Raw genomic sequence first — 95,535 nt, 5'->3', positions numbered from 1 at the left:
GGCCCGCCTGCCCCCCCCCCCCCCCCCCCCGGGCCCCCGCGGGCCGGTAAAGGGGCCCGCCCGGGGGTTTTTGGGCCCGCTCCGGAGGCCTTGAAGCGGCACAAATCGCGACGGGAGCGGGGGTAGGCGGCCGAGAACACGACGGGAGCGTGGGACGTCGGGCGGGAGCGGGCAGGCGGGTCGGGCGGGAGCGGGCGGGCGCCGGCCGGGTGGGCCGGCCGGTCAGCTGCCGCCGAGGCCGGAGAAGATCGAGCCGAGGCCGGAGAACAGGCCGAGCTCGGACGCCGCGCCGCGCGCGATCAGGAATCCGACGATGCCGATGATCCAGGCCGTCGTCTCGGATCCGGTCCGCCCGAGCCAGTCCGCCAGCCTCTGCAGCGGACCCTCCACCGCGCGGGCCGCCACGACCCGGAGCACCAGGAGCAGCAGGGCCGGCGCGATCATGAGCAGGCAGTATCCGGCGAGGGCCCCGATGCGCAGCGGCGTGCCGACCCCGGCGTCGGCGAGCATCGTCATCGCGACGATGTAGGGCAGCATCGTCGCGACCTCGACCAGCCCGGCGGCGATCGCGAGGCCGATGACGACGATCGGCGGCGTCGCGGGATCGAGCAGCTTCGTGCGCCAGCGCATCAGGCGACCGGGGCGGGGAGTCGCGGCCGCCGGGCGGGCGGGGATCGGGTCGGGTGGCGTGAGTCCAGGCCCGCTCTCCATGCTGCTCACATGCGCGGGATGCGCGGTCTCGGCGGCCGCGGCGACGGACGTGGTGACGGGCGCACCGACGGGCGCCGCGTCCTTCTTCGAGCCGGGGATCAGGAACGAGCCGACCAGCATCGCCGCGCCGATCACGAGGCGCGCGATCAGGCCCGCCTCGGAGGAGAGGAAGTCGGCGGCGACATCGACGATGTTCACCAGCCCCCACAGGAAGAGCAGCCCGACCAGCAGGTAGAAGACCGTGATCGCGCTGAGGTACAGCAGGATGCGGCCCGCGCGGACCCTGCCGGGGGAGAGCAGCAGGAAGACCGGGATCAGCAGCGTGCCGACGCTCAGACCGTCCAGCAGCGCCAGCACGGCGAGGGTGAGGGCGAGCGGTGCGCCCGATGCGATTTCCATGCGACCCAGCCTTCCCGCGGGCAACGCGGAGCGGATCGGGCGAAGGGAGGAGGCCGATCCGCCGGTCTCATCCTTTCGTCGGAGCGGAGGCCCCTCATTCCTTCGGCCGATGCGGGCGGGCGCGCCACGTGCTTCGATGGGGCGATGGAGCAGGCGCGCGCGACCGAGTCGATGGTCGTCCCCGCGCCGCCGTCGTTCCTCCCATTCGGACGCGGGCGCATCCCCCGATCCATCGCGGACGCCTGCGGCATCGCGCTGCTGAGCATCGCCGCCTCGGCCCTCGGCTTCACCGGGATGTGGGACCTGTTCCGCCTCTCCGCCGAAGGGGCGTCGCCGTGGTGGGCGCTCGTCTTCTCGCTGCCGGGGTGCGTCCTGGTCGCGTTCCGCGACCGCATCCCGATCCTCGCCCTGGTCCTGGCCTCCGGGCTGTTCGCCGGGGATCTGGTCACCTCCGGCGGCCTCGGATCCCTGGTCGTGCTCCTCGACGTCCTCTGGCACGCCGTGCACCGTGCGCTCCCTCGCGTCCGGCGGCGCATCGCGGCGGTGCTCCTCGTGATCACGGCCGCCTTCCTCATCGCCGCTCTCTCACGGACGGCGGACCTGCGGGTCGCGATCCTCGTGACGCTCCAGGTGGCGACCCTCTTCGGCACCGACTACTGGTGGGCGGTGGCCGTCGGGCGCGCCGAGGAGGTGACGGCCCTGGAGCGGGACCGGGCGGCCGATGCGACACGGGAGGCGATCCGCGACGAGCGCGAGGAGATGGCGAGGGAGCTTCACGACCTCGTGGCGGGGCACGTGTCCGCGATGGCGATCCGTGCGGAGGCGGCGCTGTCGACTCCTCCGGACGAGGCGCGCGACCGCGCGGCGCTGCGGGCGGTGCGGGACGCGAGCCTGGACGCGCACGGCGCGCTGCGGTCGATGATCTCCGTGCTCCGGGAGGGCGAGGGCGCGCTCTCCCCCGCGCCGCGTCTGGAGGACATCGGATCGTTCGTGCGGACCGCGGAGGCCGCCGGTCTCCGGGTGACCCTGGACGACAGGCTTGGCGCGGACGCTGTGGTCCTTGGGGACGCTGGGGCCCCTGGCATCGCTGGGGTCCCGCCGCTGCCGGCGATCGTCGGGCAGACCGCGGCGCGGATCGTGCGTGAGGCCCTGGTGAACAGCATGCGTCATGCGGCGAAGGCGGAGGTGGACGTGCGGCTTTGGGACGACGGCGACCGGGTGCGGATCCTGGTCGACTCGCGCGGCGGAACGGGGGCATCCCACCCGGCGCTGACGGGGTCGGGGACGGGGCTGGCCGTGCTCGCGGAACGGGTGCGGGCGCTCGGCGGCGAGTTCGCGGCCGGACCCCGGGGCGACGACGGCTGGTCGGTGCGCGCGGCACTCCTTCGGAGCGTGGCATGACGGGTCCTGAACGTGAAATGACGGGTGCGGAGCGGCCTGCGCCGACCGTGCTCATCGCCGACGATCACGGCGCGATCCGCGCGGCCCTGCGGATCATGCTGGAGGCGCACGGCCTCGATGTGGTCGGCGAGGCGGCGGACGGCGACGTCGCGGTGCGGAACGCCAGGGCGCTGCGTCCGGATGTCGTCCTGATGGATCTGCGGATGCCGGGGCGCGATGGGATCTCGGCGACCCGGGAGATCGTGGCCGAGGGGCTCGCCGACGTCCTCGTGCTCACGAGCTTCGACGAGGACGACCTGGTGCACGGCGCGATCCAGGCCGGCGCCGCCGGGTTCCTCCTGAAGACGACGGAGGCGACGGCCCTCGTCGAGGCGGTCCGGGCGGTCGCGGCAGGCGACGGCGTGCTCGATCCCCGCGTCACCCGACGCGCGCTCGCCGCGGCCCGGTCCGCGACGCCGCCGGTCAGCGGGGGCGCTCCGTCGGACACAGGGGCCGGCGCGGGGGCCGGGACGGGGCCTGGGGCGGCTGGTGTGGCGGAGGGGCTGACCGGTCGTGAGCAGGAGGTGCTCGACGGGATCCTGCGCGGATGGTCCAACGCGCAGCTCGCGGAGCGGCTCGGGATCTCGGTGCCGACCGTGAAGACCCACGTGTCGAACGTCCTCGCCAAGCTCGGCGCCCGCAGCCGCTCCCACGCCGCCGCCATCGCCCGCCGCGGCTGACCGCCCCGGCGTGTTTGCTGCGTTCCGTCCCTTGGCCCCGTCCGTCCCTCGGTCCCGTCCCGCTTGTCGGCCGAGCGGGTCCTTCCCGTCGCGATTTGTGCCGCGTGTCGGGCGTCGGGGCGGCACAAATCGCGACGGGAACGTCCTTCCTGCCACGCCGGGGCAGGAACAGGGGTCAGGCCGGGACCGGGTCAGGCAGGAACCGGGGTCAGGCCGGGACGCGGGTCTTCTCCTCCTCGCGGAGCGGGCGAGCGGCGCCGGAGAACAGGCCGGAGGCCACGGCGAGGAACGCCAGGATGTAGAGCGTGTTCAGCAGGCCGATGTGCTCGCTGACGAAGCCGAGGACCGGCGGGCCGCCGAGGAAGGCGATGTAGCCGATGGTCGCCGCGGCGCTCACGCGGGCGGCCGCCTTGGCCGGGTCGTCCGCGGCGGCGGACATGCCGAGCGGGAACCCGAGCGAGGCCCCCACGCCCCAGAGCGCCGCGCCGACGAAGACGAGGGGCACGCTCGGCGCGAGGATGAACAGCAGGATCCCGGCCGCCGCGGTCGTCGCCAACAGCCTCAGGATCACCACCCGTCCGAACCGGTCGACGAGCGGTCCGCCGAGGATGCGGACGGTCGTCATCGCCACCGAGAACACGGCCAGCGCGGCCGCCCCGAGCGCGGGACCCGCACCGTGGTCCTCGGCGACGCCGAGCGCGAGCCAGTCGTTCGCCCCGCCCTCGGCGAAGGACATGCCGAGCATCACCACGCCGAGCGCATACGTGCGGGGCTCGCGCCAGGGGGCGAGCGTCGTGTGCATGCGCTCGCGGAAGGCGGGCCTCGGCGCGTCCGCCGCCGCGGGATCCAGGGTCTCCTCGCGCCGCGGGACGTTGGCGACCGCGACGATCCCGGTCCCGGCGATCAGCACCGCGACCACCAGCGAGTGCGTCGAGACGTCCACATGCAGCTGGGCGGCCAGGGCGCCGAGGCCGGCGCCGATCACGGTCCCGAAGCTGAAGAAGGCGTGGAACAGGGGGAGGATCGTCTTCCCCGTGTGCTGCTCGACCGCGGTGGCCTCGACGTTCATCATGACGTCGACGCAGCCGTTGCCGAGGCCGAACAGCGCAAGGCCCGCCAGGACGACGGGGAAGGACTGGAACACGTTGGCGCCGAGTCCGATGAGCCCGACGCCCGCGGCGACGACGATCAGCGACATCAGCATGCCCTTGCGCGCACCGGTGCGCGCCATCACGGCGGGGCTCGTCGAGATCCCGATGATCGAGGCGATGCCCGCGCCGAGCAGCAGCATGCCGACCTGGGCCTTGTCGATCTCCAGGGCCGCCTTGATATCGGGGACGCGCGCCGCCCAGGTGGAGATGGACAGACCGCTGGCGAGGAAGATCGCGAAGATCGCGGTGCGCCAGCGCACGAACTGGGAGCGGGTGAGGGCGGTGTCCATGACAAGAGCGTATCGAATCGATTCGACTCCGCGCATCCCCCGTCGTATCCTCGACTCATGAGCACCTCTCCGGAGCAGGATCGGGAGACCCATCGCCGCGCGACGATCGCCGATGTGGCGCGGACCGCCGGAGTGTCGCCCTCGACCGCCTCGGTGGTGTTCAGCGGCAAGGCCCCGGTCGCCGACGCGACCAGGGACCGCGTGCTCGCCGCGGCCGCCGAGCTCGGCTATGCGGGCCCGGATCCCCGTGCGGCGTCCCTCCGACGAGGGAGGAGCGGGATCGTGGCCGTGGTGCTGGAGGAGCACCTGCGCACCGCGTTCCGCGATCCGGTCAAGATCGCGATGATGGACGGCCTGACCGACGCGCTCGCCGCCCTCGGCGCGGGCGTGCTGCTCCTGCGCGACGAGTCCGAGGCGACCGACGACGCCCCGACGATCGCGACGGCCCCCGTCGACGCCGTCGTGCTGATCGGGTGCAGCGGGCGGATGCGCACGGCCCTCGACGTCGTCCGGGCGCGCGCGCTCCCCGTGGTGGTCATCGAGGGCGACGCCGGAGACGACGTGCCCCGGATCGAGCTGGACAACCGCGAGGCCGCCGCGCAGATCGCACGTCATCTGCGCGGGCTCGGGCACGAGCGGGTCGGGATCGTCACGCTGCCCCTGAGCGCGGACCGCACCCGGGGTGACGTGACCGCGGAGCGCCTGGCGACCCTGACGGTGGAGGTCACCGGCGAGCGTCTGGCCGGCACCCGCGAGGTCTTCCCGGACGCCCGTGTCGTCTCGGCGGCGGGGAGCTTCATCGACGAGGGGGTGATCGCCGGACGCACCCTGCTCGCGGACCCCGCGACACGCCCGACCGCCGTCGTCGCCCAGAGCGATCTGCTGGCGGCCGGCGTGATCCGCGCCGCCGAGGAGCTCGGCCTCCGCGTGCCCGAGGACCTGAGCGTCGCGGGCTTCGACGGGATCAGGGTCGACGGATTGGCCGGGCACGTCCTGACCACCGCCGTTCAGCCCGCCGAGGAGAAGGGCCGCGCCGCCGGAGAGGCCGTCGCGCGCATGCTGACGGGGGAGCGGGGGGCGTCGATCCGCTTCACCTGCGTGTTCCGCGAGGGGACGACGACGGCGTCGGTCTGACGTATTCCGAGATCGGCATGTTACCGATCGGGGAGAGGGGCTGTCAGCAAACCCCTAAAATGGACAGGAACCCGCCCGCCTGAGTCGCCTACGACCGACGAGCCAGAGGAGACCGTTTCATGCTGACGCTCCTCGCTGTGTTCACCCTCGCCTCACTCCTGCTGCCGCTCCTCGTGGCCTGGATCGGCCCCCGTGCCTTCGCGGTGGCGGCCCTGGTTCCCACCGCCGCGTTCGTGCATGCCGTGATGCTCACCCCTCAGGTGCTGGACGCCGACGTCGGCGAGGGGCCGGTGCCCTTCGAGTCGGTCTCCTGGATCCCGCAGCTCGGCCTCTCGCTGTCGATGCGCATGGATGTGCTCGGCTGGGTGCTCACGCTCATCGTGACCGGGGTCGGCGCCCTCGTCCTGCTCTACTGCCGCTGGTACTTCCGCGGATCCAAAGGAGGTCTCGGGCAGTTCGCCGCCGTCCTCCTCGCCTTCGCAGGGGCGATGTACGGACTCGTCCTGACCGACGACCTCGTGTTGCTCGTGATGTTCTGGGAGATCACCAGCATCCTGTCCTACCTCCTGATCGGGCACTACCACCGCCGAGGGACGAGCAGGCGCGCCGCGCTCCAGGCGCTGCTGGTGACGACGCTCGGCGGGCTGGCGATGTTCGTGGGGGTCATCCTCCTCGTCGTCGACGTCGGGACGACCAGCATGGCCGAGATCCTGCACGCCGCTCCCACCGGGCCCGTCGTCGACGCCGCCGTCGTCCTCCTCCTCGTCGGGGCGCTCAGCAAGTCCGCGATCTTCCCCTTCCACTTCTGGCTCCCCGGCGCCATGGCCGCCCCCACGCCCGTCAGCGCCTATCTGCACGCGGCGGCGATGGTGAAGGCGGGCATCTACCTCATCGCGCGCTTCGCGCCGGTGTTCGCGCTGTCCGCCCCGTGGCGACCGATCGCGATCGGCCTCGGCGTGATCACGATGCTCATCGGCGGCTTCCAGGCGCTCCGCGAGACCGACCTCAAGCGCATCCTGGCCTTCGGCACGGTGAGCCAGCTCGGCTTCTTCACCGTGGTGCTCGGCTACGGGACGCCCGACGCCGCCCTCGCAGGACTCGCGCTCGTCGTCGGGCACGCGCTGTTCAAGTCCGCGCTCTTCCTGATCGTCGGAGTGATCGACCGGCAGCTCTCCACGCGAGACATCACCGAGCTGTCCGGGGTCGGGCGCCAGGCGCCGGTGATGGCCACCGCCTCGTTCATCGCCGTCGGCTCGATGATGGGCATCCCTCCCACGATCGGCTTCGTCGCCAAGGAGTCCACGCTCGCCGCGCTCTTCGACGAGGCCCTGCGCGGCTCGCCCTGGGGGATCGTCGCCTTCGTGGGAGTCGTCCTCGGGTCGATCCTCACCGCCGCCTACGGCGCGCGCTTCCTCTGGGGTGCCTTCTGGCGCAAGAAGGCGCCGGAGGGCGGATATATGCCGGATACGGAATGGCCCGATCCGCCGTTCGGCTTCCTCGTCGCCCCGGTCGTCCTCGCCGGTGCGTCCCTCGTGGTCGGCATCGGCGCCCCGATGGTCGACCTCGTCTTCGCGGAGTACGCGGTCACCGCGCAGGCGCCCGGATTCGACGGCGAGGTGCTGTCGCCGGGGCATCTCGCGCTGTGGCACGGGTTCGCCCCCGCGCTGTTCCTCTCCCTCGGCGCCGTGGTCCTGGGGCTCGGCCTCTTCGTCCTGACGATCCGGAAGGGCTGGGACGCGGGCCCCCGCCTCCTGCGGTTCACCGCCCAAGACGTCTACTACGTCGTCATGCGCGGGATCGACCGGCTGTCGGTGCTGACGACCGGCCTCACCCAGCGCGGCTCGCTGCCGGTCTACGTCGGGACGATCTTCATCGTCGTCGTGGGCGCCGAGCTCACCGCGCTGATCGCGGGCGACACGGCCAGGGCGCAGCTCAGCGCCTGGCACACCCCGATCCAGCTCGTCGTCGCGCCGATCATGATCGTGGCGGGCATCGTCGCGGTCCGCGCCCGCAAGCGGTACACCGGCGTGGTCCTGGTCTCGGTGACCGGGCTCGGCATGGTCGTGCTCTTCGCGACGAGCGGCGCGCCGGATCTCGCGCTGACGCAGATCCTCGTCGAGACCGTCACCCTCGTCACCTTCGCGCTCGTCCTGCGGCGCCTCCCGGCGCAGATGGGCGAGCACAACGCCTCGGTCGGGCGGCTCCCTCGTGCGGTGCTGGGCGCCGCCGTCGGCCTGACCATGGCGCTCGTGGCCGTGCTCGCGACGAGCGCACGCGTGGCGGAGCCGATCTCGGAGGCGTTCCCGGAGCTCGCCTACCAGTACGGGCACGGCAAGAACGTGGTCAACGTGGCGCTGGTCGACCTCCGCGGCTGGGACACGATGGGGGAGCTGTCCGTCCTCGTGCTCGCCGCGACCGGCGTCGCATCCCTCGTCTTCGTCACCCACCGGGCCGACCGGCTCTCCAGCATCAGCGCCCTCCCCGACTCGTCGACGCAGGGCAAGGGCCGAGGCCGCCGCCTGGGCCGCCGCCGCCCGCTGGTCGAGACCACGGACGGCCTGCGCTTCCAGACGGCCGAGAACAAGGGCGCCCAGCGCGCCTGGCTCGTCGGCGGGACGCAGATGAAGCCGGAGAACCGCTCGATCCTGCTCGAGGTGATCGTGCGCATCCTCTTCCACACGATCATCGTCGTGTCGATCTTCCTGCTCTTCGCCGGGCACAACGCGCCGGGCGGTGGCTTCGCCGGCGGGCTCGTCGCCGGCATGGCCCTCGTGATGCGCTACATCGCGGGAGGTCGGTGGGAGCTCGGCGCCGCGTCCCCGACCGACGCGGGACGGCTCCTTGGGGCAGGCCTCATCCTCGCCGTCGGCACGGCCGTCATCCCGCTCCTGTTCGGTCTCCCGCCGCTGGCGAGCACCTTCTGGGAGGCGGAGATCCCGGTGATCGGACACATCGAGTTCGTCACCTCCACCATCTTCGACATCGGCGTGTACCTCGTCGTGATCGGCCTCGTGCTCGACGTGCTCCGCAGCCTCGGCGCGGAGGTCGACCGGCAGACCCAGGAGCTGCGCGCCCGGGGGGTGAGCGTCTGATGGACGTCTCGCTCGCCCTCATCGTGATCATGGCCGTGCTCTTCGCGTGCGGCGTGTACGCGATGCTGGAGCGGAGCCTCACCCGCGTCCTCATCGGCTTCCTCCTTCTCGGGAACGCCACGAACCTGCTCCTGATGATCGTGATGGGGCGGCCGGGCGTCGCCCCGTTCTTCGGCGCGGAGGGCGAGGTCAGCGACCCGCTGCCGCAGGCCCTCACGCTCACGGCCATCGTGATCACCTTCGCCGTCTCGGCCTTCCTCCTCGCCCTCATCTACCGGTCGTGGCAGCTGGGCAGGGCCGACACCGTGGAGGACGACGAGGACGACATCGCGCTGCGCGAGCGCACCGAGGTCGAAGAGGACCTCATGGACGACGAGGTCGACCTGTCCGACGACGAGGCGACCACCGACTTCGTGGGCGTGGACACGTCGCCGATCCGGATCCTGCACCACCGCGACCTCGCCACGATCGTGGACGATGCCCCGACCGATATGCCGTTCCGGCCGCCTCAGGACCGGGCGGACGGACCAGGACAGGACGGACCAGACCTGGGGGAGGGTGATCGATGAGCGCTCTCGTCCCGCTGCTGGTGGCCCTGCCGCTCCTCGGCGCCGCCGTGACGCTCGTGTTCGGCCGGAACACGCGCGTGCAGGTGATCGTCTCGGTCATCACCCTCGCGGTCGTCTCGGTGATCGCGGCCGTGCTCCTCGTGACGATCGACGGATCGGTCCCGATCGCGGTGGAGGTGGGCGGCTGGCCCGCGCCGTTCGGGATCGTCCTGTACGTGGACCGGTTCGCGGCCCTGCTCGTGCTGATCTCGAGCATCGTGCTGCTGGCGGTGCTGCTGTTCTCCATCGGCCAGGGCTCGGCGGACGGCGCCGAGGAGACGCCGATCTCGATCTTCAACCCCTCGTACCTCATCCTCTCCGCGGGCATCTTCAACGCGTTCATCGCGGGCGACCTCTTCAACCTCTACGTCGGCTTCGAGATCCTCCTCGTCGCCTCGTACGTCCTCATCACCCTGGGGAGCACCGAGTCCCGGATCCGCACCGGGGCCGTGTACATCGTCGTGTCGCTGGTGTCGTCGATCCTCTTCCTCGCCGCGATCGCGATGATCTACGGCGCCCTCGGCACCGTGAACATGGCGCAGATCGCGCAGCGGATGGGGGAGCTCCCGCAGGACACCCAGCTCGTGCTGCACCTGCTGCTCGTGATCGCGTTCGGGATCAAGGCGGCCGTCTTCCCCGTGTCGTTCTGGCTGCCCGACTCCTATCCCACGGCCCCCGCGCCCGTCACGGCGGTGTTCGCCGGGCTCCTCACCAAGGTCGGCGTCTATGCGCTGATCCGCACCGAGACGCAGCTGTTCGCATCGAACAGCATCGACACCGTGCTGTTGATCGTGGCGCTCGCGACCATGATCATCGGCGTCCTGGGCGCCGTGGCGCAGGCGGAGCTGAAACGGATCCTGTCCTTCACCCTGGTCAGCCACGTGGGCTACATGGTGTTCGGCCTCGCGATCGCGACGCCCGCGGCGATCGGCGCGACGGTGTACTACATCGTCCACCACATCGTCGTGCAGACCACCCTGTTCCTCGCGGTCGGGCTGATCGAGCGACGGGCGGGCAGCACGTCGATCCTGCGCGTCAAGGGGCTCATGAAGGCGGCCCCGGTCATCGCCGTGCTGTACTTCGTCCCCGCGATCAACCTCGGCGGGCTCCCGCCGTTCTCGGGGTTCATCGGCAAGTTCGCGCTGTTCGAGGCCGCGGCCTCGGTGGGGACGCCGCTCATGATCGTGCTGATCGTCGGCGGCATCGTCACGTCCATCCTCACCCTCTACGCGCTCATGCGCGCCTGGAACCTCGCGTTCTGGCGCGAGGACGAGGACGACGCGGTCGAGACCCGCGAGCGCATCGCCTACCTCGACAACGCCCCGGCCGCCGAGGAGCAGCAGGAACGGCGCCGCATCCCGCGGATCATGACGCTCGCGACGGGCGGCATGGTGGCCGTCACGCTCTCGCTGACGGTCTTCGCCGGGCCCATCTACGCCCTGTGCGACCGCATCGGCGACGCCCTGCTGGAGCCGGTCACCGTCGTGCCGTGGGACGGCGCCACCGCCGAGGAGGACGCACCGTGAGCCGCGAGGCGAAGCGCGGCCTCTGGCGCGAGATCCGCGAGCAGCTCCCCTTCCTGATCTGGCTGATCGTGCTGTGGATGCTGCTGTGGGGGCAGTTCACCGCGCTCTCGCTGGTGACGGGCGTGATCGTCGCGGTCTTCGTGACCAGGGTCTTCCGCCTCCCCACCGTGGAGCTGTCGGGGCGGGTCAACCTCTGGTGGGCCGCGATCCTGGCCGTGCAGTTCCTCGCCGCCGTCGTGCTCGGCTCGCTGAGCGTCGCCGTGCAGGTGCTGAACCCGTGGCGTCAGCCGGGCGCGGCGATCGTCGCCGTGCCCCTGCGATACGCCGACGATCTGATGATGACGCACGTCGCCGTCACGTCCTCGCTCATCCCCGGGTCGCTCGTGGTCGAGGCCGACCGCGACACCCGAACGCTCTACCTGCACGTGATCGGGGTGCGCTCCCGCGCCGACGTCGACCGGCAGCGCGAGGGCGTGCTGCGGTGGGAGCGGCGGATCGTGCGCGCGCTCGGGACGCCCGCCCAGTACCGCGCCCTGCGCGCCGACGAGTGGAACGGCCGCGGGGACGCGCGCGAGGAGCGGGACGGGCGATCCGGTCGGGACGGGCGATCCGGTCGATCCGTACCGGGGGCATCGGCGGGACGCGGTCCCGCGAGAGGGGAGGGGTCGTGAATCCGCTGCTCATCGTGATCATGGTCGTCTTCGGCGTCGCCGCGATCCTCACCGTCGCCCGGATCGTGATCGGCCCGTCGATCCTCGACCGCGCCGTCGCCTCGGACGTGCTGCTGACCGAGGTGATCTGCGTGCTCGGCGCCGAGATGGCCATCAACCACCACACGCGCACGCTGCCCGTGCTGCTCATCGTCGCCGCGGTAGGCGTCTTCGGATCGATCTCGGTGGCCCGGTATGTGGCCAGAAGGGACAACACGACGCCATGAACGTGTTCGAGTTCCGCATCCCCGACGCCGTGATCGACGCCACCGTCTGGGTGCTCGTGCTGCTCGGCGCCCTGCTCTGCCTCACCGCCGCGATCGGGCTGCTGCGCTTCCGTGACGTGCCGACGCGCCTGCACGCCGCGACCAAGCCGCAGGTGCTCGGGCTGCTGGTCATCTGCATCGCCATCGCGCTGTCGCAGCGCTCCGTGATCGGGATCCTGCTCGGGGTGGCGCTGGTGGTGCCCGTCGTGCTCATGCAGTTCGCCACCGCGCCGCTGTCCGCGCACATGGTCGGCAGACAGGCCTACCGCAACGGCACGATCGATCGCCGCTCCCTCGTGGTGGACGAGCTGGCCGAGTCCCGCGAGACCCCGCCCGCCGCCGGCGGCTGATCGGCCCCGCTCGTCCCTGCCTGCCTGCCCGGTTTGCTCTGGCCTGGCCTGCTCCGGCCTGGCCGGTTTCCGGCACCCATCTGGTCGGACCGATGCACTCCTGTCGGACCGGATCCCTGAATCTGTCCGACAGACATGCATCGGTCCGACAGAATGCGATGAGACGGCCCGGTGCGTCGCGTTACCTGCTGTTTCCCTGGCGTCTGTACGGTGGCCGCGCACGCCGTCCGGTGTGCGACCGTCGCGAACAGACCCGGGTGGACGATGCAAGAGACCCTCGACCGTGCCGCGCGGGCGACCGCTCCGCGCACGCTGATCGACATCCTCACCGAGACGGCGGCACGGCATCCGAACGCCTCGGCCATCGAGGACGCGGACGGTGCGCTCAGCTACGGCGAGCTGCTTGCGAGGGTCTGGCGGACGGCGGGGCAGCTGCGCGACCACGGGGTCCGGCGTGGCGACCGGGTGGGCGTGCGCATGCCGTCCGGCGACCGGGGACTGTATCTCGCGATCCTCGGGATCATGGCCGCGGGCGCCGCGTACGTGCCGGTCGACGCGGACGATCCGCAGGAGCGCGCCGACCTGGTGTTCGGGGAGGCGGGGGTCCGTGGCGTGATCGGCGAGGGCGGCGCATTTCTGCCGTCCGTCGCGCCCGCCGAGGGCGTCGCATCCGCCGCGGGTATCGCATCCGATCCCGGCGGGGCCGGTGCCGCCGGCCTGTTCGACGACGCAGACCCGCATCCGAACTCCGTCGCGATCGCCACGATCGATCCGCCCACGGTCGACGAGGACGCCTGGATCATCTTCACGTCCGGGTCGACCGGCGTCCCGAAGGGCGTGGCCGTCCGCCATCGATCCGCCGCCGCGTTCGTGGACGCCGAGGCGAACCTGTTCCTGCAGGACGCCCCGCTCGGGCCGGGCGATCGGGTGCTGGCCGGGCTCTCGGTCGCCTTCGACGCGTCCTGCGAGGAGATGTGGCTCGCCTGGCGCCACGGTGCGTGCCTGGTGCCCGCCCCTCGCGCGCTCGTCCGCTCCGGCGAGGACCTCGGCCCCTGGCTGGTCGGGCACGGGATCACGGTGGTCTCCACCGTCCCGACCCTCGCCGCCCTCTGGCCGCAGGACGCCATCGAGAACCTTCGGCTGCTGATCTTCGGCGGCGAGGCGCTGCCGCCGGAGCTCGCGGCCCGTCTCGCAGACGATGACCGCGAGGTCTGGAACACCTACGGCCCGACCGAGGCGACGGTCGTGGCGTGCGCTGCGCGGATGGACGGCCCCGCGCTGCGGGCCGGTGCGCCGGTGCGGATCGGCCTCCCGCTGGACGGCTGGGAGCTGGCGGTCGTCGATGCGGCGGGGGAGCGCGTCCCGGACGGCGAGGCGGGCGAGCTGATCATCGGGGGCGTCGGCCTCGCGCGCTATCTCGATCCGGCGAAGGACGCGGAGAAGTACGCGCCGATGCCCACGCTCGGCTGGGACCGCGCCTACCGCTCGGGCGACCTCGTCCGCTCGGACCCCGAGGGGCTCGTCTTCCAGGGCCGTGCGGACGACCAGGTCAAGATCGGCGGACGCCGGATCGAGCTCGGCGAGGTGGAGGCCGCCCTCCAAGGGCTCACCGCCGTCTCGGCCGCGACCGTGGTCGTGCAGCGCTCCGAGGGCGGGATCCCGCTGCTCGTGGGCTACGTCGTTCCGGTCGACGGCTTCGACAGGCACACCGCGCGCGCCGAGCTCGCCGAGACGCTCCCTGCCCCGCTCATCCCGCTGCTCGCGGTGATGGACGAGCTGCCGGTGCGGACCTCGGGCAAGGTCGACAAGGCGGCGCTGCCCTGGCCGCTGACGGATCCGGACGCCGCCGACTCCACGCTCACGGGGACCGCGGCCTGGCTCGCCGAGCAGTGGTTCGCCGTCCTCGGCACCCGCCCGGCCGACGAGGACGCCGACTTCTTCCAGCTCGGCGGCGGATCGCTCGCCGCGGCCCAGCTCGTCTCGCGCATCCGGGTCCGCGCGCCGGAGTTCACGATGGCCGACGTGTACGACCTCCCGCGGCTGCGTCGGATGGCCGACGCGGTCGAGACCGAGACGGATGCGGAGGAGGCGTCCGCCCCCGCCTCCTTCCACACCGCGGTCCCGACGCCGCGGCGGATGCAGTGGATCCAGACCCTCGCCGGGGCGCCGCTGCTCGTCCTGAGCGGCATCCGGTGGGTGCTCTGGGCGCTCACCGCCGGGAGCATCCTCAACCTCTTCCCCGGGTTCGGCTTCCTGCCGACCGCACCGCTGTGGCTGCTGATCGTCGGCCTCCTGGTGTTTGCGACGCCGCTCGGCCGCATGGCGCTCGCCGCGGCTGCGGCGCGGACCCTGCTCGCCGGCCTCCGACCCGGCGACTATCCGCGCGGCGGCGGCGTCCACCTGCGGCTGTGGCTGGCGGAGCAGGTGAGCCATCAGATCGATCCGGTCGGCCTCGCCGGCGCCCCATGGGTCTCGTACTACGCGCGGGCGCTGGGCGCGCGGCTCGGGCCGGACGTGGACCTGCACACCCTGCCGCCGGTCACCGGGATGCTCCGGATCGGCGCGGGTGCCGCGATCGAGCCGGAGGTCGACCTCTCCGGTTACTGGATCGACGGCGACACGGTCCGGATCGGTGCCATCCACATCGGCGCGGGGGCCGTGATCGGCGCGCGGAGCACCCTGGCGCCGGGGACGAAGATCGGCCGCGGCGCCGAGATCGCTCCGGGGTCCGCGGTCTTCGGGCGCGTCAGGGCCCACCAGCGCTGGGCGGGCTCGCCCGCGGTCCGCGTCGGCGGGAGGAGCGCGCCGCTCGCCCCCGAGCGTCCACCGGCTCCGCGACGGTGGCTGTGGGTGTACGCCGCGTCCTCGCTCGGTCTCGGGCTGCTCCCGGTGATCGCGTTCGCGGCGGGGGCGATCGTCCTCGTGCAGGGCGCGCGGGGAGCGGCGACGATCGCGGAGGCGGTCCCAGGGCTCCTCGTCTGGCTGGTGCCGGCGACGCTCGTCGTGGGGCTGGTCTTCGCGGTGTGCGTGCTCGGGGCCGTCCGGCTGCTCGCGATCGGGATGCGCGAGGGCGTGCATCCGATCCGCAGCCGGATCGCCTGGCAGGCCTGGGCGACCGAGCGCCTGCTGGACTCGGCCAGGACGCTGCTCTTCCCGCTGTACTCCAGCCTCCTCACCCCGGTCTGGCTGCGGGCGCTCGGCGCCGGAGTCGGCAAGGACGTCGAGGCGTCCACCGTGCTGCTGCTGCCGTCCATGACGACGATCGACGACGGCGCCTTCCTCGCCGACGACACGATGGTCGCCACTTACGAGCTGGGCGGCGGATGGATGCGGCTGGCGCGCGTGCGGATCGGCAAGCGCGCCTTCCTCGGCAACTCCGGCATGGCGGGGGCGGGGCACCGCGTGCCCAAGGACGGTCTGGTGGCCGTGCTGTCCGTCGCGCCGCAGAAGGCCAAGGCGGGATCCTCCTGGCTCGGCTCGCCCGCGGTGCGCCTTCGTCGCGTGGTGAACGAGGCCGACCGTGAGCGGACCTACAGCCCCCGGGCCTCGCTCCGCCTCGCCCGAGGGCTCTGGGAGCTCTGCCGGATCGTTCCCGTCGTGCTCACCTGCGCGCTCGGGGCCGGGGTGCTCCTCGTCCTCGCCGCGCTTGCGGAGGGCGTCGGGATCGGCTGGACCGTGCTGCTCTCCGGTCCTGTGCTGCTGGTCGCGGGCGCCGTGGCCGCCGTCGTCACCACCGCCGCGAAGTGGGCCTTCGTCGGGCCGATCAGGCCGGGGGAGCATCCGCTCTGGTCGAGCTTCGTCTGGCGCACCGAGGTTGCCGACACCTTCACCGAGATGATGGCGGCACCCTGGTTCGCGAACGCGGCGGCCGGCACCCCGGCGCTCGCGATGTGGCTGCGGACGCTCGGCGCGCGGATCGGGAAGGGCGTGTGGACGGACAGCTACTGGCTCCCGGAGCCCGACCTCGTGACCCTCGGCGACGGTGCGACCGTGAACCGCGGATGTGTGGTTCAGACCCATCTGTTCCATGATCGTGTGATGAGCATCGACACCGTCACGCTCGGACCGGGGTCCACCCTCGGTCCGCACAGCGTGATCCTGCCCGCCGCGACGATCGGGGCCGACGCGACGGTCGGCCCCGCATCGCTCGTGATGCGGGGCGAGACCGTCCCCGTCGGCAGCAGGTGGAGCGGCAACCCGATCGGTCCGTGGCGGGCGGTGCGCGTCCGTTCGTATCAGGCCACCGACGCATGAACGCGGACGCATATACGCCGCACAACGGCGATCCGCGAATCCGTGTGGAGCACTACGACCTCGACATCGACTACCGGGTGACCACGAACCGGCTCTCCGGGACGGCGGTGATCAGGGGCATGACCGTCCAGCCGACCCGGAGCGTCTCGCTCGACCTCTCCGGCCTCCGTGCGAGCCGGGTGCGGGTGTCCGGCGACGGCCGAGCGTCCTTCCGGCAGGGGGACCACAAGCTGAAGGTCTCGCTCGGTCGGGAGCTCGCCGCCGGGGAGGGGTTCGAGATCACGGTGGCCTACGCCGGTGCCCCCCGTCCGCGGCGGACGCGGTGGGGGACGCTCGGGTGGGAGGAGCTGGAGGACGGCGTGATCGTCGCCTCACAGCCCACGGGGGCGCCCACCTGGTTCCCCTGCAACGACGTGCCCGCGGACAGGTCCGCCTATTCGGTGCGGCTCACGACGGATGCCGGATACGAGGTCGCCGTCGCCGAACCGGTATCGCGGAGCACGCGCGGTGCGCGCACGACCTGGGTCTTCGCGCAGGACCTGCCGACGCCGAGCTACCTCATGTCGGTCCAGATCGGCCGGTACGTGCGGGAGGCGGTGGACCTGGACGGAGTGCGCGGAGAGATCCTGTTCCCCCGGCCGCTCGCCGCGCGGACGCACGCGGATCTCGCGACGCTCCCCCGGATGATGGCGGTGTTCCAGGAGGCGTTCGGTCCGTATCCGCTCCCGGCCTACCGGGTCGTCGTGACCGCCGACGACCTGGAGATCCCGCTCGAGGCGCAGGGGATGGGGATCTTCGGTGCGAACCACATCGACGGTCTCGGCGGCCTCGAACGGCTGATCGCGCATGAGCTGGCGCACCAGTGGTTCGGGAACGGCGTCGGCGTCGCGCGGTGGCGGGACATCTGGCTCAACGAGGGCTTCGCCTGCTACGCGGAGTGGATCTGGGCCGAGCGCTCGGGCGGCCACTCCGCCCACGCGAAGGCTTTGGGGCACTGGTCGGCGCTCTCGGCGTCGCCGCAGGACCTGGTGCTGTCGGATCCGGGTCCCGACCTCATGTTCGACGACCGCGTCTACAAGCGAGGCGCGCTCACCCTGCACGCGCTCCGCCTCACGATCGGGGACGCGGAGTTCTTCGGGATGATCCATGCCTGGACGGGCATGAACAGCGGGAGAGCCGTGACGACCGCGGATTTCCGGGCTTTCGTCGTCTCCCGGGTGGGAGCCGCCCTCGCCGAGCGGGTGAGCTCGCTGTTCGACGCCTGGCTCGATCGGGCGGCTCTGCCGCATCTGCCCGATGCAGGGCCTTCGACGCCCGGAGCCGCCGACATCGCAGCCCCCGTGACCGAGGCGCTGATCGTCAACCCCCGGAATGCGGGCCCCCTGCGCTGAAGCGGGTGGGGGTTGGCGGGTTGGGGGCTGGGTGGCCGGGGGAGCGGCTGGTCGATCTGGTCGGGTGGTCTCTCACTCTGGTCGGGCAGTGTCACTTTGGTCGGACGGTTGCGCTCTGTCGGCCGGTTGCACTCTGGTCGGATGGAACTCGCGGATCGGGCCGACAGCGGTGCGCCGGGCCGACAGCAGTGCCTCTGTTCAGCCGACCTGTTCTCGGCCCGGCCAACTCACCACGGTCGGCCGATCGCACTTCTGTCGGACTGAATCCGCCAATCCACCCGACAGGGGTGCATGAGGCCGACGGGCTGCATGAGGTTACGGGGGCATGAGAGGTGACGGGTTGGTGAGCTGATCTGGGGATGACTCGATGGGCGGCGCTGTGTCCAAGGGGCTCGCGGGCAGGCTGACTTTGTCAGTCTCATGCCACGGCGGGGCAGGAGAGCGCATCCTGGTCGGCCGGTTGCACTCTGGTCGGCCTGGAATGGGCAATCGGTCCGACAGCGGTGCATTGATCCGACGGATTGAAGAGCAGCTGCGGGCTGAGGCGGACTGACGCGGGCCGAGGCGGGCTATGGCGCGTGCCGGGAGGCGGCGCAACCTGGTCAGCACATCTGGTCGGTCCATTGCACTCTGGTCGGACTGAATCCCCGGATCGGTCCGACAGGAGTGGAATGATCCGACGGACTTGATGGCCAGCAAGAGGCGAGGGAGGAGAAGCGGGCAGCGTCCCTCAGCGGGCGTCGATGGCGATGCTCAGCGCCGTCCCGGGGATGGCGTCCAGAGTGACGACTTCGAACAGTCCGCCGCCGGGAACCGTCGCGAGCAGGGTGCCGACGTCTTCGGCCTTCGACCCACCGGGACCGTGTAGCGGGGAGGGGAGCCGTGCGTCGTGGAGTCCGGGGGCGAATCGGACATCGCCCGGGGCGACGCGAAGGCCCCGGCCGTCGGCTTTGAGGACGGCCTCGATCCGGGTCCAGCCGGCGACGGTCGGCGGTGACGCGGGGGCGAACAGCGGTGCGAGCTCGTCGAGAGGTGAACGCCCGGTCAGGGCCTCGACGTCGACCCCGACCGTCGCGGCGTCGTCGATGTGGACGGCCGCCACCACGACGAGCCCCTCGGCGTGGCTCGCGCTGAGGACGACCGGCGCGTGCGGGGCGTGGAGCCGGCCGTGGTCCTCCGCGCCGCACCGCGGGCAGCGCCGCTCGATCAGCGGGTCGGAGCCGGGCGCGACGGCTTCGACGAGGAGCCGCAGCAGCATGCGCCCGCTCGTCCGTCCCGCCGCTCGCTGGGGGGCGTCCGCCCAGGCGAGGAGGATCGGACCGCGGCGGAGCATCTGACTGCGCACGCCTCCAGCGTAGGCGGGGCGATGGCCCGAGGGGGCCCGTGCCGTGGCCGGCGCGCGATGTCGGTGGCGCATGTAAGGATTTCCTGTGCCCGATTTCCCCGCTGCCGACACCGCCGAGACGCCGATCGTCGCGCCGTCGCTTCGGCAGCGGATCCGGGGATCGCTGTCGGATCCGGTGCTGCGCGCCCTGGTGGCGTCCACGGCGGTCTCGCGGATCGGGCGAGGCGTCTTCCTCGCCGTCACGGTGCTGTACTTCACGCGGATCGTCGGGCTCAGCGGCGCGGACGCCGCCATCGTGCTCGCCGCGTCGAGCGGCGTGTCGGTGCTGGCGTCGTTCCTGGGCGGCTGGCTCGCCGACCGGTGGAGCGCCCGCCGCATCACCTTCGTCTTCGAGGTGCTCGCCGGGCTGCTCCTGATGGCTTATGCCTTCGTCGGCATGTTCGCGGCGGCCCTGATCGTGGCGGCGCTCGGCGGCTTCTTCGATGCACTCAGCCACTCGTCGAGGTCCGCGATCATCGCGCGCGGCTTCGTCGGCGATCGTCGGGTGCACGCCAGGGCGGTGCTCCGCACGGTCACGAACCTCTCCATCGCCGCGGGCTCCGGCTTCGCCGCGATCGCCCTCGCGATCGGCACGGCCGAGGCCTACCGTGTGGTGATCATCGCTGCGGGGATCCTGTGCGCGGCCGGGGCCATCCCGCTGCTGCGGCTGCCCTCCGCGGTCGACGCCCCGCCCCGACCGGAGACGGCCGTGACGACCGAGACCGGCACCCTGGACACCGTCGCCACCGCGGCCGCCGCGCGGGAGCAGCGGAGGGACTGGCGGGCGCGGTCGCCGTGGCGCGACCCGCGCTATCTGCTGCTGACACTCCTCTCCGCCGTCTTCGGGATGCAGTTCGGGGTGGCGGAGCTGGGCGTGCCGCTCTGGATCACCCAGAAGACGAGTGCGCCGGACGTCCTCGTCTCGGTGCTGCTGATCGTCAACACGGTCCTGGTCGTGGCGTTCCAGGTGCCGATGTCGAGGAACACCCACGACGTGCGGATCGCCGGCCGGGTCACGGCGATCGCCGGCTGGCTGATGGCCGCGGCGTGCCTCGTCTATGCCTCGGCGGCGGGGCTGCCGGTCGGATTCGCGGTCCTGGTGCTCATCACGGCGACGATCGTGCACACGTTCGCAGAGATCCTCTCGCAGGCGGGCGGCTGGGGCCTGAGCTTCGAGCTCGCCGATCCGGTGCGCGCCGGCGCCTACCAGGGCGTGTTCGGCATGGGGTTCTCGATCGGGGCGCTGGCCTCGCCGATCGTGGTCAACGCGACCGCCATCTCGCTCGGGTTCCCGGGGTGGGTGGCGCTCGCGGCGATCTTCCTCGCCTCGGCCCTCGGCATCGCCCTGATCGCCCGTCGCGCCGTGCGCCCCTCCGCCGCGTCCTGATCCGACTCCGTCCCGCGCCCCGCCGCGCGCCCCGCCACGCCGTGCCCCACCGCGCGCCCCGCCGCGCAGCGCAGCACCCGGACTCCGTCCCGTCGGACGAAGTCAACGCTGTCGGCCCGATTCGTGCGATCAGTCCGACAGCGGTGCAGTCATCCGACGTGGCGAGACTGTCGAGGGAGGTGGTTCGGAGGCGAGGGCCGAGAGCTGTTCCAGGCGATCACGTGTCTGGCCGTCCTCAGGGGTCATTATCGTCAATCGGTGCCCCGTCTCCGCGACCTGAGTCGAGACGAAGCTCAGGCTGAGCCGGCCGACGAGAGGGCTGTCGATGCGCTTCACGTCGTAGTGCTGGAGGAGGACGTCGTGCCGTCTCCAGAGGTGCATGAACTCATCGGACTGGTCGAGCAGGCGATCGATCACGAGCGCGGTCTCCGAGCCGTTCGCGCCGGAGCTCACCGCCGCGCGCATTCTCGCCACCATTCGCGTCGCGACCACGTCGGCGTCCACGTAGCGGTCGCGCCACGACGGGTCGGTGAAGAACTTCACGGCGCAGTTCCGATCCTCAGCGGGTATCGCATCCATGTCCGTGAAGAGATGCCGGTATGTCCTGTTGTAGGCGATGACGCTGAACAGGGGCGTCTGCAGGCAGGCGGGGTATGGGTCGAGCTTGTCGAGCACGGGCTGGAAGGCGGCGAGCAGGGCGGGATCGCAGGCAACGGCGTCGAGTTCTGCCTGCTGCATCCCCGCGAGGCGGAGAAGGTGCTGTGACTCCTCGTCGTCGAGGCGGAGCGCACGACCGATCGCGGTGACGACCTGCATGCTCACGTTGATCGCGCGGCCTTGCTCGAGCCACGTGTACCAGGTCACCCCGACGCCCGCGAGGACGGCGGCCTCTTCGCGCCGCAGCCCCGGAGTGCGACGGCGTCCGGTGGAGGGCAGCCCCACCTGCTCGGGGGTCAGACGCTCCCGCCGACTGCGCAGGAAATCGCCGAGCTCTCGGCGCATGATCGCGGAGCCGGTGTCTGTCACGATTCCATGCTGAGGCATCGTGGCGAACTTATCCAGGTTCGGCTGGTACCCCCATAACCAGGCTTCTGGTACCTGGATCACCCGTCGCGCACGATCGACGGGTGAGTACCGCATCGTCATCCCCGCGCACCGGATCCGTTCCCCTCCCCTCGTCTCCGCCGACTCCGTCGTCGCCCTCGTCTCCGTCGTCTCCGTCGTCGCCGCCGCCGTCGTCGTCGAGCGGGCTGGGTCGAGCCGGGCTGTTCGCGACGCTTTCCGCGCTGTTCCTCTCGGTGGTGAGCTTCGCCGCGGCGGGCATCGCCGTCCCCGATATCGGGGCATCGATGGACGCGACGGCGGCCGAGCAGTCGCTCGTGGTGGCCATCTACGCGCTCGGGTTCGCCGTTCCTCTCGTGCTCGGCGGGCGGCTCGGTGACCTGTATGGACGCCGACGCCTGTTCTTGATCGGAATGGCCAGCTTCACCGTGTTCTCGCTCGTGGCCACGTTCGCTCCAACGATGACGGTGTTGATCGTGGCCCGTGCGCTCATGGGCACGTCGGCGGCGGCGATGGTCCCACAGGTGCTCGCAACCATCACCGCCTCCACCGAGGGACGCGAGCGTGCCCGTGCCGTGGCCTGGTTCGGAGCGACCGCGGGCGGCGCGACGGCGGTGGGACAGATCCTCGGTGGCGTCCTCCTGTCGGTCCCGCTGTTCGGGTCCGGGTGGCGCACCGTCTTCGCCGCGAGCGTCGTGATGGGGGCGTTCTCCTTCCTCGCGGCGTTGCGCTGGGTGCCGTCCACCAGCGCGCCCGGCCATCGCTCCCTGGACCTGATCGGCACGGTGCTGCTGGGCGCAGCGATGCTCTCCCTGCTCGTCCCGCTCTCGCAGGGCTCGGGACTCGGCTGGCCGGTCTGGTGCTGGGCGCTGCTGATCGCCGCTCCGGTGCTGGGCGCTGCGTTCTGGGGATGGCAGCATCGCGTACACCGCAGCGAGAAGGCTCCGCTGGTCCCGCCGCCGCTGTTCGGCCTGCGCTCCTACCGGGTCGGCATTCTCATGGCGCTGATGCTCCAGTCCGCCTACGGCGCATTCACGTTCGTCTTCGCCCTCACCGCGCAGACCGGCCTGGGCTGGTCGCCGATGCGCACCGCGTTCGTCCTGCTGCCCTTCGCGCTCTGCTTCTTCGGGGTCTCGGTGTGGTCCGGGAAACTGGCGGCCAAGGTCGGCTTCCGTACGCTCCTCATCGTCGGCGGCATCGTCCAGGCGGCGCTGCTGGCCGTCACGGCCGGCTCCATCCTCCTGCAACGCCCCGAGCTGAGCTCGTGGACCTTCGCGGCGCTGCTGATCGGAGTCGGGGTCGGGCAGGCGCTGATGTTCGGGCCTCTCGTCGGCGCGATGGTCGCCGATGTTCCTCCGGCCATCGCCGGGGCCGCATCCGGCGTCCTGCAGACCGTGCAGCAAGCGTCCATGGGCTTGGGAGTCGCGATCGCCGGCGGACTCCTCTCCGCTGCGGCCGGCGGTGTCGCGGCGAGCGGTGTCACGGCGGGCAGCATCGCGGACACCTCCATGATCGCGCTCGCCATCTGCATGATCGTGCAGGCCGCGTTCGCGATCGCTTTCACGCTCTGCGCCCTTGCCCTTCCGCGGCGATGACGAGGGTCGGGCCGACGGGCATCGCGATGGCGCATCACGAGCCATCGCCCGGACTACGCAATCGCCCGGGCTGCGTAGTCGCCGGGCCGTGCAGTTGTCCGGACCGCTCTCAGCCGGTCGGCCTGCCGCGGACGTGCGCTGCGGCGAACTCCGCGATGAGCGATGCGGCGGGTGCGGCGTCGCTGATCATCGTCTCGTGCCCATGCCCTGTCACGGTCGCGAGGCGGGCGTCCGGAATCGTGTCGGCGACGGAGCGGCACCAGTCCGCAGGGCAGACCGGATCGGCGGATCCGCGGAGCACGAGGGCCGGGGCGACGATCCGGGGATACGCCAGCTCGGGCCGGTGCACCACGGTCGCGCGCACCTTCCGGGCGATGTGCGGACCCGCGCGCAGGTACTCGCGGGAGCCGCGGAGGAAGACCCGCGGGTCGAACCGGAGGATGTCCCGCCCCATCCGCAACGCCTGCCGGGCGATGCTGCGGGCGTGCCGGTCCACGGTCGGGGCGGCCAGGACGACGCCGGAGACGAGGCCGGGGTGCCGCGCGGCCAGCTCCGCGGCGACCTGGCTCCCCATGGAATGCCCGATCGGAATGACGCCGTCGATCCCCGCGTGCCGAAGGAAGGCCGCGACGAGGTCGGCGTGGCGCTCCATCGTCGGGGTGCGCGCCGGTTCCGGCGCCTCTCCGAAGCCGGGAAGGTCGATCGCGATGATGCGGCCGGGCAGATGGCGGACGAGATCGACGAACACGCTGCGCCCCATCCCGAGGCCGTGGAGCAGGACGAAATCCGGTCCTGCCACCGGCCTCGAAGCCGGCCCCGCCACCGGTCTCGAAGCCGGTCTATCGTCCGGGAGGTCTTCGATGATGAGGGTCGCGCCCTGCACGACGAACTCGGCGACCGTCGCCTTCCGGTCCTCGGAGAGCAGCGGGATCGGCATGCTCCGACCCTATCCGGGACCGCCGATCGTCGGCATCCGGCGTTCACTCCGTCGGCCGATCGCACCGTCGTCGGCCGGAACGGCGCCGATCGTCCGACGAGATGTCATCCGTCCGACAAAGCCGGGAGTCAGCCCCCGGCCGGCTTCAGCACGAGGGTGTCGACGGTCGCTGCGTCCACCGCCTTCTTCGTGAAGGCCCAGGGAGCCTGCTCGCCCTTCGACCACCGCTCGGTCTGGTCGGTGTAGTGCTGGTTGAACGCGTGGCCGCTCGCCCCGGTGAGATGGATCCAGGTCGAGCCGTCCAGATCGGACAGATCGACGACCATCCGCATCGAGGGCACGGTCGTCGTCGCATACGACTCGCCGAGCACCCACCCCGTCGCGTCCACGACGCTCGAACCGCCGCCGACCGGGTACGGCCCGCGGTTGAACAGCGCCTCGATCGGCGCGATCCCCGACGTCCCCAGGGTCTGATGCGTGAGGGTGATCGCGTGCAGGTCACCCCAGCTCCACCGGTTCACGTCCGTGCCCTGGATCGCGGAGAGCTCGTCGTACGCGTCCTCCGCCGACCGCGCCAGCATCTCGTCGCGTCCGGTGACGCCCAGCCTCTCGTTGGTCCAGCGCGGGTCGTCGGGGTTCTGCAGCATCTCAGCCACGACGGTGAAGAGACGGCTCTGATCGGTCAGCGGGATCGGGTCATCGCGCCGGCTGAAGAGGTTCTGCGCGAGATTCGACCACAGCACGTTGGCGTAGGCGGCGGCAGAGGAGTCGGCGGAGTTCTGCGCGTCCCAGGTCCGCAGCAGGTCCACGGCCCGCTTCACGCCGTCGCCCTTCACCTCAACGTCGGTCATCGCGGAGGAGAGCTCCTTGCCGATCCAGGACTGCTGGTCGAACTGGATGTCGCGCAGGTCCTGCGCCGTGATCCGCTTCGTGTCGGCCTTGCGCTGGATGAGGGCGGTGATGCGTTCGGCGCGGTAGCCGTAGTCCCAGTCCTCCGTCAGCTGGTACGGATAGCTCCTGGGCACGATCGCGTTGTTCGCCGTGACGATGTACCCCTCCTCGGGGTTGTAGGAGACGGGGAGCTGGGCGAACGGGATGTAGCCGCGCCAGTCGTAGGCGCTGCTCCACCCGGGCTGCGGCAGCCAGCCGTCCCCGGCGCCGCGGATCGGCAGGCGACCGGGCGCCTGATAGCCGATGTTTCCGTCCACGTCGGCGTAGACGAGGTTCTGGGCGGGGACGTCGAAGAGCTCCGCCGCCGCGCGGAACTCGGTGAAGTCCTGAGCCGTCCCCAGCCGGAAGATCGCCGAGGCCGCCGTGCCCGGGTCCAGCGCCGTCCAGCGCAGGCTGACGGCGTACTCGCCCGGGAGGGCGGCCACCGTGGGGTCTGTCGTCGGCCCGAAACGCATCGGATGGTCCGCGATCGCCGTGAAGTCGTCGGTGAGCCCCGACACGATCGGGCCGTGCACGGTCGAGCGGATGGTCAGGGGGATGTCATCGCCGCCCGCCACCTTGATCGTCTCCTTCCGCGTCTGCAGCGGCACCAGCGCGCCGTCCCGCCAGTACGCATCCCCGTCCACCTTCTCGACGTAGAGGTCCGTCACGTCGGTGGTGAGGTTGGTGAAGCCCCAGGCGACGCGGGAGTTGTGCCCGATCACGATGCTCGGCAGCCCGGAGAAGGAGTATCCGCCGACGTCGAAGGGGCAGCTCTCGCTCACGGTCTCGCAGCGCAGCTGCATCTGGTACCAGACCGAGGGGAGCGAGGCTCCGAGGTGCGGATCGTTGGCGAGGAGCGGCTTCCCGCTCTCGGTGAGGTCTCCGGAGACGACCCAGGAGTTCGACCCGATGCCCTCTCCGACATCGCCGATCAGGGCGTCCACGGCGCCGAGCACGCCGTCGGCGGTGGTCCATTCGATGCCCGGGGTTGCTGCCGCTCCGTCGGAGGGGGTCGATCCGTCGGAAGGGGCCGATTCTGCGGTGGGGGCCGATCCTTCGGAAGGGGTGGTGCTGCCTCCCGCGGGCCCGCCGCCTCCGGTACTGCTCTGCCCGGGGGTCGTGCTGCTCTGCCCGGGGACCGCGCCGAGTCTCGGGACGATCACCGGGTTCTTGTCGAAGGGGTAGGACGGGTAGTCCTGGACCAGGGTCGACGGGTCGACGGTCTGCGCGAGGATCCCCCGCGCGGTCTCCTCATCGAGGTTCGTGCGCAGATCCCAGGCCATCGCCTTCAGCCAGGCCACCGAGTCCGCCGGTGTCCACGGCTCGGGGGAGTACCCGGGCGTCGTCAGGTCCAGCACGGCGTACTCGAGGGATGCCTCGGCCCCCGAACGTCCCTTCAGGTAGGCGTTCACGCCGTCGGCGTACGCGTCGTAGTAGGCACGCGTGGTCGGGTCCATCGCCTCGACCTCCTGCTCGGCCACCTCGTGCCAGCCCAGCGTGCGGAGGAACATGTCGGTCTTCGCCTGAGACTCGCCGAAGAGCTCGGCCACCCGGCCGCTGGTGACGTGGCGACGGAAGTCCATCTCCCAGAACCGGTCCTGCGCATGGACGAAGCCCTGGGCGAGGAAGAGGTCGTGCGCGTTCTCGGCGGTGATCGTGGGGATGCCGCGATCGTCCCGCTGCACCGTCACCTGCGCCTGCAGTCCGTCGATGTCGAGCTCCCCCGCGGTCTGCGGGAAGGAGCGCTGGATCGTCCACACCACGAAGAAGGCGGCGGCCGTGGCCACGACCAGGATGCCGGCGAGGACTCCGAACGCCACTCGTCCGACGATCCGGCCGGCGCGGCCGCGTCCTCGGCCCCTGGCGGGGCGGGGGTGCGTCGTGGACATGGGCGCTCCTTCGGAGTCGGTGGGACGGAGTGCCAGGGTTCGGGTGACCCGGTCTCCGCATTGAGCCGCCCTCGCATACTAGCGTCGCGGGCGCCGCCGCCTCGCGCCCTTCTCCTCGCCTCGCGCGCCTGCCGCCCCGCCCCGAGCGCTCTTCGCGCGCCTCTTTTCGCCGAGACTGCATCTGCGTTCCGAGACTGCAGAAAATTCGCGCAGTCTCGGAACGCAGATGCAGTCTCGCGGGCAGGCGGTTGGGGGAGAGGGCGAGCGGACGGACGGACGGGAGAGGGAGAGAGGACGGCCGGAGGACCCGGGCGCGGCGCCCCGGGCTAGCCGATCAGGCTGGGCTGGAGGTCGCGGAGCGTGCGGCGATGCGTCATCCGCGTCACGCCGATCGCCGCGAGGACGAGGGCTCCGACGAGCCAGCCGCCGAGCACCGCGAAGTCGGCGAGGGCGCGGTTGATCGCGCCGCCGTACATGAGCTGGCGCATCGCGTCCACGACGTAGCCCATCGGCAGGACGTGATGCAGCCAGGCCAAGGGCTCGGGCAGCGTCTGCCAGGGGAACGTCCCACCGGCGGTGACCAGTTGCAGCACCATGAGGACGAGGCCGACGAACTGCCCGACCGAGCCCAGCCAGACGTTCAACGCCAGGATGATCGCCGCATAGGTCGCCGAGGCCAGCACCATCACCCCGAGCGCACCCCAGGGGTTGTCGAAGGTAAACCCGAGCGCGAAGGACAGCACGCCGAGGAGGCCGAGCATCTGCAGGGCGCCGAGCGCCGCGGGGGTGAGCCATCCGGCCAGCGTGATCCGCAGCGGCGAGTGCAGCGCGGTGACCGCCCGCCGGGAGACCGGCTTCACGATGAGGAAGAGCGCATAGATGCCGATCCAGCCCGCGAGAGCCGCGAAGAACGGGGCGAGGCCCTGTCCGTAGTCCTTGGCCGCGGCGACCTTGTCGGAGGCGACGGCCACGGGATCCGCGATGATCTTCGACTGCGCGTCGCGCAGCTCGGGCGTGGAGGCGGGGATCGCCTCGACCCCGGAGGCGAGGCCGTCCCGCAGCGTGCCGATCCCCTCGCCGAGGGTGCCCAGCCCGTCGCGCAGCGCGCCGGCGCCGTCGCGGGCCGAGGCGGCGCCGGTCGCCGCGGCCCCCGCTCCCGTCGCGGCGGTGCCCGCCCCCTCCGCGAGCTGCTGCGCGCTCGCCGCGAGTGTCGCGCTCCCCGAGGCCAGGGTCGCGCTTCCCGCGGCGAGCTGGTCGATCCGGCCGATCGCGGACTGTGCCGCCTCGTTGCCGGAGCGGATGCGGTCCGCCAGCGGATCCAGCGCGCCGAGCACGGAGTCGATCTGCTCCGGGGTCATCCCCTGCTTCGTCATCTCGGCGGCGAGGTCGGTCCTGACCTGCGGGAGCGTGTCGGTGGCCTGCTGCATGAGGGAGCCCGCCTCGTCCGCGGCCGCGGCGACCTGCTGGTTCCCGGCGCTGACCTGCTGTGCTCCGTCGGCGAGGCTCGCTGCCCCTCCGGCCAGTCGCTGGGCGCCGTCGGCGAGCTGGACGGTTCCGCTGGCGAGCTGGGCGGTGCCGTCGGCCAGCTGCGTCGTGCCGTCGGCGAGCTGGATGCTGCCGGACGAGGCGGTGTGCGCGCCGTCCAGGAGCTTCCCGGCGCCGTCCGTGGCCTCGGAGAGCTTGCCGCGGACGTCGCTGAGACCGGTGAGCAGCCGGTTCGCCGCTTCCGTGCCGACCATCTCGGCGACGGATCGACGGATCCGGTCGACCGCCGTCGAGCCGATCGAGGACGCGAGGTAGTTGTTCGCGTCGTTCGTCTCCAGCTCGATCCGGGCCTGGTGCGGCTCGTTGCCCGACGCCGAGGTGAGGGCGGCGGAGAAGTCCTTCGGGATGGTGACCGTGAAGTCGACCTCGCCGTCGTGGAGCGCATCGGACGCGGCCGTGGCGGTCATGCGCCGCCAGTCGAAGGCGCCGCCCTCGAGCAGGTTGTCGGCGACCTTCTCGCCGTAGTTGGTCGCCCCGCCGGTCGCGGAGGAGGACGAACCCTCGTCCTCGACGACGAGCGCCACCGGCACGTCGGGGAACTTCCCGTACGGGTCCTGGTTGGCCCACAGGTAGAGGCCGCCGTAGAGCACCGGCACGCACATCAGTGCGATGAGCGCGATCACGGCCATGGGGCTGGCGGTCAGGCGGCGCAGCTCGGCGCCGATCATCGCGGGAACCTTCATCGGTCGCCTCCGTCCTTCGTGGGGTTCTGCGCCGGATCGTGGGTGGTGTCCGCTGTGTCGGCTGTTTCGGCGGGAGGGTTCGGGGTGGGTCCGGAGTCGGGGGCCGGGATCAGTCCGGGATTGGGGTCGGGCTCCGGGTCGGGGATCAGCCCGAGGTCGAGCTCCGAGCCGTGGTCGTCGAGGGAGCCCTGTGCGGATTCGAGGTCGGGGTCGATCGTCGATGCCGGGTCGGCCGGAAGGGTCGCGTCGTCGGGCGCGAGGGTCGCGTCGGAACTCGGGGCGACGTCGAGTCCCGGTTCGTCGTCCGCGTCGCTGCTGTCGGACTCGCTGCTGTCGGACTCGGCGCCGTTGGACTCATCGCCGTCGATCGCTGTCGCGCCCGTCAGGTCGGCGAGCGGGGCGATCGGCTGCGTCGCATCGGACAGGTTGTCGGAGGCGAGGGTCTCGGGCAGCCCCTCGATGACGGCCGCCGCCGATCCGCCGACGATGACGAGCACGGCGAAGCCGCGGTCGGCGAACTCGGATGCGATCCGCCACCAGCCGTCGGGCCGTCCGCCGTGGCGGTCGGGGGAGACGAGGACGAAGCCCTCCACGCCGTCGCGGAGCACGGCCAGCTCGCTCAGGATGCGGACGCGGGCGGCGGGGGAGACGGTGCCGATGGGGCGGCCGGCGATGTCCTCGAAACCGGTCTGGGCGAGCCAGCGCCGTGCGTGGAACGGCGTGGCGGGCTGGCCGGCGAACATCAGCTCCTCGCCGACGACGGCGGCGACGGTCACGCCGGGGTGCGGGTCGTTGACGTCCGGCGCATCGACCAGCGCCATGCGCAGGCGCAGGTCCGAGGCGTTCCTCGTGCCGTCGATCGTCACCTCACCGGCGTCGGGGCGCATCCGTCCGCTCGCGATGAGGCCGAGGACCGTCGGGCGCTGCTCGGTCTCGGCGAGCACGAAGCGGGCGTGCCCGCTCTCGATCTCCAGCGAGGTCTCCGGGAGGGCGACGCCTCGACGCCCCTTGCTCACCTGGTGCAGGGCGATCCTCATGCGTGCGCCTCCTCGGCGGTGCTCGGGCCGGCGGCTTTTGGTGGGGTGGTGTTCGGTGCGGTGGTGTCTGGTGCGGTGGTGCGCGGTGTGGTGGTGCGGGAGGTCTCGGGGTGCGCCGCCATCAGGGCGTCGGCCTCGCGCCAGGACAGCCCGGCGATGCTGAGCACCGCGCGGACCGCGATGTCGCCGGCCGCGGGGGAGGACGGATCGGTGCGGGAGACGACCGTGCGGGCGGTCTCCTCGATGAGCCGGGCGAGTGTCGGGGCCGCGATGTCGGTGCGCAGCTGATCGTCGTCCTGGCCGCGGCGGACGATGCCGGCGAGCACCCGGCGGAGCGGGGCGAGGGCGTCGGCCGTCTCCTCGACATGGGTCTCGTCGAGTGCGATCGCGGCGGCGACCTGGACGTGGGCAGCCTCCTGCCAGAGCTCGGAGGTGAGTCGCATGAGGGCGACGCGGGCATCCGCCTCGTCCACGCGGTGCGCGATCGCGTTGAAGCGCTGTGCTCCGGCCGTGATGAGCTCGCGGACGAGGCTGCCCCTGTCGTCGAAGTGCCCGTAGAGCGCCCGGCGGCTGAGGCCGGCCTCGCGCGCGATCTGGTCGACCGATGCGTGCGGGTCGGCGGCCAGCGTCCGTGTCGCCGCGGCGAGGATGCCGGCCCGGTTCTCGGCGGCGTCCCGACGCTGGCGTCGGGGGGAGGAGGTCTCGATCACCGATCCAGAATAGTTATCTTGCACACAATCGTGCAAGATAGTTCGGCGGATTCCCAGAGAGGTCATCCTGCCCCGCCCGCGGCCGCCGTTTGTGCGCCGCCTACTCGCGCCGTTTGTGCCCCGCCGTGGCAGCTTCTGCGGGTTGGCGGGTGTCTCAACCCACAAGAACTGCCACGGCGGGGCACAAACCGCAGCTGGCGCACGCCGAACCGACGCCGAACCGCAGCCGAACCGACGCCCACGCACGCCAGGACGCGCGACCGACGCGCAACCGACCTCAGTCGGTGCCGGAGTCGAAGGCGGCGCCCTCGGAGGCCGCATCGACCGCGTCGGCGAGGGCCTCGTCCGAGGAGGAGAGGGTTCCGTCGACGGCACCGGCGATCTCCGACGCCTCGCCGGCGGTCACCCGGCCGACGAGCTCGCCGGTCGCGCCGCCCACGAGGCCGAGCCCCGCGTACTGCTCGAGCCGCGAGCGCGAGTCCGCGATGTCGAGGTTGCGCATGGTGAGCTGGCCGATCCGGTCCACCGGCCCGAAGGCGGCGTCGCCCACGCGCTCCATCGAGAGCTTCTCGGGGCCGTAGGAGAGGTTGGGGGAGACAGTGTCGAGGATCGTCCAGTCGTCGCCGCGGCGCAGACGCAGCGTGACGGTGCCGGAGATCGTGGACCCGACCCAGCGCTGGATCGACTCGCGCAGCATGAGCGACTGCGGCTCCAGCCACCGGCCCTCGTACATCAGGCGGCCGAGTCGGCGCCCCTGCTCGTGGTACGTCGCGAGGGTGTCCTCGTTGAGGATGCCGTTGATCAGGCGCTCGTAGGCGATGAACAGCAGGGCCATGCCCGGCGCCTCGTAGATGCCGCGGGACTTCGCCTCGATGATGCGGTTCTCGATCTGGTCGCTCATGCCGAGGCCGTGACGCCCGCCGATCGTGTTCGCCTCCTGCACCAGGGCCACCGGGTCGGTGAACGAGGTGCCGTTGATCGCGACGGGCCGGCCGCCCTCGAACGTCACCGTGACGTCCTCGGCGGCGATCTCGACCGCAGGATCCCAGAACTTCACTCCCATGATGGGATCGACCGTCTCCAGGGAGACGTCGAGGTGCTCCAGGGTCTTGGCCTCATGGGTGGCGCCCCAGATGTTCGCATCGGTGGAGTAGGCCTTCTCGGCGGAGTCCCGGTAGGGGAAGCCGTGGGCCCCGAGCCACTCGCTCATCTCCTGGCGGCCGCCGAGCTCGGTGACGAAGTCCGCGTCGAGCCAGGGCTTGTAGATGCGCAGGCGCGGATTCGCGAGCAGGCCGTAGCGGTAGAACCGCTCGATGTCGTTGCCCTTGTAGGTGGAGCCGTCGCCCCAGATGTCGACCCCGTCCTCCCGCATCGCCCGCACGAGCAGCGTGCCGGTGACGGCGCGGCCGAGGGGGGTGGTGTTGAAGTAGGTCTTGCCGCCGGCGCGGATGTGGAACGCGCCGCAGGCCAGGGCGACGAAGCCCTCCTCGACGAGCGCCGTCCTGCAGTCGATCAGGCGGGCGGCCTCCGCGCCGTACTCGAGCGCGCGGCCGGGGATCGAGGCGATGTCGTCCTCGTCGTACTGTCCGAGGTCGCCGGTGTAGGTGAACGGCACCGCGCCCTTGTCGCGCATCCAGGCGACGGCGACGGAGGTGTCGAGCCCCCCGGAGAAGGCGATGCCGACGCGCTCGCCGACGGGCAGGGACTGGAGGACCTTGGACATGCTTTCAGCTTATCGGCCCGGCGTGTCGGCCTCCGGCCGGTGGCGGGCCGGCGAGCGCGCGGGCGTCATGCCAGGACCATCGTCGGGACGGCTTCGACCATCGTCTAGGGATCGGAGACGAATGGCGGATGCCCGGCGGCATCAAGGCTCAATAGCGTGTCCTTCACAGCCGCGGCAGCCTCTTCTCTTCGAGGGCCGCGGGACGAACGGAAGACGAGCCGGGGGGCACGCGTCATGAAGAACCGCGGATGGTCGATCGCGCTCGGAGCATTGCTCCTCGTCATCGCCGCCTTCACCTTCGTCCGGTCCGAGGGGCGGGTCGAGGCCTATGTCAGCGGCACCGGCTGTCTCCTCGCGGGGATCGTGCTGATCGTCGTCGCTCTGCGTCGTCCGGTCGAGTAGCCCGCGACGCGCAGCACAGCTCCGTACGGCACAGCTTCCGTACGGCACAGATCCGCGCAGCAGCATCAGGAGGAGGCGGCACATGCAGGAACCGAGCGACGACGACACCGGTCGCGTGACGGGTGCGAGCCCTGCGACCTCGCACGCCCGTGCGATCTCGTCCGCGGTGTTCCAGTGGGCGACGGGCCTGCGTGAGGACGGCGCGGGCCGGGTCGTCTTCAGCGGAACGCGGGAAGGCCTCCCGGCTCTCGCGCGACTGGCCGGACCGAACGGCGCCGTCCTCCTCCCTTCGGACGGCGCCCTCGAAGACTGGCGGCTGCCCTCTGGGGTCCGCGTCCTGTCCTACGAGGGGGAGCTCGCTGTCCCGGGGGATGTCATGCACATCGGCCGCGGCTACGAGATCGAGCTGCAGGACTACCTCGCTCTCCCGTTCGTCCCCGTGACCCGTTCGACCGTCGTCCGCTGTCTGTCCGCCGAGGGCTGGGCCGCGTTCGCCGCGGACGCCGATGAGGCGAGGGCGACGGGTCTGCTGATCCCGCAGCTGACGTCGAGGTCCGTCGTCCTGGCCGACCGTGCCGTCATCGATGCCGCCGTGCGAGGCGTGGACGTCGAGGTCAACAGCCTCACGGTCGATGATCGGGGAGAGATCCGGCGCTGGCCGGTGGGGCCGCCGGTCGCCGCCGATGACGACGCGCTCCTCGCGCCGCAGCCCGCGCGCGCGTACTTCTCCTGCTTCGCCGACGGCGGGCCCGAGACGGTCGGCGGGCCCGAGACGGACGGCGGGCCCGAGACGGTCGGCGGCGGACCCCTGGCGACGGAGGCCTTGATCGTGGAGAGGCCGTGGCTCCCGCGGTATCTGACCGCGCTGCGCGTCGCCGGAGGGGAGGACGGGGAGACCTGGAGCCTCTCGGGGTTCGGGGGCACTCTGACCGGCGCGGATCCCGATCCGCGGGCCCGGCCCACGGGCGATCTGCTGATCTGGAGGGGCGACGAGTATCAGCTCGTCGCCGGGGACTCGGGGCGCCGGTTCTCGCTCGGACGCGACACCGCCCTCGTCGTCGAGTGCCTCCTCGGCGCGGCAACGGAGGACGATGCGCGCGCGGCGTTCGCGGATGCGGGCATCGCCGGCGGCGCAGACGTCGGAGGCGGTATCGGACGTGACATCGCGGACCTCCGCGCACGCTTCGCCGCGGCCGGCGTCCTGCTCGGCCCCGATGGGGAGACCCGCTGATGGAGCGGGCCTGGACGGCGCTCGTCCGCCCCAGCGCGGACCCGGGTCCTGCCGCGTGGGCGGTCTCCGCGAAGGGCACCCGCATCCGGTTCGCCGACGGCGTGGACGCCTTCTGCGCGACGAGCGGTCTGTGGAACGTCCCGCTCGGCTATGGGAACGCGGAGGTCGCCGAGGCCGTGGGGCGAGCGCTCCGCGACGCGTCGTACCTGACCCTCTTCCGGCGGAGCCACCCCTACGCCGAGGAGGCGGCGGCGCGGCTGATCGCCTTCACGGGGATGCCCTTCTCCCGGGTGCTCTTCTCCACGTCCGGCGGCGCGGCCAACGATGCCGTGATGAAGCTCGTCCGGCAGTTCTGGCACCTCGCCGGCAGCCCGCAGCGGCGGATCGTCGTCGGTCTGCGGGGGAGCTACCACGGGCTGACCCACGGTGCGCATGGGCTGAGCGGCGATGAGCTGGGGCAGGCCGTCTACGGCATCGACCGCCGTGACGTCCGGCACGTCCCGGTCGACGACGGCGCGGGGCTGGAGACGCTGATGAGGCGTGAGGGGAACCGCGTGGCGGCCGTCATCGTCGAGCCGGTGCTCGGGACGGGCGCCGTCGAGGTCCCGCCATCGTTCCTCGCCGTGCTCGACCGGCTTCGTGCGGAGCACGGCTTCCTCCTCGTCGCCGACGAGGTCGCCACGGGGTTCGGTCGTACAGGGCAGCGGTTCGCCTCGGCGGGCTGGGCATCGCCACCGGACGCGATGATCCTGTCGAAGGCGCTCACCAACGGCACCTGCGCTGCCTCCGCGATCGTGGTCGGCGAACGGATCGTGTCGGCCTTCGACCGGGAGGATGCGCTGTTCGTCCACGGTGAGACCCAGGCGGGCACACCGGCCAGCTGCGCTGCGATCCTCGCGACCCTGGACCTCTACGACTCCCTCGACGCCGACGCGCTCTTCCGCGATGTCGCCGACCGTCTCGACGCGGTCGTGGCACGGCTGCTGCATCATCCGCGCATCGTCGCCGCGCAGGGCCGCGGTGCGTTCCGGGCCCTGCGCATCCTCGGCACGTCGGCGGGCGGACGGGAACGCGAGGGCGCGCAGGGCGGCGAGACTGAGCAGGGTGGTGGGGCCGGACCGGGCGAGGGCCTCGCGCCGGACGCGGTGACGGATCTGGTCGAGCGGATTCGACGCCGGGGTGTCGTCGTCCACCCGGGCCCCGCGGGCATCCAGCTGATCCCTGCGGCCATCGCCGCCGCCGCGGACCTGGACCGGGCCGCCGCCGCGATCGAGACGGCTCTCGATGAGCAGGATGCGGCCATCGATGAACGCGGTGCGGCATGACCGCGCAGGCGCTTCCCGAGCGCGTCGCCGTCCACGACGGGTCCGTCCCCACGGTGATCGGGGCGGGGGCGGCCCTTCGCTCGCTGGCCCGACTCGGCGTGACCGAGGACTCCCTGCTCCTCATCGACGGCCGGGTCCTCGATCGCCATCCGGGGTTCGGAGAGCGGATGCGCCGGGTCATCTGTGTCGAGCCGCGCCGCGAGCCGCAGACCCAGCTGCTCGACCGCGTGCAGCGGGAGGTCGGGGCCGCGGAGCGCATCGACGCGGTCGTCGGAGTCGGCGGCGGTTCGGTGATGGACGCGGCGAAGCTCATCCGACTGTTCCGTGGCAGCAACACCGGTCTCCGTGCGGCGCAACGGTATGCGGAGTCGTTCGGCGTGTTCCTGGTCCCCGAGGCCTGGGGGCGGAAGCGGGTGCCGCTCGTCCTGATACCGACCACCCTCGGCACGGGATCCGAGGCCGGGGCCGTCGCGTGCCTTGAGGGCGCGGCCTCTCGACGGCTCGTCGCCGGCGCCGCTCTGAAGGCGGACTCGATCGTCCTCGACCCCGAGCTGACCCGTTCGCTGGACGGGATCGCCCTACGGGAAGGGGCAGCGGAGATCCTGCTCCGGATCATCGGCGGCTATGTCGGGAGCGAGCCCGGCGACGTCCAGGACGCGGCGGCGGAAGGGCTCGCCGCCCAGGCGGCGCGCACGGCGCACGAGGGACTCCGCCGCGGGTTCGACGACCGGATCCGCCTCCTCCTGGCGGCGGCCTCCGGCGAGACCCACGCGGGGTGGGCGCTCGCCGGGCGCGATCCGTACGGCGCGAAGCACTGGTATCTCGCCAACGAGATCTCCTCGGCCCAGCGCTCCAGGAAGGTGCCGGCGACGCTCCGTCTCCTTCCCGAGGTCTGGCGGAGGGTGATGGAGGGCGACCGTCGGTTCGGCGACCGCGCCCGGTTGGTGCGCATCTGGCGGATCGTCGCGGCGGAGATCGACCTCGACGCCGACCCGATCCGCGGCGCGCGCGCCTGGCCGTCGGCCTGGGGAATCGATCTCCCGCGCTTCCGCCGCAGCGCGATCGCCGCGGCCGCTCGAAGCTGCTCCCGTGCCTGGGCCGGTCGGCGCCCGGCGCTCCGGGGGATCTCCGAGGCCGAGATCCTCGCCGTCTACGCGGCAGCGTCGCAGTGGGCGCCGGACCCCGTGACCTCGGTCGGAGGGGAGGAGAGGAGGTGAAGACGATGACGGACATCAGCAGGTTCGGCTTCGAAGAGCTCGACGAGGCGGACGCGCCGGACGCGGAGACGTTCTGGTGGGGCATGTGGCTCGGTATCGGATACGTGGGCACCATCGCGGTGCTCGCCACCTGACCGGCGACGACGCCGGACGGGAAAGACGCATCGAAAGCAGAAAGGAGGTGGACGAATGGAACTCTCGCAGCAGCTGCGGTTCGAGGAGATCGAGAGCATGGAGGCTCCCGACTCGGACATGTACGTCGGCTTCAAGCTCGCCGTCTTCATCGGGCTCATCGCCCTCGTGACCTGAGATCGGCGTGCCCGGATCGACCAGGAGAGGGGGTGACGACATGCACGCGCACGACATGAGCCTCTGGTTCGAAGAGGTCGACCAGGCGGACGCGCCGATGAGCCCGGAGGAATGGCTGTTCAACATCGGCACATTCGCGTTCGCGGTGATCGCGATCGCGACCTGAGCGTGGTGGGCGGTCAGCACCCCGTGACCGCCCACTTCCTCGTTCGACCTCGCCACAGAGCCAGCGAAGACCAGAAGGAGACGACCGTGTCCCGAAACGACCAGGTGCACCGCGGCCGCGCTCCTGCGAGCCCGCCGGCGGTGCTCGCCGCCCTGCTCACCGCGGGTTCGCCGTCCGACGACCTCTACTCGACGGAGGGCTCCCGCCTCTACGAGCGGCTCGCGGAGTTCGACGTCAGCGAGCAGACGGCGCTCCTGCGCCTCCTCGCCGGCACGGACGGCGACATCCTGGAGCTCGCCTGCGGGGGCGGGCGCCTCGCGTTCCCCCTCCTCTCGCTGGGGCGTCCCGTGACCGGGCTCGATCTGTCTCCGGAGATGATCCGAGCCCTCGAGGAGCGATACCGGGCGCTGCCGGCCTCGCGACGGACCGTTCCATTGACCGGCGTCGTCGGCGACATGCGGGACTTCGTCCTGGGCGGCGTCTTCGGCGCGATCGTCCTCGGCACGACCTCCATGCTCCTGCTCGACGAGGAGGGGCGCCGACGTCTCTACGCCTCGGTGCGCCGTCATCTCGCCCCCGGCGGGAGGTTCTTCGTCTCGGTTCCGGGGAAGGCGATGGCGCCGGGATCCACGTCGACGCGGGTCGTGCCGCTGCGCGGCGAGACGCCCTCGGTGGCGATCGTCAGCGACCACGTCCGCGTGGGCGGGCGGACGAGGGACGTGTCGATCCTGCACCTCTCCCGGCCCGAGGGCGGTGACCTCGTCACGCGCGAGTTCTCCTCCACGGTCTTCCTGCTGACCGCGGGAGAGCTGGACAGGGAGCTGGCGGAGGCCGGATTCACCCTGGCCGACACCGTGATCGCCGACACCGTGGCTGCCGGCACTGCGACCGCCGGCACTGTGGCCGCCGACACTGCGACCGCCGGTGGTGGCGCGGAGGGCGGGCTGCTCGTCCGGGGGTACACGGCATGAGCGAGTCGGCTGTCGCGGCACGGTCCTGGGACGCGGCGCATCCGGCGCTGGCGGACCAGGTCGGCGTGGACCCGCCGCTGAGCGACGGCGCCCCCTGGATCATCTCCGTCGCAGGCGTCCCTCGGGCGCGCGTCGGAGCCGACTTCGCACGGATGGCGGCGCTCTTCGACGGCCGCCGCTCTCTGCGCGAGGCCGTGGAGTCGGCCGGCGTCGACGTTGACGCCGAGCAGGCGTTCGCCGCCGTGGATTCCCTGGCCGCGGCGGGCCTGCTCCAGAAGGACCCGCTCCACGGCGACCGGTCGTCGGACCGTCCCTCACGGCGCCCGAGCCGTGCGGCCCGGCGACCGGTCCATCCATCACGTCCGTCCCGCCCGCCGAGGACGAGCCCGCCGCCGGCAGGCGCGCGGAGGCCGGCGGGCGGGCGGCGTCTGGTCTACCGGCCTCCGCTCACCGTGCAGTGGACGCTGTTCGATCCGACGCCGGTCGCGTCCTTCCTCGCCCGCCCGTTCCGATCGGGCGGGGTCCGGCTCGCATCGCTCCTGATCCTCGCCGGGGTCTTGGTCCTCGCCCTGATCGCGGTCGTGCGGGACCGCGTGCTGATCCTCTCGCTGCTCGGCTCCCCGTTCCCGCTCGACCTCGTGCCGGTGCTCCTGCTCGTGATCCTCCTGCTGGGATGCGTGCACGAGCTCGGCCACGCCGTCGCGCTCGCCGCCTTCGGTGGTCGTCCCGCCCGCATGGGCGTGATGCTCTTCTATCTCACTCCGGCGTTCTTCTGCGACGTCACGGACGGGTGGCGGATCCGTGAGCGCTCGCGCCGGGCCGCCGTGGCGCTGGCGGGACCGGCCGTCCACCTCTTCGCCGGAAGCGTCGCCTTCGCCCTCGTCCCGTTCGTCGCCGATGCGGGCCTCCGCCGTCTTCTCGCGGTGGTCGGGGTGGCGTGCCTCGCCGCCGTCGTCGCGAACCTCATCCCGTTCATCAAGCTCGACGGATATCTGGCGCTGGTGGCGATCACCGACACGCCGAACCTCCGTGCTGCGGCCATCGGCGCCGCGCGCCGCGCTCTCGTCCGCCTGGCCTTCGGCATCGACGAGCGGCCGGACGACCCGCCGCGTTCCTGGATCCTGGCCGGATACGGCGCCCTGTGCACCCTGTTCCCCCTGGCGCTCTTCAGCTGGGTAGCGTCCCGGATGCAGCCCGTGCTCGTCGCCCTCGGCGCATGGACGTCGGCGGCCTTCCTCCTCCTCGTCCTCGTGTTCGTCATCGCTCTCCTCCGGCGGATCGGAGGGCTCGTCGCCTCCGCCCTTCGGCACAGAGCCCGGGCAGGCCGGGTCGCCTTCGCGTCCGCGGTCGCGGCGGCCATCTGCGGGGCCGTCCTGCTGGTGCCGATGCGGACGACCGTCCACGCCGGGTACGTCGTGGATGGAGGGCGCCTCTACATCGTCGCTTCCGGAGCCTCGGCCCTCGGCGCGCTCTCCCCGGGGGACGCGGTGCGCTTGCGGAGCAACGGCGTCCTCGTCCAGCCTCAGCTCGCCGTCGGGACGGTCGTCTCGGAGGCCGCGAGGGAGCTCCTTGCGCCGGTCGAGGCCATCGCCCCCGTTTCGGTCGCGAACGCGGGCGCGCGCTCGTCCGTCCCGGTGCACGCCGTCCCGCTCTCGACGGACGCCGACCTCGCCGACCTCCCGCGTGCGGGGGCGGCGGAGGCGGAGCTTGCGACGTCCACGCCGCTGGGCGCTCTGCTGGTGCGGCGCGTGATCGAGGAGCCGCTGGCGGCGATCCTCGAAGGAGAGGAGAGCCGATGACGGCCGCATCGAGGACGACGGGCGACGGGACGCCGCCGCCCGTCGTCGCGGCGCTCGCCCGTGCCTGCCAGCGCTTCGGCGCGCGTCCCCGGGGAGAGCCGAGGATCGGGTGGCACGGACGATCCGCGGGCGTGCAGGTCGTCCACGGCGCTGAGGCGCCCGCATGGCTCCGTGTCGTCGTCGCGCGCGCCGAGCTCGCGCGGGGGGACTGGTGGAACGGGAACGTCGAGGCGGAGGCCCTGGATGCGGTGCCCCGCCCACGGCTCCTCTCCTGGGACGAGTGGTCGGAGGGCGCGGTGACGGCGCGATCCGAGCTCATGGAGCTGCTCCCCGGAAGCGCCTGCGCGCCGACACCGGAGCTTCGCGTGGACCCGGGGCTCACGGATGCCTGGTGGACAGCGCTGGAGGAGGCTCTTGAGGCGCTCGCGCGACATCGGACCGATCGCGCGGTGACGACGCCCGAGTCCCTCTCCCATCGCACGCACGTCCTCTTCGGCGAGCGCTACGACCTGTCCGAGATCCCGTGGACGACGAGTCACGGCGATCTGCACTGGGCGAACCTCTTCGGCCCGGAGTTCGCGCTCGTCGACTGGGAGGCCTGGGGCGTCGCTCCGGCGGGGTCGGACATCGCGGGTCTCTATCTGCACTCGCTCCTCGTCCCCGAGGTCGCCGAGACGATCCGGAGCAGGTTCGCCGAGGTCCTCGACGCCCCCTCCGGGCGGCTCGGGATCGCCTACCAGGCCACACGTATGCTCGCGAGGGCGATGGCCGGTGACTATCCGGAGCTGATCGACCCGATCCACGAGTCCGTTCGCAGACACGGCCCGGTGCGGGCCAGGAAGGCATGACCATGAGAGCAGATGCCGTCGAGTTCCGCGGCTTCACACGACGGTTCGGCGATCGGACGGTCGTCGACTCACTGACGTTCTCGGTCGGGCAGGGCCGCATCGTCGGGCTCCTCGGCCCGAACGGCGCGGGAAAGAGCACGGCGATGCGGGGGCTCGTCGGTCTGCTGCGACCCACGGCCGGGACGGCGACGATCTTCGGCCGGACCTTCGCGGAGCTCCGCGACCCCGCGCGCATCGTCGGCGTGCACATGGACGGACTCGGTTTCGAGACCGGGATCACAGGGCGGAGACATCTCGAGATCCTCGCGATCGCGGCGGGGATGGCGAGGGAGCGCGTCGATCAGCTCCTCGACCTCGTCGGCCTGGAGGGCGAGGGCCGGAAGCGGGTGAAGAACTACTCGACCGGGATGCGGCAGCGTCTCGGGCTCGCCTCCGCGCTCATCGGGGATCCGGACCTGCTCATCCTCGACGAACCGGCCAACGGCCTCGATCCCGAGGGCATCCGGTGGCTCCGCTCGTTCCTGAGGGCCGAGGCGGACGCCGGGCGGACGATCCTCGTCTCGAGCCATCAGCTCGGCGAGCTGGAGCACGTCGTCGACGACGTCGCGATCATGAAGCGCGCGCTCCTGTACTTCGGCCCCCTCGACGCGCTGACGGGCTCCGGGGACCAGACGCTCGAAGACGGCTACTTCGACCTCGTCTCCTCGGTCGAGGGGGCGTCGCGATGAGCCGTGCGGATGCCGGCCGGATCTTCCGTCGGCTGCTCGGCGCGGAACTGCTGAAGGCGCGCTCGGGCGCCGTCCTCGCCACCATGTTCTCCTTCGTGCTCACCGTTCCGCTGCTGGTCGTCTTCATCACCGGGGCGACGGACGACGTCGACTTCGGCGACGGCCTCGCGGCCACGCGCACGTTCCTCTCGATCGGGGTGTCGGGAGCCCTCGGCTGCGTGTTCTTCGGCAGCTACATCGTCACGCGCGAGGACTACTACCGGTCGATGGATCGTGTCTTCGTCCTCGGCCCAGCCCGTCTCGTCTTCGGGGCGAAGGTCGCGGCGGCGGCGATCTTCGGCGGGCTCTTCGCCATCCTCGGCGCGGCGGTCTGGACCGCCATCTCGGCGATCCTCGTCCAGAGCAGGGGAGGGGAGTTCCTCGTCGGCGCCGACGCGCTGGCGATGGCGGCCGGCTATCTCGTCGCGGGGGTGCTGGGCGCGGTCATGGGCTGCGGAGTCGGCTGGGTCGTCCGCAACTACTATCTCGCCGTCCTCGTCCTTCTCGTGCTCCCCCCGATCATCGGGGTCCCGCTTCTGAGCCGTGCCCGCGACGTGGAGAGGTTCCTGCCCATCGGTGCGAGTGCGGGGCTCGGCGGGGTCGGCATCGACGGCCTCCTGTCCCCGCCGATCGCCGGGACGGTCCTCGCGGGGTGGGCGCTCCTCGCCGTCCTCGTCGGATGGATGGACCTCCGACGGCGGGCGGCAGCGTGACGCATGCCGTCCGCGCTCTCCGAATCGAGGCGCGGCGGTTCATCCGCGATCGGTACGTCCCGGCATTCCTCGCCCTCGCGGCCCTGCCGCTGATCGCCCTCCTCGGCAGTCTGCCGGAGGGCCTGTCGGAGGCGCCGGACGGGGTGCTCCTCGGCCTGCGCGCGCACGTCGGGACCGGGCTCCTCTCGCAGGTCGCGCTGCTCGCGGCGGCGCTCGGAGCCATCCGCACCTCCACGGCCTTCGCGCAGGGCATCGTCGGCCGGGACGCCCTCGCGTTGCCGGGGATGCTGCCGTTCTGGTCCCGTGCCTGCTCCTCGGCCGTCGCCGGCGCGCTGGTGGGCACGACGGCCTGGACCCTCGCGAGCATGGGCGTCCGGCTCGTCGCCGGCGCCGACGTCGTGGACCCGGCGCTTCTCGGCCCCGCAGCGGCCCTGGGCGTGGGGGCCGGGATCTGGGGGTTCGCGATCGGAGCGCTCGTCCGTGCTCCGCTGTCCGTGCTGCTGGTGGTCTTCGCCTCCCTGACCCCGCCGCTGTTCCTCGCGTCGATCGCTCCCGTGGTCGCGGATCTGCTGCCGCTCGGGAGCGCGCTGCTGGCGGCGGGAAGCCCGATCGGTGCGGGAGGGGACGGGCCGGGACAGGCCTTTGGAGCCCTCGTCGCAGGGGCCTGGGGATCGATCCTGATCCTCGCCGCGCTCCTCGCGTACCGTTGGCGATCACGGCTCCCCTGAGGACGCCTGATCGCCGCCGGTCGGCGGAAAAGAGGCCGGATGATCGAATGTCGGACTTGTCCTCCGAAAAGGGGACAAGGAAACCGAAAATCCGGAAGAGGTCCGGTGCTAGCGTGACAGCCGGGGGGCTTTTATGAGAGGTGTTTTCACGAGTAGATGCCGACGGATCGGACGGAGGCGCCGTGCACCGGCGCCGGATCCGGAGTCGGCACAGCCCGGGCTGTCACGGAGGAACAGCGGGGTGCGCGGTGGCGGACGCTGAGCCGGTCCACGATGTGATCATCGTCTGCGGCGACACCCTCGTCACCTCCGCGCTGTCCACGATCCTGTCGTCGGCGAGCCAGCGGCTGCGCATCACCGTGAGCTCCGTTCTGAGCGGAGCGGTCGCGGCGAAGGGCGCCGGGGTGCCGCCGATCGTGGTCTACGACGTCGCCTCGGAGACGAGGGCAGAGCGGATTGCGCTGGCCGACCTCGCCGGGGTGAGTCAGCGGGCTCGGGTGATCGCCGTGACGCCCACGGAGTCGTTCGATCGGATTCCCGCCCTTCTGGACGCGGGTGCGTGCGGGATCGTCGGCCGCAACGCCGCGCCGGAGGAACTGGTCCGTGCGGTCCTGGAGGTCGCCGGCGGACATGTGTTCGTGTCGCGCCTGATGCTCCGCCAGATCGTCGAGCATGTCGCGCGCTCCGCGGGAAGGTCCCGTCCCGTGCGGGTGCACGGGGATGAGCTGCTGGCGCCGCGGGAGCGCGATGTCGTCGCCCTCCTGATGCGAGGGATGACGAACCGGGAGATCGCCGCGAACATGCACCTCTCGGAGGCGACGGTCAAAGCGCATCTGGGGAGGGTGATGAGCAAGTGGCAGGTGCGCGATCGGCTCCAGGTCGCGCTGCACGCGCTCGACCGCGGAACGATCCGTTCCTGAGGTCAGCCGGCCCGTGTCGCAGGGGCCCTGCCGCAGGGGGTGACCGGCGGTCGTCAGCTGTCGGCGCCGCGCCTTCGCGACACCCAGATCACCCCGGCGCCGACCGCGAGGATGCCGAGGGCGATGCCGACCACGTAGGCGGCGACGCCGGGATAGCCGCCGACGAGGTGGGGGTCCAGGAACGGGTAGGGGTACCACCAGGGATTGCCGGTGGTCGGGGCGGTGATGGCGTTCGCGCGGAGCAGTGTGTACACGACCCAGGCGATCGGGAAGGCGGCGATCGCGCCGAGAACGCCCCAGCCCAGGCGTCGGCGTGAGGGGGCGAAGAAGACGTCCGCGAGGAGGAGCAACGGGCCGAGCACGTGCAGCACCTCGTTGATCCACGGGGCGGAGATCCCGACCTGTGCGATGTTGCGCAGCAGGAGGTTGTAGACGATCCCGGTGACGATCATGAAGGTCGCGACGCAGGCGAGCAGGACGGAGAGCCCGCGGGGCTCGGTGCGCCCGTCGCGTCCGCGCGCCAGCGACCAGGCTCCCGCGATGCCCAGTCCGATCACGGCGAACACGTTGGACAGGATCGTGAAGTAGCTGAAGAAGTTGACGATGACCGTCGGCAGGTGACCGGCCGCCGGCGTCGTCGCGGACAGCGCGTTGGACACGGTCATCGACAGCTGGGAGAGGACGGTGACGAGCAGGAGCGCGGCGCCGGCGAGGCGGAGCGCCGACCATCCGGCGACGAAGGCGGGGGATGCGGGTGCGCGACGCTGCGCGGAGACGGGGGAGGTCACGGGATCACTCTAGGACGCACCCCGGCCCGGCCGCCGCCGAACCCCGCGAAACTGCATCTGCGTCACGAGACCGCGCAATTTTCTCGCAGCCTCGGAACGCAGATGCAGTCTCGCGGAAGAGGCGCGGGGAGCGCGGAAGGGGCGCGGGAAGAGCGCGGTAGGGGCGCAGACGAGCGTCCGAGGCCTCCCGATAGGATGGGACGGCCCGATCGGGCCAGCTCACGGCCGGTGCAAACCCGGCGAAGCAGCGGCTGCGGACAGCGGTCGACACCAAGGGGGTTCTCCCATGCCAGGAATCGTGATCATCGGCGTCCAGTGGGGCGACGAGGGCAAGGGCAAGGCGACTGATCTGCTCGGAGAGCGGACCGACTGGGTCGTGAAGTTCAACGGCGGGAACAACGCCGGGCACACCGTCGTCGTGGGCGACGAGAAGTACGCCCTGCACCTGCTCCCCTCCGGCATCCTCTCGCCGGGCGTCACCCCGGTCATCGGCAACGGCGTCGTGATCGACCTCGAGGTGCTCTTCAGCGAGCTCGAGGCGCTCGGCTCGCGCGGCATCGACATCTCGCGCCTGAAGGTGAGCGCCAACGCGCACATCATCACGCAGTACCACCGCACGCTCGACAAGGTCACCGAGCGATTCCTCGGCAAGCGCATGATCGGCACCACCGGCCGTGGCATCGGCCCGGCCTACGCCGACAAGATCAACCGTGTCGGGATCCGCGTGCAGGACCTCTTCGACGAGAACATCCTGCGGCAGAAGGTCGAGGGCGCGCTCGACCAGAAGAACCACCTGCTGGTGAAGGTCTTCAACCGCCGCTCGATCACCGTGGACGAGATCCTTGAAGACCTCCTGTCCTACGCCGATCGGCTGCGTCCGATGGTCGCCGACACCGGTGCGCTCCTCGACGAGGCGTTGAAGCGCGACGAGGTGGTCGTCTTCGAGGGCGGCCAGGCCACGATGCTCGACGTCGACCACGGCACCTACCCGTTCGTCACCTCCTCCTCCGCGACCGCGGGCGGTGCGGCGACCGGATCGGGTGTTGGCCCAGGGCGCCTCGACCGGATCGTCGGCATCGTCAAGGCGTACACCACGCGCGTCGGTTCCGGTCCGTTCCCGACCGAGCTCTTCGACGAGCAGGGCGAGTGGGTGCGCGCCCGCGGCTTCGAGTTCGGCACCACCACGGGCCGTCCGCGGCGGGTGGGCTGGTACGACGCCCCGATCACGCGCTATGCGACGCGGATCAACGGGATCACCGACCTCGTCCTCACCAAGCTCGACATCCTCACGGGCCTCGAGCAGATCCCGGTCTGCGTCGCCTACGACGTCGACGGGACCCGGTTCGAGGACGTGCCGGTGAACCAGAGCGACTTCCACCACGCGAAGCCGATCCTGGAGCTCTTCCCGGGGTGGAGCGAGGACATCTCGACCGCGCGCACGTTCGAGGACCTGCCGAAGAACGCGCAGGACTACGTGCTGGCGCTGGAGAAGATGAGCGGGACGCGGATCTCCGTGATCGGCGTCGGCCCGGAGCGCGACCAGGTCGTCGTCCGCCACGACCTCGTCGACTGACGTGACCCGATTCTGGGTCGGCGGCTACGGCCCCGACATGGGCGGCGCGGCCACCGGGATCGGCCTCCTCGCCGGCGATGAGGGACGCGAGCCGACCACGCTCGCCTACCGCGGGGCGGTGGTGCCGGCGGCATCGCCGTCCTGGCTGGCGGCGCACCCTCGGCTCGACGTCGTCTATGCGGCGCTGGAGGGCGCGGGTGCCGTCGCCGCGTTCACACGGAGCGGCGAGACCTCGCTCACGCCCCTCGGCCGCCCCGTCGACGCGGGCGAGTCGGTCTGCCACCTCGCGGTCGCGCCGGACGGCGGCTCGCTCATCGCGAGCTGCTACGGAGACGGCCGGGTCGTCCGGTTCGGGCTCGGACCCGACGGCTCCCTCCTGCAGGCCGTGGCGGACGATGCCGCGGAGCTCCGCGCGGCGCTTCTCGGCGAGGAGCTTCCGGAGTCCGGAGCGGCGGCGGATCCGCTCGCGGCGTCCGACCCCTACGCCTCGGATCCGGATCGCCTCGACCCCAACGGCAGTCCGCGCGTCTCCCACGCGCACGCCTCCGCCTTCCTCCCGGATGGACGGATCGCGACCACCGACCTCGGCTTCGACCTCGTCCGGTTCTGGCGACAGGGGCCTTCCGGGCTGATCCTCGACCACGAGGTCGTGCTGCCGCGGGGGACGGGTCCGCGGCACATGGTCGTGCATCCGAGCGGGCATCTCCATGTCGTGACGGAGTACTCCTGCGAGGTGTTCACGCTCGCCGCAGGCCCCGACGGGCGCTGGGCGGTCGTCGCCGCGACGATGACGGCTCCGATCGCGCAGATCGGGTCCGACTTCCCCGCCGAGCTCGCCCGTTCCCGCGACGGTGCGACGCTGTACACCGCGCTCCGCGGCAGCAACACGATCGCCGCTCTCCGTGTCCGCGGGGCCGGCGAGATCGTCGAGCCGCTCGCGCTCGCCGATTCCGGCGTCGACTGGCCGCGCCATCATCTGGTGCACGACGGCCTGCTGCTCGTGGCCGGTCAGCGATCCGACGACATCGTCGTGCTCGACCTCGACGATCGAACGGGCGCCCCCGGCCGTCTCCGCCACCGCACCCCCGCGCCGGCCCCGACGGTCTTCCTCCCCGTCCGCTGATCGTCCCGGTCGCCTGATCGCCCCGTCGCGCTGGCCTCGTCCGTCGCGCCCCGTCCGCATTTTGTGCCCCGCCGTGGCAGCAGTTGTGGGTTGAGTGGCGTGTCAACCCACAACAACTGCCACGGCGGGGCATTTAGTGCGCGGAGCCCGGTGCGAGGGACATTCCGTCGGATGGATGCACCGTTGTCGGCCTGGCTGGCGTGGTGAGGCCGACAGGCATGCATTTGGCCGACAGGACTGACAGGGCCAGATCGGGTCGACAGGAGTGCACAGGACAGGAACAGATCGGGCCGACAGGACTGACAGGACCAACAGGACACAAGGCCGACAGGACCAGATCGGGTCGACAGGAGTGCACAAGGCCGACAAGAGCGCATCGGACCGACAGGGCCGCTTCAGTCCGACAGGACACAGGTCCGACAGGACCGCATCGACCCGACAGCACCGCATCCCACCGATGAGTGCGCGCTGATCGAACAGAACGCGTCGATATCCGGCTGAAGGGAATCGGTCCGGGGAGCGCGCTGTTCTGTCAGGGTGGAACGCGGGGGAGCCCCCTTCGGAAAGGCGGCAGGACATGGCGACGGGCAAGGACTTGACGACGGACGAATACGACCTCATCGTGCTGGGCGGAGGGCCGGTCGGCGAGAACGTCGCGGATCGCGCGGTGCAGGCGGGGCTGACGGCGGTGATCGTCGAGAGCGAGCTCGTCGGCGGCGAATGCTCCTACTGGGCCTGCATGCCGTCGAAGGCGATGCTGCGCTCGGCGCAGGCCCTGCGGGCGGCCCGCAACGTGGCGGGGAGCGCCGAGGCGGTGACCGGCGACCTCGACGTGCACGCGGTGCTGGCCCGGCGGAACCGTTTCGCGAGCGACTGGTCGGACGACGGACAGGTCGCCTGGGTCCAGGGGGCGGGGATCGACCTCGTCCGCGGACACGGGCGGATCGCCGGCGAACGCGTGGTCGCGGTGACGACGCCGGACGGCGGGGAGCGACGGCTCACGGCCCGCCACGCCGTGGCGATCAGCACCGGGACCGACGCCACGATCCCGCCGATCCCGGGGCTCCGGGAGGCGGATCCCTGGACGAGCCGGGAGGCCACGAGCGCACAGGAGGTGCCGGCGTCGCTCGCGATCGTCGGCGGGGGCGTCGTGGCGGTGGAGATGGCGACCGCATACGCGGCGCTGGGCTCGCATGTGACCCTGATCGCCCGGGGCGCGCTGCTCGGGTCCGTCGAGCCGTTCGCGGGCGAGCTCGTCGCCGACGGACTGCGCGAGCTCGGCGTCGACGTCCGGCTGGAGACCGCGACCCTGAGCGTCGAGCGTGATGCGAACGGCGTCGCCGTCCGCACGGACGGCGGCGACGTCGAGGCCGCGGAGGTGCTCGTGGCCACCGGCCGTCATCCTCGCAGCGGCGACATCGGCCTGGAGGTCGTCGGCCTGGAGCCGGGCGGCTGGATCCGCACGGACGACACCCTGCGCGTGCCGGGGATCGACTGGCTGTACGCGGTGGGAGACGTCAACGGGCGCGTGCTGCTCACGCACCAGGGCAAGTACCAGGCGCGTGCGGCGGGCGACGTGATCGCCGCCCGCGCGGCCGGGCAGGCGATCGACGACGGGCCGTGGGGCCGCCATGCCGCCACCGCCGATCACTCCGCGGTCCCGCAGGTGGTGTTCTCGGAGCCCGAGGTCGCCGCCGTCGGCCTCACCGAGGCGACGGCCCGCGAGGCCGGACGTCGCGTCCGCGCGGTCGATGTGGAGTTCTCCTCGGTCGCGGGGGCGGGACTGCACGAGGACGGCTACCGGGGGAAGGCCCGGATGGTGGTCGACGAGGACCGCGGCGTCATCGTCGGCGTGACCCTCGCCGGTCCCGACGTCGCCGAGCTGATCCACGCCGCCACGGTCGCCGTCGCCGGGGAGGTGCCGATCGCGCGTCTGTGGCATGCGGTCCCCTCCTACCCGACGATGAGCGAGGTGTGGCTGCGGCTGCTGGAGGCCTACGGGCGGAATTACGCCTGATGAAGGCGATATCGCGTCGATGTCGGACGTGTGGCCTACGCTCGAAAAGACTCGAGGAGGGACGAGCATGAAAGCCGTACTCGCAGGGACCGTGATCGCCGAGGCGGACGACGCCGACGTGGTCCTCATCGAAGGGAACAGCTACTTCCCGCCGTCGTCGGTGCGACCGGGGGCGCTCGTCGAGAGCCCGACCCCGTACACCTGCCCGTGGAAGGGCGCGTGCCAGTACTACTCGGTCGTCGCGGAGGACGGCGAGCACGCCGACGCCGCCTGGGCGTACCCGACGCCCTATCCCACCGCGATCGAGCGCGTCGGTCGCGACTTCTCCGGCTATGTCGCCTTCGCCCCGGGCGTCGAGGTGGGCCCCTAGCGGGCGTGGGGCAGTCATGATCGAGTTCCGATCGGTCTCGAAGACCTTTCCCGACGGCACGCATGCCGTCAACGACTTCGACCTCGTCATCCCCTCGCGGCGCACGACCGTCCTCGTCGGGTCGTCCGGGTGTGGCAAGACGACCCTGCTGCGCATGATCAACCGCATGGTCGAGCCCTCGTCCGGTGCGGTGGAGATCGACGGGGAGAACGTGCTGGAGGGCGATCCGGTGCCGCTCCGCCGCCGCATCGGCTACGTCATGCAGAACTCCGGCCTCATGCCGCACTTCACCGTGCTCGACAACGTCGCGACCGTGCTGCGCCTGAACGGCGTCGGACGGGCGGAGGCGCATGAGCGCGCCCGCGGCATGCTCGACACGGTGGGCCTCGACCGCTCGCTCGCCGACCGCTACCCCAGCCAGCTCTCCGGCGGGCAGCAGCAGCGCGTTGGCGTCGCCCGAGGGCTCGCGACCGACCCCAACATCCTGCTGATGGACGAGCCGTTCGGCGCCGTCGACCCCATCGTGCGCACGGAGCTGCAGCAGGAGATGCTGCGTCTGCAGCGCGAGCTCGGCAAGACCGTGGTCTTCGTCACGCACGACATCGACGAGGCGTTCCTTCTGGGCGATCAGATCGTGATCCTCGACGTCGGCGCGCGCATCGTGCAGGCCGGGTCTCCGGAGGAGATCATCGCCGCTCCGGCCGACGACTTCGTCTCGGCGTTCATCGGCGCCGACCGCGGCAAGCGCTCGCTGCACCTCAAGCACACCGCGCACGGGACCGTGGTGGTCGACGCCGACGGGCGGCCGCAGGGAACCCTCGCGAGCGCGGAGCAGGACGGCCCCGCGCTCGTCGACGGCGGTCGTGCACGGAGCGAGAACGACGGCTGATGCGCTGGATCGCGGAGAACATCGGGCTCATCCTCGAGCTGGCCGTCGTGCACGTGCGCCAGAGCCTCATCGCCCTGGTGCTCGGGTTCGCGATCGCCGTGCCGCTCGGCCGGGTCGCGTGGCGGTACCGCCTGGTGCGCGGACCCATCATCGTGCTCACCGGGCTCCTCTACACGATCCCCTCGCTGGCGCTGCTGATCCTCCTGCCCGCCACGCTCGGCTATTCGGCGATCAGCGAGTCGAACCTCGTCGTCGCGCTCACCATCTACGCCGTCGCGATCCTCGTGCGCGCGGTCTCCGACGGGCTGGACGCCGTCGACCCCGACATCCGCCAGGCGGCGACGGCCATGGGGTACGGATCCACGCGCCGGTTCTGGACCGTCGAGCTGCCGCTCGCGGGCCCGGTGATCCTCGCCGGGCTGCGGGTCGCCGCCGTGAGCACGATCTCGCTCGCGACCGTCGGGATCCTCATCGGCGTCACCAACCTCGGCTACCTGTTCACCAACGGGCTCCAGCGCCGGATCATCGAGGAGGTGCTCGCCGGGGTCGTGGCCGTCGTGGTGCTCGCGCTCCTCATCGACCTCCTCCTCATGCTGGCCGGACGGATGCTCATGCCCTGGCAGCGGGCCTCCGCCGCCCCCGCACGTCAGAGGCGGGCCAAGCCCGTGGAGGCCACGGCATGAACCTCTTCGTTGAGGCGATCCGCTGGCTGTTCGCTCCGGAGCGGATGCAGGGGCAGTACGCCCTGCCCCTGCTCCTCGGACAGCACCTGCTGTACACGGTCGCGTCGGTGGCCGTCGCAGCGCTCATCGCGGTCCCCCTCGGCTGGATCATCGGGCACACGGGGCGCGGCCGGGAGATCGCGGTCGCCGTGTCCGGTGCCGCGCGCGCGATCCCGTCCTTCGGCCTGCTCGTGCTCCTCGTCCTGCTCCTCGGCGTCCTGCGCACCCCCGAGGCGGCGCTGATCACCTTCGTGCTCCTCGCCATCCCCTCGCTCCTGGCGGGCGCCTACACGGGGATCGAGGCCATCGACCGCCGGGTGATCGACGCGGCGCGGGCGATGGGCATGACGTCGTGGCAGGTGTTCCGGAAGGTCGAGCTCCCGCTGGGCCTGCCGCTCCTGATCGGCGGTCTGCGCGCAGCGGTGCTCCAGGTGATCGCGACCGTCACGATCGCCGCCTATGTGAACCTCGGCGGCCTCGGCTGGCCGATCATCCAGGGCATCCCGCTGCGTCGTTTCGACCAGGTGCTCGCGGGAGCCATCCTCGTCGCCGTCCTCGCGCTGCTCGCCGACCTGCTGCTCGCGATCGCCCAGCGCGCCGCGGTCCCCGCGGGGATCCGTGCGGCCGGCGGCGGCTCGTCCCCGTCCCGCTCCTCACGGAAGGCGCGCGCGGCCGCCGCCTGATCCCGAGACCCCGTCCCATCCCGCCATCCCCACCATCCGTCATCGTCCCCGCATCACCGTCCGCCACAGAGAGGAACACCATGTTCACCGCTCGACTCACCCGCACCGTGCTCGCCGCCGGCGCCGCCGTCGCGGTCGCCGTCACCCTCAGCGCCTGCGGCTCCGCCAACCCCCTCGACGAGCCCAAGGCCACGTCGTCCGCCGGCTCCGGAGACAGCACGATCGTCATCGGATCGCAGGCCTACTACTCGAACGAGATCATCGCGGAGATCTACGCGCAAGCCCTCGAGAAGGACGGTCTGAAGGTCGACCGTCAGTTCAACATCGGACAGCGCGACGCCTACATGCCCGAGATCGAATCCGGTGAGATCACCCTCTTCCCGGAGTACACCGGCAACCTGCTGGAGTACCTCGACGACAAGGCGACGGCCACCAGCCCGGAGGACGTCTATGCGGCGCTGAAGAAGGCGCTGCCGGCCGGCCTGGTCGCGCTCGACTACGCCGAGGCGTCCGATCAGGACACCTACACGGTGACCAAGGCCTTCGCCCAGGAGCACAGCCTGACATCGATCGGGGACCTCTCCAAGGTCCAGAGCCCCGTCACGATCGGCGCGGCGCCCGAGTTCGAGCAGCGGCCCTACGGCCCGGCGGCGGCGAAGAAGGCCTACGGCGTCGACCTCGGATTCTCGGCCACGGGGCCGACGACCCTCGAGGCGCTGCTGGCCGGCACCGTCCAGGTCGCGGACATCTACTCGGCTGACCCCGCGTTCCAGACCGAGCAGATCGTCGCCCTCAAGGACCCGGAGAACATGATCCTGTCCTCCAACGTCGTGCCGATCGTGAGCGCGGGCGTCGAGGGGAAGGTCGCCACGGCGATCAACGCCGTCAGCGCCAAGCTCACGACCGAGGAGCTCGGCAAGCTCAACGTGCAGAGCACCGTCGACAAGAAGTCGGCGGCCGACATCGCGAAGGGCTGGCTGAGCGCGCAGGGCCTCGGCTGACCCGCATCCTCACGAAGAACGCGGCCGCACGGACCATCGAGGTCCGGGCGGCCGCGTCGTGTCTACCGCGATCGAATCGTCTCCGCCGCGATCTGCCGAGGGACTGCGCGTCAGCGGCGTGCGTCCTGGCGGGGGATCCAGACCTGCTTGACGATGATGAGGACCGAGGCGGCCACGGGGACGGCCACCAGCGCGCCGAGCAGCCCGAGCAGGGTGCCGCCGGCGAGGGCGCCGATCACCACGAGGGCGCCGGGCACCGAGACCGCCTTGCTCATCACGCGAGGCGTGAGGACGTATGCCTCGATCTGCATGTACACGAGATAGACGATGGCGAAGATCAGGGCGGGGATGGGGTCCGAGAAGAGGGCGATGCCGGATCCGATCACCCAGAAGAGCACCGGCCCGACGAGCGGGATGAGGGTGACGGCGAACGCCACGGTCGCCATCAGCGGCGGGAACGGCAGGCCGAGGATCGTGTACAGCAGGAGGGCCAGCATCGCGTTGATGAACGCCAGGATCACCATGCCCTGCACGTAGCCGCCGACCGAGCTGGTGATCTGGTCGGTGATGTCGCTCGCGCGCGCACGGTCGCGGGCGGGGGCGAGGCGGAGCAGCGACTCCTTCATCGCGGGCAGTGTCGCGATGAAGTAGAGGGTGAGCACGAGCACGATGATGGTCCCGGAGATGCCGGACGCGATCGAGGCGCCGACCTGGAGCGCTCCGCCCCCGATCATGGCGATGTTGTTCGGGTCCGTGAGGAACTTCTGCACCTCGCCGAACAGGTCCTCGAACTGCGAGCCGAACTGCCCCTCCAGCCAGTGGTAGACGTCGCTGGACATGAAGTCCCGGATCATCGGCTGGATCGACTGGGCGAAGATCGTGACCTGGCTGATCACGATCGGCACGACGAGGATGAGCACGATCGCGAGGAGCGCGAGCAGCGAGAGGATGACGATGAGCACGCTCCACCCGCGGGAGAGGCCCCGACGTTCGAGGAAGCGCACCGCCGGGTCCAGCCCGAGGGCCGCGAACAGCGCGAACGCGATGTAGATGAGGACCGTCGAGAGGTTCGAGAGGGTGAGGCCGAGGAGGATCGCGGCGAGGCCGCCGAGGGTGGCGAGGAAGCCGAAGACGAAGGGCTTGTCGACGCGGGTCCAGAACGAGGCGCGCGGCTGCGTGGCCTCCACGTACGGCCTGGCCGGCGATTCCGGCGGTGAGTCCGCGGCGCCGGGCGTCGAGGCGGATGCCGCCTCGGTCGCGTCATCGATGACCGTCTCCGTGGCGGCGGTCGCGGTGGCGTCCTTCGCCGCGGGCTCGGTCGCGTTCTCGTCGTGGCTCATGGGATCACCCTAGGCGAGCATGCACCGGGAGGCACGCTATCGTCGGAGTGCCGAAACGGGAGGAGCGACCATGACCGCTGCGGAGGATCCGAGGGACGAGCTGCTGCGCCTGCGTGCAAGCATCGACAACATCGACGCGGCCCTGGTCTTCATGCTCGCCGAGCGCTTCCGCTGCACCCAGCAGGTGGGGCGGCTGAAGGCGGAGCACGAGATGCCGGCGTCGGACCCCTCGCGGGAGGAGCAGCAGGTCGCCCGGCTGCGCGCCCTCGCCGAGGAGGCGCACCTGGACCCGGAGTTCGCCGAGAAGTGGTTCAACTTCGTCGTGGCCGAGGTCATCCGACACCACACCGAGGCAGCCGAGGGGCGCTGAGGGCGCGGAGTCCTGTGATCGTCTCCGGGCGCCGTGCGCGTCCGGAGATCGTTGGTGCGCGCATGCATATGGTGAGATATGATCGTTTTCGCCTAGTCCGATCACAATCACGCAGATGTGCGTGACTCAGGAGAGCCGCGATGACCGAGCAGACAGCGACCCCCGGCGCACACATGCGCGAGGAGCTGGAGTCCCAGCCCGCCACCTGGGAGCGGGCCGCCGCGATGACGGCCGAGCAGGCGCTCCTCCCGGCGCACGGCGCACGCGTGGCCGTCATCGGCTGCGGGACGTCGTGGTTCATGGCGCAGTCGTATGCGGCCTTGCGCGAGACGGGCGGATACGGCCAGACCGACGCGTTCGCGGCGTCCGAGGCCTTCGTCGATCGCGGCTATGACGCCGTCGTCGCGCTCACCCGGTCGGGCACGACCACGGAGGTGCTCGAGCTCGTCTCCGCCCTCAAGGCCGGCGGGTCCGCGCCGCGCGTGGTCGGCGTCGTCGGCGACGCCGGGTCCCCCCTCGTCGACCTCGTCGACGACGCGATCCTGCTGCCGTTCGCGGATGAGCGCTCCGTCGTGCAGACCCGTTTCGCCACGACCGCCCTGGCCCTCTTCCGCGCCTCCCTCGGCGAGGACCTCTCCTCCGCGATCGCCGACGCCCGTTCCGCGCTCGCCGACGTCGACCCGACGCTCGCCGAGGCGGAGCAGTACACCTTCCTCGGCCGCGGCTGGACCACCGGCCTCGCCCATGAGGCGGCGCTGAAGCTCCGCGAGTCCTCGCAGTCCTGGACCGAGTCGTACCCGTCGATGGAGTACCGGCACGGGCCGATCGCGATCGCGGCGCCCGGCCGGATCACCTGGCAGTTCGGGGCCGCGCCGGAGGGACTCGCCCGGCAGGTGGAGGCGACCGGCGCCCGTTTCGCGGAGCACCCGATCGACCCGATGGCGGATCTCGCGCGGCTCCACCGCGTGGCCCTGGACCGCGCGCTCGCGAAGGGGCTCGACCCCGATCAGCCGCGCAACCTCACCCGCTCGGTCATCCTGGGCGACTGACCCCCGGACCCGACTCCCGAAGACAAGACCCGACTCCCGAAGAAGCGAAGGCCCGGAGGCGAGGATGACGAACGAGAGAGCCGGACGCCGTGACCCGGCGGAGCGGGCATCGATCCCGGACGTCGTCGTCGACGCATCGGGCGACCGTCTCGTGGCCGCCCGTGGGATCGGCGCGGGGGCCGCGGTGCTCGCGTTCGACGTGGGCGGGACCGACATCAAGTCGTCCCTGTTCGATGCGGAGGGGCGCGCGCGGGGGCTTCGCCGCACCCCGACGCCCGCGGCGGGGGAGGATGCGCCGGCCCGGCTCATCGCCCGTCTCCAGGAGCTCGCCGCCGAGCTGCGGCAGGAGCATCCCGGCATCGATCCGCAGGCCGTCGGCCTGATCGTGCCGGGGATCGTGGACGAGGTCGCCGGCGTCGGCGTCTTCTCCAGCAACCTCGGCTGGCGCGATGCGCCGATCCGCGCTCTCGCCGAGGAGGCGTTCGGTCTGCCCGTCGCCTTCGACCACGACGTGCGGACGGCGAGCTGGGCGGAGCACGTCCTCGGCGGTGCGCAGTCCTACGACGATGCGGTGGTGCTGATCATCGGCACCGGGATCGCGGGGGCGCTGCTCCTCGGCGGACGGCCGTACACCGCCGGAGGGTACGCCGGGGAGATCGGTCATTCCCCGATCGGCGACGAGCCGCTGTGCGCGTGCGGTGCGCGCGGGTGCCTGGAGGCGATCGCCTCCGCCGGGGCGATCGCGCGGAGGTACGAGGCGGCGACCGGCAGGCGCGTGGACGGTGCCAAGGAGGTCATCGCGCGGGCGACGGCGGGCGATCCGGTCGCCGGCCGCGTGTGGGATGAGGCCCTCGACGCCCTCGCCCTCTCGATCGCGCAGCTCACGGCCGTCATCGCCCCGCAGGCGGTCGTCATCGGCGGCGGGCTCTCCCGGGCGGGAGGTGCGCTGTTCGATGAGCTGCACGCCCGTCTCGTCGCGCGCCTGAGCTTCCACCGGATCCCGGCGCTCGTGCCGGCCGAGCTGCGCGGGAACGCCGGGATCCTCGGGGCCGCCCTGCGAGCGAGGGAGATCGCATGATCGTCACCGTGACGCCCAACCCCGCCCTCGATCTCACCTGGCACGTCGACCGGATCGTCCACGGCGGCACCCACAGGGCGGACACCGGACGGTCCCGCGCCGGCGGCAAGGGACTGAACGTCGCCCGGGTCGCCCACGCGGCGGGCGCGGCCGTCAGCGCGGTCACGACGGTCGGGGGCGCGACCGGCGGAGAGTTCGCGATCGAGCTCGTCGAGAGCGGGGTGCCGAACGTGCTCGTCCCCGTGGCCGCAGCCACGCGGCGCAGCATCGCGCTCGTCGACGAGAGCCTCGGCGACACCACGGTCGTCAACGAGCGCGGCGAGAACCCGACCCCCGAGGAATGGGACGCCCTGCATGCCGCGGTGGGCACCGCGCTCGCCGAGGCGGGACATGGCGCCGGTGCGGGGCTGGGCTCAGACGCGTCGGAGGGCTTCGGTGCGGGACAGGAGAGTCGGCCGGTGCTCGTGGTGTCGGGCAGCGTGCCGCCCGGCGCCCCGGACGATCTGATCCCCGCGCTCATCGCCCAGGGGCGCGTCGCGGGTGCCGAGGTGATCGCCGACACCTCGGGATCGGGACTCCTCCGGGCGGCCGACGCCCGGGCGAGCGTGCTCAAGCCGAACGCCGCGGAGCTCGTCGAGGCGACCGGCATCGCGGATCCGGTCGACGGCGCCCGTTCCCTGCTGCAGCGGGGTGCGGGGCTCGTCCTGCTCTCGCTCGGCGCCGACGGGATGCTCGCGGTGAGCGAGGACGGGCTGATCCGTGCGCGCCTCGCCGAGCCCCTGGCGGGAAACCCGACCGGGGCGGGCGATGCCGCGGTCGCCGCCGTCGCTGTGCTCCTCGCCCAGGGCGAGCGCGATCCGGAGATCCTCCTCCGCCGGGCGTCCGCCTGGTCCGCCTCCGCCGTCCTCATGCCGCTCGCCGGCGAGATCCACGATTCCTGGCCGGCTCTCGAGTCGGCGCTCCTCATCGATCGTAAGGACTTCCGATGACCCTCGTCTCCGCCCGCGACCTCGTCTCCGCGGCAGCCGCGCGGGGCGCCGGCATCGGCGCCTTCAACGTGATCCACCTCGAGACGGCGGAGGCGCTCGCCGCCGCCTCCGAGCGCACGGGGCTTCCCGTCATCCTGCAGATCTCGCAGAACTGCGCGGACTATCACGGAGGGCTCGAGCCGATCGCGCTCGCGACGCTCGCCGTCGCCCGACGTGCCGCGACGCCGGTCGCCGTCCATCTCGACCACGCTGAGCGCCCCGAACTCGTGGACGAGGCGATCGCCCTCGGCTTCGGATCCGTGATGTTCGACGGCGGGCGGCTCGACGACCTCGACAACATCGCGCTCACCGCGGCGGTCGCCGGCCGCGCCCATGCCGCGGGCGTGTACGTGGAGGGAGAGCTGGGCGAGGTCGGCGGCAAGGACGGCGCCCACGCCCCGGGCGTCCGCACGGACCCGGATGCGGCGCGGTCGTTCGTCGCCGAGACCGGGGTGGACGCCCTCGCCGTGGCCGTCGGGTCCTCGCACGCGATGACCGATCGCACCGCCTCGCTCGACCTCGACCTCATCGCCCGGCTGCGTGCGGCGCTCCGCGGCGCGGCGGCGGGGGGCGATGTCCCTCTCGTCCTGCACGGCTCCTCGGGCGTCCCCGACGACGTGATCGTCGCTGCGGTGCGCGCAGGCATGACCAAGATCAACGTGTCCACCCACCTCAACGGCTTCTTCACGCGGGCGATCCGGGAGCGGCTGGCCTCCGACGAGCGTCTCGTCGACTCGCGGAGGTACCTCACCCCGGCGCGCGAGGCCGTGACCGCGGAGGCCGCCCGGCTCCTCCGCCTGTTCGCGCTCGAGGATGCATCGGCACCCGCGACGGGCGAGGCAGGCGGGGCACCGCGCGTGGACGGTGGCGTAGGGCGATGAAGCGCGCGGCGCGGCTGAGCGCTACCCTCGACCTCCTCGCCGCCCAGGGCGAGGTGACCGTCGAGGATCTCGTCGACCGGTTCGCCGCGTCCCCGGCCACGGTCCGGCGCGACCTCGACAGCCTGGCCGAGCGCCGGCTCCTCACCCGCACCCACGGCGGGGCGGTCGCGCAGTCGGTCGCCTACGAGCTGCCCATCCGCTACAAGAGCCATCACCGCACGGACGAGAAGGAGCGGATCGCGAAGGCCGCATCCGCCCTGGTCGCGCCGGGTGCGGTGGTGGGGCTCTCGGGCGGCACCACGACCACCGCGATCGCCGCGGCGCTCGCGGCCAGGGAGGACCTCGCCGAGCACGGGCTGACGGTCGTGACGAACGCCGTGAACATCGCCGCCCAGCTCGCGACCCGCCCCGATATCAAGGTCGTCGTGACCGGCGGCGTGATCCATGCGCGCAGCTACGAGCTGGTGGGACCGTTCGTTGAGCAGCTGCTGCGCGGCATCCGTCTCGACATCGCCTTCATCGGCGTGACCGGCATGGACGCCGCGTCCGGCGCGAGCACGCACGACGAGCGGGAGGCCGCGGTGAACCGGATGATGGCGCAGCGCGCCCGCCGTGCCGTTGTCGTCGCCGACTCCGCGAAGGTCGGTGTGGCGGCGTTCGCCGCGGTCGGCGGGCCGGAGCTCTTCCCGGTGCTGCTCACGGACGCCGGCATCGCCCAGAGCGACCGCGAGGCGTTCCAGGATGCCGGCTACGAGGTCGTCATCGCCGAATGACGTTGTGGGCGCCCTATCTGCTCCGGCGTCCGGCGGCGTGCTCGAAGATGAGGCTGGTGCTGGTGGAGGCGACCTCGGGGCGCAGGCTCAGGGTGTCCGAGACGAGCTCGCGGAGGGCGGCGGAGTCGTGGACTGCGACGTGGAGGAGGAAGTCCCGGTCCCCGGCGAGGAAGTACACCCGCTGCGTCGCGGGCTGGCTCTCCAGATAGACCTGGAAGCGGCGCAGGTCGCCGCGCGCGTGGGCGTGCAGACGGATCGAGATGAGCGCCTCCAAGTGCAGGCCCATCGCCGCCGCGGCGATCTCGGCGTGGAAGCCGACGATCACACCGCGGGCCTGGAGCGCGCGGACGCGTTTGAGGCAGGTGGACTCCGCGATGCCCGCCCGGGCGGCGAGGTCGGTGTTGGAGATCCGCCCGTTGCGGCTGAGCTCGTCGAGCAGGACGAGGTCCGTCGCGTCCAGACCGCTCGACGGGGCGGCGGAGAGGGGCGAGGATTCCGATGCGGTCATGAGGTTTCCTGAGCTGTTGAGGAGGGATCACATCTCTGTCTCGGCAAGATTACGCAGATTCTTCGCTCAGACTTCGCAAAGAGCGTCGAGATCTGCATGATCACAGGCAGGGGCGATGCTCTGCCCCGGGAGATTCGGGAGGACGCGATGGTGCGATCGATCGTCATCGGTGCGGGAATGGTGGGCCTCGCCACCGCCTGGCACCTGCAGGAGCGCGGTGTCGAGGTGACGGTGATCGACCGCGCCGGGATCGCGGCGGGATCGTCCTGGGGGAACGCCGGCTGGCTCACCCCCGGCAAGACGATCCCGCTCGCGGATCCGAGCCTGTGGACCTATGGGCCGAAGGCGCTGCTCGACCCCGATGCGGCCCTGCATGTGCCGTTCCGGGTGGACCCTGGGCTGTGGTCCTTCCTCGCCCAGTTCGCCGCGCACGGAACGGACCGGGCCTGGGACCGCACCATGGCGGCGCTGACGCCGATCGACCGGATCGCGTTGGAGTGCTTCGACGAGCTGAACGCGGGCGGCGTGGACTCCTGGACCCGTGAGGGGCCGTTCGTCATCGGCTTCGAGCACGAGTCGCACGCGAAGGGCTTCCTGCACGAGGTCGCCGGCGTGATCCGGCATGGGCAGGACGTCCCGTTCGAGCGTCTGGACGATCCGAGGTCGCTCGCGCCGCAGCTGTCCGAGGCGGTGTCGTTGGCCTATCGGCTGGACGGGCAGCGCTTCATCGAGCCGGCGCCGTACGTCGAGGCGCTCGCCGCCGCCGTGATCGCGCGCGGCGCGCAGCTGATCACCGGCCTGGAGGTGGTGGACGTCTCATCCACCCGGCGTCCGGTGGTCGAGCTCTCGAACGGGGAGCGGATGGAGGCGGACTCGGCCGTGATCGCGACCGGCGCTTGGATGCCGCGGCTGGCCAGGCGCCTCGGCGTGCGCACGCGGGTCCAGGCCGGCCGCGGCTACTCGTTCACCGTGGACACCGACGAGCCGGCGGAGCACCCGGTCTACCTGCCGTACCAGCGGATCGCCTGCACGCCCTACGAGGGGCGTTTCCGGATCGCGGGGACCATGGAGTTCCGCGATCCCGACGAGCCCTTCCAGCCGCGTCGGATCCAGGCGATCATCGCCCAGGCGCGGACCCTGCTGACCGGCGTCGACCTGGATCGCCGTCACGACGAGTGGGTGGGCTCCCGCCCGGTGACGCCCGACGGCCTGCCCCTCGTCGGCGCGACGAAGGCGCCGAACGTGTACGTCGGCGGCGGGCACGGCATGTGGGGGATCGTGCTGGGCCCCGCGACCGGCAAGCTCCTCGCCGAGCAGATCGTCACCGGCCGGATCGATCCGGTGATCGCCCCCTTTGACCCGCTGCGCTGAGGCCGGGGTTGGGGGTGTGCTTGATGCCCCGCCGTGGCAGGTTCTGCGGGTTGAGCGGCGTGTCAACCCGCAACAACTGCCACGGCGGGGCACTTGTTGCGGGGCCCTCTGCCCCAATCCGGGTCAGCGGACCGGGGCAGAGGGCGTGGTGACGGCGAAGCGTTCGGCGTAGGCGGCCCAGCCGGACTCGGCGGGGACTGAGCGCAGGCTGCGGTTGGCGATCGCGAGGACCGTGGCGATGCCGCAGAGCGCCGCGCTGAGGAGGATCGTCCCCTCCCGGCCGATGGCTGAGAGGCCGACGCCCGCGATGAGCGGGGCGAACGGCATCGCCCCCATGCCGAAGACCATGGTCGCGCTGTTGGCGCGGCCGAGCAGGGCACTGGGCGTCGCGACCATGAAGTACCCCATCATCGCGGCGTTCAAGGGCGGGAGCAGCAGGCCGGGCACGGCGAGGATCAGGATGATCGGCAGGGGCTCCCGGACCAGGGCCATCGCCGCGGCCCCCGCCGTCAGCATGGCGAGCCCGATCATCATGAGCATCCCTGCACCGACCCGACTCACGATCGGCCCCGCGAACAGTGCCCCGACGAGCATCGCGACGCCGAGCCCGGCGGAGATCCACCCGATCACGGCCGGCGACTGTCCGTCCTGCTGGAGGGCATAGATCACGGTCGTCATCGCCGCGTTGAACCCGAGGTTGATGATCGTCATGATCAGGAGGACGCCGCGCAGATCGGTCCGGGAGAAGAGCCAGGCGACCCCTTCGCGGATCTCGCGGCCGGCATTCCGAGAAGCGGGAGCGGGCGTCGCATCCGCCCCGGAGCCGTTCGCGGCGACAGCCGATATGGAAGCCGCGCCGGCATCTTCGGCGATGTCGGAGGATGCGGCATCGATGGGTGCGGCCTCGACGGGTGCGGCCTCGGAGGATGCAGCATCCGCCCCGCCGGTCGCGGGGCCTCGGAGGCGGGGGATCATCGCGGCGGTGAGGGCGGCGATCAGATGGCTTCCCGCCATCACGAGGCCGACGAGCCACCCGCCCACAGCGAGCAGCGCTCCGCCGAGCGGCCCGCCGGCGAGCTGGAGCACGGCTTCCCGAGCCTGGTTCGCGGCCTGCGCCCGGCCCATCGTGTCGGCGGCGACGACCTCCTTCAGTGCGCTCTCCCCCGCGACGTCGAAGAGGGCGGATCGGGCTGCGAGGAGCACGTCGATGACCAGCAGCACGACGAAGGTCAGTGCATCGGTCAGGGCGAGGACGGTGAAGGTGCCCGCGATCAGCGCGCCGAGGATCGAACCGAGCACCATCAGCGCGATCCGCGAGTGCCGATCGGCGAGCACGCCGCCGAACAGGACCAGAACGACCCGGACGCCCATGCCGACTGCTCCGATCACCCCCGCCTGAATCGGATCGTCCGTGATCATCAGGGCCAGCAGCGGCACCGCGAAGCCGAACAGCGCTTGCGCGAGGCCCTTGGCCGTGTCGCTCACCAGCCAGGCCACGTAGCGCGCATTGCTCCAGAGCGATGTCCGTGCGGTCATGGGCCTCACTGTAGATGCGCAGGAGAAGTTGCGCAAGATTAGTTGCGCAACTTCTCCTGAGTAGACTTCTGGACATGGCAGAGCCCGTCGATCGTCCGGAGACGCCGTTGACGACGGCCATGCTGAAGGCGTTCGCCAATCCGCTGCGCCGCCGGATCCTCCGGGTCTTCCGCACCGATGGCGCTGTGCGTGCCGTCGATCTCGCGGCGCGCCTGGGCGAGCCGGCAAACAAGATCAGCTTCCATCTGCGGGTGCTCGCCGAGGCCGGCTTCATCGCGGAGAGGCCGGAGCTCGCCCGTGACCGGCGTGACCGGGTGTGGTCGGCCGTGATGGACGGGTTCAACCTCGGCGGGGCCGAGAACCCGGTGCCCGATCAGGTGCTCGGCGATGTCGTCGTCCAGGGGCTCGTCGACGATCACAATGAGCGGGTGCGGCGTCTCACCGCCTGGGCGTCCGAGTACCTCTCCGGGGCGACCGCCGAGGCTCACGGAACGTTGTCCCACGACGGTCTGATGCTCACGTCGTCCGAGTTCGTCGCGCTCCTGGAACGTCTGCATCAGGCGATCAAGGAGGCCGAGGAGACCCATGACCCCGCCTCCGGCGAGGAGTCCCGCTTCTACGAGATCGACATCATCGCGGCCGACGATCGCATCTGACCGTCGCCGCTGGGCCTGGCCCGCGCGGCCCTGGCCCTGCCCCGGCCTGGCCTGGCCGTGCGTTTGTGCCCCGCCGTGGCAGATCTTGTGGGTTGGCCGCATGCTGAACCCACAGAACCTGCCACGGCGGGGCACAAACCGTTGCACACCCCGGGCCGCGACCGGGCCGCGAACCGTCAAGGGGTCGCGCGGCGGAGGACCAGGTAGGAGGTCGTCGCGAGGACGGCGACCACGCCCAGAGCCCAGAGGGTGAGCCCCAGCGCCCCCAGCGTCATGATCCCCTCCCAGACCTGCGGCCACAGCCCCAGCCGGGTCACGAGGAACGCGATCCCGATGAGGACGAGCACCACGCCCAGACTCGCGACGGTGGTCATCGTCGCGCCCCCGCGCTTGTAGATCGTCGCGCCGGCGAAGCCGATGAAGAAGAAGAGCATCGCGAGCGTGAAGTACGTAAGGCCCGCGGCGAACGGACCCGCCTCCCACAGCCAGGGCAGGCGGAAGACGTAGCCGTTCAGGCCCCAGCCGCCGGTGAGCTCCTCGATCCAGCCGCCGACCAGGAAGACCAGCGACATGAGGAACGATCCGAGGATCGCTGTGACGAGCGTCCCCAGGAAGAACTCGCGCCGGGTGACGCTCATCGCCTGGGAGAACGGGAAGGTCAGCGTGAGCGCCGACATCCCGATCGCGAAGAAGTACCAGAGCGGCGCCTGGGCGGCACCGCCGAACTTCGGGCCGCTGATGGGGATCATCGCGTAGATGGGGATCGAGACGAGCATGGCGCTGCCGAGGATGATCAGCGGCACCCAGATGAACATCTGCCTGTTGATCAGCTGAAGTCGGATCACCTTCAGGATGCGGGACATCAGCGCACCTCCTCCGTGGTCGTGAGCCTGGCTGTGTTCGTGTCCGTCGCGACGCCCGCCGCGGCCGCTCTCTCGCCCGCTGCCCTCTGCGTCAGGCGCACGATGAGCTGCTGCAGCGAGACGGGCGCGAGGTCGAGTCCGTCCGCCTCGACCGCCGCCCGCTCGGCGGGTGAGAGAGCGCCGAGGACGGTGAGCGAGGCGACCCGACCGAGCGCCTCCCGGTGCAGCACCTCGCGGCCCGGGCCCAGGCTTCCACCTTCGCGGCGTCGCCGACGATCGTGACGGCGCGGTCCCGCACGGCGTCGGTCTCCTCGTCCAGGAGGATCTTCCCGTCGTCGATAACGAGCACCCGTTCGATGAGGTTCGAGACCTCGTCGATCAGGTGGGAGGACAGGATCACCGTGCGCGGGTGCGCGACGTAGTCCTCCAGCAGCCGGTCGTAGAAGATCTGCCGCGCGACGGCGTCGAGGCCGAGGTACGGCTCGTCGAAGAAGGTGATCTCGGCCCGCGACGCGAGGCCGATGATGACCCCGACCGCGGACAGCTGTCCACGGGAGAGCTTCTTGATCCGGCGCTTCAGCGGCAGCTGGAACTCCGCGACGAGGCTGTCGGCCAGCTCCTGACTCCAGTTCGGGAAGAACAGCCGCGCGGCGCGGAAGGCGTGATTGGGCGTCGCGTCGTCCGGGTACTTCTGGCTCTCGCGGACGAAGCACACCCGGGACAGGACTCGGGCGTTCTCATAGGGCTCCTCGCCGAACACCCGCACATCTCCCGATGTGGCGAAGTTCTGCGCGGTGAGGATGGACATGAGCGTGGTCTTCCCGGCCCCGTTGCGTCCGAGGAGGCCGTAGATCCGGTCGGGTTCGATCGCGATCGAGACATGGTCGAGGGCGAGCGTGTCGCGGTACTTCTTGGTGAGGTTCTTCACCTCGATGACGGCGGTCATGCGGGGTTCCCTTCGGTGCGGGCGCCTGCGGCGCGTTCGCGCAGCAGGTCGGCGAGATCTTCGGGGCCGAGGCCGAGCGTGCGGGCCTCGGCGATGAGCGGGTCGATGAACCGGTCCGCGAACACGGCGCGGCGTTCGCGGAGGAGGACGTCGCGGGCGCCGACGGCGACGAACATGCCGATCCCGCGCTGCTTGTGCAGGATGCCCTTGTCGACGAGCATGGCGACTCCTTTCGCCGCGGTGGCGGGGTTGATCCGGTAGAACGCGGCGAGCTCGTTCGTCGACGGGGCCTGGGCCTCCTCCGCGAGCGAGGCGTCGAGGATGGACTCCTCGATCGCCTCGGCGATCTGGAGGAAGAGCGCACGGCCTTCGTCGATCACTGGCTCTCCTCAGGGTTCTATGGTTACCTACTCGACTAAGTAACCATAGAACCTGGCATGCGTCAACACCGGACCGTGGATCTGCCGCGCTCGCCGCGGTCAGGGGGCAGAGACGGCGTCGGCGGCTGAACCGGCGGCCGAGTCAGTGCGTGCGTCAGTGGCCGAGAGGGTGGGCCAGGGGGAAGGAGGCTTCGACGCGGAGCCCTCCCTCGGCGCGGACGTGGAGCACGAGGGCGCCGCCGAGGGCATCGACGATCGACGCGGCGATGGCCAGCCCGAGGCCCGACCCGCCGCCGTGCGCGGTGCCTCTGGTGCGCTGGGAGCCGCGCTGGAACGGCTCGACGAGGGTGGGGAGGACGGCGGGATCGATCGCGTTGCCGGTGTTCTCCACGATGAGCCAGGCGCGATGCGCGTCGGCGACGATCGCGATCGACGCGAAGCCGTCCAGGGGCAGGTTGTGCACGATGGCGTTCTGCAGCAGGTTCGTCGCGAGCTGTGTCAGCAGCGCCCGGTCGCCGCGCACCGCGACGGGGCCGATCGCGGTGCCGATGCGGACGCCGCGGGTGGCTGCGAGGCCGTGCAGCAGCTCCGCGGCCTCCTCGGCGGCGAGCGAGAGGTCGACGGGCTCGGTCTTCGGCGGGCGCGCATCGATCCTGGCGAGCAGCAGGAGGGCCTCGGTGAGGTCGATCGCGCGGTCGTTCGCCCCGCGCAGCCGGGCGAGGAGAGCGGGGACATCGGGGTCGGGCTCGGCCTCGGCGACGTCCAGCAGGGTCCGGGTCACCGATAGCGGGGTGCGCAGCTCATGGGAGGCGTTCGCGGCGAAGCGGCGCTGCCGTTCGACGTCCCCCTCGATGCGCGCCAGCATCGCGTCGAAGACGTCCGCGAGCTCGCGGAACTCGTCCTGACGCCCCGGCATCCCGATCCGGTGGGTCAGGGACCCTGCCGCCGCCAGACGTGCGGCGTCGCCGATCGCGGTCAGCGGGCGCAGCATGCGCCCCGCGAGGAACCACCCGCCGACGACGCCCACGAGCAGCAGCGCCACGAGCACCCAGGCCACGGCCGGGACGAACGCGCGGATCAGGTCGCCGCGGTTGGGGGCGTACGACCCTCCGCGCGGGTCGCCGATGTACAGATTCTCCTCGGGCACGTAGCGCAGGAGGTACAGGGCGACGACGCCGAGCAGCAGGACGCCGGCCACGATCACGAGCGCGGCGTAGCTGAGTGTCAGCTTCACCCGGACCGAGAGCCCGGGGGCGCGTGGAGCCGGGCGGGAGAACCGGACGGAGGGATCAGCCATCGTCGCCCCCGCCTGCCGGCTTGCCTGTCCTGGGTCCCTCTCCCGGCCCGTCTCCCGTGTTCTCCCCCTTGTCCTCCCCGGTGTCGATCCGGTAGCCGACGCCGGGGACGGTGAGGATCAGCCACGGCTCGCCGAGCCTCTTGCGGAGGGCTGAGACCGTGATCCGCACCGCGTTCGTGAACGGGTCGGCGTTCTCGTCCCAGGCGCGCTCCAGCAGCTCCTCGGCGCTGATGACGCCGCCGTCGGCGGCCATCAGCACCTCCAGCACCGCGAACTGCTTGCGCGTGAGGGCGATGTAGCGTCCGTCGCGGAAGACCTCGCGCCGGAACGGGTCCAGACGCAAGCCGCCGATCTCGGTGACCGGAGGGGTCGATCGCGGCGAGCGACGGGCGAGGGCGCGCAGGCGCAGCACCAGCTCGCGCAGGACGAAGGGCTTGGTGAGGTAGTCGTCGGCGCCGATCTCGAATCCGCTCGCCTTGTCGTCGATCCGGTCCGCGGCGGTGAGCATCAGGATCGGCAGGCCGGATCCGGAGGACACGATCCACCGGGCGATCTCGTCGCCGGAGGGGCCGGGGACGTCGCGGTCGAGGATCGCCACGTCATAGGCGTTGATCGCCAGGAGCTCCAGTGCGACGTCGCCGTCGGGGGCGATGTCGGCGGCGATCGCCTCGAGGCGAAGACCGTCGCGGACGGCGCCGGCGAGGTCCGGCTCGTCCTCAACGATCAGCACGCGCATGGGGGAAGCCTATTCACCCGGGTGTATCGCCGACATATCCAAAACCCGATACGGGCGGGCAACGCGCGCTCCGATGTGCTGGGGGACATGAGCACGAACACTCCCCAACCCCGCCGTCTCTGGGCGGCGACCGTCATCGGCCTCGTCGCCCTGCTCGGCGCCGGAACCGTGACGGCGATCTCCACCGCCGCCGCGGCGAGCCGCCCGTCCGCCCCCCACTCCGTGGACACGGTGACCGTCGATGAGGCCCCGACCGGAACAGGCGAGCCCACCGCGGCCGACGGCTTCATCGCGGACGGCGACTCCGTCTCGCCCTTCGACGGATCCGCCCGCGCGGTCACCCGGCTCGATCCGGCCCTCCTGGACGCGCTGCACGCCGCGGCATCGGCGGCGAAGGACGACGGCGTCTCCTTGCGCGTCGCGAGCGGATGGCGTGCACCGGCGTACCAGGCGTGGCTCCTCACGCAGGCCGTGCGCACCTACGGCTCGGAAGAGGAGGCCGGGCGCTGGGTGGGCACGCCGGAGACCTCCCGCCACGTCGCCGGGGAGGCCGTCGACATCGGTCCCTACGACTCCGCCGACTGGCTTGACCGCAAGGGCGCGGCCTTCGGCCTCTGCCGCACCTACGACAACGAGAAGTGGCATTTCGAGCACTTCCCGCAGGCGGTGGATGAGGGCTGTCCGCCCATGTACCCCGACTTCTCGCAGGATCCGAGGGTCCAGCGATGACCGCGGTCGCGTATCGCCCGGTCGCAGCGTCGGGGCGCGCCGGTCTCCTCCCTCCTCTCCTCCCTCCTCTCCTCCCTCCCCTCGCGCCTGAGGTCCGGGTCGCGGGTGCGGGACGTGCGGCGGGTCCCGTCCTCGTCATCGAGCTTGCCGCGGTCGAGGCCAACGTGCGCGCCATCGCCGCACGCACGAGGGCGCAGGTGATGGCGGTCGTCAAGGCCGATGCGTTCGGGCACGGGATGGCCGCTGTCGCGCACCGCGCCCTCGCCGCCGGTGCGTCCTGGCTGGGGGTGACCGACGTGTCGGAGGCACTCTCGCTGCGCTGGCCGGCCGAGGGCACGGGGATCGGCGCCCCCGTGCTGGCGTGGCTCCACCCCTCCGGCATCGATGTCGAGGGTGCCGCCCGCGGGCGCGTCGATCTCGCCGTCGGATCCCCGGAGGAACTGGAGGAGGTGGTGGCGGGAGCGGCGCGGCTGACCGGACGGGCCGTCTCCGGCCGGCCGGTCCGCGTGCATCTGCACGTCGACACGGGGATGGCTCGGGGCGGAGCCGTGCGTGCGGACTGGGCGGCATTCCTCCGCATCGCTGCCGACGGCGCCGCGCGCGGGCTCATCCGGGTGTCGGGGCTGATGGGTCATCTTCCCGACGCCGATCGGGCGGAGCCGTGGCGCAATGCGGCGGGGGTCCGCGCGGTCGCGGAGGCCGAGGGGATGGCGAGGGCGGCCGGCATCCCCGTGCCGCTGACGCACCTGGCGGCGACCGCGGCGACGCTCACGGATCCTGCGACGCACGGGGACCTGGTCCGGATCGGCGCGGGGCTCGTGGGCATCGATCCGTCCGGCACCGTGCCGCTCCGCGGAGCGTCCCGGCTGACCGCGCCGGTCGTGCACAGCGTGCGGGTGCCGGCGGGGACGACCGTCGGCTACGGCGGATGCCACGTGACGGCCGAGGCGACGAACCTCGCCGTGGTCGGGCTCGGCTATGCCGACGGGATCCCGCGTGCGCTCGCCCCGGAGGCCGCGGTCGCGATCGGCGGCGAGCGCTTCCGGATCGTCGGGCGGGTCTCGATGGATCAGATCGTCCTCGACACGAGGGCGCGGAGCATCCCGCGCGGCGCCCTCGCGACGGTGTGGGCGCCGGCGGGATCGGCGGCGCCCACGGTCAGCGACTGGGCGCGCTGGGCGGGGACCATCCCGCACGAGATCGTCACGGGCGTCGGCCCGCGGGTACGGAGGGAGGTCGCATGAGCGCGCGCGTCGTGGTGGTCGGTGGCGGCGGCAATGTGGAGCACGAGGTGTCGCTCGCCTCGGCGGCCGGTGTCGCCGAGGCGCTGGAGCGTCGCGGCCACACCGTGGACCGGCTCACGATCGGGCGGGACGGGCTCTGGCACCGAGGAGTCCCGGGCGACCCGGAGCACGCCTCGGACGATCCGGCTTGCGATCCGGCCCCGGACACGCGATCCCGCCGGGAGGCGCGGGCGGCCGGTCTGGCCGATGCCCTGGCCGTGATCGGGCGGGCGGACGTGCTGTTCCCGGCCGTGCACGGCCCGTTGGGCGAGGACGGCGCGCTCGCCGCCCTCTGCGCGCTGGTCGGGGTGCGCGTGGTCGGATCCGGGATCGCGGCGGGCTCGGCCGGGATGGACAAGCACCGGTCAAAGCTCATCGCGCGTCAGGCCGGCGTCCGCACGGCGCCGGGACGGGTGGTCACGACGCGCGACCTCGACGACATCGCGTGCGAGGAGGCGGTGGTCGTCAAGCCTGTGTCCTCCGGATCCAGCCATGGCGTCTCCCTCGCCCGCGACGAGGCGGAGCTGGTCGCGGCCGTCGCCCTCGCCTGCGAGATCGACGCGGGCGTGGGTGTCGGGGCGGGTGCGGATCGGGGCCGCGGGCGTGCGCTCGTGGAGCCGGTGATCCGGGGGCGTGAGATCGACGTCGCGGTCCTCGGGGAAGCCGATGGCACGCGCTGGGCCGCTCCGCCGCTGGAGATCCACGCGGCGGGCCTCTTCGACACGGCCGCGAAGTACGACGGGTCTGCCCGGTTCACGGTGCCGGCGGAGATCCGTCCGGACCAGGCTGCTGCGCTCGAACGGGCGGCGCTCGCCGTGTTCGACGCGTTCGGGTGCCGGGGGCTCGCGCGCGTGGACTTCTTCCTCACCGAGGAGGGCCCGGTCTTCAATGAGATCAACACGATGCCCGGGCTGACCCCCGCCTCCCAGGCGCCGAGGATGTTCGCGGCGGCAGGCGTCGGGTACGACGAGCTCGTGCAGCGCCTGGTCCGCGGCGCCCTCCGGCCCTGACCGGGTCAGGCGTAGAAGCCGTCGCGGAGGTTGATGCCGTGCTCGGCCCAGACCTTCAAGGCGGCGAGCATCCCGGTCCAGCCCTCGCAGTTGCGAAGGCGCGGGTCGCTAGGTCGGCCCGATGCACTCCTGTCGGCCCGTCGGGCGCGGATGGGCCGACAGGAGTGCAAACGGCCGACAGGAATGCGGGGCGTCTGCCCACGGGATCATCCCGCGGTCCAGCCGTTGAGGTCAGGCCGCGGGCGAGCTCGGGCCCTGTTCCGGGGCCATCTCGAAGTCGTACCACGCGGGCACGGGCCGATAGGGGAAGGCCTCACGCCAGAGCGCGGACATGCTCAGCTCCCCCTCGCGGAGGTCCGGGATCTCGAAGCGTTCCTCCAGGAGGCGCCCCGCCTCGTCCCGATCGCCGAGGGCGAGCGCCGCGCGGACGGCGAGCGCCCGGAACCGGCCGAGGCAGCGGACCTGATCCGGCTGCCCCTCGACGAGGGCGCGGGCCTCGGCGGCCCTGCCGGTCGCGAGCAGCGCGTCGCCGAGCTCCAGGGTGAGGGGGATGCAGTCGGGGGCGAGCGCGTGGGCATCGGTCAGCCGGGCGATCGCATCGGCACGAGCCTCGCTGTCGTCGCTGAGACCGGCCCCGCTCTCCCCGTCTTCCCCGGCGATCGCGAGCAGCGCGAGGCCGAGCCCGCGGAGCGCCCAGGGGCTTCGCGCCTTCCGGAGCGATGCCTCGTAGTGCGCGATCGCGGTGCGGAGGTCATCGGCCGCATGCCGCATCACCGCGAGGTGGTACTGCGAGAGCCACGTCTGCGGGGCCGCGGAGAGCAGGCGCTCCCACCCCTCGCCCTCGACGTACGAGCTCGGCGGGACGGAGGGGTCGGCGTCCGGCAGAGCCCCGTCCAGCAGCGCGGCCCAGGGGGATCCGGGCTCGTCGGGCGTGAAGTGGACGCCGGGAAGGGGGGCGAACGGCTCGCCGAGCCTCGCGGAGAGCGCGGCCTCCAGCGAGCCCCACGGCGATCCCTCGGCGAGGAGTCGTCCCGGCTCCGCATCGGCGACGGCATCGAGGCGGGCCGATGCGGCGGCCCCCACGCCGTCGGTGAGCTGCGCCACCCGGTCGCCGGCTGCCTGCACGGCCTCGCTCCAGGAGCTGTCGAGCCGTGGGTCGTCGATCCGGATCGGCAGGAATGTCTCCGTCCACTCCCAGGTCGCGCCTCCCGGCATCGGCAGATGCTCGTACTGCGTGGTCGTGAGGCCCGCCTGGATCTCGAAGTACTCCCCGGTCGCCCCGCCGAGCCAGTCGCACCAGCGTCGTCCGCCCGTGGTGTCTCCCCAGACGAACAGCTTCCGTCCGGTGAGGGGAGCGGTGGAGACGTGGGCGAGGCCGTTGCGGTCCTCATCGACGGCGACGATCCACGGGCGCACGGCCTCGCCGCGCTCCTGAGCGGTTCCGGTGACGTCGAAGAAGAAGTCCGCGGCGGCCGGAGCCGTGGCCGGGCGGCTCGCGTCGAGCTCCTCCAGGTCCACGGTGGAGAGCGCGCCGTCGTAGCCGGTCTGGTAGGCGCGGGCGGCCGGGGCCAGAACCCGGCTTCCCTGCTCCTGCGCGACGGCGATGTTCGTCCACCAGTACATGCCGGTCTCGCGGTCGTGCGGGTTGCGGATCCGGACACGGACGTGCAGCGCCGGTGCGTCCGCGTCGAGGGTGGCGTCCAGCTGGAGGATCAGGCCGCGCTTGCGCTCGTACTCCCACATCCGCAGGACGGGCTCGCCGTCGGGGCCCGTGACCTCGGCTGCGTAGACCGGATCGCAGGTGAGCGGCCAGTGCCCGCGCATGCCGATGTTCCACTCGACGCCGCCCGAGAACCACGCGTTGCGCAGGCCCAGGTTGGCCGGCTGGAACACCGCGTTGCGATAGAGCAGGTCGCGTCCCGTGCGCCGGTCGACGAGCGAGAGCAGACGTCCGCCGAGGCCGAGCGCGAACTCCGCCCTCAGGTGATCGTTGCCGAGCACCGCGACGCGCAGGGGCGTCGGCGTCCGCTCGCGACCGTAGTCGTCCTGCAGCAGATACGGATGGATCGACGAGACCTGTCCGTACCTGAGGTTCGCGGCGATGCCGTCCGGGAGTCCGGCGATGTCGGCTTCGTAGGGGGCCTGGGGCATGGCGGCGACGGCGGGCAGGGGATTGACCGGCCCGAGGTTCGCTGCGGGGAGGACGTCGTCGGTGACGCTCAGCGTTGCGCTCATCCGGTCAAGTATCGCGGATCCGGAGCGCCGCGGACAGCGCCGGGCGCGGCGATTCCCCGGGGCGCGTATGGGCTCGGCGGGGTTCGGGTGGGGCCCGGCGGGTTCGTCGTCGGTTCGCCGTCGGGCCGTACAGTGGGCGGGTGTCCGAGTTCCCCTTCGCCCGGTTGCGGCGGCTCCCCGATGTGGAGGCGCCGAACCTGCAGGCCTGGGACGCGACCGATGAGCTCCTCGTCGCCCGCGGCGTGGCCGAGGCGGCGGCCCGCGGGCTCCGCGGCACCGAGATCGCGGTCATCGGCGACGGCTACGGTGCGATCACCCTGGCCTTGAGTGCCGCGGTCGGTGCAGGAATCCGGGTGCATCAGGATCTGGTGACGGGCCGGCGTGCGCTCATGCGCAATGCCGAGGCCCTCGGCATCTCCGGGTTCGCCGCTCACGAAGCGGACGGGGCGCTGCTCGACGGGGCGCGTCTCGTGCTGCTGCAGCTGCCGAAGGGGCTGGGCGAGCTCGAGGAGATCGCCGATGCCGTGGCGCGATGGGCGGCGCCCGATGTCGTGCTCATCGCCGGAGGGAGGGTCAAGCACATGACCCTCGCCCAGAACGACGTGCTCGCACGATCCTTCCGTGGCGTCCAGGCGCAGCGCGCCGAGCGGAAGTCGCGGCTGGTGAGCGCCGAGGATCCGCTGCCCGTGCCCGAGGAACCGCCTTTCCCTGTGTCCGCCGTCCATGCCGACGTGGCCGGGGCGGACCTCGTGGTCCGCGCGCACGGCGGCGCCTTCGCCGGCGCCCGCATCGACATCGGCACGCGGGTGCTCCTGGAGACGATGGACGCCGGGGCTCTGGCGGCGCCTGGCCCCGCCGTCGTCGACCTCGGCTGCGGCACCGGCGTGCTCGCGGCGTGGTTCGCGCTCCGGCATCCGTCGGCGTCCGTCATCGCGACGGACCGATCCGCCGCGGCGGTGCGCTCGGCGCGGGCGACCATGGCGGCCAACGGCATCGAGGGCCGGGTCCGCGTGGATCTCGACGACGCGGGATCCGCCCTCCCCGCCGGGGCGGCGGATCTCATCCTTCTGAACCCTCCGTTCCATCTCGGCGCGAGCGTCCACGAAGGGGCAGGGCGGCGCCTGATCGATGCCGCGGCGCGCCTGGTCCGGCCGGGCGGCGAGATCTGGACGGTGTTCAACTCGGGCCTTGACCATCGCCGTGCGCTCGCCGCCGTGGGGCCGACCACGCAGATCCACCGCACCCCGAAGTTCACCGTCACCCGCTCGGTCCGTCCCGTCGGCTAGTTCCGCCTGGATCCCGGGCTCTGAGCCCATGCCCTGTTGGATCTGGTGCCTTGTTGCCCTGCTGGGTCTGTGCCCTGTTGCCCTGTTGCCCTGTTGCCCTGTTGGGTCTGCGCCCTGTTGCCCCTGCTGATTCTGTCGGCCTGGTGCACTTCTGTCGGCCCGATCTGGCTGGATGATCCGACCTGGGTGCAATAGGCCGACGAAAGTGACGTTGCCCCCGATGTCTGCGTGGCCTCTGGCAGCGCCGGTGCAATGCCGGCTGGGGGATCTCGGCGGGGCTGGCTGGGTGGTCCTGGGCTGTTGGTGGATTGTCGGATCAAGTGAAGGATGTCGGCCGGATTTGGCTGGATGATCCGACCCGGGTGCAAGGGGCCGACAAAAGTGACGTTGCCCCGATGCCTGCATGGCCGATGCCGATGCCGATGCAATGTCGGTTGGTTGGCTGGGTGATCTCGGCCGACTGGCTGGCTGGCTGGATGGCTGCTCCTGGGCTGTTGGTGGAATTGTCGGCCGGGTGCACTTCCGTCGGCCCGATCCGGCTGGACGGTCCGACCTGAGTGCAGTGGGCCGACGGCGCTGCACAATCCGGCAACCCCGGGCTCCGGCATTCCCGCATTCCGGCATTCGGGTATTCGGGCATTCCCACATTCCGGCAGCCCAGCAGCCCGGCAGCCCGGCATTCCCGCACCTGTCACGGCGGGGCAGTTCAGCCGGCGAGGCAGCCCGGCCCCGGGGTGGCCAAGGCGCGACACGCCGAGCGAATCCCGCGCTCAGCAGGGGAAAGCGCGGGTGCCGGTAAAGCCAGGATTTGCCCCCGATCAGCCATTTCGTTACGGTGGTCCTTGGACCTGAGGGTCCGAGACCAGTCCGCGCCCGCGTCCTCACGCTGTGCAAACTCGAGTGACACGGGCGTACGGTCGGTGATTTCTGCCCCGGATCCGAAATCCGGTGCCCGAGCCGTCTGCACGGCGTCGTCGAAGCGGCCTTGTGATCACCACCCGGGCGTTACCGAAGTGGGCCCACCCATCAGGTGTGCCACGGGGGATACGTGTCCGAAACCGCTCTGGAAGCGCGTCATCTGTACAAGGTCTTCGGGAAGAACCCGAGCCAGGCCGTGAAGCGGCTGAAGGCGGGTGAAGGCCGTTCCGACGTCCTCGACGCCGGGACCGCCGCCGTCATCGATGCGAGCTTCACCGTCAACCGCGGCGAGATCTTCGTCATCATGGGACTGTCGGGATCCGGCAAGTCCACCATCATCCGGATGCTCAACGGCCTGCACGAGGCGACCGACGGCACCGTGACGGTGCAGGGGGACCCGATCACCGGCATCCCCGCCGGTCGTCTGCGGGAGATCCGCCGGGATCGCCTCTCGATGGTGTTCCAGCACTTCGCGCTGCTCCCGCACCGCACGGTGGCCGCGAACGTCGCCTATCCGCTGGAGCTGAAGGGCGTCGCGAAGACGGAGCGTCTGGCCCGTGCTGAGGAGATCCTCGCGATGGTCGGACTCGAAGGATGGGGAGACAAGCTCCCCGCGCAGCTCTCCGGAGGCATGCAGCAGCGTGTCGGCATCGCCCGCGCCCTCGCCGCCGACACCGACATCCTGCTGATGGACGAGGCGTTCAGCGCCCTCGACCCGCTGATCCGTCGCGAGATGCAGGAGCAGCTGCTGGAGCTCCAGCAGAAGCTGCAGAAGACGATCGTCTTCATCACCCACGACCTCAACGAGGCGATGTTCCTCGGCGACCGCATCGCGGTGATGCGCGATGGGCGCATCGTGCAGATCGGCACCCCGGAGGACATCCTCACCGACCCCGCGAACGACTACGTCGAGCAGTTCGTGCAGGACGTCGACCGTGCCCGCGTGCTCACCGCGGGGAACGTGATGGAGCGGTCGCGCCCCGTCGTCTCGGTGAACGCCGGGCCGCGGACCGCGCTCCGGCAGATGCGCGACGCCTTCATGTCGGCCACCTACGTGGTGGACCGCGATCGGCAGCTGCTCGGCATCGTCACGGATCGCGACGCGGTCAAGCAGGTGCGCAAGGGCGACAGCAGCCTGAGCGCCGTGCTGCGCCCGGTGCCGCAGAGCGTGAACGAGGGCGAGGTCCTGATGAATCTCTTCGTCCCGGCCGTCGAGTCGCCGCTGCCGCTGGCGGTCGTCGATGACGCAGGACGCCTGGTCGGCGTGCTTCCGCGCATCACCCTTCTGGCAGCTCTCGGCCCCGGTCCCGGGGCGACGGAGGAGATCACGCTGCCGATGCGGCCGATGGAGCAGTCGGAGATCGATGCGGTGCTGGATGAGACCGGCTCCGCGGGCACGGCTGGCACGGGGGAGGTGCGCTGATGGACGGCTTCCGCATTCCCCTCGGCCAATGGGTCGAGACCGGCGTCGACTGGATCAAGGACAACCTCGAGGGTCTCCTGGATGTCATCTCGCTCGTCGTCCGGACCCTCGTCGAAGGCCTGACGTCCCTCCTCGTCGACACGCCGTTCGTCGTCGTGATCGTTGTCGCCGCGCTGATCTCGTGGCTGGTCCGCTCCTGGCAGCTGGCCGTGGGCACGGCGGTGACGTTCGTGCTCCTCGTCGGCCTCGACCTGTGGGAGCCGGCGATGCAGACGCTGGCGCTCGTGCTCGTCGCCGCCGTCGTCGCCGTCGTGATCGCGATCCCGCTCGGCATCTGGTCGGCGCGGAACACCACGGTCCGCGCGATCCTCAAGCCGGTGCTCGACTTCATGCAGACGATGCCCGCATTCGTCTACCTGATCCCGGCGATCGTCTTCTTCAGCATCGGGGTGGTGCCCGGTCTCGTCGCGACCGTCATCTTCGCCCTGCCCCCGGGGGTGCGGCTCACGGAGCTCGGCATCCGCGGCGTCGACAGCGAGACCGTCGAGGCAGGGCAGGCCTTCGGCGCGAAGCCGGGGCAGATCCTCCGCGGCATCCAGCTGCCCCTGGCGCTGCCGACCATCATGGCCGGCGTCAACCAGGTGATCATGCTGGCCCTCTCGATGGCCGTGATCGCCGGGATGGCCGGCGCGGACGGGCTCGGGAAGATGGTCGTCGAGGCGATCTCGACCGTGAACATCGGCAAGGGCGTCGAGGCGGGGCTCGGTGTCGTGATCATCGCCGTCTTCCTCGACCGGGTCACCGCCGCGCTGGGCAACCCCGCCGAGTACCGCTCGTCGCTGCTCGGCGTGCTCGCGCGGCGCCGGGACGTTCGGCGGAACGACGCCGCGGAGGCGGCGCGCGAGGCCGCGGCCGAGGCGGAGCGCCAGAAGGCGTCGCCGAGGCGGGGCGCGCCCGCCTGACCGAGGGCACTTTTCTCCTGAGATACGGAACGAACGAAGAGATATACGTGACGAAAGGAACATCATGAAGAAGCGACACCTCACCGGGCTCGTGGCGCTGGGCGCCGCAGCGACCCTCGTCCTCGCCGGCTGCGCCGGGGGATCCGGCGCCAAGGGCGGAGAGGGCGGTTCGGGCGACAAGGGCACGATCACGCTCGGCTTCCTGCCCTCCTGGACCGACGGGCTGAGCACCGCCTACCTCCTGCAGAACCAGCTGGAGAAGATCGGCTACAAGGTCGAGATGAAGACCCTCACCGAGGCCGGACCGCTGTACACCGGCCTCGCCCAGGGCGATGTCGACATCTACCCCTCGGCCTGGCCGGAGCTCACCCACAAGTCCTACATGGACAAGTACGGCAGCAAGATCGAGGATCTCGGCGCCTACTACAACGACGCCAAGCTGACGATCGCCGTCCCCGAGTACACCGACATCACCTCGATCGCCGACCTCAAGGGCAAGAGCGACCAGTTCGGCGGGAAGATCTTCGGGATCGAGCCGGGCGCCGGCCTCACGAAGCAGACGCAGGAGTCGATGATGCCGGAGTACGGCCTCGAGGGCGAGTACGAGCTGGCCACCTCCTCCACCGCCGCGATGCTCACCGAGCTGAAGAAGGCGACGGAGAAGAAGGAGGACATCGTCGTCACGCTGTGGCGTCCCTTCTGGGCCAACGACGCGTACCCGGTGAAGGACCTCGAAGACCCGAAGGGCGCGATGGGCAAGCCCGAGGCGCTGCACTTCCTCGGCACCAAGGGCTTCGCTGAGAAGTACCCCGAGGCGGCCGAGCTCATCGCGGGGATCAAGCTCGACGACGCGCAGTACGGCGCCCTCGAAGACCTCGTGGTGAACAAGTACGGCGAGGGCAAGGAGCCTGAGGCCGTCACCGAGTGGGTGAAGACCTTCCCGGACGCCTTCAAGACCGAGGTTGCCGGCTGATCCTTCGCTGACCGCCGGTCTCATCATGACGGCCGCGGAACGTCCGTGCTTCGGCAACGGCGTTCCGCGGCCGTCGTGCGTTCTGCGCGCTCCGGCCGGCTCCTGCTCGATCCGGCTCACTCTCGTTCGGCTCCGAACGTGTGCCGCATCAGGGCGTTGATATCGCCGTCGAGGCGATCGATCCGACGATGTATGCCGGTGACCTCGTGCCGGATCGACTCCATCTCGTGTCGAAGCGAGCCCATCTCGTTCCGTACGGATCCGATCACCGTATGTACGGATCCGATCTCGTTCCGCACGGAACCGATCTCCGTGCGGACGATGCGGATGAACATGGTCGACATCAGCGTGAGCATGCCGAACAGTGCGGCGCCGAAGACACCGATGAGCGTCCAGATCTGCGGTTCGTTCACGGTTAGCATCCCCCTATCCTCGTGACTGTCCGTCCACGATGACAGCTGCTTTCGTCTAGATTTCCGCGGGCCGCGATGTCAGTGGAGAACTGGCCGGAGCGCGATCCTGTGCAGGAGCGCAAGAATGTCGGATCGATTCAAGAATGTCGGCCCAAACAGCGATATGAGGCCGACAGAAGTGAATCCATCCGACATTCTTCGGGATAGGGAAAGGGAGAGAGAAAGGGAAAGTGAAAGGAGGCCGGCGGTCAGCCCGCGCCGACGGTGATCCAGCGCCCGGTCCGCACGCGCAGGCCGAGCGTGGCGAGGCGGGCGAGCAGATAGACGCCGAAGAACGCGACGGCGAGCCAGACGAGCCCCGCCATGCCGCCAACGCCGGTCGCGGCGATGACGGCCAGCACCGGCAGGAACACGATGAGGTTCAGGGCGCCGGCGACCGCCAGATACCGGGCGTCCCCCGCCCCCATGAGTACGCCGTCCAAGACGAACACGATCCCGGCGACCGGTTGCGCGACGGCGAGCACGATGAGCGCCGGTCGGATGAGGTCGGCGAGCCCGGGGTCGCCGGTGAAGACGAGGCCGATCACGCCGGAGAAGCCGCCGACGATCACGCCCACCAGGACGCCGAACCAGGTCCCCCAGGCCACGGTCCGCCGCAGCACCTGCCTGGCACCGGACTCGTCGCCGGCGCCGAGGCTCTTGCCAATGAGAGCCTGCGCCGCGATCGCGAGCGCGTCGAGGGCGAACGCGGCGGCGGAGAACACGGTGAACACCACCTGCCATGCCGCCAGCTCCTCGGTGCCGATGCCGGTCGCGACGGAGACGGTCGCCAGCAGCGCGACGCGCAGCGAGACGGTGCGCAGGAACAGCCACCCGCCGGCACGGGCGGAGCCGCGGATGCCGGAGAGCTCGGCGCGGATCGACGCGTCGTGACGGCGGGCGAGGCGTCCGACGACCACCACGTACGCGGCGACCATCGCCCACTGCGCCGCGACCGTCCCGAGGGCAGAGCCGGCGATGCCCCAGCCGAACCCGTAGATGAACAGCGCGTTGAGGCCGGCGTTCGCCGCGAAGCCGCAGCCCGCGATCCACAGCGGCGTGACCGTGTCCTGCATCCCGCGGAGGAGGCCGGTGGCGGCGAACACGACGAGCATCGCCGGCAGCCCCCACATCGAGATGACGAGATAGGTGTCGGCCTGCTCGGCGACCGCGTCGCCGGCGCCGAAGAGCCCGACGAGCCAGGGGGAGGACCACGCGCCGATGCCGGCCAGGACCGCGCCGAGGCCGAGCGCCAGCCACATGCCGTCGATCCCCACCGAGACGGCGTCCCCCGGCTTGCCCGCGCCGAATCGCCGCGCCACGGCGGGCGTGGTGGAGTACGCGAGGAAGACCATCAGGCCCACGAACGTCTGCAGGACCGCGGAGGCGATCCCGAGCCCCGCCAGCGGGACGGTGCCGAGATGCCCGACGAGGGCGGCGTCCACGATGAGGAACGCGGGCTCGGCGATGAGCGCACCGAGCGCGGGCACGGCGAGGCGGAGGATGTCGCGGTTCAGGGACGGACGGGGCACCCCACGAGCCTAGGGCTGACCGCGCTCGCCAGAGCCGGGCCCGATCCAGCCCCGCCCCGGGCCGGACTCGCTCGAGCTCGGGCCCGATTCTGCGGCATAGGGTGGAAGGGCATCGATGTCGCAGGAGGTCGAGATGGGCGATCCGCGTGATGAGGCGGCCCGCTACCGGGCGCGCCGCGAGGCCCCGGAGGGCGCGGACGAGGACGAGCAGGCCGTTCCGCTGCAGCTGAACGCCGAGAACGCCTCCGCGATCGTGGAGGCGGCGATCCAGGTCGCGATCCGGCGGGGCGCGTTCGACGATCTCCCTGGCGCCGGCAAGCCCATCGAGGGCCTCGGGACGCACCACGATCCGGACTGGTGGATCCGTCGCAAGATCGAGACCGAGAACCTCAGCGGCCTCGGTCCGCCCGCGCTGCTGCTGCGCGTGGAGGACCGCGGGATGGACGACCAGCTCGACTCCCTCACCCGCGAGGAGGACGTCCGTGCGGTCCTGGAGGACTTCAACCGCCGGGTGGTCGAGGCGCGACGGCAGCTGCAGGGCGGGCCCCCGGTCGTGACGACGCCCAGGGACGTGGACGCCGAGGTCATCAGATGGCGCGAGCGGCGCGAGGCGGCGCGGGTCGCGGCCTCCGCTCCGGAAGCGGCGCCCGACCGCGCACGCCGCCGGTGGTTCCGGCGCGGATGAGCGGCCGGGCCGCGCCGGCCCGTGCAGGGCGGCAGGTCAGCCCTTCCGCGAGCGGGTGAAGAGGCGGGTGAAGAGGCGGCCGAACCAGCTGACGAAGGTCTCCATCGGGCCGCGGCGGTCCAACGCCATCAGGGTCACGCCGATGAGGATCGCGCCGAGGACGTGCAGCCCCCAGAGCCCGGCGCTGGAGGTGTACCAGGGGCGCTCCTCGGACGGGTCCAGCATCCCTCCGGACAGGATCACGAGCACGGTGACCGCGGCGGCGATGATGTGCGCGGTGTAGACGGTGAGGGGCGCGGCGCCGGCGCGGCGCAGCGGCTCCAGCAGGCGGGCGGGCGTCCCGCGCAGCGCCGTTCCGAGCAGCAGGCACAGTCCGATCACCACGAGCGCGATGCCCGTCGTGAGCCCGAGGTCGAAGAGCGTCCCGGTGTGCGGCGTCGCGGAGGCGAGCCACCAGAGGTCGCCGGTGATAGGGGCACCCATGCCGGTCTCGGAGAGCAGCCGGTCCAGGAGTGCCGGGTCGAGGTCTGGCCGCGTGGCGATCAGCGCCGTGCGACCGCCGAGCGGGCCCAGAAGGAGCAGGCTCGCGCCCCATGCCGCGACGGCGACGGCGCTGCCGATCGCGGTCAGCCGGAGGCCCAGTCGCCGAAGATCGCCATGCTCCTGCGCCGCCAGCACGAGGCGTCCGATCACCATGCCGACCATGGCGTACACGATCCAGGTGGGCACGGGGTAGGTCCCGGTGAGGAACAGGCCGCGGCCGAAGGCAGCCGGATCGGTCAGGCTGAACCAGCTCGCGCCGCCGAGCTCGAAGGGCTGCATCATCCCCTCGCGCAGCCAGGCCGAGAGCGGCGGCCATCCGACGGCGAGCACGCCCGCGCCGATCAGGAGCGCCGTGCTCGGCCAGCGCAGCATCGGGATCGCGACCCAGAACATGACGCCGTAGTAGACGAGGATGACGAGGATCCCGCCCATGCCTCCGACGATCCCGAGCGTCAGGCCGATCAGGATGATCGCGAGCCCACGTCCGAACAGGTTCCACCGGGCGGCCCCGACGCGTCCCTCGGCGAGAGCGCGGCGCGAGGTGAGCGTGATCCCGACGCCCGCGAGCACGGCGAACAGGGCGGCCGCCTTGCCGGAGACCACCTGCTCGGCGACGCTGTACGAGCCGTCCGGGGCGTACGTCCAGACGTGCGCCGCCATCATGCCGATCAACGCGACGAAGCGGGCGAGGTCAAGGCCGGTGATCCGGAACCCTGCGCTCCGGCTCGCACCCCGCCGGGAAGGCGATGGCGCATCGTTCGATCGGCTCCGTCTGGGCGCGGTGATGTTCGTGATTCCCCCGGTCATGCCTTCCACGCTAGGAGCCTGCGGGTGCGCCCGTCGTCATTCTGGAGGATGACCGATGTCCGCCGAGGCGATGAGTCGGTGGCCCGGCATAGGGTGGGACGCATGACCGATGTGCTGCCCTCTGGACTTGCCCTCGACGACCTCAGCCCCGAGATTCGCCCGCAGGACGACCTCTACCGTCACGTGAACGAGACGTTCCTCGCGACGGCGGAGATCCCGGCCGACAAGGCGCGCTGGGGCTCGTTCCACCTCCTCGCCGAGCAGGCCGAGAAGGACGTCCGCGCGATCATCGAGGAGGCGCGGACGGCACCGGAGGGGTCGGAGGCCCGCAAGATCGGCGACCTCTACACCAGCTTCATGGACGCGGAGCGGATCGCGGCGCTCGGCCTGGCACCGCTCGAGGCACCGCTCGCGGCGGTCGACGCCATCTCCTCGATCCCCGGGTTCCTCGCGACGGTCGGCGATCTGGACCGCAGCGGGATCGCGGCGCTCATCGGGCTGTTCGTCGAGCCGGACCCGGGCGACCCCGAGCGCTACGTGCCGTTCCTCGTGCAGGCGGGCCTGTCGCTCCCGGACGAGAGCTACTACCGCCTGGACGGCTTCGCGGACACCCGCACCGCGTTCCGCGCGCATCTGGAGCGCCTGCTCGTCCTCGCCGGCGTCGCGGACGCCGCAGGCCAGTCGGACCGGATCGTCGCCCTGGAGCACGAGATCGCCGCGCACCACTGGGACAACGTCGCCAACCGCGATGCGGTGAAGACGTACAACCTCAAGACCTGGGACGAGCTCCAGCAGCTCGTCGGCGTCGATCTCGCCCCGTGGCGGGACGCCGTGGCGCCGTCGAGCCCTGCGGCGTTCGCCGAGACCGTCGTCTACCAGCCGAGCTTCTTCGAGGCGCTCGGCGGCCTGCTCGTCGAGGAGCGCCTGGAGGACTGGAAGGCATGGCTGCGCGCCAAGGTCGTGCACGGCCTCGCCCCCTATCTCACCGACGAGATCGTCGAGGAGAACTTCTCCTTCTACGGCACCGAGCTCACCGGCGTCCCGACGATCCGCGAGCGCTGGAAGCGCGCCGTCTCCCTGGTCGAGGGCTCGCTCGGCGACGCGGTCGGGAAAGTCTACGTCGAGCGGCACTACCCGCCGGCGGCGAAGGCGGCGATGGACGAGCTGATCGGGAACCTCATCGAGGCCTACCGCGGCAGCATCGCCGAGCTGGAGTGGATGGGCGCGGAGACCCGTGAGCGCGCCCTCGCCAAGCTCGACACGTTCACGCCGAAGATCGGCCACCCGAAGACCTGGCGGGACTACTCCGCCGTCGCGATCGATGCCGGGGACCTCGTCGGCAACGCCGCGCGCGCCGCCGCGTTCGAGCACGACCGTGTCGTCGGCAAGGTCGGCAGGCCCATCGACCGCGACGAGTGGTTCATGCCGCCGCAGATGGTCAACGCCTACTACAACCCGCTCATGAACGAGATCGTGTTCCCCGCGGCGATCCTCCAGTACCCGTTCTTCGACGCCGGCCGCGATGCCGCCGCGAACTACGGCGGCATCGGAGCGGTCATCGGCCACGAGATCGGCCACGGCTTCGACGACCAGGGCAGCCGCTACGACGCCGACGGCAAGCTGCAGGACTGGTGGACGGATGCCGACCGCACCGCGTTCGAGGAGCGCACCGCGTCCCTCATCGCGCAGTACGACGCCCTCGTCCCGGTGGGGCTGAGCGAGGAGCACCACGTCAACGGCGCTCTCACGATCGGTGAGAACATCGGCGACCTCGGCGGTCTCGGCATAGCCCTCAAGGCGTACGAGCTCTCGCTCGGCGGTGAGGAGGCCCCGGTTATCGACGGCTACACCGGCGTGCAGCGGCTGCTGCTGTCGTGGGCCCAGGTCTGGCAGCAGAAGAGCCGCGAGGCGGAGGCGATCCGGCTGCTCACGATCGACCCGCACTCGCCGACGGAGTTCCGCTGCAACCAGATCGTCCGCAACATCGATGCGTTCTACGAGGCGTTCTCGGTGTCCGAGGACGACCGTCTCTGGATGGACCCGGACCAGCGCGTCTCGATCTGGTGACCGGATCGCGGAGGGGGGCGGATCTCGCCCCCCTCCGGTCAACCAGATGGGCATACTGAAAGCGTGAATACGACGATCAAGGTGAGCGTGGAGCTCCGTGACCGTCTGATGACGCAGGCGTCGCGGGACGGGCACAGCACGATCGGTCTGCATCTTGAGCATCTCGCGGATGCCGCGGATCGTCAGTGGCGGCTGGAGTCGTTGAGGTCGGCGATCGCCGAGTCCTCTCCCGCAGAGATCCGGGCGTATGCGGATGAGACGGCCGCGTGGGAGCGGGCTGAGCTGACCGACGCGGCTTCGTGACCGACGGGGAGCTTGCACCGGGTGTGATCGCGTGGCCGCGTTGGAGCCTGTGCGGGGGCGGGAGCAGGGCGGGCATCGTCCGATGCTGATCGTCGCATCGGTCGGGTATCTGGATGCGGTGACGACGCTCGCGATCGCGATGCCGATCACGACCGTCGACCGGGGGTGGCCCAATCACGTCCGTGTCGATGGTCCCAGCGGGCTTGATCGGCCGTCATGGATCATGACCGAGCAGCCGCGCACGCTCGCCCGCGATCGGCTCACGTCGGTCGCCGGTCGAGTGTCGCCGGAGTGTCTGGGTGCGGTCCGGGTGTGGATCGGCGACTTCTTCGACCTCTGAGGTGCGGCGGGGACTCACCGCCCGCTTCCGGTCGTCAGCTGTCGGTGGTTCCCGACTGTCGGCTGACGGTCGGGGACCGGGGGTTACGATGGCCCTGACACCCGCCGTCCCGGTCGCGCGATCCCTGCGGCCCCGCCTGCGAGCGTCTCCCCGCTCTTTCTCCGCGGAAGGAAACCCTGTGGGCACGTCCCGGGTCCCGGAACCGTTCGACGGATCGCAGCCGTCCACGGCCCTGCGCCGCGCGCAGCGGACGTCGCGCCGCCTTCCGCGTCGCGCGGCGATCGGGCGCCGCTCGTTCGACGCCACGATCCGCGCCCTGGAGGGGCTCGCGGTCGCCGGGGCCCAGGTCGGCGTGCATGTGGTCGACCTCGACAGCGGGGAGGCCGTGCTCGCCGGGGACGACCACGTGACGATGCCGATCGGCGACCTCGGAGCGGTGCCGCTGCTCGTCGAGGTCGCCGCGCGCATCGAGGCAGGGACTCTCGATCCGCTGGAGGTCGTCGACCGCTCGACGCTCGACGACGCGCCGACCGGGATCTGGCGGAACCTGCGGGCGCCCGCCCTGCCCCTCGTGGATCTGGCGGTGCTTGCCGCCACGGCGGGAGATCAGCTCGCGATCAACGCCCTGCTGGATCGGGTGGGCCTGGACAGCGTCCGCGCGCGGATCGAAGGCCTCGGCCTCGGCCGTCTCGCGCTCCTGGACCGGCATCGCGAGCATCGCGGACCGGACGACGCCCCGCACCCGGCGGTCGGCTCCGCGGGCGACCTCGCGCGGCTCTTCTCGGCGCTGGTGAACTCGCGAGCGGTCGATGCGGCGGTCAGTGCGCAGGTGGCCGAGTGGCTCAGCCTGAACCAGGACCTCAGCCTGGCGGGCGCGGCCACGGGCCTCGATCCCTTCGCGCACGAGAACGACGCCCACGGCATCCTCTTCGTCAACAAGACGGGCAGGGAGGCGGGCGTCCGCGTCGAGGCGGGGGTGCTGGGCGGGCCGCGCGCGGGTGTCGCCTACGCGCTCATCGTCTGCTTCGACGACCTCTCGATCATGCACCGCCTCCGCGTCCACGACGCCTTCCGCGTGCTGGGCGTGGAGATCATGGAGTACGCGTTCTGACCGTCGGGGACCCGTGTCCCAATTCTGGTCCTCCAGACCGGTGATCTCGCCCTTTTTCGGGACACGGTCCGCTGATTTCGGGACACGGCTCGCTGAAATCGGGACACGGCCGCGCCGCGTGCGGGAGGGCGGACCTCCCGGGGCGGACCTCCGGGGGGCGGGACACGGCCGCGCCGCTAGGAGAGCAGGGCTCCCAGCGACGGGAGCCGCTCGCGGTAGCCGTCGACGAGCCGGCGGGCGACCGCGACGGAGTCCACCAGCGGATGGGCGGCGAACGCACGCCAGGCGAGCTCGCGCGACCCTTCGAGGGCGGCGGCGATGACCAGCCGCTCGGCGGCCTTGACGGGGGCCATGAGCCCGAGCATCTCGTCCGACACGGGCGCGATCGACCACGGGTGCACGCCGTCGGCGTCCACCCGGCATCCGACCTCGACGACGGAGTCCTCGGGCAGCTGCGGCACCAGGGAGCCGTTGCGGACGTTGAGGATCATGGTCGCGGGGCGGCCGGTGTGCAGGGCCGCCATGAGGTCGAGCGCGACCTGCTGATAGCCGCCGCCGTCGACGTCCTCGGCATGGCGCTCCTCGCCCTGCGCGCGCGACTCGGCCATGTACGACGACTCGCGCGCATGCCGCGCGACCTGCCAGTCCGCGAGCGGCGTCGCATGCGGGTGGGAGAAGAACGTCGACTGCTGCCGGTCCAGGAACTCGCCGCGGGTGGCATCGGCCGCCCGGATGCTGGCCACGGCCTCGCGGCCGAAGTAGTAGTAGTACAGGTACTCGTTCGGGAGCGCACCCAGCGCGCGCACCCAGTCGAACCCCATCAGGCGCGCCTCCTCGATCCGCTCCAGCGCGGTGTCGGATCCGAGCACCCGCGGCAGGAGATCGACGCCGCCGACCTCCACGGATCGGAGCCATCCCAGGTGGTTCAGGCCGACGTAGTCGAAGTGCACGCCGTCGTCGGGGGATGACCCGGCGGCGGCGACCGCACGGCGCATGAGGCCGATCGGGGTGTCGCAGATGCCGACGACCCGGTCGCCGAGCACGGCCCGCATCGCCTCGGTGACGATGCCCGCGGGGTTGGTGAAGTTGATCACCCAGGCGTCGGGCGCGACCTCCTTGATGGTGCGGGCGAGGTCGACCATGAACGGGACTGTGCGCAGGGCGTAGGCGAGACCGCCCGGCCCGACCGTCTCCTGGCCGAGCACGCCGAGGTCCAGCGCCGTGCGCTCGTCGACGATGCGTCCGCCCGTCCCCCCGATCCGCACCGCGGAGAAGACGAAGTCGGCGCCGCGCATGGCCTCGGTGACGTCCGTGGTGGCGGTCACGCGGGGGGCGGAGGGGAACGACGGGCTCAGCTCGTCGATGACGGAGCGGATGACGGCCAGCCGATCGTCCGACACGTCGTACAGGCACAGCTCGTCGATGCGGGTGGGGGCGTCGCTCCCGGCCACAGCCTCGTACACCTGGGGGACTCGGAAGCCGCCGCCCCCGACGATCGTGAGCTTCATGCCGTGATCACCGCCACTCCGTTCTGCTCGAGGGATCGGATCGTCCCGGGATCGGCGTCGGCGTTCGTGATGACCGTGTCGATCGCCTCCGGCCCGCAGACCGTGAGGGTGCCGATGCCGGGGAGCTTCGAGGAGTCGGCCAGCAGGACGACGCGGTTCGAGGACTCGATCATGGCCCGTTTGACGGGCACCTCGATCCCTGTCGTGTCCATCACCGTGCCATCGGCGCGGATGCCGCTCGTCCCGAGGAAGCAGGTGGTCGCGCGGATCTGCGCCAGCGCCTGCTCCGTGAGGGCGCCCACCATCGAGTTGTAGTTCTTCCGCACCGCGCCGCCGAGCACGATGAGCTCGACCGCGTCGTCGTCGCGGAGCTGGTCGATCGCGGCGAGGCTCGAGGTGGCGACGGTGATCTGTCGCCCGCGCAGGGCCCGGGCGAGGAGGGCGGTGGTGGTGCCGATGTCGATGAGCACGACGTCGCCGTCGGAGACGAGGGCGGCCGCCGCCTGGGCGATCTGCGCCTTCTCGGCGGGGCTCTGCTGCTGGACGGTGCTGAACGGCACCCGATCCGGCTCGACGCTGCCGCCGCCGCGGACTCTTCGCAGCAGGCCGTCCGCGCTCAGGGCGTTGAGGTCGCGCCGGATGGTCGAGGGAGACACGCCGAGCTGACCGGCGAGCTCCTCGACGGTGACCTGTCCGTCCTGGCGCAGGGAATCGAGGATGCGCGCCTGGCGAGTCGTCGTGAGCATGGAGCGAGCATAGCAGTCAGAAATGAGCGTGAGTGTGCAATTCCGATCAATTCCGAGTATGGTTTGGCACAACCTCGGTCGACGGCGCTTAAGGAGGGCTCGATGACGACCCCGTTCGAATGGGATCTTGCAGTGGCAGGCCCCGTGTTCCTCGACTACGGACTCGCGGAGCTCGGGGGAACCCCCGCGCCCGGAACCGAAGTGTTCGCCGGTGCGGTCGGGATCAGCCCCGGCGGAGTCGCGAACCTCTCCGTCGCCGCCTCCCGACTCGGCCTGCGCACGATCCTCGCCTCGACGTTCGGCGACGACCTGTTCGGCGACTGGTGCCGTGCCGTGCTCCGAGCCGAGGGCGTGGACCTCTCCCCCTCCCGCATCGGCCCCGGACTCGTGACGCCCGTCACGATCGCGGTCGCGCACGACGGGGATCGCGAGATGGTGACCTACCAGCCCGGACGCGACGACCTCAGGGTCGATGAGCTCCCCGCTCCCGCCCGCGCGCTCGTCACGGACCTGCGCTCGCTCGCCGACGGGACCGACACCCGCTGGCGCGCGGTGGCCGACGGCGGGACGCGGATCTTCGCCGACATCGGCTGGGACGACACCGAGCGCTGGGACCTCCACGACCTGGACCCGCTCTCGGTGTGCGGGGTCTTCACCCCCAACGAGCGGGAGGCGATGGCCTACACCCGCACCGACGACCCGGTGGCCGCCGCCCGGGCGCTCGGCGAGCGCGTGCCGCTGGTCGTCGTGACCCGCGGTGCGGACGGCGCGGTCGCCATCGACGCGGCGCGCGGGATCGAGGTCTCCGTCCCCGCCCTTCCGACCACCGTGCTCGACCCGACCGGGGCGGGCGACGTGTTCGCCGCGGCGCTGGTCCGCGCATCTCTGCTCGAGCTCTCGATCGACCAGGAGGTCGCCTTCGCCGTGCTCGCGGCGGGCCTCGCCGTCGCGCGTCGCGGGAGCGCGCTGTCCGCCCCCTCCTGGGGCGACATCGACCGGTGGTGGGGTGCCGCGCGACGCGACGCCGACCTCGCCGCGCGATACGGCTTCCTCGACGACATCGTCCCCGCGGATCCGGGCCCGCCCGCCCCCGCGGCCCCCGACCGGCTTCTCGCGGCGGACGTCCTGCACCAACCCGACACCACGACGAAAGGCAACTGATGAAACGACACATGCGTATCGCAGCAGCGCTCGCCGGTGCCTCCGCGCTCGCCATCGCCCTGGCCGCCTGCGCCCCGGGCTCCGGCGGCGCGAAGCCCGCGAGCACCGCCGGAGGCGAGATCAGCACCGATGTCGCCGCAGCCGGTGACATCACCCTGACGGTCTGGGACCAGGAGGTCCGCGGCGGTCAGGACGAGCAGATGAAGCGGCTCAACGAGGAGTTCCAGAAGAAGTACCCGAACGTCACGATCAACCGCGTCTCCCAGGCGTTCGACGACCTCAACAAGACGCTGCGGCTCGCGCTCACCGGCGAGGACGCCCCCGATGTCGTGCAGTCCAACAACGGGCGCAACGTCATGGGCGCCTTCGTCAAGGCGGGGCAGCTGCGCCCGCTCGACGACTACGCCGGGCTGTACGGCTGGAAGGACCGCTTCGCCCCGTCGGTGCTCCAGTACAGCAGCTACTCGGAGGACGCCAAGACGTTCGGCTCCGGCAGCGTGTACGGCCTCCCGCAGACCGGTGAGGTCGTCGGGGTGTTCTACTCGAAGAAGGCCCTCGCGACGGCGGGCATCACGCTGCCCTCCACCTGGAAGGACTTCGAGTCGGCGCTCGCGACCGCGAAGTCTGCGGGCGCCGCGCCGCTCGTGCTCGGCAACATCGACAAGTGGCCGGCGATCCACGTCTTCGGCCCCGTCCAGGGCTCCGCGGTGCCGGCCGACACCATCGCGAAGCTCGGCATGGGCAACGCCGGTGCGGACTGGACGTCCGCGGAGAGCGTGAAGGCCGCCGAGACCCTGCAGGGCTGGGCGACCAAGGGCTACTTCAACGACGGCCCCAACGGCACGGACTACGACGCGGCGTGGCAGTCGTTCGGGTCGGGCCAGGGGATGTTCCTGATCGGCGGCTCCTGGCTCGGCGCCGACCTCCAGGACGCGATGGGCGACGACGTGGGCTTCTTCGTGCCGAGCCGTGAGGACGGCACCTCGGCGACGACCGGAGGCACGGGTCTCCCCTTCGCGATCACGTCCGCGGCGAGGAACACGGACGTCGCGGCCGCATACATCGACTTCATCACCAGCGATGAGGCGATGAAGATCCTGGCCGAGACCGGGAACATGCCGGTCAACGGCACGGCGGCGCTCGCTCCGGCGAGAGGCGTCCAGGCCGACATCTTCTCGGCGTTCGGCATGGTGACCGGCGAGGGCGACCTGCTGCCCTATCTCGACTACGCCACGCCGACCTTCAGCGACACCCTCGGCGACGCGCTGCAGGGGCTCATCGACGGGAAGCTCACGCCTCAGCAGTTCACCGAGGCGCTGCAGGCCGACTATTCGGGGTTCGTCTCGTCGAATGGCTAGCTCGCTCATCGACGGCCGGGGCGCTCGCCGCCCCGGCCGTCTCCACCACCGCCCGTGGGTCCCCTATGCCCTGCTGCTGCCGGCGCTGCTCGTCTACGGCGCGTTCCTGCTCTTCCCGCTCGGGAGGGCGATCCAGTTCTCGTTCTTCGAGTGGGACGGGCTGGGCGAGTCGACGTTCGTCGGCCTCGCGAACTACGCCGAGGTCTTCGGCAGCGGGCCGCTGCGCGAGGCCTTCCTGCACGCGCTCGTCCTCGTCCTCTTCTTCGCCGTCATCCCGCTCATCCTGGGGCTGGTGCTCGCGGCGATCCTGACGCGCTCGCCGCTGCGGGGCCTGGGGTTCTTCCGCACCGTGATCTTCCTGCCGCAGGTCATCGCGATGGTGGTCATCGCCGTGACCTGGCGTCAGATCTACGCGCCGGACGGCGCGCTCAACGGCCTGCTCCGGGCCATCGGGCTCGACGCGCTCACGCGGCCCTGGCTGGGCGACTACGCCTGGACGCTCCCCGCCGTCGGCCTCATCGGCACCTGGGTGTCCACCGGGCTCGTGACCGTCCTCCTCATGGCGGGGATGAGCAGGGTCCCGCGGGAGCAGTACGAGGCGGCGCGCCTGGACGGCGCCGGCCCCCTGCGCGAGTTCTTCGCCATCACCCTGCCGTCGGTCCGCGGCGAGATCACGGTCGCCCTGACGCTGACCATCGTCGCCGCCCTCAAGACCTTCGACCTCGTGTACGTCACCACCCGTGGCGGGCCGGGCAACTCCACCACCGTGCCGAGCTACGAGGTGTACCGGCACGCCTTCGAGCTCGGCGAGGTGGGCGCTGCCGCCGCGATCGGCGTCGTGCTGACCGCCATCGTGTTCGCCATCAACGCCGTCGTCAACATGATCGGAGACCGCTCGTGAAGATCTCCGCGTTCGAGCGCGCAGGCAACTACATCATCCTGGTCGCGTTCGCCCTCATCATCCTCGGCCCGATCGGGGTGATCGTCACGACCGCCTTCGGACCGCAGAGCGTCCGCGACGCCCGCGAGGGCGGTCCCTTCCACCCGGAGAACTTCGCCGAGGCGTGGGAGGTGGGCCGGTTCGGCCAGTACATGAGCACGAGCGTCGCGGTCGCCGCGATCGTCGTGGTGATCTCGGTGACGGTCTCGGTGCTGGCCGGCTACGCGCTCGGGACCATGAGGTTCCGGGGCGCGACGCTGTTCTTCTACCTCTTCCTGCTGGGGATCATGGTCCCCACCGAGGCGTTCATCGTCCCGCTGTTCTTCGACATGCGTCAGCTGGGCCTGGCCAACACGGTCTGGGGCGTGGCGTTCCCGCAGGTGGCGAGCTCGATCGCGTTCGGCACCTACTGGATGCGCACGTACTTCCGGACCGCGAGCCGCTCGATGATCGAGGCGGCGCGCCTCGACGGGGCGGGCACGCTGCGCATCCTCTGGCAGATCCTCGTGCCGATCGGGCGTCCCGCGATCCTCACGCTTGTGCTCCTGATCTTCATGTGGACCTGGAACGAGTTCCTCGTCCCGCTCGTGATGTCGCCGAACGGCTCGGTGCGCACCGCGCCCCTGGGGCTGGCCTTCTTCCAGGGCCAGTACACGCAGGGGACGGCTCTGCTCGCGGCGGGCGCCGTGCTCGTGGCGCTGCCCGTCGTGGTGCTCTACATCTTCCTTCAGCGGCACTTCATCAAGGGGATGATCGAGGGAGCCGTCCGGGAGTGACCGGTCGCGGCGTGGTGCCGGTCGTCGTCAGGCTTTGCCGTTTCGGGGCGCCCTGGCCTGACGGCGGAAGAAGCGAGCCAACAGGCTTGCGCCGAGCGAGGCGATCCCTGCTGCGACGACCATCGAGATGATCGGGGCCATCGAGGCCGGCCACGCGAAGTTTCTCGAGAGGAGGGCGGCGGGCACGGCCAGTGCCGCGCCGAGACCGATGCCGAGAACCGTTGCGCGAAGGCTTTCGTTGAGCAGGGATCGGGAGTCTTGGCCGACGATCAGCTTCGCCGCCAAGGGGCGCCACAAGAGCACGCCCACGAGGAAGGCGACGATCACGACCCCGATGAGGAATGCGATCGACGACGCGACGGACATGTCCCACTCGCTCATCGGTCCCGACCCCAGGAACAGGCCGCCGAGCGCGACCAGCGGCCAGGCAAGGGCTCCGGCGTAGAGGTCTCTGCGGTGCACGGGACAAGTCTCCCAGCGACCTGGGCGTGGGGGTATGAACTCCCGACGAACGACGGCTGAATCCCGCCGGTGAACAGGACGACCGGCAGCACGCCGAGGGGCGTGAGGGCGAAGACGATGCCGATGAGCCCTCGGGGCGCGGGACCAGCATGAACCTGACTCCCGCGGTCGCGCCCGCGTATGCGCGAAAATGACTGTTAATGAGTGAAACTGCTTGAAGTCGCGCGGGAACAGCGATAGCGTGACGGCCATCGGCCCTGCCCCCGCAGCGTCGAAACCCGTGGAGGAGCAATGAAGCGCACGCACATCGGAGTGCTCGCGGCCCTGCTCGCCGTCGTCGGACTGTGCGTCCCGACGATCGCGAGCGCCGCGTCCGCACCCTTACCCGATCTGATCGTGGAGGACGGCTCGCAGGCGAGCGCCACTCCTCGCGAGAAGATCGATGTCCTGGGCATCTGGGCCCACCCCGACGACGACGCCGGGTTCACCACGCCCTGCGGTGTCTGGCACGAGCGGTACGGCATCCGCTGCGGGATCGTCATGGCGACCCGCGGCGAGGGCGGCTCGAACTCGGTCGGTCCCGAGGCCGGGCCCGACCTGGGCCTCCGCCGGGAGAACGAGGACCGGACGTCGCACGTCCGCTCGGGCACGGTCGACATCTTCAACCTCGACCGCGTCGACTTCTACTACAACACCTCCGCGCCGCTGACGGCCGAGGTGTGGGACGCCGAGGAGACCCTGCGGCGCACCGTCCGGATCATCCGGGAGACCCGACCCGAGATCCTCGTCGGCTCGACGCCGTCGCTCGCCGCCGGACACGGCAACCACCAGTACGCGCAGGGACGCATGGTCTGGGAGGCGGCGGCCGCCGCCGCTGACCCGACCCGCTTCCCCGAGCAGCTCGTCGGTGCGGGCGCGACCGCGCCGTGGCAGGTGAAGAAGGTCCTCGCCGGCGGGATGACCACCGGGTCCGGCGGCGTCGCCGCACCGGAGTGCAACACGGGCTTCGTGCCCGCGGCGGACAACCCGTTCACCGTGGTCGGCACCTGGACCGGATTCGACTCGCCCTACACGTGGGCCGCGGGGAACACCGCGGGCATCGCGGCGGGAACGCCGAAGACGTGGGCGCAGGTCGGCCGCGAGGGCGGGCGGGCACACCCCACCCAGGCCCGCGTGATGCAGAAGACGCCGGTGGACCCGACGTGCCAGCGCTACGGCGTCTCGCAGTCCATCGTCCCGATGCAGCCCAACGACGCCCCGGCCGCGGCGGCCGATGAGGCCCTGTTCTACGGGACGACGATCGCGGATCCCGGCGGAACGCCGCTGGGCACCACCTTCGCCGTGAGCACTCCCGACTACTGGGGCGCGGCCGGTGTGCCGTTCGAGGTGCAGGTCGCCCTCCGCTCCGGCGAGGGCACGCTGCCCGCGGGCGCCGTGTCGCTCGACGTGCCGGACGGGTGGACCGTGTCCGACCCGGTGGCCATCGGCGAGACCGGCACCGCCGCCGCATCGACCGCGAGCTTCACCGTCGTCCCGACCGCCGACGCCGCATCCGCGCGCTACCGGATCGGCGCGCGATGGGCGGGCGGCGCGATGACGGCCTACAACGACACGCGCATCGAGCTCGTCCCCGCCGTCGACGGCCGCTTCCAGCGCGTCGGCAC

At 71.5% G+C, this 95,535-nt stretch carries 85 protein-coding genes and 2 pseudogenes (1 of these 87 running past the window's edge); 60 read left to right on the top strand and 27 right to left on the bottom strand.

The annotated features are described in order from the left end of the window. Window positions 1–222: 222 nt before the first annotated feature. A complete protein-coding gene (locus J2Y69_RS07915) occupies window positions 223–1,110 on the bottom strand; it encodes a GAP family protein (protein WP_310019320.1) in 888 nt (295 codons plus the stop codon). A 144-nt stretch (window positions 1,111–1,254) separates the two neighbouring features. On the opposite strand from J2Y69_RS07915, the gene J2Y69_RS07910 reads away from it, so the two are divergent. Both J2Y69_RS07910 and J2Y69_RS07905 read left to right on the top strand, forming a co-directional pair. Beyond that, window positions 1,255–2,511 (top strand): sensor histidine kinase, encoded by a 1,257-nt coding sequence (locus tag J2Y69_RS07910; protein WP_310019318.1) that lies wholly within the window; start codon window positions 1,255–1,257, stop codon window positions 2,509–2,511. Continuing rightward, a complete protein-coding gene (locus J2Y69_RS07905) occupies window positions 2,508–3,230 on the top strand; it encodes a response regulator transcription factor (RefSeq protein WP_310019316.1) in 723 nt (240 codons plus the stop codon). The genes J2Y69_RS07910 and J2Y69_RS07905 overlap by 4 nt, the downstream gene beginning before the upstream one ends. 208 nt (window positions 3,231–3,438) lie before the next feature. Here the strand turns inward: J2Y69_RS07905 and J2Y69_RS07900 are convergent, their stop codons facing one another. Then, entirely contained in the window at window positions 3,439–4,671 is a 1,233-nt protein-coding gene (locus J2Y69_RS07900) for an MFS transporter (RefSeq protein WP_310019314.1), read from the bottom strand. A 57-nt stretch (window positions 4,672–4,728) separates the two neighbouring features. Between J2Y69_RS07900 and J2Y69_RS07895 the strand changes: the two genes are divergently transcribed. From J2Y69_RS07895 to J2Y69_RS07855, 9 genes are all read left to right on the top strand, one after another. After that, window positions 4,729–5,805: a LacI family DNA-binding transcriptional regulator gene (locus J2Y69_RS07895; RefSeq protein WP_310019312.1), complete on the top strand. Its 1,077-nt coding sequence runs from the start codon at window positions 4,729–4,731 to the stop codon at window positions 5,803–5,805. Window positions 5,806–5,924: 119 nt separating this feature from the next. Beyond that, on the top strand, window positions 5,925–8,897 hold the full coding sequence (locus tag J2Y69_RS07890; protein ID WP_310019310.1) for a Na+/H+ antiporter subunit A: 2,973 nt from the start codon (window positions 5,925–5,927) through the stop codon (window positions 8,895–8,897). Then, complete coding sequence (locus J2Y69_RS07885) at window positions 8,897–9,466, top strand: Na(+)/H(+) antiporter subunit C (protein WP_310019308.1); 570 nt, start codon at window positions 8,897–8,899, stop codon at window positions 9,464–9,466. Before J2Y69_RS07890 ends, J2Y69_RS07885 begins: the two co-directional genes overlap by 1 nt. Further along, window positions 9,463–11,031: a Na+/H+ antiporter subunit D gene (locus J2Y69_RS07880; protein WP_310019306.1), complete on the top strand. Its 1,569-nt coding sequence runs from the start codon at window positions 9,463–9,465 to the stop codon at window positions 11,029–11,031. Before J2Y69_RS07885 ends, J2Y69_RS07880 begins: the two co-directional genes overlap by 4 nt. After that, window positions 11,028–11,702, top strand: coding sequence for a Na+/H+ antiporter subunit E (locus J2Y69_RS07875; protein WP_310019303.1), 675 nt, complete (start codon window positions 11,028–11,030; stop codon window positions 11,700–11,702). Before J2Y69_RS07880 ends, J2Y69_RS07875 begins: the two co-directional genes overlap by 4 nt. Next, window positions 11,699–11,968, top strand: a complete 270-nt coding sequence (locus J2Y69_RS07870; RefSeq protein WP_310019301.1) for an MrpF/PhaF family protein — start codon at window positions 11,699–11,701, stop codon at window positions 11,966–11,968. The genes J2Y69_RS07875 and J2Y69_RS07870 overlap by 4 nt, the downstream gene beginning before the upstream one ends. After that, a complete protein-coding gene (gene mnhG / locus J2Y69_RS07865) occupies window positions 11,965–12,357 on the top strand; it encodes a monovalent cation/H(+) antiporter subunit G (RefSeq protein WP_310019300.1) in 393 nt (130 codons plus the stop codon). Before J2Y69_RS07870 ends, mnhG begins: the two co-directional genes overlap by 4 nt. Before the next feature lie 264 nt (window positions 12,358–12,621). Next, on the top strand, window positions 12,622–16,611 hold the full coding sequence (locus J2Y69_RS07860; RefSeq protein WP_310019298.1) for a Pls/PosA family non-ribosomal peptide synthetase: 3,990 nt from the start codon (window positions 12,622–12,624) through the stop codon (window positions 16,609–16,611). Continuing rightward, the gene (locus J2Y69_RS07855) at window positions 16,608–18,002 is read left to right on the top strand and encodes a M1 family metallopeptidase (protein WP_310019297.1); all 1,395 of its coding nucleotides are present in this window, start codon (window positions 16,608–16,610) and stop codon (window positions 18,000–18,002) included. Before J2Y69_RS07860 ends, J2Y69_RS07855 begins: the two co-directional genes overlap by 4 nt. A gap of 730 nt (window positions 18,003–18,732) precedes the next feature. Here J2Y69_RS07855 and J2Y69_RS07850 read toward each other — a convergent pair. Further along, a complete protein-coding gene (locus J2Y69_RS07850; protein WP_310019295.1) occupies window positions 18,733–19,347 on the bottom strand; it encodes a 4'-phosphopantetheinyl transferase family protein in 615 nt (204 codons plus the stop codon). 85 nt (window positions 19,348–19,432) lie between these two features. Between J2Y69_RS07850 and J2Y69_RS07845 the strand changes: the two genes are divergently transcribed. Then, window positions 19,433–20,773: an MFS transporter gene (locus J2Y69_RS07845; protein ID WP_310019293.1), complete on the top strand. Its 1,341-nt coding sequence runs from the start codon at window positions 19,433–19,435 to the stop codon at window positions 20,771–20,773. Window positions 20,774–20,902: 129 nt separating this feature from the next. Here J2Y69_RS07845 and J2Y69_RS07840 read toward each other — a convergent pair whose 3' ends face one another. After that, window positions 20,903–21,799 carry a helix-turn-helix transcriptional regulator gene (locus J2Y69_RS07840; RefSeq protein WP_310019291.1) on the bottom strand — a complete coding sequence of 299 codons (897 nt, stop codon included), beginning with the start codon at window positions 21,797–21,799 and terminating at the stop codon, window positions 20,903–20,905. A gap of 101 nt (window positions 21,800–21,900) precedes the next feature. Between J2Y69_RS07840 and J2Y69_RS07835 the strand changes: the two genes are divergently transcribed. Then, the gene (locus J2Y69_RS07835; protein ID WP_310019289.1) at window positions 21,901–23,430 is read left to right on the top strand and encodes an MFS transporter; all 1,530 of its coding nucleotides are present in this window, start codon (window positions 21,901–21,903) and stop codon (window positions 23,428–23,430) included. 109 nt (window positions 23,431–23,539) lie between these two features. On the opposite strand, the gene J2Y69_RS07830 is transcribed toward J2Y69_RS07835, so the two are convergent. The 6 genes from J2Y69_RS07830 to argG all read right to left on the bottom strand — a co-directional run bounded on the left by J2Y69_RS07830 (window position 23,540) and on the right by argG (window position 32,887). Next, window positions 23,540–24,367, bottom strand: coding sequence for an alpha/beta fold hydrolase (locus J2Y69_RS07830; protein ID WP_310019286.1), 828 nt, complete (start codon window positions 24,365–24,367; stop codon window positions 23,540–23,542). A 128-nt stretch (window positions 24,368–24,495) separates the two neighbouring features. Next, on the bottom strand, window positions 24,496–27,189 hold the full coding sequence (locus J2Y69_RS07825) for a penicillin acylase family protein (RefSeq protein WP_310019284.1): 2,694 nt from the start codon (window positions 27,187–27,189) through the stop codon (window positions 24,496–24,498). A 326-nt stretch (window positions 27,190–27,515) separates the two neighbouring features. Then, window positions 27,516–29,417: a YhgE/Pip domain-containing protein gene (locus J2Y69_RS07820; RefSeq protein ID WP_310019282.1), complete on the bottom strand. Its 1,902-nt coding sequence runs from the start codon at window positions 29,415–29,417 to the stop codon at window positions 27,516–27,518. Next, window positions 29,414–30,454, bottom strand: a complete 1,041-nt coding sequence (locus tag J2Y69_RS07815; protein ID WP_310019280.1) for a P-loop NTPase family protein — start codon at window positions 30,452–30,454, stop codon at window positions 29,414–29,416. The genes J2Y69_RS07820 and J2Y69_RS07815 overlap by 4 nt, the downstream gene beginning before the upstream one ends. Next, window positions 30,451–31,164 carry a TetR/AcrR family transcriptional regulator gene (locus J2Y69_RS07810; protein ID WP_310019278.1) on the bottom strand — a complete coding sequence of 238 codons (714 nt, stop codon included), beginning with the start codon at window positions 31,162–31,164 and terminating at the stop codon, window positions 30,451–30,453. The genes J2Y69_RS07815 and J2Y69_RS07810 overlap by 4 nt, the downstream gene beginning before the upstream one ends. A 277-nt stretch (window positions 31,165–31,441) precedes the next feature. Next, entirely contained in the window at window positions 31,442–32,887 is a 1,446-nt protein-coding gene (argG, locus tag J2Y69_RS07805; protein WP_310019275.1) for an argininosuccinate synthase, read from the bottom strand. Window positions 32,888–33,121: 234 nt separating this feature from the next. On the opposite strand from argG, the gene J2Y69_RS07800 reads away from it, so the two are divergent. The 14 genes from J2Y69_RS07800 to J2Y69_RS07735 all read left to right on the top strand — a co-directional run bounded on the left by J2Y69_RS07800 (window position 33,122) and on the right by J2Y69_RS07735 (window position 44,283). After that, the gene (locus J2Y69_RS07800) at window positions 33,122–33,289 is read left to right on the top strand and encodes a hypothetical protein (protein ID WP_310019273.1); all 168 of its coding nucleotides are present in this window, start codon (window positions 33,122–33,124) and stop codon (window positions 33,287–33,289) included. Between the two features lie 82 nt (window positions 33,290–33,371). Further along, entirely contained in the window at window positions 33,372–34,520 is a 1,149-nt protein-coding gene (gene mpaB, locus J2Y69_RS07795; RefSeq protein ID WP_310019271.1) for a daptide biosynthesis RiPP recognition protein, read from the top strand. Next, window positions 34,520–35,845, top strand: coding sequence for a daptide-type RiPP biosynthesis aminotransferase (gene mpaD / locus J2Y69_RS07790; RefSeq protein ID WP_310019269.1), 1,326 nt, complete (start codon window positions 34,520–34,522; stop codon window positions 35,843–35,845). Before mpaB ends, mpaD begins: the two co-directional genes overlap by 1 nt. Beyond that, window positions 35,842–37,062 (top strand): iron-containing alcohol dehydrogenase, encoded by a 1,221-nt coding sequence (locus tag J2Y69_RS07785; RefSeq protein WP_310019266.1) that lies wholly within the window; start codon window positions 35,842–35,844, stop codon window positions 37,060–37,062. The genes mpaD and J2Y69_RS07785 overlap by 4 nt, the downstream gene beginning before the upstream one ends. Continuing rightward, entirely contained in the window at window positions 37,059–37,196 is a 138-nt protein-coding gene (locus J2Y69_RS07780) for a hypothetical protein (protein ID WP_310019264.1), read from the top strand. Before J2Y69_RS07785 ends, J2Y69_RS07780 begins: the two co-directional genes overlap by 4 nt. 55 nt (window positions 37,197–37,251) lie before the next feature. Next, window positions 37,252–37,371 carry a daptide-type RiPP gene (locus tag J2Y69_RS07775; protein ID WP_310019262.1) on the top strand — a complete coding sequence of 40 codons (120 nt, stop codon included), beginning with the start codon at window positions 37,252–37,254 and terminating at the stop codon, window positions 37,369–37,371. A gap of 40 nt (window positions 37,372–37,411) precedes the next feature. Further along, window positions 37,412–37,537: a hypothetical protein gene (locus tag J2Y69_RS07770; protein ID WP_310019260.1), complete on the top strand. Its 126-nt coding sequence runs from the start codon at window positions 37,412–37,414 to the stop codon at window positions 37,535–37,537. 86 nt (window positions 37,538–37,623) lie between these two features. Further along, the gene (gene mpaM / locus J2Y69_RS07765; RefSeq protein WP_310019258.1) at window positions 37,624–38,508 is read left to right on the top strand and encodes a daptide-type RiPP biosynthesis methyltransferase; all 885 of its coding nucleotides are present in this window, start codon (window positions 37,624–37,626) and stop codon (window positions 38,506–38,508) included. Beyond that, complete coding sequence (locus tag J2Y69_RS07760) at window positions 38,505–40,307, top strand: hypothetical protein (RefSeq protein WP_310019255.1); 1,803 nt, start codon at window positions 38,505–38,507, stop codon at window positions 40,305–40,307. Before mpaM ends, J2Y69_RS07760 begins: the two co-directional genes overlap by 4 nt. Next, window positions 40,304–41,155: a hypothetical protein gene (locus tag J2Y69_RS07755; RefSeq protein ID WP_310019252.1), complete on the top strand. Its 852-nt coding sequence runs from the start codon at window positions 40,304–40,306 to the stop codon at window positions 41,153–41,155. Before J2Y69_RS07760 ends, J2Y69_RS07755 begins: the two co-directional genes overlap by 4 nt. Continuing rightward, window positions 41,152–41,883, top strand: a complete 732-nt coding sequence (locus J2Y69_RS07750; RefSeq protein ID WP_310019250.1) for an ABC transporter ATP-binding protein — start codon at window positions 41,152–41,154, stop codon at window positions 41,881–41,883. The genes J2Y69_RS07755 and J2Y69_RS07750 overlap by 4 nt, the downstream gene beginning before the upstream one ends. Beyond that, a complete protein-coding gene (locus tag J2Y69_RS07745; RefSeq protein WP_310019247.1) occupies window positions 41,880–42,635 on the top strand; it encodes a hypothetical protein in 756 nt (251 codons plus the stop codon). Before J2Y69_RS07750 ends, J2Y69_RS07745 begins: the two co-directional genes overlap by 4 nt. Continuing rightward, window positions 42,632–43,363 (top strand): hypothetical protein, encoded by a 732-nt coding sequence (locus J2Y69_RS07740; protein WP_310019245.1) that lies wholly within the window; start codon window positions 42,632–42,634, stop codon window positions 43,361–43,363. Before J2Y69_RS07745 ends, J2Y69_RS07740 begins: the two co-directional genes overlap by 4 nt. 248 nt (window positions 43,364–43,611) lie before the next feature. Then, window positions 43,612–44,283, top strand: a complete 672-nt coding sequence (locus J2Y69_RS07735) for a response regulator transcription factor (RefSeq protein WP_310019242.1) — start codon at window positions 43,612–43,614, stop codon at window positions 44,281–44,283. Between the two features lie 53 nt (window positions 44,284–44,336). On the opposite strand, the gene J2Y69_RS07730 is transcribed toward J2Y69_RS07735, so the two are convergent. Further along, the gene (locus tag J2Y69_RS07730; protein ID WP_310019240.1) at window positions 44,337–45,071 is read right to left on the bottom strand and encodes a Pr6Pr family membrane protein; all 735 of its coding nucleotides are present in this window, start codon (window positions 45,069–45,071) and stop codon (window positions 44,337–44,339) included. 286 nt (window positions 45,072–45,357) lie between these two features. Between J2Y69_RS07730 and J2Y69_RS07725 the strand changes: the two genes are divergently transcribed. The 8 genes from J2Y69_RS07725 to J2Y69_RS07690 all read left to right on the top strand — a co-directional run bounded on the left by J2Y69_RS07725 (window position 45,358) and on the right by J2Y69_RS07690 (window position 53,449). Then, window positions 45,358–46,644, top strand: coding sequence for an adenylosuccinate synthase (locus J2Y69_RS07725; protein WP_310019238.1), 1,287 nt, complete (start codon window positions 45,358–45,360; stop codon window positions 46,642–46,644). 1 nt (window position 46,645) lies between these two features. Next, window positions 46,646–47,767, top strand: coding sequence for a lactonase family protein (locus J2Y69_RS07720; RefSeq protein WP_310019236.1), 1,122 nt, complete (start codon window positions 46,646–46,648; stop codon window positions 47,765–47,767). Between the two features lie 577 nt (window positions 47,768–48,344). Further along, window positions 48,345–49,784: a dihydrolipoyl dehydrogenase family protein gene (locus J2Y69_RS07715; RefSeq protein WP_310019234.1), complete on the top strand. Its 1,440-nt coding sequence runs from the start codon at window positions 48,345–48,347 to the stop codon at window positions 49,782–49,784. Window positions 49,785–49,851: 67 nt separating this feature from the next. After that, on the top strand, window positions 49,852–50,154 hold the full coding sequence (locus J2Y69_RS07710; protein WP_310019232.1) for a DUF427 domain-containing protein: 303 nt from the start codon (window positions 49,852–49,854) through the stop codon (window positions 50,152–50,154). Window positions 50,155–50,170: 16 nt separating this feature from the next. Continuing rightward, a complete protein-coding gene (locus J2Y69_RS07705; RefSeq protein WP_310019231.1) occupies window positions 50,171–51,043 on the top strand; it encodes an ABC transporter ATP-binding protein in 873 nt (290 codons plus the stop codon). Further along, entirely contained in the window at window positions 51,043–51,726 is a 684-nt protein-coding gene (locus tag J2Y69_RS07700) for an ABC transporter permease (protein ID WP_310019229.1), read from the top strand. Before J2Y69_RS07705 ends, J2Y69_RS07700 begins: the two co-directional genes overlap by 1 nt. Continuing rightward, entirely contained in the window at window positions 51,723–52,448 is a 726-nt protein-coding gene (locus J2Y69_RS07695) for an ABC transporter permease (protein ID WP_310019227.1), read from the top strand. Before J2Y69_RS07700 ends, J2Y69_RS07695 begins: the two co-directional genes overlap by 4 nt. Window positions 52,449–52,528: 80 nt before the next feature. Continuing rightward, on the top strand, window positions 52,529–53,449 hold the full coding sequence (locus J2Y69_RS07690; RefSeq protein ID WP_310019225.1) for an ABC transporter substrate-binding protein: 921 nt from the start codon (window positions 52,529–52,531) through the stop codon (window positions 53,447–53,449). Window positions 53,450–53,559: 110 nt separating this feature from the next. Here J2Y69_RS07690 and J2Y69_RS07685 read toward each other — a convergent pair whose 3' ends face one another. Then, the gene (locus J2Y69_RS07685; RefSeq protein WP_310019223.1) at window positions 53,560–54,789 is read right to left on the bottom strand and encodes an AI-2E family transporter; all 1,230 of its coding nucleotides are present in this window, start codon (window positions 54,787–54,789) and stop codon (window positions 53,560–53,562) included. Between the two features lie 70 nt (window positions 54,790–54,859). Here J2Y69_RS07685 and J2Y69_RS07680 point away from each other — a divergent pair, with 70 nt between their 5' ends. The 6 genes from J2Y69_RS07680 (at window position 54,860) to J2Y69_RS07655 (ending at window position 59,968) form a co-directional block, all read left to right on the top strand. Continuing rightward, complete coding sequence (locus tag J2Y69_RS07680; protein ID WP_310019221.1) at window positions 54,860–55,159, top strand: chorismate mutase; 300 nt, start codon at window positions 54,860–54,862, stop codon at window positions 55,157–55,159. A gap of 140 nt (window positions 55,160–55,299) precedes the next feature. Next, window positions 55,300–56,208, top strand: coding sequence for an SIS domain-containing protein (locus J2Y69_RS07675; RefSeq protein ID WP_310019219.1), 909 nt, complete (start codon window positions 55,300–55,302; stop codon window positions 56,206–56,208). A 64-nt stretch (window positions 56,209–56,272) separates the two neighbouring features. After that, a complete protein-coding gene (locus J2Y69_RS07670) occupies window positions 56,273–57,286 on the top strand; it encodes an ROK family protein (RefSeq protein ID WP_310019218.1) in 1,014 nt (337 codons plus the stop codon). Then, window positions 57,283–58,275 carry a 1-phosphofructokinase family hexose kinase gene (locus tag J2Y69_RS07665; protein WP_310019216.1) on the top strand — a complete coding sequence of 331 codons (993 nt, stop codon included), beginning with the start codon at window positions 57,283–57,285 and terminating at the stop codon, window positions 58,273–58,275. The genes J2Y69_RS07670 and J2Y69_RS07665 overlap by 4 nt, the downstream gene beginning before the upstream one ends. Beyond that, the gene (locus tag J2Y69_RS07660; RefSeq protein WP_310019213.1) at window positions 58,272–59,195 is read left to right on the top strand and encodes a class II fructose-bisphosphate aldolase; all 924 of its coding nucleotides are present in this window, start codon (window positions 58,272–58,274) and stop codon (window positions 59,193–59,195) included. The genes J2Y69_RS07665 and J2Y69_RS07660 overlap by 4 nt, the downstream gene beginning before the upstream one ends. Then, complete coding sequence (locus tag J2Y69_RS07655) at window positions 59,192–59,968, top strand: DeoR/GlpR family DNA-binding transcription regulator (RefSeq protein WP_310019211.1); 777 nt, start codon at window positions 59,192–59,194, stop codon at window positions 59,966–59,968. The genes J2Y69_RS07660 and J2Y69_RS07655 overlap by 4 nt, the downstream gene beginning before the upstream one ends. Before the next feature lie 13 nt (window positions 59,969–59,981). On the opposite strand, the gene J2Y69_RS07650 is transcribed toward J2Y69_RS07655, so the two are convergent. After that, window positions 59,982–60,476, bottom strand: coding sequence for an Lrp/AsnC family transcriptional regulator (locus J2Y69_RS07650; RefSeq protein ID WP_310019209.1), 495 nt, complete (start codon window positions 60,474–60,476; stop codon window positions 59,982–59,984). Between the two features lie 147 nt (window positions 60,477–60,623). Between J2Y69_RS07650 and J2Y69_RS07645 the strand changes: the two genes are divergently transcribed. Next, on the top strand, window positions 60,624–61,847 hold the full coding sequence (locus J2Y69_RS07645; protein ID WP_310019207.1) for an NAD(P)/FAD-dependent oxidoreductase: 1,224 nt from the start codon (window positions 60,624–60,626) through the stop codon (window positions 61,845–61,847). A gap of 123 nt (window positions 61,848–61,970) precedes the next feature. Here J2Y69_RS07645 and J2Y69_RS07640 read toward each other — a convergent pair whose 3' ends face one another. Further along, window positions 61,971–63,383, bottom strand: coding sequence for an MFS transporter (locus tag J2Y69_RS07640; protein ID WP_310019205.1), 1,413 nt, complete (start codon window positions 63,381–63,383; stop codon window positions 61,971–61,973). Between the two features lie 74 nt (window positions 63,384–63,457). On the opposite strand from J2Y69_RS07640, the gene J2Y69_RS07635 reads away from it, so the two are divergent. Next, on the top strand, window positions 63,458–64,039 hold the full coding sequence (locus J2Y69_RS07635) for an ArsR/SmtB family transcription factor (protein WP_310019203.1): 582 nt from the start codon (window positions 63,458–63,460) through the stop codon (window positions 64,037–64,039). Window positions 64,040–64,215: 176 nt separating this feature from the next. Here the strand turns inward: J2Y69_RS07635 and J2Y69_RS07630 are convergent, their stop codons facing one another. The 5 genes and pseudogenes from J2Y69_RS07630 to J2Y69_RS07610 all read right to left on the bottom strand — a co-directional run bounded on the left by J2Y69_RS07630 (window position 64,216) and on the right by J2Y69_RS07610 (window position 68,261). After that, window positions 64,216–64,902, bottom strand: coding sequence for a hypothetical protein (locus tag J2Y69_RS07630; protein ID WP_310019201.1), 687 nt, complete (start codon window positions 64,900–64,902; stop codon window positions 64,216–64,218). After that, window positions 64,902–65,848: pseudogene (locus tag J2Y69_RS07625) on the bottom strand (ABC transporter ATP-binding protein). The gene J2Y69_RS07630 and the pseudogene J2Y69_RS07625 overlap by 1 nt, the downstream one beginning before the upstream one ends. Further along, window positions 65,845–66,228, bottom strand: coding sequence for a GntR family transcriptional regulator (locus J2Y69_RS07620; protein WP_310019198.1), 384 nt, complete (start codon window positions 66,226–66,228; stop codon window positions 65,845–65,847). Before J2Y69_RS07620 ends, J2Y69_RS07625 begins: the two are co-directional and overlap by 4 nt. 154 nt (window positions 66,229–66,382) lie before the next feature. Then, window positions 66,383–67,525 carry a sensor histidine kinase gene (locus tag J2Y69_RS07615; protein ID WP_310019196.1) on the bottom strand — a complete coding sequence of 381 codons (1,143 nt, stop codon included), beginning with the start codon at window positions 67,523–67,525 and terminating at the stop codon, window positions 66,383–66,385. Continuing rightward, window positions 67,518–68,261 (bottom strand): response regulator transcription factor, encoded by a 744-nt coding sequence (locus J2Y69_RS07610; RefSeq protein ID WP_310019194.1) that lies wholly within the window; start codon window positions 68,259–68,261, stop codon window positions 67,518–67,520. The genes J2Y69_RS07615 and J2Y69_RS07610 overlap by 8 nt, the downstream gene beginning before the upstream one ends. An 87-nt stretch (window positions 68,262–68,348) precedes the next feature. On the opposite strand from J2Y69_RS07610, the gene J2Y69_RS07605 reads away from it, so the two are divergent. From J2Y69_RS07605 to J2Y69_RS07595, 3 genes are read left to right on the top strand one after another with little or no spacing between them, the layout of a single operon-like run. After that, window positions 68,349–68,990: a M15 family metallopeptidase gene (locus J2Y69_RS07605; RefSeq protein ID WP_310019192.1), complete on the top strand. Its 642-nt coding sequence runs from the start codon at window positions 68,349–68,351 to the stop codon at window positions 68,988–68,990. After that, window positions 68,987–70,234, top strand: coding sequence for an alanine racemase (gene alr, locus J2Y69_RS07600; protein WP_310019191.1), 1,248 nt, complete (start codon window positions 68,987–68,989; stop codon window positions 70,232–70,234). Before J2Y69_RS07605 ends, alr begins: the two co-directional genes overlap by 4 nt. After that, entirely contained in the window at window positions 70,231–71,283 is a 1,053-nt protein-coding gene (locus J2Y69_RS07595) for an ATP-grasp domain-containing protein (RefSeq protein ID WP_310019189.1), read from the top strand. Before alr ends, J2Y69_RS07595 begins: the two co-directional genes overlap by 4 nt. Window positions 71,284–71,288: 5 nt before the next feature. Here the strand turns inward: J2Y69_RS07595 and J2Y69_RS07590 are convergent. Further along, a pseudogene (locus J2Y69_RS07590) lies at window positions 71,289–71,375 on the bottom strand (ATPase); the annotation flags it as partial. 139 nt (window positions 71,376–71,514) lie between these two features. Next, on the bottom strand, window positions 71,515–73,518 hold the full coding sequence (locus tag J2Y69_RS07585; RefSeq protein ID WP_310019187.1) for a DUF5107 domain-containing protein: 2,004 nt from the start codon (window positions 73,516–73,518) through the stop codon (window positions 71,515–71,517). A 140-nt stretch (window positions 73,519–73,658) separates the two neighbouring features. On the opposite strand from J2Y69_RS07585, the gene J2Y69_RS07580 reads away from it, so the two are divergent. The 4 genes from J2Y69_RS07580 to J2Y69_RS07565 all read left to right on the top strand — a co-directional run bounded on the left by J2Y69_RS07580 (window position 73,659) and on the right by J2Y69_RS07565 (window position 79,080). Continuing rightward, entirely contained in the window at window positions 73,659–74,804 is a 1,146-nt protein-coding gene (locus J2Y69_RS07580) for a class I SAM-dependent methyltransferase (RefSeq protein ID WP_310019186.1), read from the top strand. A gap of 1,048 nt (window positions 74,805–75,852) precedes the next feature. Next, a complete protein-coding gene (locus J2Y69_RS07575; RefSeq protein ID WP_310019184.1) occupies window positions 75,853–77,145 on the top strand; it encodes a quaternary amine ABC transporter ATP-binding protein in 1,293 nt (430 codons plus the stop codon). Then, window positions 77,145–78,107, top strand: a complete 963-nt coding sequence (locus J2Y69_RS07570) for an ABC transporter permease (protein WP_310019182.1) — start codon at window positions 77,145–77,147, stop codon at window positions 78,105–78,107. Before J2Y69_RS07575 ends, J2Y69_RS07570 begins: the two co-directional genes overlap by 1 nt. Before the next feature lie 64 nt (window positions 78,108–78,171). After that, on the top strand, window positions 78,172–79,080 hold the full coding sequence (locus tag J2Y69_RS07565) for a glycine betaine ABC transporter substrate-binding protein (protein ID WP_310019179.1): 909 nt from the start codon (window positions 78,172–78,174) through the stop codon (window positions 79,078–79,080). A gap of 116 nt (window positions 79,081–79,196) precedes the next feature. On the opposite strand, the gene J2Y69_RS07560 is transcribed toward J2Y69_RS07565, so the two are convergent. Beyond that, window positions 79,197–79,502, bottom strand: coding sequence for a hypothetical protein (locus J2Y69_RS07560; protein WP_310019177.1), 306 nt, complete (start codon window positions 79,500–79,502; stop codon window positions 79,197–79,199). 239 nt (window positions 79,503–79,741) lie between these two features. Next, window positions 79,742–81,064 carry an MATE family efflux transporter gene (locus J2Y69_RS07555; protein ID WP_310019175.1) on the bottom strand — a complete coding sequence of 441 codons (1,323 nt, stop codon included), beginning with the start codon at window positions 81,062–81,064 and terminating at the stop codon, window positions 79,742–79,744. A gap of 133 nt (window positions 81,065–81,197) precedes the next feature. Between J2Y69_RS07555 and J2Y69_RS07550 the strand changes: the two genes are divergently transcribed. After that, window positions 81,198–81,749, top strand: coding sequence for a DnaJ family domain-containing protein (locus J2Y69_RS07550; protein ID WP_310019173.1), 552 nt, complete (start codon window positions 81,198–81,200; stop codon window positions 81,747–81,749). Between the two features lie 36 nt (window positions 81,750–81,785). On the opposite strand, the gene J2Y69_RS07545 is transcribed toward J2Y69_RS07550, so the two are convergent. Further along, window positions 81,786–83,099, bottom strand: a complete 1,314-nt coding sequence (locus J2Y69_RS07545; RefSeq protein ID WP_310019170.1) for a heparan-alpha-glucosaminide N-acetyltransferase domain-containing protein — start codon at window positions 83,097–83,099, stop codon at window positions 81,786–81,788. A gap of 102 nt (window positions 83,100–83,201) precedes the next feature. Here J2Y69_RS07545 and J2Y69_RS07540 point away from each other — a divergent pair, with 102 nt between their 5' ends. From J2Y69_RS07540 to J2Y69_RS07525, 4 genes are all read left to right on the top strand, one after another. Continuing rightward, window positions 83,202–85,166, top strand: coding sequence for a M13 family metallopeptidase (locus J2Y69_RS07540; protein WP_310019168.1), 1,965 nt, complete (start codon window positions 83,202–83,204; stop codon window positions 85,164–85,166). A gap of 63 nt (window positions 85,167–85,229) precedes the next feature. Continuing rightward, entirely contained in the window at window positions 85,230–85,469 is a 240-nt protein-coding gene (locus J2Y69_RS07535) for a hypothetical protein (RefSeq protein ID WP_310019166.1), read from the top strand. Window positions 85,470–85,500: 31 nt separating this feature from the next. Further along, on the top strand, window positions 85,501–85,809 hold the full coding sequence (locus tag J2Y69_RS07530; protein ID WP_310019164.1) for a type II toxin-antitoxin system PemK/MazF family toxin: 309 nt from the start codon (window positions 85,501–85,503) through the stop codon (window positions 85,807–85,809). A 178-nt stretch (window positions 85,810–85,987) separates the two neighbouring features. Then, the gene (locus J2Y69_RS07525) at window positions 85,988–86,920 is read left to right on the top strand and encodes a serine hydrolase (RefSeq protein ID WP_310019162.1); all 933 of its coding nucleotides are present in this window, start codon (window positions 85,988–85,990) and stop codon (window positions 86,918–86,920) included. A 176-nt stretch (window positions 86,921–87,096) separates the two neighbouring features. Here J2Y69_RS07525 and J2Y69_RS07520 read toward each other — a convergent pair whose 3' ends face one another. Next, window positions 87,097–88,428, bottom strand: a complete 1,332-nt coding sequence (locus tag J2Y69_RS07520) for a 6-phospho-beta-glucosidase (RefSeq protein ID WP_310019159.1) — start codon at window positions 88,426–88,428, stop codon at window positions 87,097–87,099. After that, window positions 88,425–89,174 (bottom strand): DeoR/GlpR family DNA-binding transcription regulator, encoded by a 750-nt coding sequence (locus J2Y69_RS07515; RefSeq protein ID WP_310019156.1) that lies wholly within the window; start codon window positions 89,172–89,174, stop codon window positions 88,425–88,427. Before J2Y69_RS07515 ends, J2Y69_RS07520 begins: the two co-directional genes overlap by 4 nt. Window positions 89,175–89,276: 102 nt before the next feature. Here J2Y69_RS07515 and J2Y69_RS07510 point away from each other — a divergent pair, with 102 nt between their 5' ends. Genes J2Y69_RS07510 through J2Y69_RS07495 form a run of 4 tightly spaced genes read left to right on the top strand, consistent with a single transcriptional unit; the run spans window position 89,277 to window position 93,409 of the window. Further along, window positions 89,277–90,335, top strand: coding sequence for a carbohydrate kinase family protein (locus J2Y69_RS07510; RefSeq protein WP_310019155.1), 1,059 nt, complete (start codon window positions 89,277–89,279; stop codon window positions 90,333–90,335). A gap of 11 nt (window positions 90,336–90,346) precedes the next feature. Continuing rightward, complete coding sequence (locus J2Y69_RS07505) at window positions 90,347–91,693, top strand: ABC transporter substrate-binding protein (protein ID WP_310019153.1); 1,347 nt, start codon at window positions 90,347–90,349, stop codon at window positions 91,691–91,693. Then, window positions 91,686–92,594 (top strand): carbohydrate ABC transporter permease, encoded by a 909-nt coding sequence (locus tag J2Y69_RS07500; RefSeq protein ID WP_310019151.1) that lies wholly within the window; start codon window positions 91,686–91,688, stop codon window positions 92,592–92,594. Before J2Y69_RS07505 ends, J2Y69_RS07500 begins: the two co-directional genes overlap by 8 nt. Continuing rightward, window positions 92,591–93,409, top strand: coding sequence for a carbohydrate ABC transporter permease (locus J2Y69_RS07495; RefSeq protein ID WP_310019150.1), 819 nt, complete (start codon window positions 92,591–92,593; stop codon window positions 93,407–93,409). Before J2Y69_RS07500 ends, J2Y69_RS07495 begins: the two co-directional genes overlap by 4 nt. 27 nt (window positions 93,410–93,436) lie before the next feature. Here the strand turns inward: J2Y69_RS07495 and J2Y69_RS07490 are convergent, their stop codons facing one another. Beyond that, a complete protein-coding gene (locus J2Y69_RS07490) occupies window positions 93,437–93,871 on the bottom strand; it encodes a hypothetical protein (protein WP_310019148.1) in 435 nt (144 codons plus the stop codon). Window positions 93,872–94,162: 291 nt separating this feature from the next. Between J2Y69_RS07490 and J2Y69_RS07485 the strand changes: the two genes are divergently transcribed. Continuing rightward, window positions 94,163–95,535, top strand: the beginning of a protein-coding gene (locus tag J2Y69_RS07485; RefSeq protein WP_310019146.1) for a PIG-L family deacetylase. It continues 1,930 nt past the right edge of the window; the window shows 1,373 of its 3,303 coding nt (coding positions 1–1,373); it begins with the start codon at window positions 94,163–94,165; its stop codon lies beyond the right edge, outside the window.

Origin of the sequence: Microbacterium resistens, assembly GCF_031456305.1 — a bacterium.
GTDB classification, from domain to species: Bacteria; Actinomycetota; Actinomycetes; order Actinomycetales; family Microbacteriaceae; genus Microbacterium; species Microbacterium resistens_A.
The sequence above is the reverse complement of the archived record's forward strand: the minus strand, read 5'-3'. Positions and strand labels throughout refer to the sequence as shown.

Bases quoted from the DNA above. Each gene is read 5' to 3' on its own strand.
- J2Y69_RS07915 (WP_310019320.1), bottom strand. From the start codon at position 1,110: ATGGAAATCGCATCGGGCGCACCGCTCGCCCTCACCCTCGCCGTGCTG.
- J2Y69_RS07910 (WP_310019318.1), top strand. From the start codon at position 1,255: ATGGAGCAGGCGCGCGCGACCGAGTCGATGGTCGTCCCCGCGCCGCCG.
- J2Y69_RS07905 (WP_310019316.1), top strand. From the start codon at position 2,508: ATGACGGGTCCTGAACGTGAAATGACGGGTGCGGAGCGGCCTGCGCCG.
- J2Y69_RS07900 (WP_310019314.1), bottom strand. From the start codon at position 4,671: ATGGACACCGCCCTCACCCGCTCCCAGTTCGTGCGCTGGCGCACCGCG.
- J2Y69_RS07895 (WP_310019312.1), top strand. From the start codon at position 4,729: ATGAGCACCTCTCCGGAGCAGGATCGGGAGACCCATCGCCGCGCGACG.
- J2Y69_RS07890 (WP_310019310.1), top strand. From the start codon at position 5,925: ATGCTGACGCTCCTCGCTGTGTTCACCCTCGCCTCACTCCTGCTGCCG.
- J2Y69_RS07885 (WP_310019308.1), top strand. From the start codon at position 8,897: ATGGACGTCTCGCTCGCCCTCATCGTGATCATGGCCGTGCTCTTCGCG.
- J2Y69_RS07880 (WP_310019306.1), top strand. From the start codon at position 9,463: ATGAGCGCTCTCGTCCCGCTGCTGGTGGCCCTGCCGCTCCTCGGCGCC.
- mnhG (WP_310019300.1), top strand. From the start codon at position 11,965: ATGAACGTGTTCGAGTTCCGCATCCCCGACGCCGTGATCGACGCCACC.
- J2Y69_RS07860 (WP_310019298.1), top strand. From the start codon at position 12,622: ATGCAAGAGACCCTCGACCGTGCCGCGCGGGCGACCGCTCCGCGCACG.
- J2Y69_RS07855 (WP_310019297.1), top strand. From the start codon at position 16,608: ATGAACGCGGACGCATATACGCCGCACAACGGCGATCCGCGAATCCGT.
- J2Y69_RS07830 (WP_310019286.1), bottom strand. From the start codon at position 24,367: ATGCCGATCCCGCTGCTCTCCGAGGACCGGAAGGCGACGGTCGCCGAG.
- J2Y69_RS07825 (WP_310019284.1), bottom strand. From the start codon at position 27,189: ATGTCCACGACGCACCCCCGCCCCGCCAGGGGCCGAGGACGCGGCCGC.
- J2Y69_RS07820 (WP_310019282.1), bottom strand. From the start codon at position 29,417: ATGAAGGTTCCCGCGATGATCGGCGCCGAGCTGCGCCGCCTGACCGCC.
- J2Y69_RS07815 (WP_310019280.1), bottom strand. From the start codon at position 30,454: ATGAGGATCGCCCTGCACCAGGTGAGCAAGGGGCGTCGAGGCGTCGCC.
- argG (WP_310019275.1), bottom strand. From the start codon at position 32,887: ATGTCCAAGGTCCTCCAGTCCCTGCCCGTCGGCGAGCGCGTCGGCATC.
- J2Y69_RS07800 (WP_310019273.1), top strand. From the start codon at position 33,122: ATGAAGAACCGCGGATGGTCGATCGCGCTCGGAGCATTGCTCCTCGTC.
- mpaB (WP_310019271.1), top strand. From the start codon at position 33,372: ATGCAGGAACCGAGCGACGACGACACCGGTCGCGTGACGGGTGCGAGC.
- mpaD (WP_310019269.1), top strand. From the start codon at position 34,520: ATGGAGCGGGCCTGGACGGCGCTCGTCCGCCCCAGCGCGGACCCGGGT.
- J2Y69_RS07785 (WP_310019266.1), top strand. From the start codon at position 35,842: ATGACCGCGCAGGCGCTTCCCGAGCGCGTCGCCGTCCACGACGGGTCC.
- J2Y69_RS07775 (WP_310019262.1), top strand. From the start codon at position 37,252: ATGGAACTCTCGCAGCAGCTGCGGTTCGAGGAGATCGAGAGCATGGAG.
- J2Y69_RS07770 (WP_310019260.1), top strand. From the start codon at position 37,412: ATGCACGCGCACGACATGAGCCTCTGGTTCGAAGAGGTCGACCAGGCG.
- J2Y69_RS07760 (WP_310019255.1), top strand. From the start codon at position 38,505: ATGAGCGAGTCGGCTGTCGCGGCACGGTCCTGGGACGCGGCGCATCCG.
- J2Y69_RS07755 (WP_310019252.1), top strand. From the start codon at position 40,304: ATGACGGCCGCATCGAGGACGACGGGCGACGGGACGCCGCCGCCCGTC.
- J2Y69_RS07750 (WP_310019250.1), top strand. From the start codon at position 41,152: ATGACCATGAGAGCAGATGCCGTCGAGTTCCGCGGCTTCACACGACGG.
- J2Y69_RS07745 (WP_310019247.1), top strand. From the start codon at position 41,880: ATGAGCCGTGCGGATGCCGGCCGGATCTTCCGTCGGCTGCTCGGCGCG.
- J2Y69_RS07725 (WP_310019238.1), top strand. From the start codon at position 45,358: ATGCCAGGAATCGTGATCATCGGCGTCCAGTGGGGCGACGAGGGCAAG.
- J2Y69_RS07715 (WP_310019234.1), top strand. From the start codon at position 48,345: ATGGCGACGGGCAAGGACTTGACGACGGACGAATACGACCTCATCGTG.
- J2Y69_RS07710 (WP_310019232.1), top strand. From the start codon at position 49,852: ATGAAAGCCGTACTCGCAGGGACCGTGATCGCCGAGGCGGACGACGCC.
- J2Y69_RS07705 (WP_310019231.1), top strand. From the start codon at position 50,171: ATGATCGAGTTCCGATCGGTCTCGAAGACCTTTCCCGACGGCACGCAT.
- J2Y69_RS07700 (WP_310019229.1), top strand. From the start codon at position 51,043: ATGCGCTGGATCGCGGAGAACATCGGGCTCATCCTCGAGCTGGCCGTC.
- J2Y69_RS07695 (WP_310019227.1), top strand. From the start codon at position 51,723: ATGAACCTCTTCGTTGAGGCGATCCGCTGGCTGTTCGCTCCGGAGCGG.
- J2Y69_RS07690 (WP_310019225.1), top strand. From the start codon at position 52,529: ATGTTCACCGCTCGACTCACCCGCACCGTGCTCGCCGCCGGCGCCGCC.
- J2Y69_RS07685 (WP_310019223.1), bottom strand. From the start codon at position 54,789: ATGAGCCACGACGAGAACGCGACCGAGCCCGCGGCGAAGGACGCCACC.
- J2Y69_RS07680 (WP_310019221.1), top strand. From the start codon at position 54,860: ATGACCGCTGCGGAGGATCCGAGGGACGAGCTGCTGCGCCTGCGTGCA.
- J2Y69_RS07675 (WP_310019219.1), top strand. From the start codon at position 55,300: ATGACCGAGCAGACAGCGACCCCCGGCGCACACATGCGCGAGGAGCTG.
- J2Y69_RS07670 (WP_310019218.1), top strand. From the start codon at position 56,273: ATGACGAACGAGAGAGCCGGACGCCGTGACCCGGCGGAGCGGGCATCG.
- J2Y69_RS07665 (WP_310019216.1), top strand. From the start codon at position 57,283: ATGATCGTCACCGTGACGCCCAACCCCGCCCTCGATCTCACCTGGCAC.
- J2Y69_RS07660 (WP_310019213.1), top strand. From the start codon at position 58,272: ATGACCCTCGTCTCCGCCCGCGACCTCGTCTCCGCGGCAGCCGCGCGG.
- J2Y69_RS07655 (WP_310019211.1), top strand. From the start codon at position 59,192: ATGAAGCGCGCGGCGCGGCTGAGCGCTACCCTCGACCTCCTCGCCGCC.
- J2Y69_RS07650 (WP_310019209.1), bottom strand. From the start codon at position 60,476: ATGACCGCATCGGAATCCTCGCCCCTCTCCGCCGCCCCGTCGAGCGGT.
- J2Y69_RS07645 (WP_310019207.1), top strand. From the start codon at position 60,624: ATGGTGCGATCGATCGTCATCGGTGCGGGAATGGTGGGCCTCGCCACC.
- J2Y69_RS07640 (WP_310019205.1), bottom strand. From the start codon at position 63,383: ATGACCGCACGGACATCGCTCTGGAGCAATGCGCGCTACGTGGCCTGG.
- J2Y69_RS07635 (WP_310019203.1), top strand. From the start codon at position 63,458: ATGGCAGAGCCCGTCGATCGTCCGGAGACGCCGTTGACGACGGCCATG.
- J2Y69_RS07630 (WP_310019201.1), bottom strand. From the start codon at position 64,902: ATGTCCCGCATCCTGAAGGTGATCCGACTTCAGCTGATCAACAGGCAG.
- J2Y69_RS07615 (WP_310019196.1), bottom strand. From the start codon at position 67,525: ATGGCTGATCCCTCCGTCCGGTTCTCCCGCCCGGCTCCACGCGCCCCC.
- J2Y69_RS07610 (WP_310019194.1), bottom strand. From the start codon at position 68,261: ATGCGCGTGCTGATCGTTGAGGACGAGCCGGACCTCGCCGGCGCCGTC.
- J2Y69_RS07605 (WP_310019192.1), top strand. From the start codon at position 68,349: ATGAGCACGAACACTCCCCAACCCCGCCGTCTCTGGGCGGCGACCGTC.
- alr (WP_310019191.1), top strand. From the start codon at position 68,987: ATGACCGCGGTCGCGTATCGCCCGGTCGCAGCGTCGGGGCGCGCCGGT.
- J2Y69_RS07595 (WP_310019189.1), top strand. From the start codon at position 70,231: ATGAGCGCGCGCGTCGTGGTGGTCGGTGGCGGCGGCAATGTGGAGCAC.
- J2Y69_RS07585 (WP_310019187.1), bottom strand. From the start codon at position 73,518: ATGAGCGCAACGCTGAGCGTCACCGACGACGTCCTCCCCGCAGCGAAC.
- J2Y69_RS07570 (WP_310019182.1), top strand. From the start codon at position 77,145: ATGGACGGCTTCCGCATTCCCCTCGGCCAATGGGTCGAGACCGGCGTC.
- J2Y69_RS07565 (WP_310019179.1), top strand. From the start codon at position 78,172: ATGAAGAAGCGACACCTCACCGGGCTCGTGGCGCTGGGCGCCGCAGCG.
- J2Y69_RS07560 (WP_310019177.1), bottom strand. From the start codon at position 79,502: ATGCTAACCGTGAACGAACCGCAGATCTGGACGCTCATCGGTGTCTTC.
- J2Y69_RS07550 (WP_310019173.1), top strand. From the start codon at position 81,198: ATGGGCGATCCGCGTGATGAGGCGGCCCGCTACCGGGCGCGCCGCGAG.
- J2Y69_RS07545 (WP_310019170.1), bottom strand. From the start codon at position 83,099: ATGACCGGGGGAATCACGAACATCACCGCGCCCAGACGGAGCCGATCG.
- J2Y69_RS07540 (WP_310019168.1), top strand. From the start codon at position 83,202: ATGACCGATGTGCTGCCCTCTGGACTTGCCCTCGACGACCTCAGCCCC.
- J2Y69_RS07520 (WP_310019159.1), bottom strand. From the start codon at position 88,428: ATGAAGCTCACGATCGTCGGGGGCGGCGGCTTCCGAGTCCCCCAGGTG.
- J2Y69_RS07515 (WP_310019156.1), bottom strand. From the start codon at position 89,174: ATGCTCACGACGACTCGCCAGGCGCGCATCCTCGATTCCCTGCGCCAG.
- J2Y69_RS07510 (WP_310019155.1), top strand. From the start codon at position 89,277: ATGACGACCCCGTTCGAATGGGATCTTGCAGTGGCAGGCCCCGTGTTC.
- J2Y69_RS07505 (WP_310019153.1), top strand. From the start codon at position 90,347: ATGCGTATCGCAGCAGCGCTCGCCGGTGCCTCCGCGCTCGCCATCGCC.
- J2Y69_RS07500 (WP_310019151.1), top strand. From the start codon at position 91,686: ATGGCTAGCTCGCTCATCGACGGCCGGGGCGCTCGCCGCCCCGGCCGT.